This is a genomic window from uncultured Microbacterium sp. (assembly GCF_963524805.1).
Lineage (GTDB): Bacteria > Actinomycetota > Actinomycetes > Actinomycetales > Microbacteriaceae > Microbacterium.
Genome location: NZ_CAURGG010000001.1, coordinates 395,288 through 510,630 on the forward strand (window position 1 = coordinate 395,288; position 115,343 = coordinate 510,630).

General features: G+C 69.5%; 107 protein-coding genes and 5 tRNA genes (2 of these 112 running past the window's edge). 87 read left to right on the plus strand and 25 right to left on the minus strand.

Going from position 1 to position 115,343, the window contains the following annotated elements:
• The 5 genes from dut to dxs all read left to right on the plus strand — a co-directional run.
• Positions 1–219, plus strand: the 3' portion of a protein-coding gene (gene dut / locus RWQ91_RS01930; protein WP_314502279.1) for a dUTP diphosphatase. It extends 234 nt beyond the left edge of the window; only the last 219 of its 453 coding nucleotides appear in the window; its start codon lies beyond the left edge, outside the window; the stop codon is at positions 217–219.
• Complete coding sequence (locus RWQ91_RS01935; protein ID WP_314502281.1) at positions 216–815, plus strand: DUF3710 domain-containing protein; 600 nt, start codon at positions 216–218, stop codon at positions 813–815. Before dut ends, RWQ91_RS01935 begins: the two co-directional genes overlap by 4 nt.
• Entirely contained in the window at positions 812–1,588 is a 777-nt protein-coding gene (locus tag RWQ91_RS01940) for a DUF3159 domain-containing protein (protein ID WP_399545675.1), read from the plus strand. Before RWQ91_RS01935 ends, RWQ91_RS01940 begins: the two co-directional genes overlap by 4 nt.
• Before the next feature lie 136 nt (positions 1,589–1,724).
• Positions 1,725–4,535 carry an aconitate hydratase AcnA gene (gene acnA, locus RWQ91_RS01945; RefSeq protein WP_314502284.1) on the plus strand — a complete coding sequence of 937 codons (2,811 nt, stop codon included), beginning with the start codon at positions 1,725–1,727 and terminating at the stop codon, positions 4,533–4,535.
• Positions 4,536–4,634: 99 nt separating this feature from the next.
• Entirely contained in the window at positions 4,635–6,599 is a 1,965-nt protein-coding gene (gene dxs / locus RWQ91_RS01950; protein WP_314502286.1) for a 1-deoxy-D-xylulose-5-phosphate synthase, read from the plus strand.
• 67 nt (positions 6,600–6,666) lie between these two features.
• Here the strand turns inward: dxs and RWQ91_RS01955 are convergent, their stop codons facing one another.
• From RWQ91_RS01955 to RWQ91_RS01970, 4 genes are all read right to left on the minus strand, one after another.
• Positions 6,667–8,805, minus strand: a complete 2,139-nt coding sequence (locus RWQ91_RS01955) for a 3-hydroxyacyl-CoA dehydrogenase NAD-binding domain-containing protein (RefSeq protein ID WP_314502288.1) — start codon at positions 8,803–8,805, stop codon at positions 6,667–6,669.
• 16 nt (positions 8,806–8,821) lie between these two features.
• Positions 8,822–10,033: a thiolase family protein gene (locus tag RWQ91_RS01960; protein WP_314502290.1), complete on the minus strand. Its 1,212-nt coding sequence runs from the start codon at positions 10,031–10,033 to the stop codon at positions 8,822–8,824.
• 72 nt (positions 10,034–10,105) lie between these two features.
• A complete protein-coding gene (locus tag RWQ91_RS01965) occupies positions 10,106–11,305 on the minus strand; it encodes an HRDC domain-containing protein (RefSeq protein WP_314502292.1) in 1,200 nt (399 codons plus the stop codon).
• Positions 11,298–11,888, minus strand: a complete 591-nt coding sequence (locus tag RWQ91_RS01970) for a DUF3000 domain-containing protein (RefSeq protein ID WP_314502293.1) — start codon at positions 11,886–11,888, stop codon at positions 11,298–11,300. The genes RWQ91_RS01965 and RWQ91_RS01970 overlap by 8 nt, the downstream gene beginning before the upstream one ends.
• Before the next feature lie 25 nt (positions 11,889–11,913).
• Between RWQ91_RS01970 and RWQ91_RS01975 the strand changes: the two genes are divergently transcribed.
• Positions 11,914–13,116, plus strand: a complete 1,203-nt coding sequence (locus RWQ91_RS01975; RefSeq protein WP_314502294.1) for an alpha/beta fold hydrolase — start codon at positions 11,914–11,916, stop codon at positions 13,114–13,116.
• Positions 13,117–13,120: 4 nt separating this feature from the next.
• Here the strand turns inward: RWQ91_RS01975 and RWQ91_RS01980 are convergent, their stop codons facing one another.
• Positions 13,121–13,561 carry a SufE family protein gene (locus RWQ91_RS01980; protein ID WP_314502295.1) on the minus strand — a complete coding sequence of 147 codons (441 nt, stop codon included), beginning with the start codon at positions 13,559–13,561 and terminating at the stop codon, positions 13,121–13,123.
• A gap of 25 nt (positions 13,562–13,586) precedes the next feature.
• Positions 13,587–14,486, minus strand: a complete 900-nt coding sequence (locus RWQ91_RS01985) for a sulfurtransferase (protein WP_314502296.1) — start codon at positions 14,484–14,486, stop codon at positions 13,587–13,589.
• A 123-nt stretch (positions 14,487–14,609) separates the two neighbouring features.
• Here RWQ91_RS01985 and zapE point away from each other — a divergent pair, with 123 nt between their 5' ends.
• The 3 genes from zapE to RWQ91_RS02000 all read left to right on the plus strand — a co-directional run bounded on the left by zapE (position 14,610) and on the right by RWQ91_RS02000 (position 17,681).
• Entirely contained in the window at positions 14,610–15,644 is a 1,035-nt protein-coding gene (gene zapE / locus RWQ91_RS01990; protein WP_314502298.1) for a cell division protein ZapE, read from the plus strand.
• Positions 15,645–15,832: 188 nt separating this feature from the next.
• Positions 15,833–17,107 carry an ammonium transporter gene (locus RWQ91_RS01995; RefSeq protein WP_314502300.1) on the plus strand — a complete coding sequence of 425 codons (1,275 nt, stop codon included), beginning with the start codon at positions 15,833–15,835 and terminating at the stop codon, positions 17,105–17,107.
• Positions 17,108–17,180: 73 nt separating this feature from the next.
• Entirely contained in the window at positions 17,181–17,681 is a 501-nt protein-coding gene (locus RWQ91_RS02000; protein WP_314502302.1) for a type II toxin-antitoxin system PemK/MazF family toxin, read from the plus strand.
• 11 nt (positions 17,682–17,692) lie between these two features.
• On the opposite strand, the gene RWQ91_RS02005 is transcribed toward RWQ91_RS02000, so the two are convergent.
• Positions 17,693–17,768: transfer RNA gene (locus tag RWQ91_RS02005), tRNA-Val, on the minus strand.
• A 149-nt stretch (positions 17,769–17,917) separates the two neighbouring features.
• On the opposite strand from RWQ91_RS02005, the gene RWQ91_RS02010 reads away from it, so the two are divergent.
• The 3 genes from RWQ91_RS02010 to RWQ91_RS02020 all read left to right on the plus strand — a co-directional run bounded on the left by RWQ91_RS02010 (position 17,918) and on the right by RWQ91_RS02020 (position 18,218).
• Positions 17,918–17,990, plus strand: a tRNA-Gly gene (locus tag RWQ91_RS02010).
• Between the two features lie 54 nt (positions 17,991–18,044).
• Positions 18,045–18,115, plus strand: a tRNA-Cys gene (locus RWQ91_RS02015).
• 28 nt (positions 18,116–18,143) lie between these two features.
• Positions 18,144–18,218: transfer RNA gene (locus tag RWQ91_RS02020), tRNA-Val, on the plus strand.
• A 55-nt stretch (positions 18,219–18,273) separates the two neighbouring features.
• Here RWQ91_RS02020 and RWQ91_RS02025 read toward each other — a convergent pair.
• Entirely contained in the window at positions 18,274–18,684 is a 411-nt protein-coding gene (locus tag RWQ91_RS02025; protein ID WP_314502304.1) for a hypothetical protein, read from the minus strand.
• 92 nt (positions 18,685–18,776) lie between these two features.
• Here RWQ91_RS02025 and RWQ91_RS02030 point away from each other — a divergent pair, with 92 nt between their 5' ends.
• A complete protein-coding gene (locus tag RWQ91_RS02030) occupies positions 18,777–19,010 on the plus strand; it encodes a hypothetical protein (RefSeq protein ID WP_314502307.1) in 234 nt (77 codons plus the stop codon).
• 15 nt (positions 19,011–19,025) lie between these two features.
• On the opposite strand, the gene RWQ91_RS02035 is transcribed toward RWQ91_RS02030, so the two are convergent.
• Positions 19,026–20,186: an SLC13 family permease gene (locus RWQ91_RS02035; RefSeq protein ID WP_314502906.1), complete on the minus strand. Its 1,161-nt coding sequence runs from the start codon at positions 20,184–20,186 to the stop codon at positions 19,026–19,028.
• Between the two features lie 231 nt (positions 20,187–20,417).
• Here RWQ91_RS02035 and thrS point away from each other — a divergent pair, with 231 nt between their 5' ends.
• Together thrS and RWQ91_RS02045 are read left to right on the plus strand one after the other, a co-directional pair.
• Entirely contained in the window at positions 20,418–22,436 is a 2,019-nt protein-coding gene (gene thrS, locus RWQ91_RS02040) for a threonine--tRNA ligase (protein ID WP_314502310.1), read from the plus strand.
• Positions 22,437–22,446: 10 nt separating this feature from the next.
• Positions 22,447–23,007, plus strand: coding sequence for an HIT domain-containing protein (locus tag RWQ91_RS02045; protein ID WP_314502312.1), 561 nt, complete (start codon positions 22,447–22,449; stop codon positions 23,005–23,007).
• A 3-nt stretch (positions 23,008–23,010) separates the two neighbouring features.
• On the opposite strand, the gene pdxY is transcribed toward RWQ91_RS02045, so the two are convergent.
• Together pdxY and RWQ91_RS02055 are read right to left on the minus strand one after the other, a co-directional pair.
• The gene (pdxY, locus tag RWQ91_RS02050; protein ID WP_314502315.1) at positions 23,011–23,862 is read right to left on the minus strand and encodes a pyridoxal kinase PdxY; all 852 of its coding nucleotides are present in this window, start codon (positions 23,860–23,862) and stop codon (positions 23,011–23,013) included.
• A gap of 7 nt (positions 23,863–23,869) precedes the next feature.
• Entirely contained in the window at positions 23,870–25,213 is a 1,344-nt protein-coding gene (locus RWQ91_RS02055; protein WP_314502318.1) for an aminotransferase class I/II-fold pyridoxal phosphate-dependent enzyme, read from the minus strand.
• Between the two features lie 111 nt (positions 25,214–25,324).
• Between RWQ91_RS02055 and pdxS the strand changes: the two genes are divergently transcribed.
• The 12 genes from pdxS (at position 25,325) to RWQ91_RS02115 (ending at position 36,646) form a co-directional block, all read left to right on the plus strand.
• Positions 25,325–26,215 carry a pyridoxal 5'-phosphate synthase lyase subunit PdxS gene (pdxS, locus tag RWQ91_RS02060; RefSeq protein ID WP_314502321.1) on the plus strand — a complete coding sequence of 297 codons (891 nt, stop codon included), beginning with the start codon at positions 25,325–25,327 and terminating at the stop codon, positions 26,213–26,215.
• The gene (gene pdxT, locus RWQ91_RS02065; RefSeq protein ID WP_314502324.1) at positions 26,205–26,801 is read left to right on the plus strand and encodes a pyridoxal 5'-phosphate synthase glutaminase subunit PdxT; all 597 of its coding nucleotides are present in this window, start codon (positions 26,205–26,207) and stop codon (positions 26,799–26,801) included. Before pdxS ends, pdxT begins: the two co-directional genes overlap by 11 nt.
• Positions 26,802–26,832: 31 nt before the next feature.
• A complete protein-coding gene (locus RWQ91_RS02070; protein ID WP_314502328.1) occupies positions 26,833–27,354 on the plus strand; it encodes a hypothetical protein in 522 nt (173 codons plus the stop codon).
• Between the two features lie 7 nt (positions 27,355–27,361).
• A complete protein-coding gene (locus tag RWQ91_RS02075) occupies positions 27,362–27,901 on the plus strand; it encodes a DUF1697 domain-containing protein (RefSeq protein ID WP_314502332.1) in 540 nt (179 codons plus the stop codon).
• Between the two features lie 41 nt (positions 27,902–27,942).
• Positions 27,943–28,701 (plus strand): YebC/PmpR family DNA-binding transcriptional regulator, encoded by a 759-nt coding sequence (locus RWQ91_RS02080; RefSeq protein WP_314502335.1) that lies wholly within the window; start codon positions 27,943–27,945, stop codon positions 28,699–28,701.
• 46 nt (positions 28,702–28,747) lie between these two features.
• A complete protein-coding gene (ruvC, locus tag RWQ91_RS02085) occupies positions 28,748–29,308 on the plus strand; it encodes a crossover junction endodeoxyribonuclease RuvC (protein WP_314502337.1) in 561 nt (186 codons plus the stop codon).
• 50 nt (positions 29,309–29,358) lie between these two features.
• Positions 29,359–29,979, plus strand: a complete 621-nt coding sequence (gene ruvA, locus RWQ91_RS02090; protein ID WP_314502339.1) for a Holliday junction branch migration protein RuvA — start codon at positions 29,359–29,361, stop codon at positions 29,977–29,979.
• Positions 29,966–30,994: a Holliday junction branch migration DNA helicase RuvB gene (gene ruvB / locus RWQ91_RS02095; RefSeq protein WP_314502342.1), complete on the plus strand. Its 1,029-nt coding sequence runs from the start codon at positions 29,966–29,968 to the stop codon at positions 30,992–30,994. Before ruvA ends, ruvB begins: the two co-directional genes overlap by 14 nt.
• A gap of 81 nt (positions 30,995–31,075) precedes the next feature.
• Positions 31,076–31,531, plus strand: coding sequence for a preprotein translocase subunit YajC (gene yajC / locus RWQ91_RS02100; RefSeq protein ID WP_314502346.1), 456 nt, complete (start codon positions 31,076–31,078; stop codon positions 31,529–31,531).
• A 39-nt stretch (positions 31,532–31,570) separates the two neighbouring features.
• Positions 31,571–33,304 carry a protein translocase subunit SecD gene (secD, locus tag RWQ91_RS02105; protein ID WP_314502348.1) on the plus strand — a complete coding sequence of 578 codons (1,734 nt, stop codon included), beginning with the start codon at positions 31,571–31,573 and terminating at the stop codon, positions 33,302–33,304.
• The gene (gene secF, locus RWQ91_RS02110; protein ID WP_314502351.1) at positions 33,304–34,293 is read left to right on the plus strand and encodes a protein translocase subunit SecF; all 990 of its coding nucleotides are present in this window, start codon (positions 33,304–33,306) and stop codon (positions 34,291–34,293) included. The genes secD and secF overlap by 1 nt, the downstream gene beginning before the upstream one ends.
• A 73-nt stretch (positions 34,294–34,366) precedes the next feature.
• On the plus strand, positions 34,367–36,646 hold the full coding sequence (locus RWQ91_RS02115) for a bifunctional (p)ppGpp synthetase/guanosine-3',5'-bis(diphosphate) 3'-pyrophosphohydrolase (protein WP_314502352.1): 2,280 nt from the start codon (positions 34,367–34,369) through the stop codon (positions 36,644–36,646).
• On the opposite strand, the gene RWQ91_RS02120 is transcribed toward RWQ91_RS02115, so the two are convergent.
• From RWQ91_RS02120 to RWQ91_RS02130, 3 genes are all read right to left on the minus strand, one after another.
• Positions 36,633–37,196 (minus strand): type IV toxin-antitoxin system AbiEi family antitoxin, encoded by a 564-nt coding sequence (locus RWQ91_RS02120; protein WP_314502354.1) that lies wholly within the window; start codon positions 37,194–37,196, stop codon positions 36,633–36,635. The two genes, RWQ91_RS02115 and RWQ91_RS02120, sit on opposite strands and share 14 nt — an antisense overlap.
• 81 nt (positions 37,197–37,277) lie before the next feature.
• Positions 37,278–38,789 (minus strand): DUF349 domain-containing protein, encoded by a 1,512-nt coding sequence (locus tag RWQ91_RS02125; RefSeq protein ID WP_314502357.1) that lies wholly within the window; start codon positions 38,787–38,789, stop codon positions 37,278–37,280.
• Between the two features lie 92 nt (positions 38,790–38,881).
• On the minus strand, positions 38,882–39,205 hold the full coding sequence (locus tag RWQ91_RS02130; RefSeq protein ID WP_314502358.1) for a dioxygenase: 324 nt from the start codon (positions 39,203–39,205) through the stop codon (positions 38,882–38,884).
• A 162-nt stretch (positions 39,206–39,367) separates the two neighbouring features.
• Here RWQ91_RS02130 and RWQ91_RS02135 point away from each other — a divergent pair, with 162 nt between their 5' ends.
• The 28 genes from RWQ91_RS02135 (at position 39,368) to RWQ91_RS02270 (ending at position 72,121) form a co-directional block, all read left to right on the plus strand.
• Positions 39,368–40,675, plus strand: a complete 1,308-nt coding sequence (locus RWQ91_RS02135) for a replication-associated recombination protein A (RefSeq protein WP_314502908.1) — start codon at positions 39,368–39,370, stop codon at positions 40,673–40,675.
• Between the two features lie 164 nt (positions 40,676–40,839).
• Entirely contained in the window at positions 40,840–41,469 is a 630-nt protein-coding gene (gene rpsD, locus RWQ91_RS02140; RefSeq protein ID WP_091490880.1) for a 30S ribosomal protein S4, read from the plus strand.
• Between the two features lie 98 nt (positions 41,470–41,567).
• Positions 41,568–41,885: an ATPase gene (locus RWQ91_RS02145; protein ID WP_314502363.1), complete on the plus strand. Its 318-nt coding sequence runs from the start codon at positions 41,568–41,570 to the stop codon at positions 41,883–41,885.
• Positions 41,886–41,938: 53 nt separating this feature from the next.
• The gene (alaS, locus tag RWQ91_RS02150) at positions 41,939–44,599 is read left to right on the plus strand and encodes an alanine--tRNA ligase (RefSeq protein WP_314502364.1); all 2,661 of its coding nucleotides are present in this window, start codon (positions 41,939–41,941) and stop codon (positions 44,597–44,599) included.
• Positions 44,596–45,069: a Holliday junction resolvase RuvX gene (ruvX, locus tag RWQ91_RS02155; protein WP_314502365.1), complete on the plus strand. Its 474-nt coding sequence runs from the start codon at positions 44,596–44,598 to the stop codon at positions 45,067–45,069. Before alaS ends, ruvX begins: the two co-directional genes overlap by 4 nt.
• A gap of 1 nt (position 45,070) precedes the next feature.
• Positions 45,071–46,675: an endolytic transglycosylase MltG gene (mltG, locus tag RWQ91_RS02160; protein WP_314502367.1), complete on the plus strand. Its 1,605-nt coding sequence runs from the start codon at positions 45,071–45,073 to the stop codon at positions 46,673–46,675.
• Positions 46,669–47,508, plus strand: coding sequence for a shikimate dehydrogenase (locus RWQ91_RS02165; protein ID WP_314502368.1), 840 nt, complete (start codon positions 46,669–46,671; stop codon positions 47,506–47,508). The genes mltG and RWQ91_RS02165 overlap by 7 nt, the downstream gene beginning before the upstream one ends.
• A gap of 4 nt (positions 47,509–47,512) precedes the next feature.
• On the plus strand, positions 47,513–48,742 hold the full coding sequence (gene aroC / locus RWQ91_RS02170) for a chorismate synthase (protein ID WP_314502370.1): 1,230 nt from the start codon (positions 47,513–47,515) through the stop codon (positions 48,740–48,742).
• Positions 48,726–49,271 (plus strand): shikimate kinase, encoded by a 546-nt coding sequence (locus RWQ91_RS02175; RefSeq protein ID WP_314502371.1) that lies wholly within the window; start codon positions 48,726–48,728, stop codon positions 49,269–49,271. Before aroC ends, RWQ91_RS02175 begins: the two co-directional genes overlap by 17 nt.
• Positions 49,268–50,350 (plus strand): 3-dehydroquinate synthase, encoded by a 1,083-nt coding sequence (gene aroB, locus RWQ91_RS02180; protein ID WP_314502372.1) that lies wholly within the window; start codon positions 49,268–49,270, stop codon positions 50,348–50,350. Before RWQ91_RS02175 ends, aroB begins: the two co-directional genes overlap by 4 nt.
• Before the next feature lie 9 nt (positions 50,351–50,359).
• Entirely contained in the window at positions 50,360–50,818 is a 459-nt protein-coding gene (aroQ, locus tag RWQ91_RS02185; RefSeq protein ID WP_314502373.1) for a type II 3-dehydroquinate dehydratase, read from the plus strand.
• Positions 50,819–50,909: 91 nt separating this feature from the next.
• Entirely contained in the window at positions 50,910–51,470 is a 561-nt protein-coding gene (efp, locus tag RWQ91_RS02190) for an elongation factor P (protein WP_091490897.1), read from the plus strand.
• A 1-nt stretch (position 51,471) separates the two neighbouring features.
• The gene (gene nusB, locus RWQ91_RS02195) at positions 51,472–51,882 is read left to right on the plus strand and encodes a transcription antitermination factor NusB (RefSeq protein ID WP_314502376.1); all 411 of its coding nucleotides are present in this window, start codon (positions 51,472–51,474) and stop codon (positions 51,880–51,882) included.
• A 44-nt stretch (positions 51,883–51,926) separates the two neighbouring features.
• Positions 51,927–54,875, plus strand: a complete 2,949-nt coding sequence (locus tag RWQ91_RS02200; RefSeq protein WP_314502378.1) for a DEAD/DEAH box helicase — start codon at positions 51,927–51,929, stop codon at positions 54,873–54,875.
• A gap of 81 nt (positions 54,876–54,956) precedes the next feature.
• Entirely contained in the window at positions 54,957–56,540 is a 1,584-nt protein-coding gene (locus RWQ91_RS02205) for a Rieske 2Fe-2S domain-containing protein (RefSeq protein WP_314502380.1), read from the plus strand.
• Between the two features lie 65 nt (positions 56,541–56,605).
• Positions 56,606–57,145, plus strand: coding sequence for a bifunctional pyr operon transcriptional regulator/uracil phosphoribosyltransferase PyrR (gene pyrR, locus RWQ91_RS02210; RefSeq protein WP_314502382.1), 540 nt, complete (start codon positions 56,606–56,608; stop codon positions 57,143–57,145).
• On the plus strand, positions 57,142–58,119 hold the full coding sequence (locus RWQ91_RS02215; protein WP_314502384.1) for an aspartate carbamoyltransferase catalytic subunit: 978 nt from the start codon (positions 57,142–57,144) through the stop codon (positions 58,117–58,119). The genes pyrR and RWQ91_RS02215 overlap by 4 nt, the downstream gene beginning before the upstream one ends.
• On the plus strand, positions 58,116–59,429 hold the full coding sequence (locus tag RWQ91_RS02220) for a dihydroorotase (RefSeq protein ID WP_314502386.1): 1,314 nt from the start codon (positions 58,116–58,118) through the stop codon (positions 59,427–59,429). The genes RWQ91_RS02215 and RWQ91_RS02220 overlap by 4 nt, the downstream gene beginning before the upstream one ends.
• Positions 59,426–59,944 carry a hypothetical protein gene (locus RWQ91_RS02225; RefSeq protein ID WP_314502388.1) on the plus strand — a complete coding sequence of 173 codons (519 nt, stop codon included), beginning with the start codon at positions 59,426–59,428 and terminating at the stop codon, positions 59,942–59,944. Before RWQ91_RS02220 ends, RWQ91_RS02225 begins: the two co-directional genes overlap by 4 nt.
• Complete coding sequence (carA, locus tag RWQ91_RS02230; RefSeq protein ID WP_314502390.1) at positions 59,941–61,095, plus strand: glutamine-hydrolyzing carbamoyl-phosphate synthase small subunit; 1,155 nt, start codon at positions 59,941–59,943, stop codon at positions 61,093–61,095. Before RWQ91_RS02225 ends, carA begins: the two co-directional genes overlap by 4 nt.
• On the plus strand, positions 61,088–64,375 hold the full coding sequence (gene carB / locus RWQ91_RS02235) for a carbamoyl-phosphate synthase large subunit (RefSeq protein ID WP_314502392.1): 3,288 nt from the start codon (positions 61,088–61,090) through the stop codon (positions 64,373–64,375). The genes carA and carB overlap by 8 nt, the downstream gene beginning before the upstream one ends.
• Complete coding sequence (pyrF, locus tag RWQ91_RS02240; RefSeq protein WP_314502393.1) at positions 64,372–65,220, plus strand: orotidine-5'-phosphate decarboxylase; 849 nt, start codon at positions 64,372–64,374, stop codon at positions 65,218–65,220. Before carB ends, pyrF begins: the two co-directional genes overlap by 4 nt.
• Positions 65,213–66,118: a guanylate kinase gene (gene gmk, locus RWQ91_RS02245; RefSeq protein WP_314502394.1), complete on the plus strand. Its 906-nt coding sequence runs from the start codon at positions 65,213–65,215 to the stop codon at positions 66,116–66,118. Before pyrF ends, gmk begins: the two co-directional genes overlap by 8 nt.
• A 68-nt stretch (positions 66,119–66,186) precedes the next feature.
• Entirely contained in the window at positions 66,187–66,441 is a 255-nt protein-coding gene (gene rpoZ, locus RWQ91_RS02250; protein ID WP_292826929.1) for a DNA-directed RNA polymerase subunit omega, read from the plus strand.
• A gap of 134 nt (positions 66,442–66,575) precedes the next feature.
• Complete coding sequence (metK, locus tag RWQ91_RS02255; RefSeq protein WP_314502395.1) at positions 66,576–67,769, plus strand: methionine adenosyltransferase; 1,194 nt, start codon at positions 66,576–66,578, stop codon at positions 67,767–67,769.
• Positions 67,770–67,803: 34 nt separating this feature from the next.
• Positions 67,804–69,825, plus strand: a complete 2,022-nt coding sequence (locus RWQ91_RS02260; RefSeq protein ID WP_314502909.1) for a primosomal protein N' — start codon at positions 67,804–67,806, stop codon at positions 69,823–69,825.
• 8 nt (positions 69,826–69,833) lie between these two features.
• Positions 69,834–70,760, plus strand: a complete 927-nt coding sequence (fmt, locus tag RWQ91_RS02265) for a methionyl-tRNA formyltransferase (RefSeq protein WP_314502396.1) — start codon at positions 69,834–69,836, stop codon at positions 70,758–70,760.
• The gene (locus tag RWQ91_RS02270) at positions 70,757–72,121 is read left to right on the plus strand and encodes a transcription antitermination factor NusB (protein ID WP_314502397.1); all 1,365 of its coding nucleotides are present in this window, start codon (positions 70,757–70,759) and stop codon (positions 72,119–72,121) included. The genes fmt and RWQ91_RS02270 overlap by 4 nt, the downstream gene beginning before the upstream one ends.
• Positions 72,122–72,132: 11 nt before the next feature.
• On the opposite strand, the gene glsA is transcribed toward RWQ91_RS02270, so the two are convergent.
• Positions 72,133–73,305, minus strand: coding sequence for a glutaminase A (gene glsA / locus RWQ91_RS02275; RefSeq protein WP_314502399.1), 1,173 nt, complete (start codon positions 73,303–73,305; stop codon positions 72,133–72,135).
• Positions 73,306–73,325: 20 nt separating this feature from the next.
• Between glsA and rpe the strand changes: the two genes are divergently transcribed.
• From rpe to RWQ91_RS02360, 17 genes are all read left to right on the plus strand, one after another.
• The gene (gene rpe / locus RWQ91_RS02280) at positions 73,326–74,042 is read left to right on the plus strand and encodes a ribulose-phosphate 3-epimerase (protein WP_314502400.1); all 717 of its coding nucleotides are present in this window, start codon (positions 73,326–73,328) and stop codon (positions 74,040–74,042) included.
• Positions 74,039–74,527, plus strand: a complete 489-nt coding sequence (locus RWQ91_RS02285) for a hypothetical protein (RefSeq protein ID WP_314502401.1) — start codon at positions 74,039–74,041, stop codon at positions 74,525–74,527. The genes rpe and RWQ91_RS02285 overlap by 4 nt, the downstream gene beginning before the upstream one ends.
• A 68-nt stretch (positions 74,528–74,595) precedes the next feature.
• On the plus strand, positions 74,596–74,859 hold the full coding sequence (locus RWQ91_RS02290; RefSeq protein ID WP_314502402.1) for a phosphoribosyl-ATP diphosphatase: 264 nt from the start codon (positions 74,596–74,598) through the stop codon (positions 74,857–74,859).
• Positions 74,860–74,915: 56 nt separating this feature from the next.
• A complete protein-coding gene (gene hisG, locus RWQ91_RS02295) occupies positions 74,916–75,758 on the plus strand; it encodes an ATP phosphoribosyltransferase (protein ID WP_314502403.1) in 843 nt (280 codons plus the stop codon).
• Positions 75,759–75,760: 2 nt separating this feature from the next.
• Positions 75,761–76,525 carry an imidazole glycerol phosphate synthase subunit HisF gene (gene hisF / locus RWQ91_RS02300; RefSeq protein WP_314502404.1) on the plus strand — a complete coding sequence of 255 codons (765 nt, stop codon included), beginning with the start codon at positions 75,761–75,763 and terminating at the stop codon, positions 76,523–76,525.
• On the plus strand, positions 76,522–76,905 hold the full coding sequence (gene hisI / locus RWQ91_RS02305) for a phosphoribosyl-AMP cyclohydrolase (protein WP_314502405.1): 384 nt from the start codon (positions 76,522–76,524) through the stop codon (positions 76,903–76,905). Before hisF ends, hisI begins: the two co-directional genes overlap by 4 nt.
• On the plus strand, positions 76,902–77,540 hold the full coding sequence (locus RWQ91_RS02310) for a Trp biosynthesis-associated membrane protein (protein WP_314502406.1): 639 nt from the start codon (positions 76,902–76,904) through the stop codon (positions 77,538–77,540). The genes hisI and RWQ91_RS02310 overlap by 4 nt, the downstream gene beginning before the upstream one ends.
• Positions 77,541–77,573: 33 nt before the next feature.
• Positions 77,574–77,804, plus strand: coding sequence for a DUF6704 family protein (locus tag RWQ91_RS02315; protein WP_314502407.1), 231 nt, complete (start codon positions 77,574–77,576; stop codon positions 77,802–77,804).
• A gap of 2 nt (positions 77,805–77,806) precedes the next feature.
• Complete coding sequence (gene trpC, locus RWQ91_RS02320) at positions 77,807–78,583, plus strand: indole-3-glycerol phosphate synthase TrpC (RefSeq protein ID WP_314502408.1); 777 nt, start codon at positions 77,807–77,809, stop codon at positions 78,581–78,583.
• Positions 78,580–79,851, plus strand: coding sequence for a tryptophan synthase subunit beta (gene trpB / locus RWQ91_RS02325; protein ID WP_314502409.1), 1,272 nt, complete (start codon positions 78,580–78,582; stop codon positions 79,849–79,851). The genes trpC and trpB overlap by 4 nt, the downstream gene beginning before the upstream one ends.
• On the plus strand, positions 79,848–80,657 hold the full coding sequence (trpA, locus tag RWQ91_RS02330; RefSeq protein ID WP_314502410.1) for a tryptophan synthase subunit alpha: 810 nt from the start codon (positions 79,848–79,850) through the stop codon (positions 80,655–80,657). The genes trpB and trpA overlap by 4 nt, the downstream gene beginning before the upstream one ends.
• 9 nt (positions 80,658–80,666) lie before the next feature.
• Positions 80,667–81,677, plus strand: coding sequence for a prolipoprotein diacylglyceryl transferase (lgt, locus tag RWQ91_RS02335; protein ID WP_314502411.1), 1,011 nt, complete (start codon positions 80,667–80,669; stop codon positions 81,675–81,677).
• A gap of 97 nt (positions 81,678–81,774) precedes the next feature.
• Positions 81,775–86,361: a glutamate synthase large subunit gene (gene gltB, locus RWQ91_RS02340; RefSeq protein WP_314502412.1), complete on the plus strand. Its 4,587-nt coding sequence runs from the start codon at positions 81,775–81,777 to the stop codon at positions 86,359–86,361.
• Positions 86,354–87,820: a glutamate synthase subunit beta gene (locus tag RWQ91_RS02345; RefSeq protein WP_314502413.1), complete on the plus strand. Its 1,467-nt coding sequence runs from the start codon at positions 86,354–86,356 to the stop codon at positions 87,818–87,820. The genes gltB and RWQ91_RS02345 overlap by 8 nt, the downstream gene beginning before the upstream one ends.
• A gap of 54 nt (positions 87,821–87,874) precedes the next feature.
• Positions 87,875–89,323 carry a pyruvate kinase gene (gene pyk / locus RWQ91_RS02350; RefSeq protein ID WP_314502414.1) on the plus strand — a complete coding sequence of 483 codons (1,449 nt, stop codon included), beginning with the start codon at positions 87,875–87,877 and terminating at the stop codon, positions 89,321–89,323.
• Between the two features lie 82 nt (positions 89,324–89,405).
• Positions 89,406–89,801: a PLDc N-terminal domain-containing protein gene (locus RWQ91_RS02355; protein ID WP_314502415.1), complete on the plus strand. Its 396-nt coding sequence runs from the start codon at positions 89,406–89,408 to the stop codon at positions 89,799–89,801.
• A gap of 4 nt (positions 89,802–89,805) precedes the next feature.
• A complete protein-coding gene (locus RWQ91_RS02360) occupies positions 89,806–91,002 on the plus strand; it encodes a low temperature requirement protein A (protein ID WP_314502416.1) in 1,197 nt (398 codons plus the stop codon).
• On the opposite strand, the gene RWQ91_RS02365 is transcribed toward RWQ91_RS02360, so the two are convergent.
• Both RWQ91_RS02365 and RWQ91_RS02370 read right to left on the minus strand, forming a co-directional pair.
• Positions 91,003–92,628 carry a RecQ family ATP-dependent DNA helicase gene (locus RWQ91_RS02365; RefSeq protein ID WP_314502417.1) on the minus strand — a complete coding sequence of 542 codons (1,626 nt, stop codon included), beginning with the start codon at positions 92,626–92,628 and terminating at the stop codon, positions 91,003–91,005.
• Positions 92,629–92,818: 190 nt separating this feature from the next.
• Positions 92,819–92,901, minus strand: a tRNA-Leu gene (locus RWQ91_RS02370).
• A gap of 41 nt (positions 92,902–92,942) precedes the next feature.
• Between RWQ91_RS02370 and RWQ91_RS02375 the strand changes: the two genes are divergently transcribed.
• The gene (locus tag RWQ91_RS02375; RefSeq protein ID WP_314502418.1) at positions 92,943–93,563 is read left to right on the plus strand and encodes a response regulator; all 621 of its coding nucleotides are present in this window, start codon (positions 92,943–92,945) and stop codon (positions 93,561–93,563) included.
• Positions 93,564–93,569: 6 nt separating this feature from the next.
• Here RWQ91_RS02375 and RWQ91_RS02380 read toward each other — a convergent pair whose 3' ends face one another.
• Positions 93,570–94,001 (minus strand): hotdog fold thioesterase, encoded by a 432-nt coding sequence (locus RWQ91_RS02380; RefSeq protein ID WP_314502419.1) that lies wholly within the window; start codon positions 93,999–94,001, stop codon positions 93,570–93,572.
• Positions 94,002–94,055: 54 nt separating this feature from the next.
• On the opposite strand from RWQ91_RS02380, the gene polA reads away from it, so the two are divergent.
• Positions 94,056–96,695, plus strand: coding sequence for a DNA polymerase I (gene polA, locus RWQ91_RS02385; protein ID WP_314502420.1), 2,640 nt, complete (start codon positions 94,056–94,058; stop codon positions 96,693–96,695).
• Between the two features lie 39 nt (positions 96,696–96,734).
• Positions 96,735–98,405, plus strand: a complete 1,671-nt coding sequence (locus RWQ91_RS02390) for a DUF885 domain-containing protein (protein ID WP_314502421.1) — start codon at positions 96,735–96,737, stop codon at positions 98,403–98,405.
• On the opposite strand, the gene RWQ91_RS02395 is transcribed toward RWQ91_RS02390, so the two are convergent.
• On the minus strand, positions 98,391–99,041 hold the full coding sequence (locus RWQ91_RS02395) for a phosphoribosyltransferase family protein (protein ID WP_314502422.1): 651 nt from the start codon (positions 99,039–99,041) through the stop codon (positions 98,391–98,393). The two genes, RWQ91_RS02390 and RWQ91_RS02395, sit on opposite strands and share 15 nt — an antisense overlap.
• Positions 99,042–99,135: 94 nt before the next feature.
• Here RWQ91_RS02395 and RWQ91_RS02400 point away from each other — a divergent pair, with 94 nt between their 5' ends.
• Genes RWQ91_RS02400 through RWQ91_RS02410 form a run of 3 tightly spaced genes read left to right on the plus strand, consistent with a single transcriptional unit; the run spans position 99,136 to position 102,356 of the window.
• Positions 99,136–100,188, plus strand: coding sequence for an LLM class flavin-dependent oxidoreductase (locus RWQ91_RS02400; RefSeq protein WP_314502423.1), 1,053 nt, complete (start codon positions 99,136–99,138; stop codon positions 100,186–100,188).
• A 30-nt stretch (positions 100,189–100,218) separates the two neighbouring features.
• Positions 100,219–101,571: an MFS transporter gene (locus RWQ91_RS02405; RefSeq protein WP_314502424.1), complete on the plus strand. Its 1,353-nt coding sequence runs from the start codon at positions 100,219–100,221 to the stop codon at positions 101,569–101,571.
• Between the two features lie 20 nt (positions 101,572–101,591).
• Positions 101,592–102,356 (plus strand): SGNH/GDSL hydrolase family protein, encoded by a 765-nt coding sequence (locus RWQ91_RS02410; RefSeq protein ID WP_314502425.1) that lies wholly within the window; start codon positions 101,592–101,594, stop codon positions 102,354–102,356.
• Here RWQ91_RS02410 and RWQ91_RS02415 read toward each other — a convergent pair.
• Positions 102,345–102,911 carry a dihydrofolate reductase family protein gene (locus RWQ91_RS02415; RefSeq protein WP_314502426.1) on the minus strand — a complete coding sequence of 189 codons (567 nt, stop codon included), beginning with the start codon at positions 102,909–102,911 and terminating at the stop codon, positions 102,345–102,347. The genes RWQ91_RS02410 and RWQ91_RS02415 overlap by 12 nt on opposite strands.
• Before the next feature lie 98 nt (positions 102,912–103,009).
• On the opposite strand from RWQ91_RS02415, the gene RWQ91_RS02420 reads away from it, so the two are divergent.
• The 3 genes from RWQ91_RS02420 to RWQ91_RS02430 all read left to right on the plus strand — a co-directional run bounded on the left by RWQ91_RS02420 (position 103,010) and on the right by RWQ91_RS02430 (position 104,184).
• Positions 103,010–103,390 (plus strand): metalloregulator ArsR/SmtB family transcription factor, encoded by a 381-nt coding sequence (locus RWQ91_RS02420; protein WP_314502427.1) that lies wholly within the window; start codon positions 103,010–103,012, stop codon positions 103,388–103,390.
• Complete coding sequence (locus tag RWQ91_RS02425; protein WP_314502428.1) at positions 103,383–103,826, plus strand: SRPBCC domain-containing protein; 444 nt, start codon at positions 103,383–103,385, stop codon at positions 103,824–103,826. The genes RWQ91_RS02420 and RWQ91_RS02425 overlap by 8 nt, the downstream gene beginning before the upstream one ends.
• 100 nt (positions 103,827–103,926) lie before the next feature.
• Complete coding sequence (locus RWQ91_RS02430) at positions 103,927–104,184, plus strand: DUF6458 family protein (RefSeq protein WP_314502429.1); 258 nt, start codon at positions 103,927–103,929, stop codon at positions 104,182–104,184.
• 122 nt (positions 104,185–104,306) lie between these two features.
• On the opposite strand, the gene RWQ91_RS02435 is transcribed toward RWQ91_RS02430, so the two are convergent.
• On the minus strand, positions 104,307–106,004 hold the full coding sequence (locus RWQ91_RS02435; protein WP_314502430.1) for a SulP family inorganic anion transporter: 1,698 nt from the start codon (positions 106,002–106,004) through the stop codon (positions 104,307–104,309).
• A 147-nt stretch (positions 106,005–106,151) separates the two neighbouring features.
• Here RWQ91_RS02435 and RWQ91_RS02440 point away from each other — a divergent pair, with 147 nt between their 5' ends.
• Both RWQ91_RS02440 and RWQ91_RS02445 read left to right on the plus strand, forming a co-directional pair.
• Positions 106,152–107,072 carry an AEC family transporter gene (locus tag RWQ91_RS02440; RefSeq protein ID WP_314502431.1) on the plus strand — a complete coding sequence of 307 codons (921 nt, stop codon included), beginning with the start codon at positions 106,152–106,154 and terminating at the stop codon, positions 107,070–107,072.
• 125 nt (positions 107,073–107,197) lie between these two features.
• Positions 107,198–107,758: a DUF308 domain-containing protein gene (locus RWQ91_RS02445; RefSeq protein WP_314502432.1), complete on the plus strand. Its 561-nt coding sequence runs from the start codon at positions 107,198–107,200 to the stop codon at positions 107,756–107,758.
• A gap of 65 nt (positions 107,759–107,823) precedes the next feature.
• On the opposite strand, the gene RWQ91_RS02450 is transcribed toward RWQ91_RS02445, so the two are convergent.
• Positions 107,824–109,794 carry a S9 family peptidase gene (locus tag RWQ91_RS02450; protein ID WP_314502433.1) on the minus strand — a complete coding sequence of 657 codons (1,971 nt, stop codon included), beginning with the start codon at positions 109,792–109,794 and terminating at the stop codon, positions 107,824–107,826.
• A gap of 2 nt (positions 109,795–109,796) precedes the next feature.
• Positions 109,797–110,573, minus strand: a complete 777-nt coding sequence (locus tag RWQ91_RS02455; protein ID WP_314502434.1) for an SDR family oxidoreductase — start codon at positions 110,571–110,573, stop codon at positions 109,797–109,799.
• A gap of 92 nt (positions 110,574–110,665) precedes the next feature.
• Between RWQ91_RS02455 and RWQ91_RS02460 the strand changes: the two genes are divergently transcribed.
• From RWQ91_RS02460 to RWQ91_RS02475, 4 genes are all read left to right on the plus strand, one after another.
• Positions 110,666–111,139 carry an NfeD family protein gene (locus RWQ91_RS02460; protein ID WP_314502435.1) on the plus strand — a complete coding sequence of 158 codons (474 nt, stop codon included), beginning with the start codon at positions 110,666–110,668 and terminating at the stop codon, positions 111,137–111,139.
• Positions 111,140–111,165: 26 nt separating this feature from the next.
• Positions 111,166–112,113 (plus strand): SPFH domain-containing protein, encoded by a 948-nt coding sequence (locus tag RWQ91_RS02465; protein WP_399545849.1) that lies wholly within the window; start codon positions 111,166–111,168, stop codon positions 112,111–112,113.
• Positions 112,110–112,889: a glycerophosphodiester phosphodiesterase family protein gene (locus RWQ91_RS02470; protein WP_314502437.1), complete on the plus strand. Its 780-nt coding sequence runs from the start codon at positions 112,110–112,112 to the stop codon at positions 112,887–112,889. Before RWQ91_RS02465 ends, RWQ91_RS02470 begins: the two co-directional genes overlap by 4 nt.
• A 76-nt stretch (positions 112,890–112,965) precedes the next feature.
• Complete coding sequence (locus RWQ91_RS02475) at positions 112,966–113,349, plus strand: RNA polymerase-binding protein RbpA (RefSeq protein ID WP_314502438.1); 384 nt, start codon at positions 112,966–112,968, stop codon at positions 113,347–113,349.
• Between the two features lie 3 nt (positions 113,350–113,352).
• Here RWQ91_RS02475 and lnt read toward each other — a convergent pair whose 3' ends face one another.
• Positions 113,353–114,942, minus strand: coding sequence for an apolipoprotein N-acyltransferase (lnt, locus tag RWQ91_RS02480; protein WP_314502439.1), 1,590 nt, complete (start codon positions 114,940–114,942; stop codon positions 113,353–113,355).
• Between the two features lie 39 nt (positions 114,943–114,981).
• Positions 114,982–115,343 carry the 3' portion of a DEAD/DEAH box helicase gene (locus RWQ91_RS02485; protein WP_314502440.1) on the minus strand. The gene runs 2,164 nt beyond the window's last position, so only the last 362 of its 2,526 coding nucleotides appear in the window; the start codon falls outside the window, past its right edge; the stop codon is at positions 114,982–114,984.

Here is a 115,343-nt window from a genome sequence, read left to right on the forward strand (position 1 = left end):
ACCGTGGACGCGGGCTACCGCGGTGAGGTGAAGGTCACACTGCTGAACACGGACGCCACGGAGGCGTACGACATCGGAATCGGCGATCGCATCGCCCAGCTCATCGTCATGCCGGTGTCGCGGGCGAACTTCATCCCCGTCGAGCAGCTGCCGGACAGCGTCCGCGGCGACGGCGGATTCGGATCCACGGGATATCAGACCAACGGAGCACACGCATGACCGACGCGACACCCGCCGACACCCCTCGCCCGGATCCTCTCGAGGACCGCGCGACGGCCGGCCCCTTCGACGAGTCGGAGGCCAACCCCGTCCGCCCGTACATCGATCTCGGCGGGATCAAGATCCTTCCGCGCGAAGGGCTCAATCTGCGCCTGGAGGTGGAGGAGCAGACCAAGCGCATCGTGGCCGTCGGACTGGACTACGCCGGTTCGACTCTGCAGGTGCAGCCGTTCGCCGCGCCCCGCACGACCGGACTGTGGGAGGAGACGCGCGAGCAGATCCGCGCGCAGATCCGCCAGCAGGGTGGACGCGTCGAAGAGCGCGAGGGCCCGCTCGGACCGGAGCTGCTCGCCGAGGTACCCGTGGCGGCCGGTGCGGACGGCGCCGCCGGCAAGCGGCTGGCGCGCTTCGTGGGGGTCGACGGACCCCGCTGGTTCCTGCGCGGCGTCATCGGCGGCGCGGCGACGGCGGAGGTGGATGCGGCCGCCCAGGTCGAGGAGCTGTTCCGCTCGATCGTCGTCGTCCGCGGCGGGACCCCGATGCCTCCGCGCGACCTGATCCCGCTGCGGATGCCCGCCACGCCGGGCACCGCGTGACCAGCGCGCCCGAACCGGCGTCCGATCGCGAGAGCGATCCGGCGCCGTCTTCGACACCGTCTCTGACGCCGCCCCCGTCCGCCTCGGAGCTCGTGGGCGCCGCGCTCGGCGAGGCGGCCAAGCGCGCGGGCATGGACCCGGCGCAGGGAGCTCCCACCGGTCATGTCGTGTGGCGGGCCATGGGCGGGTGGCGCGGCATCCTGGAATCGGTCCTGCCGAGCCTCGTGTTCGTCGTGCTGTTCACCCTCACGTACGACCGGGCAACCCAGACGGGTAATCTCCCGCTGTCGCTCGGCCTGTCCGTGGGGCTCGCCGCCGTCTTCACCATCATCCGCCTGGCCACCAAGTCGCCGCCGAGCGCCGCGATCGGGGGCCTGGTCGCAACCGCCGGTGCCGCCGCCCTGGCTCTGTTCACCGGACGCGGTCAGGACAACTTCGTCTTCGGCTTCATCACGAATGCGGTGTACGGCAGCGCGTTCCTGGTCTCCGCGGTGATCGGATGGTCGCTGATCGGCCTCGCGGTGGGATTCCTGATGAACGAGGGCACGCGCTGGCGGGCCGACAAACGCAAGCGGCGGGTGTTCTTCTGGCTGGCGATCGCCTGGGCCGGACTGTTCGCATTCCGTCTCGCCGTCCAGCTGCCCCTGTACTTCGCGGGCGACGTCACGGCGCTCGGCACCCTGAAGCTGATCATGGGACTGCCGTTGTTCGCCCCGCTCGTCGCGGTCACCTGGCTGGCCGTCCGGGCTCTCTATCCCGCACGCGGCAAGTGATATATTTATCTTGACATCAAGATAAATTTCTCCGTCCGACGGTTAGGCCAGCCTCACTAGCCACTGTGCCCGGGGACAGGGATGATGGACAGAGCCGGGCCCATGGCCCGCTCCGCCGCCGACGAAGGAGACACGCGTGTCCACGGTTGACAGCTTCGGTGCAAAGAGCACCCTGACGGTCGGCAGCACCGACTACGAGATCTTCCGCATCGACGCCGTCCCCGGCTTCGAGAGGCTTCCCTTCAGCCTCAAGGTGCTGCTGGAGAACCTGCTTCGCACCGAAGACGGTGCGAACGTCACGAAGGCGCAGATCGAGGCGCTGGGTTCGTGGGATGCCGCAGCGGAGCCGGACACCGAGATCCAGTTCACACCCGCACGCGTCGTCATGCAGGACTTCACCGGCGTGCCCTGCATCGTCGACCTCGCCACGATGCGCGAAGCGGTCGAGGCGCTCGGCGGGGACCCCAAGCGGATCAATCCGCTCTCACCGGCCGAGATGGTGATCGACCACTCCGTGATCGCCGATCTGTTCGGCTCCGAGAACGCCCTCGAGCGCAACGTCGAGATCGAATACGAGCGCAACGGCGAGCGCTACCAGTTCCTGCGGTGGGGTCAGACCGCGTTCGACGACTTCAAGGTCGTGCCGCCGGGAACCGGCATCGTGCATCAGGTCAACATCGAGCACCTCGCCAAGGTCATCTACGACCGGTCAGTGGGAGGGGTGCTGCGCGCCTATCCCGACACCTGCGTCGGAACCGACTCGCACACCACGATGGTCAACGGCCTGGGCGTGCTCGGCTGGGGTGTGGGCGGAATCGAAGCCGAGGCGGCCATGCTCGGCCAGCCGGTCTCGATGCTCATTCCGAAGGTCGTCGGCTTCAAGCTCTCCGGTGCGATCCCCACGGGCGTGACCGCGACCGACGTGGTGCTCACGATCACCGAGATGCTGCGCAAGCACGGCGTGGTCGGCAAGTTCGTCGAGTTCTACGGATCGGGCGTCGCCTCGGTGCCGCTGGCCAACCGCGCCACGATCGGCAACATGAGCCCGGAGTTCGGATCCACTGCGGCCATGTTCCCCATCGACGAGGTCACGCTGGACTACCTGCGCCTGACCGGCCGCGGAGAGGAGCAGGTCGCGCTGGTCGAGGCGTACGCGAAGCTGCAGAAGCTCTGGCACGACGCCGATCAGGAGCCGGTGTTCAGCGAATACCTCGAGCTGGACCTCTCGACGGTGGTGCCCTCGATCGCCGGTCCGAAGCGACCGCAGGACCGCATCATCCTCACGCAGGCCAAGACGCAGTTCGCGAGCGACCTGACCAACTACGCCGACGTCGAGCACGACCTCGTCGACCTCGAGGGCTCGGAGTCCTTCCCGGCATCGGATCCTCCGGGCAACTCGCCGGACGACGAGTACAGCGGGCACACGCACCACCACCACAGCCACGCGCCGACGAAGGGATCCAAGCCCACTCCCGTCGTCATGCCCGACGGCGAGCAGTTCACGCTCGACCACGGCGCGGTCACGATCGCCGCCATCACGTCGTGCACGAACACGTCCAACCCCTCGGTCATGCTGGCTGCGGGCCTGCTCGCGCGCAACGCCGTGAAGAAGGGACTCAAGGCCAAGCCCTGGGTCAAGACCACTCTCGCGCCGGGATCGAAGGTCGTCACCGACTACTACGAGAAGGCCGGTCTCACCCAGGATCTCGAGGACCTCGGCTTCTACACCGTCGGATACGGCTGCACCACGTGCATCGGAAACTCCGGCCCGCTCATCGAGGAGGTCTCCGCCGCCGTCCAGCAGAACGACCTCGCGGTCACGGCCGTGCTCTCGGGCAACCGCAACTTCGAGGGTCGCATCAACCCCGACGTGAAGATGAACTACCTGGCCAGCCCGCCGCTGGTGATCGCCTACTCGCTCGCGGGGTCGATGAACTTCGACTTCGAGACCGACCCGCTGGGGCAGGACCAGGCCGGGAACGACGTGTTCCTCAAGGACATCTGGCCGGACGCCGCCGAAGTGCAGTCCACGATCGACTCCTCGATCAACAAGGACATGTTCACGCACCAGTACGCGAGCGTGTTCGAGGGCGACGAGCGATGGAAGACGCTGCCGACCCCGACCGGCGACGTGTTCGAGTGGAACGCCGAATCGACGTACGTCCGCAAGCCGCCCTACTTCGACGGCATGACGATGGAACTGACCCCCGTCAGCGACATCACCGGCGCGCGCGTGCTCGCGACGCTCGGCGACTCGGTGACGACCGACCACATCAGCCCCGCCGGCAACATCAAGGCCGACAGCCCGGCCGGCCGGTACCTCGAGGAGCACGGCGTCACCCGCAAGGACTACAACTCCTACGGCTCGCGCCGCGGCAACCACGAGGTCATGATCCGCGGCACGTTCGCCAACATCCGCCTGCGCAATCAGCTGCTGGACGGGGTCGAGGGCGGGTACACCCGCGACTTCACGCAGGACGGCGGTCCGCAGTCGTTCATCTACGACGCGAGCCAGCACTACCAGTCCGCCGGCACTCCGCTGGTCATCTTCGGCGGCAAGGAGTACGGGTCGGGCTCCTCACGCGACTGGGCGGCCAAGGGCACCAGCCTGCTGGGCGTGAAGGCCGTCATCACCGAGAGCTTCGAGCGCATCCACCGGTCGAACCTGATCGGCATGGGCGTCGTGCCGCTGCAGTTCCCCGCCGGGCAGTCCTGGTCGTCGCTGGGCCTGGACGGTACCGAGATCGTCTCGATCTCCGGACTCGAGCAGCTCAATGACGGCGTCACGCCCCGGACGGTGCGCGTGACAGCAGTCCCGAGCGAGTTCTCCGCCCCGGGAAAGGCCGCGGTCGAATTCGACGCAGTGGTCCGCATCGACACGCCCGGTGAGGCGGACTACTACCGCAACGGCGGCATCCTCCAGTACGTCCTGCGTTCGCTGGTCTGAGCACACCGAAGGGGTCGGGCGCTCGGTGCCCGACCCCTTCGGCATACCCGCCGACGGTAGACTTGCGGAGCCTGCTGTAGGCGCGTGGAAGGAGCACGGATGTCGTTGCTGTCGTCGATCTCGGGACCCCGCGACCTCGACGCGCTGACACCGGAGCAGCTCGAGCAGCTCGCCGGCGAGATCCGCGCGTTCCTCATCGAGAACGTCTCCCAGACGGGCGGCCATCTCGGACCCAACCTCGGCGTCGTCGAGCTGACGCTCGCGATGCACCGCGTGTTCGACTCCCCGAACGACCCGATGATCTTCGACACGGGCCATCAGTCGTACGTGCACAAGCTGCTGACGGGCCGTCAGGACTTCGCCGGACTCCGATCGCGGGGCGGCCTCGCCGGCTACCCGCAGCGCTCCGAGAGCCCGCACGACGTCGTGGAGTCCTCACACGCATCCAGCTCGCTCAGCTGGGCCGACGGCGTCTCGCGCGCGCTGACCCGCACCGGCCGCAAGGACCGCCACGTCGTCGCCGTCGTGGGCGACGGCTCCCTGACGGGTGGAATGACGTGGGAGGCCCTCAATAACATCTCCGATGACAACGACCGCAACCTGGTCATCATCGTGAACGACAACGGGCGCTCCTATGCACCCACCATCGGCGGGATGGCGCGCTACCTCAACCGCGTGCGCACAGCCGACACCTACCAGACGCTCCATCGCGGCTCGGACTCGTTCTTCGGCAAGCTCGGTCCCGCCGCTCGTGCGTTCTACCGAGGTGTCCGGGGTGGGACCCACGGATTCCTGAGCCGTTTCGTCAACAACGCCGCGCTGTACTCCAACCTCGACATCAAGTACCTCGGTCCCGTCGACGGCCACGACCTTCCGATGCTGATCGAGACGCTCGAACTGGCGAAGGACTTCGGTGCACCCGTGATCGTGCACGCGATCACCGAGAAGGGGCGCGGCTACCAGCCGGCCCGCGACGACGAGGCGGATCAGTTCCACGCCGTGGGACGCATCGACCCGCTCTCCGGCGAACCCGTCGGCAGCTCGGCCGCCACCGCATGGACCGATGTCTTCGCCGACGAACTCGTCTCGGTGGGCGAGGACCGCCCCGACGTCATCGGCATCACCGCGGCGATGCTGCGCCCCACCGGCCTGCTTCCGTTCGCGCAGCGGTTCCCCGACCGGGTCTACGACGTGGGCATCGCCGAGCAGCACGCTGTCGCGTCCGCCGCCGGTCTGGCTTTCGGAGGCCTGCACCCCGTCGTGGCGATCTACGCGACCTTCATGAACCGCGCGTTCGATCAGGTGATGATGGATGTCGCGCTCCACCGTGCCGGCGTCACGTTCGTGCTCGACCGTGCCGGCGTGACCGGACCTGACGGTCCGAGCCACCACGGCATCTGGGATCTCGCGATGCTCCAGATCGTTCCGCACATCCGCATCGCTGTGCCCCGGGACGCCGAGCGCCTGCAGGAGGAGCTGCGCGAAGCGGTGGCGGTGGAGGACGCCCCGACGGTCATCCGCTTCCCCAAGGGCTCGGTGAGCCCGACGCTGCCCGCTCTGGAACGGCTGCCCGACGGCGTGGACGTGCTGGTCAGATCCGAGGCGCAGGACGTCCTGCTGGTCGGCATCGGACCGATGACCCACATCGCGGTCGACGTGGCGCACCGCCTGCGTGCGCAGGGCATCGGGGCGACCGTGGTGGATCCCCGGTGGGTGGTCCCGGTGCAGCCGTCGATCGTCGAACTGGCCGCAAGCCATCGCCTGGTCATCACGATCGAGGACGGCATCCGCGTGGGCGGGATCGGCACGCGCGTGCGCCAGGTGCTGCGTGAGGCGGGCGTGGACACCGCCGTGGACGAGCTGGGCCTGCCCGACGAGTTCATCGACCACGCCAGCCGGGAGCAGATCCTCGAGGATGCCGGCCTCACGGCGGCCAAGATCGCGCAGGATGTCGTCTCCCAGGTGCTCGGCACCCGGATCCCGGTCGCTCGGCCCACGGAGCAGCATCCGGATTGGCTGACCGGCATCGGCACGCAGCAGCACGACGAGGTCCGCGACGCCTGAACGGCATCGACGGACGATGAAGCGCCCGCCCTCGCATCGAGGACGGGCGCTTCGTCGCCTGCGGAGCTCAGTCGCCGATGCCGGTGATCACGGGGTGGTGGAAAGTGTCGCCGGACACGCGCTGCGAGGCTCCCTCGCGATCGAGGTACGGCGAGGCTCCGCCGTCGATGAACGGCCAGCCGGCGCCCAGGATCAGGCACAGGTCGATGTCCTCGACCGCCGGGACAACGCCCTCATCCAGCATGATCCGGATCTCCTGAGCGAGGCCGTCCTGCACGCGTCGCAGGATCTCATCCTCCGGAACCGGGCTCGAGCCGGTCTTCAGCACCTTCTGAGCGGCCTTGGTCCAGCCGGTCACGCGACCCGACTTGTCCTTTTCGACGACGTCGGGCAGCTCGGCGAGCTGGTGGAAGTTCTCCGAGGCGAAGAACCGGTCGGGGAACGCCTGCGCCATCGTGTCCTGCACGTGCGCGGCGACCTTCCAGCCCACCAGATCGATCAGCTGGAACGGCGTCATCGGCAGACCGATCGGCGCGAACGCCTTCTCGACGCTCAGCAGGGGAGTGCCCTCGTACACCGCGCGCGCGGCCTCGCCCATGACCTTCGCGAGCAGTCGGTTGACCACGAAACCCGGCGCGTCCGCGGTGAGCACCGCGTTCTTGCCGAGACCGCGCGCCACGACGAACGCCGTGGACAGCGCGGCATCCGTCGTCTGCGGCGTCTTCACGATCTCGATGAGCGGCATGACCGCGACCGGGTTGAAGAAGTGGAAGCCGACGAGACGCTCGGGGTGCTCGAGCTTCGCGCCGATCTCCTCCACGGACAGCGATGACGTGTTGGTCGCCAGGACCGCGTCCTCGGCGATGATCTTCTCGATCTCGCCGAACACCTGCTGCTTGACGCCGACCTCTTCGAACACGGCCTCGATGACGAAATCGCAGTCCGCGTACTCGGTCTTGTCGGTCGTGCCGTGCACGAGCGCCCGGAGGCGGTTCGCGCCGTCGCCGTCGAGCCGGCCCTTTGCCTCGAGCTTGCCGATCTCATCGTTGATGTAGGCCAGGCCCTTGTCGACGCGGGCCTGATCCAGATCCGTGATCAGCACCGGCACCTGGAGCTTGCGCAGGAACAGCAGCGCGAACTGGCTCGCCATGAGGCCCGCGCCGATGATGCCCACCTTGCTGACCTTCTTCGCCAGTGCCCGGTCGGGCGCGCCGACGGGGCGCTTGGCGCGCTTCTGGACGAGATCGAAGGCGTACATGGATGCCGCGAACTGGTCGCCCGTGACCAGGTCGGCCAGCGCGTCGTCTTCGCGTGCGAAGCCCTCGGCCTTCGTGCCTCCCTTGGCCTTCTCGAGCAGTTCGAGCGCGACGTAGGGCGAGCGCGGGACGGTGCCGATGCGGCTCTCGAGCATGCCGCGTGCCATCTTGATCGCGATCGGCCACTTGGTGAGCCGCTCGATTCTGCCCGGCTCGTTGCGCCGTGCGACCTTGGTCGTGCCGCGGAGCACCCCGTCGGCCCAGCGCAGCGATTCCTCGAGGTAGTTCGACGCGGGGAAGATGGCGTCCACGATCCCGTAGTCGAACGCCTGCTGCGGCTTCAGCATCCGGTTCTGCTTGAGCGGGTTGGAGATCACGACCTCGAGCGCGTTCTCGATGCCGATCAGGTTCGGCAGCAGGTACGCACCGCCCCACCCCGGGATGATCCCCAGGAACACCTCGGGCAGCGCGATGGCTGCTGCCGAGGCATCGACCGTGCGGTAGGTGGAGTTCAGCGCGATCTCCAGTCCGCCGCCCAGTGCCAGACCGTTGACGAAGGCGAACGACGGCACGCCCAGCTCGGAGAGCTTGCCGAGCACCATGTGCCCGAACTGCGCCACGAGCTTCGCGTTCTCGCGCGAGCCGACGCGCGAGATGTCGGAAAGGTCGGCGCCGGCGGCGAGGATGTACTGCTTCCCCGTCACACCCACTGCCTGGATCTCGCCGGCGGCGGCACGTGCCTTGAGGCTCTCGAGGGTCGTGTCCAGTTCCGCGAGGGTCGCCGGGCCGAGGGTGTTGGGGCGCGTGTGGTCGCGGCCGTTGTCCAGGGTGATCAGCGCGAGCACCTTGCCCGAAGCCAGGCGGATGTCGCGCACGGGGGAGTGCGTGACCACCTCGCCCTCTGTCATGGCGAGGATGGGGGAGAAGTCGATGTCTGCGTAATTCGTCATCCGCTGTTCCGCCCGCTCAGCTCTTGCGCTTCTTGCCGTCGAAATGCGGGTTCTCCCAGATGACGGACCCGCCCTGCCCGAGGCCGACGCACATCGCGGTCAGGCCGTAGCGCACGTCGGGTCGCTCGGCGAACTGAGCCGCGAGCTGGATCATGAGCCGCACTCCGGAGGCGGCGAGAGGGTGCCCGAGGGCGATGGCGCCGCCCCACTGGTTGACGCGCGGGTCGTCGTCTGCGATTGCGAAGTGATCCAGCAACGAGATCACCTGGATGGCGAAGGCCTCGTTCAGCTCGAAGAGTCCGATATCGCCGATCGTCAGCCCGGCCTTGCGCAGCGCCTTCTCGGTCGAGGGGATCGGTCCCACGCCCATGATCTCGGGGGCGACCCCCGCGAAGGCGAACGAGACCAGCTTCATCTTCGGTGCCAGACCGAGCTCCTTCACGGCGCCTCCGCCGGCGAGGATGCTCATGGTGGCGCCGTCGGTCAGGGGCGAGGAGGTGCCCGCGGTGACCCGGCCGTGCGGGCGGAACGGCGTCTTGAGCGCCGCCAGCCCCTCCATCGTGGTCTCGGGACGACGACCCTCGTCCTCGGTCGCGAGACCCCACGCGCCGGTGGCGTCCTTGGTCGCCACCGAGACCAGGTCGGGCTGGAACTTGCCGGCCTCGTACGCGGCCTGCGCCTTGTGCTGGCTCAGCATCCCGAAGCGATCCGCGCGCTCCTTCGTCAGCTGCGGGAAGCGGTCGTGGATGCGCTCGGCCGTGATGCCCATGTTGAGGGCATCCGCGCTGACCAGCTTCTCGGCGACGAATCGCGGGTTGGGGTCGACGTTGCTGCCGTCGAGCGGGTGGCGACCCATGTGCTCGACACCGCCGGCGAGGGCCAGGTCGTACATTCCGATGCCGATCGAGCCGGCCATCGTCGTGACGCTGGTCATGGCGCCCGCGCACATGCGGTCGATCGCGAAGCCGGGCACGCTCTGGGGAAGCCCCGCCAGCAGCGCCACCGATCGGCCGAGGGTCAGGCCCTGGTCGCCGGTCTGCGAGGTCGCGGCGACCGCGACGTCGTCGATGCGGTCCGCGGGAACGCCGGGATTGCGCTCCATGAGACCGATCGTCGCCTTGACCGCCAGGTCGTCAGCACGGGTGTTCCAATACATGCCCTTCTCGCCGGCGCGCCCGAAGGGGGTGCGCATTCCATCGACGAAAAAGACGTCCGAGATCTCGGCCACTCTGCCTCCGTAAGTAGGGATGCGACCAGCCTAGGAGCCGGGTTGCGGCGCCTGGAATCGGTTGGATCGAACCTACGAAGCGCTCTCCGGCGTGGACGACGCCGTTTGCACGGAATGCACAAAGGCATCGGCGATCGACTGTGCAGTCTGCGCAATCTGCCAGGGGCGCGCGCCCAGTTCCGCCAGCGCATCCCCGATGGATGCCGCGCTCAGCGGCTCGGGAGGAGTCCAGGCCACGCGGCGCAGCAGGTCCGGCGTGAGCAGATTCTCCGTGGGCATCTGCAGCTGCTCCGCGAGAGCCTCGACGACCGTCCGCGCGGCCTTGAGCCGGGCATCGGCGGCGGGGTTGCGGTCCGACCACGCGCGTGCGGGGGGGATCGACTCGCCACCGGGCGCGCGCTCGAGCGGGAGGTCGGTCGCAGCGCGGCCGGCTTCGAAGGCGGCCCACCAGCGATCGAGCTGGCTTCGACTGGCGCGGCCGGTGAACTCCTTCACCTGCGCCAGCTCCTGCTTGGACTGCGGGTCGGCGATCAGAGCGGCGATCAGAGCGCGATCCGGCACCAGCCGACCGGGCGCCACATCCTCGCCGCGGGCGTACTCCTCCCGCGCCGTCCACAACTCCCGTGCGACGGCGAGAGCCCGACGACCGCGCACGGTGTGCAGTCCGCTGAGCCGGCGCCAGGGGTCTTCGCGGGGCGGTTTGGGGGTGCGCTGGAGAACAGCGCTGAACTCCTCGGCCGCGAACTCGACCTTGCCCTGCTCCGAGAGCTCAGCCGCCAGCACGTCCCGCACGTCCACGAGGTGTTCGACGTCGAGGGCGGCGTACTCCAGCCACGCCTGGGGGAGGGGACGGGTGGACCAGTCCGACGCGGAGTGGGCCTTGGCCAGAGTGATGCCGAGGGTGTCTTCCACGACCGCCCCCAGCCCGACCCTGGCGTGACCGAGAAGCCGGGCGGCCAGCTCGGTGTCGAAGATCGTGACGGGGTCCAATCCGAGCTCGCGCAGCGACGGCAGGTCCTGGCTCGCAGCGTGCAGCACCCACTCCTCGCCGCCGATCGCCGACTGCAGGGTTTCGAAGGCGCCGACCGCCGGCGGATCGAAGAGGAAGACACCGGAGCCCCGGCGGAACACCTGCACGAGGTACGCCCGCTGCGAATAGCGGAATCCGGATGCCCGCTCGACGTCGACCGCGACAGGCCCCGTCCCGGCGGACAGCGCGGCGACGGCATCCGCGAGACCGGCGGGATCGGTGATGACGGTGTACTCAGTCACGCGGTGCCCTGCGAGAACCCAGCACGGCGATGTCCTCGGACCCCGGCGGAAGGCCGGCGAGCATGCAGACCAGCTCGGACCACGCCTCGACGTGGGGGGTCAGGCTTCCGGCCGGCGACCACGACGCGCGCAACTCGATCTGCGCGCCCTCTCCTTCGGCGGCCAGTGACCCGAATCCTTTGGACAGCGTCTTCGTGGCGGTGCCGGATGCCGCGCGGAAGGGCGCCGAGCGGGAGGCGAGAGCGTCCATCAGCCAGGACCAGGCGACGTCGGCCAGCATCGGGTCGACGCCGATGTCGGGCTCGAGCGGCGCCTGCGCGAAGCACACGATCCGCCACGCGCCCTCCCACGCCGACGGTTCGGAGGGGTCGTGCAGCAGGATGAAACGGCCGGTCCCGTAGGCGGAGTCGACGCCGTCCTGCTCCGGACGCACATCGCCCGCCAGCGCGAGGCTATCCGGTGCCAGTCCGGCGGGCGCCGGGATCTCACGCACCGATAGGTCGGCGCGGAAGACGGTCGCGCGCACGTCCGCCGCCGCACTCTCGAACGACGGCGGCGCAGTCGGGGGACGAAGCTCAGCCACGCCGAAAGACTAGAGTGGGGCCTCGATGGTCGACTCCAGGCGCGCCGCGATGCACACCCCCTCTCCTGCCCTCGTGACCGGGGTGCGGACGGCTCTGGCCGTCCTGAGCGCGGCATTGGGGCTGACCGTGTCGGGGTTGGCTTTCGCCTCGCTGCGCATGGCGCGCCGAGTGGTGACGCCGTCGGTGCGCGTCTCGGACACGCGGATCCTCTCGCTGGACACCGCGGCCCAGACAATCACGCTCGCGCGCACGCAGGACACCCAGCTTCCGGGCCGATACGGACTGTTCACCACCGGCACCGAGGATTACATCAAGCTCGGGTCGGTGCTGGCCGAAGACGACGCCAGCGTCAAGCGCAAACTCCTGACCGAGATCGGCGCCCAGACCCGCATCTCGGCCGACGCGGCGTTCAGCGGCTGGTACTACGACCGTCCCGAGCAGCTGCACCTGCCCTTCACCTCGGAGCTGATCGGCTCGCCCGTCGGCCCCTGCCCGGCGTGGCTGTTCCCCGCAGGCCCGGGGGAGGTCTGGGTGATCCAGGTGCACGGCCGCGGCGCGACCCGGGCAGAGTGCCTCAGGGCGGTTCCGGTCTTCCACGCCGCGGGCATCACCTCGCTCGTCGTGTCGTACCGCAACGACGGCGAGGCGCCGCGCAGCCGGACGGGCACCTACGCGCTCGGTGCCACCGAGTGGCGCGATGTCGACGCGGCGGTCGGGTTCGCCCGCCGCCGCGGAGCGCGGCGCATCATCCTCATGGGATGGTCGATGGGCGGGGCGATCGCGCTGCAGCTGGAGCTGAACTCCGCGCACCGCGATGTGATCGCCGGCCTCGTCCTGGAGTCGCCGGTCGTGGACTGGCGCGTCGTCCTCGGCTTCCACGCCAGGCAGATGCACGTGCCCGCGGCAGTGACCGGCCTCGCGATCGGAGCGCTGCAGACGGAATGGGCGGCGCCCATGACCGGCGCGGGGGCGGCGATCCGGTTCGACCGGCTCGATGTCATCGCCCGCGCTGCCGAGCTGCGGCATCCCATCCTCATCCTGCACAGCGACGACGACGGGTTCGTCCCCTCGGACGCGTCGCACGACCTCGTCGTGGCGCGGCCCGATCTGGTCGAGATGCAGGTGTTCGACGTCGCCCGGCACACCAAGCTCTGGAACTACGACCAGGAGCGGTGGAGCGACAGCATCCGGGAGTGGCTGCGGCGGCAGGACCTGTCCGGTGACTGAGCCGTCAGAGTGAGCGCTTGAGCGCGACCTGACGCTTGGCGCGGGCGAGCATGCCGGTCATGCCCATGATGCGCAGCGGTGACACCGCGCGGGTCAGACCGATGCTCTGCGGGAAGTCGTCGGGGATCGCCAGAACCTCGTCCGGCGTGAGCCCGGAGATCCCCTGCGCGAGGATGCTCGCGAACCCGCGAGTGGTCGGCGCTTCCTTCGGGGCGGTGGCGTGCATCTGCACGAGTCCGTCGTCGTCGATCTCGACGATGATGTAGACCGGCGACTGGCATTCGGCGACCCGCTCCTGCAACTCGGGGTGCCCGTCGTATCTCGCGGGAACGTCCGGAAGCTCGTTGGAGAACTCCAGCAGGAGCTGCAGCCGCTCCGCCTCGGGCAGCTCCAGGAACTCGTCGCGGATCTCGGCGAGCGAGTCGGGAAGAACGTGCGCAGTCATCGGCACCATTCTCCCACGGCGGCGATCAGCGGGGGAGCTCGCCCGGCTCGTCACCGGTCGCGATGGGCACCCTCACCGCACTGCCCCACTCCGTCCACGAGCCGTCGTAGTTGCGCACGTTCCGGAAGCCGAGCAGGTGCTGCAGGACGAACCAGGTGTGACTGGAGCGCTCGCCGATGCGGCAGTAGGCGACGATGTCGTCCCCGTCCACCAGCCCGACCTCGTCGCGGTAGATCGCGTCGAGCTCGGCTCGGGGCTTGAATCCGCCGTCGGCGGCCACCGCTCGCGCCCAGGGGACACTGCGGGCCGTGGGGATGTGGCCGGCTCGGAGAGCGCCCTCTTCGGGATAGGCCGGGGCAGACGTGCGCGAGCCGTTGTACTCCTCCGGCGAGCGCACGTCGATGAGGGGCCTTCCGAGATGCGCGAGCACGTCGTCCTTGTATGCGCGCAGCGTGCTGTCGTCCCGTTCGATCGCCGGATAGTCGGTGCGATCGCGCACCGTGGCCTCCGTCGTCACAGGCCTGCCTTCGGCGATCCAGCGGTCGCGCCCGCCGTCGAGCAGGCGCACATCCTCATGACCGAACAGCGAGAAGACCCAGAGCGCGTAGGCGGCCCACCAGTTGTTCTTGTCGCCGTAGATCACGATCGTGTCGTCGCGGGAGATGCCCTTGGCGCTCAGCAGCGCAGCGAAGCCGGCGCCGTCGACGTAGTCGCGCACGACCGGGTCGTTCAGCTCGGTGTGCCAGTCCACCTTCACCGCACCCGGGATGTGTCCCGTCTCGTACAGCAGGACGTCCTCGTCGGATTCGACCACCACGAGGCCCGGCTGGCCCAGGCGCGGTTCGAGCCAGTCCGCGCTGACGAGCCTGCCGGGCTCGGAGTACTCGGCGAACTTGGGGGAGGACGTGTCGAATTCGACGGGCACCGGCTGCTCCTCGGGTCAGGATGGCGGAAGCGACGGCGTAGGGTTGGACCGTCTCTTCGACCCTAGATTCCCGGGCTCCGGAGTGCACCCACCGGCGTAAGAAGGCGACACAGGATCAGCAGGATGACACCCTCCGCGACCCGCACGGGAATCGTTCACCTCACCGAGCGCAGCCCTCAGCTCTCCGGTGCCGAGATGGTCTCCTCGCTCATCCCGCCGCCGCAGTTCACCGACGCCACCTTCGATTCCTACCGCGCCGACCCCGCCTTCCCGTCGCAGCAGGAAGCCAAGGGCATGCTCATGGCGTTCTCGGGACTGGCGCAGCCGGAAGCGCGCGGCGGCTTCTTCCGTCGCCCCAAGAAGGGTCCGGAACCGCGGCCGGGGGTGTACCTCGACGGCGGGTTCGGTGTCGGCAAGACCCACCTGCTGGCGGCGATCTACCACGCGATGCCGGTGCGGCGGAAGTATTTCGGCTCCTTCATCGAGTACACCGCGTTGGTGGGCGCGCTCGGCTACAAGAACACCGTCGACCTGTTCCGCGGGGCCGAGCTGCTGTGCATCGACGAGTTCGAGCTGGATGATCCCGGCGACACGATGGTGATGACGCGGCTTCTGGGCGAGCTCGTCGCCACGGGAACCCGCCTGGCGGCGACCTCCAACACTCCACCCAACGCACTGGGCGAGGGCCGCTTCGCCGCCCAGGACTTCCTGCGCGAGATCCATGCGATGGCTGCGAGCTTCGAGACCATCCGGATCGACGGGACCGACTACCGGCATCGTCAGCTCGACGGTCATGCCGCCGTGCTGAGCGAGGCGGACTACGAGAGGACGATCGCGGATGCCGCCACCCGCGGCATCGTGTCCGACGACGCGTTCGCGGGGCTGGTGGCGCATCTGGCCACGGTCCACCCGTCCCGCTACATCCGGCTGATCGAGGGGCTGAGCATCGTGGGGCTGCGCGATGTCGCGCCCCTGACCGACCAGTCAGCCGCCCTGCGATTCGTGGCCTTCATCGACCGGGTCTACGACGCGCAGCTGTCGATCCGCGCGACGGGTCAGACGCTGGACCTGGTCTTTCCCGACGAGATGCTTGCCGGTGGCTACCGCAAGAAGTACCTGCGAGCCATCTCGCGCCTGGTGGCCTCTACCCTCGATTAGCGCGCAGCGCTCGCGCCGGCATCCGATTCGGCTCATGCTTCCGGCATCCGGAAACGTGATGTTTACCTCGACAGGGGACGCGTAACACACGTGAAACACACTGTGTGCGCCGGAGGAAACCCGCACCCTCGACACTGGGACCACCCGACGCTTTTACCCTGCGTCCCTGCAGAGAGGTTCATTTCGAGATGGATCAAGGCAATACAGCATTCATCCTGATAGCGGCAGCACTCGTGCTGCTGATGACGCCAGGACTCGCATTCTTCTACGGCGGCCTCGTCAAGGCCAAGAGCGTGATCAGCATGATGATGCTCAGCTTCGGCGCCATGGGCCTGATCGGAGTCCTCTGGGTTCTGTACGGCTACGCGATCGCCTTCCCGACGACCGCGGCAGGCACGATCCAGTTCCCCTGGACGATCGACGGCGCCGAACTGGGACTGGCGAGCCTCCTCGAGACGCCTGAGGGCGCGGCATACCCGCCGCTCGCGTTCGTCGCCTTCCAGGCGACGTTCGCGATCATCACGGTCGCGCTCGTTTCCGGCGCGATCGCCGACCGCGCCAAGTTCGGGGCGTGGATGATCTTCGCCGCGATCTGGGCGACGGTCGTCTACTTCCCGGTCGCGAGCTGGGTGTTCAACTTCGGTCTGGCCGAGGACGGCAGCTTCGCCTACGGCGGCTGGATCACCTACGGCCTGCAGACCTGGTTCGGTGTCGGAGCGATCGACTTCGCCGGTGGCACCGCGGTGCACATCAACGCCGGAGCCGCGGGCCTGGCCCTCGCGCTCGTCCTCGGCAAGCGCGTCGGCTTCCAGAAGGGCGTGCACGTCCCGCACAACCCGCCGTTCGTGCTCCTCGGTGCCGGCCTGCTGTGGTTCGGCTGGTTCGGCTTCAACGCCGGCTCGGAGCTGGCCGCAGACAACACCGCATCGCTCGCGTTCGTCAACACGATCGCGGCCCCCGCCGCGGCGCTGCTCGCGTGGCTCATCGTGGAGAAGATCAAGGACGGCAAGCCCACGTCGGTGGGCGCGGCCTCCGGTGCGGTCGCCGGCCTCGTGGCGATCACCCCCGCGTGCGCCTCGCTGACGCCGATCTGGGCGATCGTGCTCGGCCTGGTGGCCGGTGCGGTCTGCGCGCTGGCGATCGAGCTCAAGTTCAAGCTCGGCTTCGACGACTCGCTCGACGTCGTCGGCATCCACCTGGTCGGCGGCCTGATCGGAACGCTGTACCTCGGCTTCTTCGCCAACGGCACGGGCCTGATCTACAGCGGCTCGGGCACCCAGCTGCTGGTCCAGGCGATCGCGGCCTTCTCGGTCCTGATCTACTCGTTCGTCCTCGCGTGGATCATCGGCTTCGCGATTCAGAAGACGATCGGGTTCCGCGTGAAGAACGAGGACGAGATCGCCGGCATCGACACGATCGTGCACGGCGAAGAGGGCTACGTCCTCGCCGACGCACGCGCCTGACAGCCGCACGACCGGAGGGCCCCGCGACAGCCGTCGCGGGGCCCTCCGCCGTGCGTGCGGCTAGGGTCTGAGCATGACGACCGGTGCGCGACTGCTCGGAGCGCTCTCGCGGCTGTTCCGCAGCTCGACCGCCCCCGCTCGATCGGTCACGGCGGAGGCGAGCACGCTCACGGTGGAGATCCCGCCCCCCCACGCCGACGCCCTGACCATCACCTACGCACCCGACCAGGACGGCGACCCCGACGCCGGCGAGATCGTCTGGACGTGGGTGCCGTATGCGGAGAACGACGGCCGTGGAAAGGATCGCCCCGTGCTGATCGTCGGACGACAGGATGCCGAGCACGTCTTCGCGGTGCGGCTCACGAGCAAGGCGCACGACGGGGACCGGGACTTCCTCGCCATCGGCAGCGGCGCGTGGGACGCGCAGGGGAGGCCATCGTGGGTGGACATCGACCAGGTCTATCGAGTGCATGCGGACGGCATGCGTCGCGAGGCGTCTGCTCTGGACCGGGCGCGCTTCGGCCGCGTCGCCGACGCGCTGCACGGCCGCTACGGCTGGTCGATCGGAAGCTGAGGCGAGCCTCGTGGTGGGCGATACCAGACTCGAACTGATGACCTCTTCCGTGTGAAGGAAGCGCGCTACCAACTGCGCCAATCGCCCATGGCCCCGCGGGGCCGAGTCACGATCTTACCGGATGCCCCGGAGTGCCGCGAACGTCCGCGGGGATGACACGCGAGACCCCGCACTGGTTTGGCGAGTCCGATTTCATCGGCTAAAGTCGTTGAAGCGCCCGGAGCAATCCGGAGCACGCGGATGTAGCGCAGTTGGTAGCGCACAACCTTGCCAAGGTTGGGGTCGCGAGTTCGAGTCTCGTCATCCGCTCGAGTGCAGGGGTTCCTCTCCGGAGGAACCACGGCACGTGGGGTCAATCCACACGGTGGCGTGGCCGAGCGGCTAGGCACCGGCCTGCAAAGCCGTTTACACGGGTTCGAATCCCGTCGCCACCTCGCCGGACAACTGAATACGCCTGTACAGGCGCGATTGGCGCAGCGGTAGCGCGCTTCCCTGACACGGAAGAGGTCACTGGTTCGATCCCAGTATCGCGCACCACAGAACCCCTGACCAGAAGCTGATTCTGGTCGGGGGTTCCTTCGTTTCGACGATGTCAGATGAACGTGGCCAGGAGCAGCCACCCCATCACGGCGCTCAGCGCGATGCCGATCCCTCCGAGCGCGATCGCCGCCGCTCGCCCCGATCGGCCGGGCTGCGTGGCCGCGCGAACGAGCGAGGTGACCCCCAGGACCATGGCGCCGATCGCGAGGGCGAGGGCGAGCAGGCGGATCACCACGCCGACGACGGCGTTCACCGACTGACCTTCCGCATCGAGCGTTCCGCCGAAGATCGCCATCATGGTGATGGCAATGAGGGTCCCGACGATCCAGAAGACTACTGCCGAGCCCAGCGCCAGGCCCACGCTCCACCATCCGTGCGCCACAGACACGCGCGTGGACTCGGTTCCGCCGGCCTCCCCGGGGGCAGGCTCGCCGAGGGGACGTGCTGCCGGTGTCGTCATCATGGGCTCACGGTATTGGACGAGCGCCACCCGCACCAGAGCGGCCCGCCGGATCCCCGTCGCCACGCGGGCCGTTTCGGACATACTCTCGACGAATGGCAGTTCCCGAGGGCCGCAAGAGCCTGTACATCATCCGCTCCGAGCGCGCCTCATGGCTGCTGCTGCTCGTCGGCATCACGTGCACCGTCGTCTCGCTGGGCCTGGCGTATGCGGACGGCGTCCTGGTCGTCTACGAGTTCCTGCGCACACTGGTGCTCGCCGCCGTCGCGGTCTATGCGGCGGCGTGCGTCATCTGGCACCGTCGCCACCGGACCGACGCGTCCGAGTAGCGACGCACGACCGCTTCACCGCTGCGCCAGCGGCAGGACGGCCAGCACCACCGTGAGCGGCGCGGCGACCAGACCGAACAGCACGTACTGCCGCCAGGGGACGTCGACGCCCATCGCGTGCAGCCGCTGATGCCACAACAGCGTCGCCAGCGACGCCCACGGGGTGATCAGCGGACCGGCATTCACTCCGACCAGGAGCGCGGCCAGGCGCTCGGGCGCTCGTGCTGCCGCCTCGAGGGCGAGGTAGGCCGGCAGGTTGTTCAGCGCGTTGGCTCCCAGCATCCCGACCCCGGCCAGCTGGAGCAGCGACGCGAGCGAGCCGCCCGTCCCGGTGACCGCCTCGACGAGCTGCTGAGAGCCGAGCGCCTCGACCGCGCCGACGGCGAGGAACAGCCCGGAGGCGAAGACGACCAGCTGCCACGGCACGAGCCGCACGCGCAGCGTCCGCGGTGACTGCCAGGCGAAGACCGCCACGAGGACGACGGCGGCGGCCGCGGCCGGAATCCAGGGGGGCAGTCCCGACACGAGCAGCGGCATCAGCAGCAGCACCACGACGGCCGCGGTTGCAAGCAAGGGGCGGTTCTCGATGCGCGGCGCGGGTGCAGGCAAGTAGCGCCCCGCGAGCGACCGGTGATGCACGGCGTACAGCAGACCCGTGGAGACGACGATCGCGACGAGCGCCGAGGGGCCGAGGAGCATCAGGAACGACAGCGGGTCGTCGAATCCGAGCCGCTCCACGGCGAGCAGGTTCGTCAGGTTGGAAACCGGCAGCACGAGTGAGGCGGTGTTGGCGAGCACGACGGTCGCGAAGGCGAACGGCAGCGGATCGAGCCGGTGCGCGCGGGCGACGGCGACGACGACGGGCGTGAGCAGCACGGCCGTCGTATCCAGTGACAGGAAGGCCGTCGCCGCGATCGCCAGCAGCACCACCAGCCCCCACAGCGCCCACGTGCGTCCGCGTCCCAGCCGGGCGAGGGCGAAGGCAGCGACGTCGAAGACTCCGGCGGCCGCCGCCAGCTCGGCGACGATCGTCACCGCGACCACGAACAGGAGGATCGGCCACACCCGGTCCGCGATCGCCAGAGCGTCCTGCGCCGGGAGCACGCCGAGCGCGATCGCGATCCCGCCCAGCAGCAGGAGCACGACTCCGACCACGGCGAGCTTCACAGCATCCATCATCGTCGGCCGGGCGGGCAGCGATGACACGGTGCTCGCGTCCCGGCACTGGTTGCGAAGGTCGATGCGCCGCGGCATCCTCGGATCCCTAGAATGGTCGGGTGGACCTCGACCGGCAGACCTGCGCGATCATCGCGACCGCCGCCCGAACGCTCGGCGCCTGAGCGGGCGGGGCGCGTCGCGCGCCCGAAGCTGAGCAGCCATCCATCCGAGCCACCTCTGGAGAGTTCCTTGACCGACGTCGCCCCCGAGCCGGACGTGACCTATCCCGCCGACGGATTCGCCCTGTTCCCCGACCGCTCCGTCGTCGGCCTGCGCGTCAACGGCGAACTCGCGGACCTGGCGACGACCGTCGCCGAGTCCGATGCGGTCGAGCCGATCACGATCGACAGCCCCGAGGGACTGTCGATCCTGCGCCACTCCACCGCGCACGTGCTGGCTCAGGCCGTGCAGCGGATCGACCCGCAGGCCACCCTCGGCATCGGCCCGCCCATCACCGACGGCTTCTATTACGACTTCGGCGTGCGGCAGCCGTTCACGCCCGAGGACATCAAGGCCATCGCCAAGGAGATGCAGCGCATCATCCGCGAGGGTCAGCGGTTCGTCCGCCGGGTCGTCACCGACGAGGAGGCGCGCCGCGAACTGGCCGCCGAGCCGTTCAAGCTCGAGCTGATCGGACTCAAGGGCGCAACGGCGACGGGGAAGGATGCCGCGGACGGCGCGTCCGTGGAGGTGGGGGCCGGCGAGCTCACGATCTACGACAACGTGAACCGCGACGGAGAGGTCGTCTGGAAAGACCTCTGCCGAGGACCGCACCTGCCCAGCACCCGCATGATCGGCAACGGCTGGGATCTCACCCGCATCGCCGCGGCGTACTGGCGGGGGAGTGAGAAGAACCCGCAGCTGCAGCGCATCTACGGAACCGCCTGGCCCTCGAAGGACGAACTGCGCGCCTACCAGCAGCGTCTCGAAGAAGCCGCCAAGCGCGATCACCGCCGGCTCGGCAAGGAGCTCGACCTGTTCTCGTTCCCCGAGGAGATCGGGTCGGGACTGTCGGTGTGGCACCCGCGGGGCGGGATCGTGCGCCAGGAGATGGAGCGGCACGCGCTGCACCGCCACCGCGCTGCCGGATACACCTACGTGTACACCCCGCACATCACCAAGAAGGACCTCTTCATCGAGTCCAACCACCTGGTGACCTACGCGGAGGGCATGTTCCCGCCCATCCGGATGGATGAGGAGCGCGACGAGAACGGCGAGATCACCAAGGTGGGGGTCGACTACTACCTCAAGCCGATGAACTGCCCGATGCACATCCTCATCTACCGCGAGCGGGCGCGCAGCTACCGGGATCTGCCGATGCGCCTGGCCGAGAACGGCACGGTCTATCGCAACGAGCTCTCCGGCGCTCTGCACGGTCTCACACGTGTCCGCGGCTTCACCCAGGACGACGCCCACCTGTTCGTCACCCCCGAACAGCTCGAGGGCGAGGTCGCCGAGGTGCTCGAGTTCGTGCTGTCGCTGCTGCGCGACTTCGGCCTCAGCGACTTCGAGCTGGAGCTGTCCATGCGCGACGACGAGAAGTCGAAGTGGATCGGCGACGAGGAGCACTGGGCCGAGGCGACGGACGCCCTGCGGCGGGTCGCGCTGGCGAGCGGTCTGAAGCTCACCGAGGTGGCGGGCGAGGCGGCGTTCTACGGGCCGAAGATCGACCTGAAGGTGCACGACGCGATCGGTCGCACCTGGCAGCTGTCCACCGTGCAGCTGGATTTCAACCTGCCCGAGCGCTTCGAGCTCGAGTTCACCGACCGCGACGGCATGAAGAAGCGCCCCGTGATGATCCACCGTGCGCTCATGGGCTCGATCGAGCGCTTCTTCGCGATCCTTCTCGAGCACTACGCCGGCGCGTTCCCGGTGTGGCTGTCGCCTGTTCAGGTCGTCGGCGTCCCGGTGGCGGAGGAGTACTACGACTACCTCGACGATGTCATCGTCCGCCTCAAGGCCGAGGGCGTGCGCGCGGAGGTCGACCACAGCGATGACCGCATGCAGAAGAAGATCCGCACCCACACGACCCACAAGGTGCCGTTGCAGCTGATCGCCGGCGAGCAGGACCGCGCCGGCGGCACCGTGTCGTTCCGCTTCCGAGACGGATCGCAGCAGAACGGGGTGCCGATCGAGGACGCGGTGCGCCGCATCCGCGAGGCGATCACGACCCGCGCACTCGTGAACACCGCGGAGGACCTGGCGTGAGGACCCGGGCGTGAGCGACCCGACGACGGACGGCGCGACTCCGGAACTGGTCGACGCCGCCACGCTCCCCGGAGTGCCCGACCAGTTCCAGCGACTGTGGACGCCGCACCGCATGGCCTACATCGCCGCCGGCCCTCAGCCGCTGCGGGATGCCTGCCCCTTCTGCGCGGCCCCCGGGATGTCCGACGAGGACGCACTCATCGTCGCGCGCGGCCGGACCGCGTTCGTGCTGCTGAACCTGTTCCCCTACAACTCCGGCCACCTGCTGGTCTGCCCGTACCGCCACATCTCGCAGTACGACGAGGCCAGCAGCGAAGAGGTCGCCGAGATCGGCGCGCTCACTCAGCGCGGCATGGAGGTGCTGCGGCAGGTCTCACGCTGCGACGGGTTCAACATCGGGATGAACCAGGGGCACGTCGCCGGGGCGGGCATCGACGGCCACCTGCATCAGCACATCGTGCCGCGCTGGACGGCCGACGCCAACTTCTTCCCGATCATCGCGAAGACCAAGGCGCTGCCTCAACTGCTCGGCGAGGTTCGCCGGACCGTCGCAGACGCCTGGACGGTCTGAGATTCACCGCACCTGACGGGCGGTGAACTGCATGCGCGGGTGGGCGTACGCCTCCTGCGACTCGACGAGCTGCAGTTCGCGCTCGCCCGAGGCATGCGTGCGCTCGAGCAGGTCGAACACGCTCGAGGCGGTCCGCACGAGCGCATCGGCGGCATCGCCGGTGCGGGTGTGATGCGCGGTGAACAGCGCGGCCGTGACATCGCCCGACCCGTTCGCCTTCATCGGGATCAGCGGGGTCTGCACGATCCAGGCGCCGTCGTCGGTCACGGCGAGCATCTCGATCGTGCCCTCCGGGCGGTCCGGGCGCTCGACGCTGGTGACCAGCACCGTCCGCGGCCCGGTGGCACGCACCATGTCGGCTGAGAGCAGGGTGTCCTCGAGTGAGAGCGGCTCGGTGCCGGTGAGGAAGCCCAGCTCGAACTGGTTCGGCGTGATGATGTCGGCCGCGGGCACGACCCGGTCGCGCAGGAGCACGGGAATCGCGGGAGCGACGAAGCAGCCGGACTTGGCATTGCCCATCACCGGGTCGCACGAATAGATCGCGGCGGGGTTCGCGGTCTTCACCCGTGCGACGGCATCCAGGATCACATCGGCGATGCCCTCGCCGCCCTGATAGCCGGACAGGACGACATCGACGGACGGGAAGGCGCCGCGCTCCTCGATGCCTGTGAGGACGTCGCGGACATCGTCGGGAGAGATGAGCGGTCCGCGCCACGCGCCGTAGCCGGTGTGGTTGGAGAACGTGACGGTGTAGACCGGCATCACCTCGACGCCGATGCGCTGCAACGGGAACACGGCGGCGGAATTGCCGACGTGGCCATACGCCACCGCGGACTGGATGGAGAGGATCTTCACCGCTCGATCATGCCACTTCGCGGTCGCCGGATCGTCCGCCGACCGCGCGGACAGCGGCGCCGATGTCGGCGGCGAGCAGCTCGGCCTCGTCCTGGCTCAGGTCGTGGACGGTGAGCCGCAGCCGGTACGAGGGGGACAGTGTGCCGAGAGTGAACTCGTCGCCGCTGCGCGCGAGCCATCCCCGCCGCATGAGGCGCTCGACGACCGCGCGGGCGGGGACCTCGAGCGGCACCCAGAGATTGAGGCCGTCGCCGGCCTCGGTCGGCACCCCGTGCGCGCTCAGCCGCTCGGCGAAGTCCGCATTGCGCGCGGCGTAGTGCTCGCTGGCGGCGCCGATGCGCGCGAGGACGTCGGGATCGGTCATGAGGACCAGGACCAGGCGCTGCAGCAGGTGACTCACCCACGTCGTCCCCGGAGTCAGTCGCATCGCGAGACGATCGGCCGTCTCCGGATCGGATGCCGCCAGCGCAAGGCACATGTCGGGGCCGAGGAACTTCGAAACGGAGCGGACCACCGCCCAGCGCTGATGCTGAGGTCCGATCAGGGAGTGGAAGGGCTCGCGAGAGAGCATCGAGAAGTGGTCGTCTTCGATGATCAGCACGTACGGATGGGCCGCGAGGAGCTCACGCAGCTGCGTCGCCCGGCGCGCCGACAGGCTCGCCCCCGAGGGGTTCTGCGCGCGGGGCGTACAGACCACCGCACGGGCGCCCTGTTCGAGGGCCGCCTTCAACCCGGCGACCGTCATCCCCTCATCGTCCACGGGGACCGCGATCGGGCGATAGCCGGCGAGCCGCACCGTGTGGATGCTGGCGAGGAAGCACGGATCTTCGAGCGCGACGGCGTCCTCGCGAGTGAGCGCCTGCGCGAGCAGTCGCTCGACCGCGTCGGCGGCGCCACTGGTCACGGTCAGGCGCATAGGCGCTGCACCGGCATGCGCATCGCTCATCCACTCGAGGCCCCACCGCTGCAGATCGGGGTCGATCACCGGTTCGCCGTACAGGACGGGCCGGCCCGCCATGCTCGCCAGCGCCTGCGAGGGGTCCGGGATCAGGTCGGGGTCAGGATTTCCCGTAGCCACATCGCGCAGCAAGCTGTCCCCGGCGAATCCCTCCTGGGCGACCGGCAGGAGGTCGGCCACCCGTGTGCCGCCGCGACCGCGCGAGACGATCACCCCGGTTCCCGAGAGCAGCCGGTAGCCGGCGACGACGGTGTTGCGGTTCACGCCGAGGCTCTCCGCCAAGGCGCGGACCGACGGCAGTGGGTCGCCGGGACGCAGGGCGCCACGCTCGATCAGGGCACGGAGGCTGTCGGCGATCTCCGATGCCGACCGTCCGTTGATCTGCGATTCCATAGCGCTCCTCGTCGCCCATCGTAGGGCCCGGTACATGCTATCTTTTGGCCTAGGTCAATGCTTCTCGACCTCGCACACCGCGCGTTTCGCGCTCTCACGAAAGGACCCGCCGTGACCTCTGCCGACACGGGAACCGACCGCGTCAAGCGCGGCCTCGCCGAGATGCTCAAGGGCGGCGTCATCATGGACGTCGTCACCGCCGAGCAGGCGCGGATCGCCGAGGATGCCGGCGCGGTCGCCGTGATGGCGCTCGAGCGCGTGCCGGCCGACATCCGGGCGGAGGGCGGGGTGTCGCGGATGAGCGATCCGGACATGATCGAGAGCATCATCGCCTCGGTCTCGATCCCCGTCATGGCCAAGGCCCGGATCGGCCACTTCGTCGAGGCCCAGGTGCTGCAGGAGCTCGGCGTCGATTACATCGACGAGTCCGAGGTGCTCTCGCCCGCCGATTACGTCAACCACATCGACAAGTGGAAGTTCACGGTTCCCTTCGTCTGCGGAGCGACCAACCTGGGTGAGGCGCTGCGGCGCATCAACGAGGGTGCGGCGATGATCCGCTCCAAGGGGGAGGCAGGCACCGGGGACGTCTCCGAGGCCACGAAGCACATCCGCAAGATCTCGGGCGAGATCAACATGCTGCGTTCCATGACGAAGGACGAGCTCTACGTCGCCGCGAAGGAGCTGCAGGCACCGTACGAGCTCGTGGCGGAGATCGCCGAGACCGGTGCGCTTCCGGTGGTCCTGTTCGTCGCCGGAGGCGTCGCGACCCCGGCCGACGCGGCGATGATGATGCAGCTGGGCGCGGACGGCGTCTTCGTCGGGTCCGGCATCTTCAAGTCCGGCAACCCGGCCGAGCGCGCCGCGGCGATCGTGAAGGCGACGACCTTCTTCGACGACGCCAAGGTCATCGCGGATGTCTCGCGCGGCCTCGGCGAGGCGATGGTGGGCATCAACGTGTCCGACCTGCCCGCCCCGCACCGCCTCGCCGAGCGTGGCTGGTAGACGGCCGCGGGTCGGAGTCCTCGCCCTGCAGGGCGACGTGCGCGAGCACGTCCGCGTGCTGAGCGAGCTCGGCGCCGACGTGGAGCTCATCCGTCGTCCTGCGGAGCTGGCCGCCGTCGAGGGGCTGGTGATCCCGGGCGGAGAGTCGAGCGTGATCGACAAGCTCTCGCGCGCGTTCGGGATGCAGCAGCCGCTGCGCGACGCGATCGCGGCGGGGATGCCGGTCTACGGCACGTGTGCCGGGCTCATCCTCCTGGCCGATCGCATCGCCGACGGCATCAGGGATCAGCAGACGTTCGGCGGACTCGACGTCCTGGTCCGACGAAACGCGTTCGGCAGTCAGCTGGACTCCTTCGAGACAGACCTGGACGTCCCCGTGCTCGGCGAGCCGCCGGTGCACGCCGTCTTCATCCGCGCTCCCTTGGTGCAGGAGGTGGGAGAGGGTGTGGAGCCGCTTGCGCGCCTGGCGGACGGGCGGGTCGTCGCGGTGCGCCGCGAGCAGCTGCTGGGCACCTCCTTCCATCCCGAGGTGACCGGAGAGCACCGATTCCACTCGCTGTTCCTCGACACGGTGCGCGCCGCCTGACGCCCGCGCGCCCAGCGGCTAGATTTCAGACATGACGGTCAACGACTGGTGGCGCGACCGCCCCGAAGAGCGGTACTGGATGATCGCCCCGTCGCGCGGTGTCGTCGGTGATGCGCTGAGCGCGCCGAAAGCCTCGGCGGACCGTCGGTTCGAGTGGTCCCACGAGCTCGTCGGATTCACCGAGCCCGGCGACACGCTCTTCGTCTGGGACCGCACGCTCGCGGTGCCGGGCATCGGCGCGTGGGGACGGGTCCTCGGCCCGCTCGGCGAGGACAGCCGCGCGCGGCGCGGCGAGACGATGCCCCACTGGCGCATGCCCGTCAGCGACACCCTGCGGCTGGCGACCCCGATCACCCTGAGCGGGCTCCGCCGCATCGGCGGAGACATCGTGGCCATCCGCGATGCCGTCGAGTCCTCCACGGAGGGCCCGGTCTACTTCCCGTTCATCGGGTCGGCAGACACCCTCGCTCCGGCACCGGCGTATCTGAGCAAGGTGCCCCGCGATCTGGTCGCGCTGCTGTCCTCGCGCTTCGGCTTCGAGTTCGCGCTCTAGGGGCACGATGACGGCCTGGGTGGCGCTGCTGCGGGGCGTGAACGTCGGCGGCGTCACGATCCGCAACGCCGATCTCGCCGCCGCCATGAGCGACGATCTGGGGCTCGGCGCCGTTCGCACCGTGCTGGCCAGCGGCAACGTCACCTTCGAAGCGGATGCCGGGCCGGCCGCGCGCGCGGCGCTGAAGTCTTCGATCGAGGGCGCGCTGCGCACTCGCTTCGGCTACGACGCGTGGATCGTGCTCGTCACTCGCGCGGAGGTGCACAAGGCCATCTCCTCGTTCCCGTTCGACGCCGAAGACGACACCCGGCAGCCGTGGGTCGTCTTCGGATCGGACGAGGCGGCGCTGGATGAGCTGGTCGTCGCGGCCGAAGGTCTCGACCCTGTCGTCGACCCCGTCGCCCGAGGCGAGGGCGTCCTCTACTGGAACCCGCGAAAGGGCACGACGACCGATACGGCGTTCGCGAAGCTGCTCTCGCGCAGGCAGTACCGGGCGACGACCACCAACCGCAACCTCCGCACCCTGCAGAAGATCGTGGCGGCGTGAGCACGACACACACCATCGGGCTCGGCACGTAAACTGGCGGCATGTCCGGCCACTCCAAGTGGGCGACCACGAAGCACAAGAAGGCGATCATCGATTCGCGCCGTGCCAAGTCGTTCGCCAAGCTCATCAAGAACATCGAAGTCGCAGCCAAGATCGGCGGCGCCGACCTCGCGGGTAACCCGACCCTGCAGGACGCGGTCCAGAAGGCGAAGAAGACCTCCGTCCCCATCGACAACATCAACCGCGCCGTCAAGCGCGGCGCCGGGCTCACGGGCGAGTCCGTCGACTACCAGACGATCCTCTACGAAGGGTACGGACCCAACGGCGTCGCGCTGCTGATCGAGTGCCTCACCGACAACCGCAACCGTGCGGCGGCCGAGGTGCGCACGGCGATGACCCGCAACGGCGGAACCATGGCCGACCCGGGCAGCGTCGCCTACAACTTCCACCGCAAGGGTGTGATCGTGGTGTCTTCGGAGAGCACCTCCGAAGACGACCTCATGCTCGCGGTCCTGGACGCCGGTGCCGAGGAGATCGAACCGCACGGCGAAGGCTTCGGTGTCATCACTGATGCCTCGGAGCTCGTGGTCGTGCGTTCCGCGCTGCAGGATGCGGGGATCGACTACGAGTCCGCCGATGTCGAATTCGTGCCGTCACTCAAGGTCGAGGTCGACGCCGACACGGCGCGCAAGGTGTTCCGCCTGATCGACGCCCTCGAAGACAGCGACGACGTGCAGAACGTCTACAGCAACTTCGACCTGTCGCCAGAGGTGCAGGCCGAGCTCGAGAACGACGAGTAGGGCGCGCCACGCGGTGCCGGGTGCACCGGCCGCTTAGCGTGGGGGAGTGGCAGCACTGCGCGTTCTCGGCATCGACCCCGGCCTGACCCGGTGCGGCGTCGGCGTCGTGGACGTCGCTCGCGATCGGTCTGCGACGCTCGTGCACGTCGGCGTCATCCGCTCCGATCCCGGCGAGCCGATCGAACGGCGCCTCGCGACGATCGCGGCCGGCATCCGTGCCGTGATCGACGAGCACGGCCCGTCGGTGGTGGCCGTCGAGCGGGTCTTCTCGCAGCACAACCGGCAGTCCGTCATGGGCACCGCGCAGGCCAGCGGAATCGCGCTGCTGATCGCAGGCGAGCGCGGGTTGAACGCGACAACTCACACCCCGACCGAGGTCAAGGCGGCGGTGACCGGCTACGGAGCCGCCGACAAGCGTCAGGTGCAGACGATGGTCGCGCGGATCCTGCGCCTCGACGAGCTCCCTCAGCCCGCCGACGCGGCGGATGCGCTCGCACTGGCACTGTGCCACGCCTGGCGCGCGGGGTCGTCACCCGCGACGGGCAGCGGCACCCTGACCCCTGCGCAGCGGGCGTGGGCCGACGCCGAGCGACTGGCGCGACGCTGACCACGCGTGTCGGTCGAACAGATGTGCGAACGCCGCTCTAGGCTCGGAGCATGATCTCCTCGTTGCGCGGCCGAGCTGCTCACGTCGATTCCGATGGGCTCATCGTCGAGGTCGGCGGCGTCGGGCTCTCGGTCGCGGTCACGCCGCACGTGGCCGCCGCGACGAACGTGGGCGACGAGGTGCACCTGCACACGAACCTCATCGTGCGCGAGGATGCGCTCTCGCTGTTCGGCTTCGAGAGCCGCGACGAGCTGATCGTGTTCACGCAGCTCCTCGGCGTGACGGGCGTCGGGCCCAAGTCGGCGCTCGGTGTGCTCGCGGCGCTCAGCGTCGCCCAGATCGCCGAAGCCGTGACAGCCGATGATGACGCGCCCTTCCGCCGGGTCTCGGGCATCGGGCCGAAGACCGCGAAGCTGATCGTCGTGCAGCTGGCCGGCAAGGTCGTCGCCCCGCAGGCCGGCAGCGCAGCCCGATCGGATGCCGCTCCCGGCGTGGCCGCTCAGGTCACGCAGGCGCTCGTCGGACTGGGCTGGAGCGAGCGCGCCGCGAGCGATGCGGTGGCGTCCGCGGTCGAAGAGGCCAGCCCGTCCGAGCGAGCCGCTGTGCCGGCGCTGCTGCGCCTGACCCTCGCGACGCTGGGGCCGGCGCGCAAGGAGCATGCGGGTGGTTGACGTCCACGACGCCGACGAGCCCGTCGACGAGGCGGAGCTGGCGATCGAGGGTGCTCTGCGACCGGCATCCCTCGCCGAATTCGTCGGCCAGCAGAAGGTCAGAGGTCAGCTCCAGCTCCTGCTGGACGCCGCCCGCATCCAGCAGCGGCCCGCCGATCACATCCTGCTCTCCGGGCCGCCGGGCCTGGGCAAGACGACCCTCGCGATGATCGTGGCGCACGAGAGCGGCCGGCCGCTGCGTCTGTCCAGCGGGCCGGCCATCCAGCACGCGGGCGATCTGGCCGCGCTCCTTTCCAGCCTCACTCCGGGCGAAGTTCTCTTCATCGATGAGATCCACCGCATGGCGCGCTCGGCCGAGGAGATGCTCTACCTCGCGATGGAGGACTTCCGCATCGACATCATGGTCGGCAAGGGCGCGGGGGCGACCAGCATTCCCCTCGATCTCGCGCCCTTCACTCTCGTGGGTGCCACGACCCGGTCCGGACTCCTGCCCAATCCGCTGCGCGACCGGTTCGGCTTCACCGCCCACCTGGAGTACTACGAGCCCGAAGAGCTCGAACGGGTCATCGAACGCTCGGCGGCCATGCTCGCCGTCGATCTGCCCCACGCCTCCCGTGCCGAGATCGCCCGCCGTTCGCGCGGGACGCCTCGCATCGCCAACCGGCTCCTGCGGCGCGTGCGCGATTTCATGATCGTGCGCGGCGGCGGGGGCAGCACCGCGACCGTTGACGCCGCGCTGGATCTGTACGACGTCGACTCCATCGGACTCGACCGGCTCGATCGCGCCGTCCTGGACGCACTCGTGCGACGGTTCCGCGGGGGACCGGTGGGCCTGAGCACCTTGGCGGTGGCCGTCGGAGAGGAGGCCGAGACGATCGAATCCGTCGTCGAGCCCTACCTCGTGCGCATCGGCTTCATGGGACGCACCCCCCGGGGCCGGATCGCGATGCCGTCGGCTTTCGCGCATCTGGGCGCCTCGCACCCCGAGTCGGCGCTCAGACTCGATGATCTATAATCGCTGAAGGCTCTCGCCTCACCCCCTCCTGCAAGGCAGTGTCGCCCCGGCGCGCGCCTGATTCGAAAGGCTCTCGCCTCCATGGAATTCCTCTCCAACTACGGCCTCATCATCCTGCTGGTCGTCCTGCTCGGCTTCATGTTCTGGAGCTCGCGCCGACGCATGCAGAAGCAGAAGCTCGAGCAGGAGCAGAAGGCGCGCCAGACGGTGCCCGGTGCAGAGGTCCTGATGCAGGGCGGCCTCTACGGCACGATCGTCGCGTTCGACCCCGAGAACCTCGACCAGCCCGCGCTCGTCGAGATCGCTCCGGGCGTGCAGATCAAGGTGCACAGCCAGGCGATCCTGCGCGTCGTGGACCCCGTCGAGGGCGTCGTCACCGAGGACGAGTTCATCGAGGCCGAGGCCAACGAGGCCGGATACGTCGGCGGAGTCGCCAGCGGCGCGATCAGCTCGATCAGCGACGACACCGCGCGATCGCGCGAGGCCGAGGCGGTCGTCGATCCCGACGCCGACTCGGACACCAAGCCCAAGGCCTGACCGCTCGCCCTTCCCGGGCTCCCAGAAAGCTGACCCCTCGTGGCGACATCCACCCCCGTCCGGCATGCCTGGCGTGCGTTGACAGGTCTTCTGATCATCACCGCACTGCTGTTCGGCATCAACGCGCTCGGCGTCTACGTCTTCAAGGCCAGCTCGTGGAGTCCCGAGCTCGCGCTCGACCTTCAGGGCGGCACGCAGATCATCCTGGAAGCGCAGACGGCGGACGGCGCCGCGCCGACCGAGGAGCAGCTCAACCAGGCGGTCACGATCATCCGCCAGCGTGTCGACGCCTCGGGCGTCGGCGAGGCGGACGTGACCACGGAGGGCGGCAAGAACATCGTCGTCCAGATCCCCGGACAGGCCGACGAGGAGACGCGCCAGCGCATCGAGGCATCCGCGCAACTCCAGCTGCGCGCTGTCCTGGTGGCCGGGCAGCCCGCCACGACCTTCGTGGGCGACGACGGCAAGGAGACGCCCTATCCGACTCCGGACCCGGCGCTCCCGTCGACACCGACCGCATCGCCGACCAATGGCAGCGACGTGGCCTGGATCACTCCTGCCCTTCAGGCCGAGTACCTCGCCTACGACTGTGCGAATCCCGACAATGCGCCGGCTGACGCCCCGAAGGACGAGCCGCTCATCACGTGCGACCCGGACGGCACCGTCAAATACATCCTCGGACCGGTCGAACTGGATGGGTCCTCCATCAGCGACGCCACGTTCGGCCTGCAGCAGACCAACAACCAGTGGGCGGTCAACCTCAAGTTCGACGACGCCGGCACGAAGACCTTCGGTGAGATCAGCCAGCGCCTGTTCGGGGCCAACCCGCCGCTGAACCAGTTCGCCTTCGTGCTCGACGGCTATGTGCTCTCGGCCCCGTCGATGAACGCCGTCATCCTCGGCGGCGATCCGAGCATCACCGGCAGCTTCACCCAGGACAGCTCGAAGGTGCTCGCCGACCAGCTCAAGTACGGCGCGCTGCCGCTGAGCTTCGAGGTCGTCAGCTCCGACACCATCTCGGCCACGCTCGGCTCCCAGCAGCTGCAGATCGGCCTGATCGCCGGCCTGATCGGTCTCGCGCTCGTCGCGATCTACGTCCTGATCGTCTACCGCGCTCTGGGCCTCGTGATCATCGCGTCGCTCATCGTGATGGGTGTCCTGACCTACATCACCATCTGCATCCTCGCCTGGCGCATGGGCTTCCGCCTGTCGCTGGCCGGTGTCGCCGGTCTGATCGTGTCGATCGGGTTCACGGCCGACTCGTTCATCGTGTACTTCGAGCGCATCCGAGACGAGCTGCGCGACGGGAAATCGATCACCGGCGCCGTCGAGGACGGCTGGGGCCGTGCGAAGCGGACGATCTACATCTCCAAGTCGATCAACATCCTCGCCGCGGTCGTGCTGTACATCCTGGCCGATGCCACGGTGAAGGGCTTCGCGTTCACGCTGGGGCTCACGACCGTGATCGACGTCATGATCTTCATCCTGTTCACCCACCCGGTGATGCAGCTGCTCGCGCGGACGAAGTTCTTCGGATCGGGGCATCCCCTCTCTGGGATGGATCCCGCGGCCCTCGGGGCTGTCTACCGCGGCCGCGCGCAGTTCCGCGCGCCCGTCGCGCAGACCGCCAAGACGCAGGCCGAGCGGCGGGCATCCCGTTCGCGGGGCGAGGCGGAGCGCCGTCAGACGATCGCCGAGCGCAAGCAGGCGGAGCTGCAGAAGGTTCCCGACACCGGTAAACCGGCCAAGACCGACAAGGGGGGAGAACTCTGATGCGCTCCATGAGCCAGTTCGGCAACGACCTCTACACCGGCAAGACCTCGTTCCCCTTCGTGGGGCGTCGCCGCCTGTGGTTCATCATCGCCGCCGTCCTCGTGATCGGCTCGGCGCTGGTTCCGCTCGTGCGGCCGATCCAGTTCTCCATCGAGTTCACCGGCGGATCGCAGTTCACCGTGTCAGGCGTCTCCTCGCCCGACCAGGCCGTCGCCACCGAGGCGGTGCAGAGCGTGGTTCCGGATGCCGTCACGAAGGTGACCACCGTCGGCGACAGCACCGTGCGCGTGCAGACCGATCAGCTCACGCCGGCCGAGTCGCAGCAGGTGACGACCGCCCTCGCCGACGCGTACGAGGTGCCCGTCACCGAGGTCACGGCATCCTTCATCGGTCCCAGCTGGGGCGCGGACGTCACGCGACAGTCGCTCTGGGGACTGGCGATCTTCCTCGCCCTGACCTTCTTGATCCTCGCGCTGTACTTCCGCACCTGGAAGATGTCGGTCACCTCGATCATCGGGCTCCTGGACGTGCTCATCATCACGATCGGCGTCTACGCGCTGTGCGGCTTCGAGATCTCGCCCGCGGCCGTGATCGGGTTCCTGACGATCCTGTCGTATGCGCTGTACGACACCACTGTCGTGTTCGACAAGATCCGTGAGAACACCACGGACGACGGTGAGATCTCGGGGCGGACCTTCGGCGAGTCGGTGAACCTCGCGGTCAACCAGACGCTGATCCGCTCGATCAACACGACGGTCGTGGCGATCCTGCCGACCGGAGCGATCCTGTTCATCGGCGCTCTGTGGCTGGGCGCGCAGACGCTGACGGACATCTCGCTCGCGATCTTCGTCGGCACGATCGTCGCCGCCTACTCGACGCTCTTCGTCGCGGCACCCCTGTACTCGCTGTTCCGCGAGAACGAGGTGGAGATCAAGGCGCGCGACGCCCGCGCACTGTCAGCTCGCGAGCGGGCCGGAGTCCCCGCCTGAGGGCCGGCCCACCGGCACGGGCGACCGCGCGCCGCGGGCGTAGGATTGAGCTCCAGCGCAGGAGAGGAGTCGGATGACCGAGACGGTTCCATCCGCCACGTCAGCTCCTGCCCCGGCGCCGCCCGCTCAGACATCCTCGCTGCGCCGCCTCGTCCCGCGCATCTTCTCCCGCTCCGCGCGACGCGACGACGTCGAGCAGCTGCTGCGGACGGTGCGCACACACCACCCCAAGGGCGACCTCTCCATCATCGAGCACGCGTACCGCGTCGCCGATGAGGCGCACACGGGGCAGACGCGTCAGAGCGGCGAGCCGTACATCACCCACCCGCTCGCGGTCGCCCAGATCCTCGCCGACATGGGGCTCGGGCCGAAGGCGATCGCGGCCGCGCTCCTGCACGACACGGTGGAGGACACCGGGTACGCACTCGAGACCCTGAACGCGGAGTTCGGCGACGAGGTCGCGATGCTCGTGGACGGCGTCACCAAGCTCGACAAGGTCAAGTACGGCGAGAGCGCGCAGGCCGAGACGGTGCGCAAGATGATCGTCGCGATGTCGCGCGACATCCGGGTGCTGCTCATCAAGCTCGCCGATCGCCTGCACAACGCGCGAACCTGGGGCTTCGTCCCGCCCGAGAAGGCTCAGAAGAAGGCGACGGAGACCCTCGAGATCTACGCCCCGCTGGCGCACCGGCTCGGCATCCAGACGATCAAGTCCGAACTCGAGGACCTTTCCTTCGCCGTCCTGCATCCGAAGCTGTATGCCGAGATCGAGAGCCTGGTCAAGCAGCGCACCCCTCAGCGCGAGCAGTACGTCCACAACGTGATCGAGGCCGTGGACGCCGATCTTCGCGAGCTGCGCATCCGCGGACGCGTGATGGGCCGGCCGAAGCAGCTGTATTCGGTCTACCAGAAGATGGTGGTGCGCGGCCGCGAGTTCGATGACATCTACGACCTCATCGGCATCCGCATCATGGTGGGAAGCGTGCGCGACTGCTACGCCGTCCTCGGCGCGATCCATGCGCGCTGGACGCCGCTTCCCGGCCGCTTCAAGGATTACATCGCCACTCCCAAGTTCAACCTCTACCAGTCGCTGCACACGACGGTGATCGGTCCCGGTGGACGCACGGTGGAGATCCAGATCCGCACGAACGAGATGCACCAGCAGGCCGAGTACGGCGTGGCCGCGCACTGGAAGTACAAGGAGCGGATGACCGGCGGAAAGCCCGACGCGAAATCCGTCGACGCCGACATGGCGTGGCTCGCGCACATCTCGGACTGGCAGGCCGAGACCGCCGACCCGGGGGAGTTCCTGGATTCCCTGCGCTTCGAGATCGGTGCGAAAGAGGTCTACGTCTTCACACCGAAGGGCCGCGTCATCGGGCTGCCGACCGGCGCCAGCCCGGTGGATTTCGCCTACGCCGTGCACACCGAGGTGGGCCACCGCACGATGGGCGCCAAAGTCAACGGGCGCCTCGTGCCGCTGGAATCCGAACTGCAGAGCGGCGACGTCGTCGAGGTGTTCACTTCGAAGAACCCGGATGCCGGCCCCAGCCAGGACTGGCTGAGCTTCGTCAAGAGCACCCGCGCGCGCAGCAAGATCCGCGGCTGGTTCACCAAGGAGCGCCGGGAAGAGGCCATCGAGCAGGGCAAGGAGGCCATCGCCCGCGCGATGCGCCGGCAGAACCTGCCGCTGCAGCGCCTGATGAGCCAGGACTCCTTCGCCGAGGTCGCGCGCTCGCTCAACTACGAGGACGTCACGGCTCTGTATGCCGCGGTCGGCGAAGGCCATGTGTCGACGCAGTCGGTCATCGAGAAGGTCACTGCCGCGGTCAGTGCGAACGACACCTCGACCGGGCCGATCGACCTGCCGCACGTCGGCCGCTCCCGTCAGCCGCGGAACGGAGATTCGGGGGTGCTGGTGCGCGGCGCGCCCGACATCCTGGTCAAGCTCGCCAAGTGCTGCACCCCTGTTCCCGGCGATGACGTCGTCGGCTTCGTGACCCGCGGCAGCGGCGTATCGGTGCATCGCACCGACTGCACGAACGTCAAGTCGCTGATGGAGGACGCCGAGCGGCTGATCGAGGTCGAATGGGCACCGACGACCAAGAGCGTGTTCCTGGTGCAGATCCAGATCGAGGCGCTGGATCGCTCGGGCCTGCTCAGCGATGTCACCCGTGTGCTGAGCGAGCATCACGTCAACATCCTCTCGGCGACCGTCTCGACGACCAACGACCGTCTCGCCCTCAGCCGCTTCGTGTTCGAGATGGGCGACATCGTGCACCTCGAGCGCGTGCTCAACGCCGTCCGGCGCATCGACGCGGTCTACGACGTCTACCGCGTCACGTCGTCCTGACTCGCGCGGCTTCTCGCGCCGCCAGCGACCGCAGACCGACCAGCGCAGCCCGCTTGTTCGGCAGGGGGCCGCGAGACTCGAGCCAGTCGACGGTGCGCGCCGGCAGCCGCGGATCGGCATCCGCCATGGACAGCGCCGCGGCGGCGTAGCGCTCCTCGTCGACCCGGGAGAGGTCGGCGAGCGTGCGTTCCGGAGTGGTCACGAGCACGCCGAACACAAGCTGCAGATCGGCCGGATCGACGCGCAGGTCCCGGTAGTGCAGCCGCCGCACGAACGCCTGGTGCAGGCGCCGGGGCACCGCGCGCTGAACGGTATGGCGGGAGGGCGGCTCGTGGAGTGCCCCATGGATCCACGCCGCGCTCAGATGCGTGGCCGCCAGGGTGTCGCCGAGCAGTTCCCGCAGCGAGCCGGCGCGCAGCTCGCGCGTCTCGACCGCATCGGCCGGGATGTAGGCATCACCGAGTTCGACGAGGTGCCCGTCGAGGCGGGCGGCCGACAGCTCCGCCGGCGAGAGTCGTCCGCCTGCGAAGTAGAGGAACGGTGACGGCATGACAGCAACTGTGCCGGATGCGGCGACGAGGGTGCCGCATCCGACGTCACCTGTGGAGAACGCCGGCGCCCGCTGGCGCGCTCAGCCGCCGAGTGCGCTCAGCCAGGCGCGCCGGGCTTCGAGCGCCTCGGTCGCCTTCGCGATCGCGGCCTTGTCCCCGCTCTTCTGCGCGGTCGCCAGTTCGTCCTCGAGCTTCTGGATCGCCTCGGTCAGCTGGCGCGTCATGTCGTTGGCGCGAGCCCTGGTCTCGGGGTTGTTGCGCTTCCAGTCGATCTCTTCGCGACCGCGCAGCGCCGTCTCGATCCGACGCAGATCGTCGTCCAGGACGCGCTCCTTGTCACGCGGGAAGATCCGGCCGATCTCGTCCCACTGACGCTGAATCGCGGTGAGCGTGCTGCGCGCCTTCACCAGGTCGCGCTCGTCCGCGACACCGCGGGCCTCCTCGAGGAGTGCGCGCTTGGCATCGATCTTCTCGCGCGACGCCTCGGCATCCGCTGCTTCCCGTTCCCCGCGCGCCCCGTACAGCGCGTCCCCGGCGGCCTTGAACCGCGCCCAGAGCGCATCGTCGGCCTTCTTGCCCGCTCGGCCCGCCGTCTTCCACTGATCCAGCAGCTCCCGGTAGGCCGCGATGCCGTCTTCGCCCTTGGGCGCGAGCGCCTCGGCTTTCTCGACCAGGCGGGCCTTCTGATCGCGCACCGATTTGTGCGCCTCGTCGAGCTCGGCGTAGAACTCGCGGCGATGCTTGTCGACGGTCGCGCGCGCGTCCCGGAATCTCTTCCAGAGCTGCTGACCGGTCGACTTCGGCAGGCGCGGACCGTTCTGCTGCTGCGACTGCCACTGGTCGAACAGCGACGTCAGGTCGGCCGACGCCTGCTTCCACTGGACGCTGCGGGGGTCGCGGGCCGCGAGCGCCTCGGCCTTCTCGACCAGCTCGGTGCGAGCCCGGACGGCCTCTTCGACAGCCTGACGGGATGCCGCGGCCTCGGTGGCCGACGCCTCGGTCAGCTCGCCGGTCAGGGCGAGGACGCGCGCGTCCAGAGCAGCCAGGTTGCCGACGGCCGCCGCGTCCTGCAGCTTCGCATGCAGTGCCTTCGCGGTCGCGCGCAGGTCGGCGGGCGAAGCACCGCCACGACGGTGACGCACCTCGAGCAGGGTGACTTCGCCGGCCAGATCCGAGAACTTGCGGCGGTAGTAGGCCAACGCCTCATCCGGCGTGCCGTCGGGATACTGGCCGACGACGCGCCATCCGTCCGCTTCGCGCACCGAGACGGTGCCGTCCTCCTCGACGCGGCCCCAGGGCTCGTCGTCGGCCGGTTCGACGGTGGGCTCCGCGGCCGCGGTCTCGGTCCTGCGGGGTCCGGGCAGCGCACCTGCGCGCGGAATGGCGCGCGGCGTCACAGCCGCCGGCGTCGGGGTCGCGGTCGCCACAGGGGCGGCCGCCTCGTCCGGCTCTCCCGCCTCGGGCTCCCGGGCCTCGGGCTCCGCCGGCGCGCTCTCGTGCTCTGCAACGACAGCGTCGTCGGCGACCGACGGGTCGCTCTCGGGCGTGGGGTCGACGGCGGATTCGGGAGTGGACTCTGCTGCAGCAGTCACGGGATGCACCTCATCGCGGCTCTCGCCGCCTGTGGGGGATGGACGGCTCCCCAGCCTAGTACGGTGCGCCCCGCGCGAGAGGGCGTGGCGCGTCAGGGCGTCGGGGTCGGGGTGGGCGCGACCGATTCCGCCGGAGTCGGGTCGGGACTGGCGGTGCCGGCCGGGGACGGCGTCGGAGTGGAGGTCGGCGTCGGAGTCGACGACGGCGTGGGCTCGGGGGCACCCGGCCCGGCCATGAAGTAGGCGGCCTGCCCCGCGACGATCGCGAGGATCAGAAGCCCTCCGCCGATCCCGGCGATGAGGTTGTCGCGCGTGCGTCGCCGCGACTGCCCGGCGTGGAACGCCTGACGGGCCTGATAGACCCGGACCCGCTCACGCTCGGAGCGCGTGTCCCGCTGCTTTCCACCCGTCGCCACGGGACCTCCCTCGCTCCCCGGTCATCCCGGGCGGGGTTGATCCTACGGGCCGTCCGCATCAGGGACAAAACCGCGTCCGCACCCGGCGTCCGGTGCGACGGATAGCCTTGATCGGTGACCTCCGCCGCGCTGTTCCAGGGGCAGACCCCCCTCGCCGTGCGGATGCGCCCGACGTCGCTGGATGAGGTGGCGGGCCAGTCGCACCTGCTGCGGGCGGGCTCACCGCTCGTGCTGCTCGCGCGTCCCGACGTCTCGACGGGGGCGGCGGCATCCGTCATCCTCTGGGGACCCCCGGGCACCGGGAAGACGACACTGGCGCAGGCGATCGCGCGGTCGTCCGGCCGCCGATTCGTGGAACTCTCGGCCGTCACCGCGGGGGTGAAGGACGTGCGCGAGGTCCTGCAGGAGGCCTTGACCCAGCGCGACCTCTACGGGCAGTCCACGATCCTCTTCCTCGACGAGATCCACCGCTTCACGAAGGCGCAGCAGGACACGCTCCTGCCGGGCATGGAGAACGGGTGGGTGGTGCTCATCGCCGCGACGACCGAGAACCCCTCCTTCTCGGTGATCTCGCCTCTGCTGTCGCGGTCTCTGCTGCTCACGCTGCAGCCGCTCACCGACGAGGACCTCGGGATGCTGATCGATCGCGCGGTGAGCGATTCGCGGGGCCTCGGGGGCAGTGTGAGCCTCCTGCCCGAAGCCCGCGATGCGCTCGTGCGGCTGGCCTCCGGAGATGCACGCCGGGCTCTGACGGCGCTCGAGGCCGCGGCATCCCTCGCCGAACCGGCGGACCATTCGGACGAGTCCGAGGAGGCCGAGGCTCACGCAACGGCTCCCGTGGAGATCACCGCCGACCACGTGGCCAGCGCGGTCGATCGCGCCCTGCTGCGCTACGACCGGCAGGGCGATGAGCACTACGACGTCATCAGCGCCTTTATCAAGTCCATTCGCGGCTCCGACGTCGATGCGTCCCTGCACTACCTCGCCCGGATGGTCGAGGCGGGGGAGGACCCGCGGTTCATCGCACGGCGACTGGTGATCTCCGCCGCGGAGGACGTCGGACTGGCCGACCCGCAGGCGCTGGTGATCGCGGTGGCGGCGGCCGATGCCGTCGCCTTCATCGGGATGCCGGAGGGCCGCATCCCGCTCGCCGAGGCGACCGCCTACCTCGCCACCACCGCGAAGTCCAACGCCGCCTATCTCGCGATCGACAAGGCGATCGCCGATGTCCGCGCGGGCGGCTTCGGCCGCGTCCCGCCGCACCTGCGCGACGCGCACTACCCGGGCGCGAAGCGGCTGGGGCACGGCAAGGGCTACCGGTATCCGCACGACTCCGACGTCGGTGTCGTGGGGCAGCAGTATCTGCCCGACGACCTGGCCGGCCGACGCTATTACGAACCGACCGGTCACGGTCAGGAGCGGGACGTGCAGGCGCGGCTGGAGAAGATCCGGCGCATCCTCGGGGGCTGAAGCCGATCTGTTAGACTTGACCGGCTCGAAACGCAGTTTTCGGGTATCTCCTTTCCCCATCACACCTCCGGTGCGCCCCGACGTGCGCGCTGACAGGGAAGGGCCGGAGATACGTCCATGAGTCCGCGAAAGACGCGGCCATGTCGTTTTGGAAGGACACATCCGTGCCCACGAAGTCCCAGGACCGCCGCAAGGTCCGCCTCTCCCGCGCGCTCGGCATCCCGCTGACGCCGAAGGCCGCCAAGTACCTCGAGAAGCGTCCGTACGCTCCGGGTGAGCACGGCCGCACCAAGCGCAAGCAGGACAGCGACTACGCGGTCCGCCTCCGCGAGAAGCAGCGTCTGCGCGAGCAGTACGGCATCCGCGAGAAGCAGATGCGCAACACGTTCAACGAAGCGCGCCGCACGCAGGGCCTGACCGGTGAGAACCTGGTCGAGCTGCTCGAGATGCGTCTGGACGCCCTCGTGCTTCGTGCCGGCTTCGCCCGCACCACCGCGCAGGCCCGCCAGCTCGTCGTGCACCGCCACATCCTCGTCGACGGTCAGACCGTCGACCGCCCGTCGTTCCGCGTGAAGCCGGGTCAGCTCATCCACGTCAAGGCCAAGAGCGAGGGCACCGAGCCCTTCCAGGTCGCAGCCGCCGGCGGTCACGCCGAGGTGCTGCCCCCGGTTCCGGGCTACCTCGAGGTCGAGCTCGACAAGCTGCACGCACGTCTGGTGCGTCGCCCGAAGCGCGCTGAGGTCCCCGTCACCGGTGACGTCCAGCTCGTGGTCGAGTACTACGCCGCGCGATAGGTTGCAACGCAGAAGGGCGCCGGGATCACTCCCGGCGCCCTTTCGCGTTCGCGACTACGATGAGGGGATGCCGCGCCCGCGGCTGAGGAAGTGATGACATGAGAAACCTCCTGTGGTTCCTGCTCGGCGTGATCGGCGGCTTCGTCGCCGCGCATCTGTTGAACAAGGACCCCCGCGGCCACGAGGTGCTCGCCGAGGTCGACGCGCGCATCACGGAGTTCACCGACCGCATCGGGGATGCGTATCGCGAGCAGGAAGCACGCATGTCGGGGCTCGTCGGCTCCGCGCAGGAGTCCGTCGGCGAAGCGGTCGAGGCCGCAAGGGAATCGGCATCCGACGCGATCGATGCCGCCGCCGACGCCTCGACGGACGCGATCGCCTCGGCAAAGAGCGCCGCCGGCAAGCTCACCGACTGACCCACCCGTCAGGCGGTGTCCGTGAAGGACGCCGCCCTTTTTCGAGGATTCCCATGCAGACCGCCGAGCTGGCCGACCGTTTCCTGCGCTATTTCGAGAAGCGCGACCACACCATCGTCCCCTCCGCCTCCCTGGTCACGGACGACCCGGCCCTGCTGTTCACGGTGGCCGGCATGGTTCCGTTCATCCCGTACCTGAGCGGTGACGTCCCCGCCCCGTACAAGCGCGCCGCCGACGTGCAGAAGTGCATCCGCACGAACGACATCGAAGAGGTCGGCAAGACCCCCCGCCATGGAACGTTCTTCCAGATGCTCGGCAACTGGTCCTTCGGGGACTATTTCAAAGAGGGCGCGATCACCTATGCGTGGGAGCTGCTGACCACGTCGGAGGCCGACGGCGGACTGGGCTTCGACCCCAAGGACCTCTGGGTGACCGTCTACAAGGAAGACGACGAGGCGTTCGACCTCTGGCGGCGCATCGCGGGACTTCCCGAAGAGCGCATCCAGCGCCTGGACAAGGACACGAACTACTGGAGCACGGGGCTTCCCGGCCCCGCCGGGCCCTGCTCGGAGATCTTCTTCGACCAGGGGCCCGCGTACGGCGTCGACGGCGGACCGATCACGGACGATGACCGTTACGTCGAGATCTGGAACCTCGTCTTCATGCAGTACGCGATCGACGACGTGACCTCGAAATACGACTTCCGCATCGTCGGCGAGCTGCCGCAGAAGAACATCGACACGGGCATGGGCCTGGAGCGCATCGCGTTCATCAAGCAGGGCGTGCAGAACATGTACGAGACCGACCAGGTGCGCCCCGTGCTCGACCTGGCCGCGCAGCTGAGCGGGCGACGCTACGGCGCCGACCACGGCGACGACGTGCGCATGCGCATCATCGCCGACCACGTGCGCTCCTCGCTCATGCTGCTCTCCGACGGTGTGACGCCCTCGAACGAGGGCCGCGGCTACATCCTGCGCCGGCTCATGCGTCGCGGCATCCGCTCGATGCGCCTGCTGGGCGTGGACGGCCCGACCTTCCCCGAGCTGTTCGCCGCATCGCGTGACGCGATGAAGGCGGTGTACCCCGAGCTGGAGACCGAGTACCCGCGGCTGTCGGCGTATGCGTTCGCCGAGGAGGAGACGTTCCTGCGCACCCTGGCGGCCGGAACGACGACGCTCGACCTCTCCGTGGCTCAGACCAAGCAGTCCGGAGGAACCACGATCGCCGGTTCCGAGGCCTTCCTGCTGCACGACACATACGGCTTCCCGATCGACCTGACACTGGAGATCGCGGAAGAGGCCGGGCTCAGCGTCGATCGCGATGCCTTCGACTCGCTCATGCTCGAGCAGCGCACGCGCGCGAAGGCTGACGCCCGTTCGCGCAAGCGCCAACTGGCCGATACGAGCGTCTACCGCGAGTTCCGCGCGCACGGCGAGACGGTCTTCACCGGTTATACAGACCTCGAGACCGAGTCCACGGTCCTCGGGCTGCTGGTGGACGGTGTGTCCGCCGACCGCGCCACGACAGGCCAGATCGCCGAGGTCATCCTCGCCGACACGGCCCTGTACGCCGAGTCCGGAGGGCAGGTCGCCGACAAGGGCATCATCGTCGGGCCGGGATACGAGCTCGAGGTCCTCGACGTGCAGAAGCCTGTCGTCGGACTGATCAGCCACACCGTCGAGGTCACCTCGGGAGAAGTCGCGGTCGGTCAGCCGGCGACTTCGGTGGTGGATGCGGTCAACCGGCGCGCCGCACGGCAGGCGCACTCGGCGACCCACCTGGTGCACGCCGCGCTGCGTGACACGCTCGGCAAGAGCGCGACCCAGGCGGGATCGCTCAACCGTGCCGGATACATGCGGCTGGACTTCACCTGGGGCCAGGCGCTGTCTGCCGACACACGCAGCGAGATCGAGGAGATCGCGAACAACGCGGTGCGGGACAACCTCGAGGTCACGACGCGGATCGTGTCGCTCGATGAGGCCAAGTCGCTCGGCGCCATGGCGCTGTTCGGCGAGAAGTACGGCGACACGGTGCGCATGGTCGACATCGGCGGTCCGTGGTCGCGCGAGCTCTGCGCGGGCACGCATGTCTCCTCCAGCGCCGAGATCGGACTGGTGAACCTGGTCGGGGAGTCCTCGGTGGGCGCGTCCAACCGCCGGGTCGAGGCCCTCGTCGGCCGTGACGCCTTCCGTGAACTCGCCGCCGAGCGCGCGATCGTCTCGCAGCTCACCTCGACCCTCAAGACGCCGCGCGACCAGTTGCCGAACCGCATCGCCGAGCTCGCCGCGAGCCTCAAGGCGGCCGAGAAGAAGATCGCCGCCTTCGAGGCGCGCGCGCTGACGGACCGCATCCCGGCCCTGGCAGCGAACGCCGTCGCGGTCGGTCCGCACCGGCTCGTGGCGGAGTCCATCGGCTCGGCCACTTCGGCCGACGACGTGCGATCGCTCGCGCTGGGCATCCGGGATCGACTCGGCTCGCAGGCCGGTGTCGTCGCGATCGGCGCGGAGGTCGGCGGGCGCCCGGTCGTCATCGTCGCCACGAACGACGGCGCCCGCGCTGCCGGCGCCAAGGCCGGCGCGCTCGCGAAGGTCGCGGCGGCCACGCTCGGCGGCGGGGGCGGCGGGCGCGACGATGTCGCGCAGGGCGGCGGAACCGATGCCGGTGCACTTCCGGCCGCGCTCAGCGCCGTGAAGGATGCGCTCGGCGCGCTGTGACGGGCTTTCGGCGGGGCGTCCGGCTCGGAATCGACGTCGGCAAGGCGCGCATCGGGGTGGCTCGGTGCGATCCCGACGGCATGCTCGCCACGCCGGTCGAGACCGTGGCGCGCTCCGATTCCTCGATCGGACGCATCGTCGAGCTCGCCGGCGAGTACGACGCGGTCGAGCTCATCGTCGGCCTGCCGCTGAACATGCGCGGCGAGGACACGGCTTCGACCACCGACGCCCGGGAGTTCGCCGCGGCCCTGGCGGCGGCATCCCCTGTGCCCGTCCGGATGATCGACGAGCGCCTGAGCACCGTCTCGGCGCACGCGGTTCTGCGCGATTCGGGCAGAACACAGCGTTCATCTCGTAGCATTGTTGACCAGGTCGCGGCCGTCGTTCTGCTGCAGCAGGCACTCGATGTCGAGAAGAGCACCGGACGGCCCGCCGGATCACCCGTCCCCACGGCCCAGGAGCCCGCCTGACATGCCCGATGCCCCGTCGCCGTTCGACGATCCGTTCGCGGATCTGTTCGGCAAGCTCCCCGATCCACGCGACCGCCGCTCATCCGGCGACGACGGGGGACGCGGCACGGCGGCACCGGTGACAGGCGCGGCGGGCGATGCGTCAGCAACCACGCCCCTCTCGCGCCGGGAGGCGCGCGAGGCCGCCGCCCGCCGGGCGTCATCCTCAGCCGCTCCCGCTCCCGCGGCCGCTGCGACCCGGGCGAGTGCGGCCCCCGCGCCGGCGCCCACCGCTGCGGCGCCGGTCTCGTCGGCCGTGGTCACCGAGGCCGACGAGTGGCCATTCCTCGGCGGCGCGTCGGCCCAGGACGGACCCGCGTATCGTCGCGGACGCGACGACGAGCAGGGCACCACGGTCACGGCGCGCCCGGTCGCCACCGCGACCCTCGAGGATCTGTTCACCGGAGCGCACACCACCGATAGCCTCGGTGAGGTGCCACCGCCGAGGAACAAGCGCCGTCGCCGCATCGGCGGGTGGATCGCCCTCGGCGTCGTCCTTCTGCTTCTCGGCGGCATCGCCGGGGGTGCCTTCTACGTATGGACGACCTACGAGGACAAGATCCGCGAGGTCATGGGCTGGGAAGAGCCGAAGGACTACGCGGCCGGCATGGCGAACGGCGAGGCGTTCGTGACCGTCGCCGCCGGCGACACGGGATCACCGATCTCGCAGAGCCTCTTCGACGCCGGGGTGACCAAGACCCCCGAAGCGTTCTACGACTATCTGATCGACACCGCACAGAACCCCCCGTTCGTGCCGGGCGTCTTCAAGCTGCAGAAGCAGATGACCTCCGAGGCGGCCCTGGCCGCACTGCTGGATCCCGCCAACAAGATGGAGAACAGCGCGCAGCTGCGCGAGGGGCTCACGGTCGAGCAGTCCTTGCCCCTGCTCGCGGAGGGGACCGGCATCCCGATCGAGGACTTCCAGGCCGCTGTGGCGGATCCCTCGGTCTACGGCGTCCCCGTGGATCCCGCGATCGTCGCTGCCGGCGGGCAGCCGCTCGAGGGCTGGCTCTTCCCCGCGACGTACACGTTCGACCCGGGCGTGACCGCCCAGGACGTGATCGCCACGCTCGTCAACCGCACGATCGCGTCGCTCGACGACGCCGGCGTACCGGTAGAGGATCGCCAGCGCATCCTCACGGTCGCCTCGATCATCCAGCGCGAGGCGCGGTACGAGAAGGACATGCAGCAGGTGTCGCGGGTCATCGAGAACCGGCTCAGCCAGAGCAATCAGGAGACGTTCGGGCTCCTGCAGATGGATTCGACCGCGCAGTTCGGCTACGGCGAGATGCACGACGGCACGGTGAGCTCCTCGGCCGAGGCCCTGGCAGACCCGAACCCGTGGAACACCTATGTGAACACGGGTCTGCCGATCGGTCCGATCGCCAACCCGGGCGATGTCGCCATCGACGCGGCGATGCACCCGGCAGACGGCGATTGGCTCTACTTCGTCACGGTCAACCTCGACACGGGCGAGACGGTGTTCACGAGCAATCTCGCCGATCACAACCGCGCGGTCGCGCAGTGGCAGGCATGGTGCGGTGACCACCCCGATTCGGGATGCTGACGCCTGACGCCAGCCGCCTCGAGGTCTGGGGGGACCCGGTCGCGCACAGCCGCTCGCCGCAGCTGCACGCCGCGGCCTACGCCGTCCTCGGACGGGACTGGACCTACGCGCGACGGCAGGTGGGGGAGCGGGGATTCGCCGCTGAACTCGCCGGCCTCTCACGGCAGTTCCGCGGACTGTCGCTCACGATGCCCCTCAAGGGCGTCGCCTTCGAGGCAGCGGCCCGCCGCGACCGCAACTCCGAGCTCACCGGTGCCGTGAACACCCTGCTGCTGGACACGTCCGGCCACCGCGGGTTCAACACCGACGTCGGCGGCCTGGTCCGGGCCCTCGCCGAGGTCGGGGTCGACCGGGCCGAGAGTGCGCGGATCGTCGGCGCCGGCGCGACGGCGACCTCGGCGCTGGTGGCCCTGGCCGAGATCGGTGCGACGCGCGTCGAGGTCGTGGCTCGCCGGCCTTCCGCGGTCGAGGCGCTGGCACGACTCGGTGAGAATCAGGGGCTCCAGGTCGTCGCCGTGCCCTTCTCGCACCCGTTCGGCTCGGTTGAACTGACGATCGCCACTCTCCCCGGCGACGCCGCGGTGCCGCCCGACGCGGCGGATGCCCTCGCATCGTCCGGCGGCACGCTGTTCGACGTCGTCTACGGACACTGGCCCACCGCCCTCTCCGACGCGTGGGGGCGGGCCGATGCGCCGGCGTTCTCCGGCCTCGCGATGCTGCTGCACCAAGCACTGCTGCAGGTGCGCGTCTTCGTCGGCGGCGACCCGGACGCGGCTCTGCCCGACGAGGCGGCCGTCCTCGCGGCGATGCGCTCGAGCATCATGGGAGACTAGACGAATGCTCCGCGTGCTCACGGCCGGCGAATCGCACGGCCCCGAACTCGTCGCCATCATGGAGGGCCTGCCTGCGGGCGTCCCCGTGTCCCGCGCCGCCATCCAAGCCGACCTCGCCCGCCGAAAGCTCGGCTACGGCCGCGGATCGCGCATGAAGTTCGAAGAGGACGAGCTGACGATCTCCGGCGGAGTGCGCCACGGGCTGAGCCTGGGCAGCCCGATCGCCCTGCGCATCGGCAACACCGAATGGCCCAAGTGGGTCGAGGTCATGAGCCCCGACCCGGTGGATCTCACCGACATGTCGCGCGGGCGGGGTGCTGCTCTCACGCGGCCGCGCCCCGGTCACGCCGATCTGGTCGGCATGCAGAAGTACGGCTTCGACGAGGCGCGGCCCATCCTCGAGCGCGCGAGCGCCCGAGAGACCGCCGCCCGCGTCGCGCTCGGAGCGATCGCTCGCGGCTTCCTCTCCGAGCTCAGCATCCGCCTGGTCAGCCACACCCTCTCGATCGGCCCGGTCCGCGTCCCGGAGGACGCTCCGCTTCCCGGTGCCGACGACGTCGACGCCCTGGATGCCGACCCGCTGCGCTGCTTCGACCCGATCACCTCCGCCCGGATGGTCGGGGAGGTGGATGCCGCGCGCAAGGACGGCGACACGCTCGGCGGCATCGTCGAAGTGCTCGCCTACGGCCTGCCGCCCGGACTGGGCTCGCACGTGCACTGGGACCGGCGGCTGGACTCGAAGCTCGCGCAGGCGATCATGAGCATCCAGGCCATCAAGGCCGTCGAGGTGGGGGACGGGTTCCTCACCACGACCCGCCGGGGGTCGGCGGCGCACGATGAGCTGTACGCGACGGCCGACGGCATCGCCCGCTCGACGGACCGGGCGGGTGGCACGGAAGGCGGGATGTCCACCGGCACGGTGCTGCGGGTACGCGCGGGCATGAAGCCGATCGCGACGGTTCCGCACTCGCTGCGCACGATCGACGTCTCAACCGGTGAGACCGCCTCGGCGCACCACCAGCGCTCCGATGTGTGCGCGGTCCCGGCGGCGGGCGTCGTCGCCGAGGCGATGGTCGCCGTCGTCCTCGCCGAGATGGTGCTGGAGAAGTTCGGCGGCGACAGCGTCGCCGAGACGCGCCGCAACCTCGAGGGATATCTCGCCGCGATCCCCGAGACCCTCCGCACCGCGAGCGCGAGCGATCCCGCCCTCAGCGAGCATGACCTCGCCCTCTAGGGAGGTCCCGGTCAGCGCGATCGTCCTGGTCGGACCCATGGGCGCCGGCAAGACCAGCGTCGGCCGGCGTGTGGCCCGCGCGCTCGGCACCTCGTTCACCGACACCGACAAGGTCGTCGTCCGCGATCACGGACCGATTCCCGCGGTCTTCGAGCAGGTCGGCGAAGCCGGTTTCCGGGAACTCGAACGCGTGGCCGTCGCCGAGGCGCTCACGCGGGGCGGCGTCGTAGCCCTCGGCGGCGGAGCGATCCTCGATGCCCGCACGCGTGCCGACCTCGCCGGGCAGCGGGTGGTCTTCCTGACGGTCTCGCCCCGGATCGTGGCCGGACGCATCCAGGGCACGGACCGGCCTCTGCTCGCCGAAGCCGACCCCGTCGGACGCTGGCAGAAGATCTTCGCGGAACGGCGCCGGCTGTACGACGAGGTCGCCGACCTCACGCTGGACACCTCGTCCGGCCCGCTCGCCGCCGTGGTCGCCGAGATCGTCCAGTGGGCGCAGCAGACGCAGAAAGCCGAGGAGCAGGCATGAGCCAGACCAGCACGATCTCCGTGACGGGCGAGGCGGGCTATGACATCGTCGTGGGCCGCGGCATCCTGGATCGCGTCGGCGAGGCGCTGGCGCCCACGGTGCGCAAAGTCCTCGTCGTGCACCCTCCGACGCTGGGCGCCGCGGCGGCGCAGCTGCGCGAGAGGCTCATGTCCGACGGGACGCGGGAGGTGCTTCTGGCCGAGATCCCGGACGCGGAGGCCGGCAAGCGAGTCGAAGTGGCCGCGTTCTGCTGGCAGGTGATGGGGCAGGCCGACTTCACCCGCACCGACGCCGTCGTCGGCTTCGGAGGCGGAGCGGTGACCGACCTCGCCGGCTTCGTGGCCGCCACCTGGCTGCGCGGGGTGCAGGTGGTGCAGGTGCCCACCACGGTGCTCGGCATGGTCGACGCCGCCGTCGGCGGCAAGACCGGCATCAACACGGCCGAGGGGAAGAACCTCGTCGGGGCATTCTGGGCTCCCGCGGCGGTCGTGTGCGACCTGGATCTGCTGTCCACCCTGTCGCCGAACGAGTCCGTCGCCGGGTTCGCAGAAGTGGTCAAGGCCGGCTTCATCTGGCACCCCGAGATCCTCGACCTGATCGAAGCAGACCATGAGGCCGCCGTCGACCCGACCACCGACGCCTTCCGGCGCTGCATCGAACTCGCGATCTCGATGAAGGCGCAGGTCGTGGGGGAGGACTTCCGCGAGGGGGGCCTGCGCGAGATCCTGAACTACGGCCACACCCTCGGGCATGCGATCGAACACGCCGAGCGCTACCGGTGGCGTCACGGGGCGGCCGTCTCGGTCGGGATGATGTACGCGGCGGAGCTGTCGCGCCTGGCCGGACGACTTCCGGATGCCGCTGCCCAGCGGCACCGCGACGTGCTGGAGCTGCTGGGACTTCCGACCACGTACCGCGCCGGCGCGTGGCCGCAGCTGCTGGCCACGATGCAGCGGGACAAGAAGAGCCGCGCCGGGATGCTGCGCTTCATCGTGCTGGATGACATCGCACGCCCGACCGTGCTGCGGGCACCCGATGAGTCGCTCCTGTTCGCCGCGTACCAGGAGGTCGCCGGTTAGGGTGAGTGCGTGAGCACCCCTCGACGACTTCTGCTGGTGAACGGCCCGAATCTCAATCTGCTGGGCACCCGCGAACCGGAGATCTACGGCGCTCAGACCCTCGCCGACGTGGAGGCGCTCGCGGCTCAGACCGCCGCGACGCACGGCTTCGAGATCGATGCGATCCAGAGCAATCACGAGGGCGTTCTGCTGGATGCGATCCACGCGGCACGCGGGTCGTGCGCGGGCATCGTGATCAACCCGGGCGGGCTGACCCACACCTCGGTCGTCCTTCGCGATGCGCTGGCCGCCGTGAATCTCCCGGTGGCCGAAGTGCACATCAGCAACGTGCACGAGCGCGAGGAGTTCCGCCGCCACTCGTACGTGTCCGATGTCGCGGCGGTGCACGTCGTCGGCGAGGGCGTGCAGGGCTACGCGACCGCGGTCGAGCGGCTCATCGCCGTCATCGCCGGTCAAGCCGAGGGCTGAGATCCGGGCGCTTCGCGGGCCATCCCGTAGAATCGAACGTCGGGTCGCTCTCCGACCCGCCGTCTTTCCTCACGAACGGAACTTCACAGCCATGGCATCCACCGCAGACATCCGCAACGGCGTCGTCCTCAGCATCGACGGACAGCTGTGGAATGTCATCGAGTTCCAGCACGTCAAGCCCGGCAAGGGCGGCGCGTTCGTGCGCACGAAACTGAAGAACGTCGTCTCGGGAAAGACGGTCGACCGCACGTACAACGCGGGCGCGAAGATCGAGATCGAGAACGTCGATCGCCGCGACTTCACCTACCTGTACAACGACGGCGAAGGCTTCGTCTTCATGGACGTCGCCGACTACGACCAGCTCACCGTCCCGGCCACCGTCGTGGGTGAGGCGGCGAACTTCCTGCTCGAGAACCAGCAGGTGCAGATCGCCCTGAACAACGGCAACCCGCTGTACGTCGAGCTGCCGGCATCCGTGGTCCTGGAGATCACCTACACCGAGCCGGGCCTGCAGGGCGACCGCTCCTCGGCCGGCACCAAGCCTGCCACGGTCGAGACCGGGTACGAGATCCAGGTGCCGCTGTTCCTCGAGACCGGCACGAAGGTCAAGGTGGACACCCGCACGGGCGACTACCTGGGCCGCGTCAACTGACTTGAGCGCCCGTACCAAGGCGCGAAAGCGCGCCCTCGACATCCTGTTCCAGTCCGACATCCGCGGCGACGCGCTCGGCGTCACGCTCGCGGCGGAGGCCACGCGCGCAGCCAACGAGCCGTCTCGCGAGACGTCGTGGCTCTACGCGCGCGAGATCGTCGACGGCGTGATCGACAACAAGGACGAGATCGACGAGCAGATCACGACGTTCGCGAAGGACTGGTCGCTCGCGCGCATGCCCGCCGTCGACCGCGCGCTGCTGCGGATGGGGGTGTGGGAGATCCTCTACAACGACGAGGTGCCCACGGCCGTCGCCATCGATGAAGCCGTCGAGCTCGCCAAGGAGTTCTCGACCGACGACTCCGGCGCATTCGTCCACGGAGTGCTCGCGCGCATCGCCCGCTCGACCTGATCGCGGCGTCGGGCAGCGTCCGACGCCCCTGTGAGGATGGACTCGTGCCGGCGCCTTCCTGGAGAGACCTGCTCGCGGCGCCGCCCCCGGATCCCGCGCCCGTCCGACTGGCGCTCGGCGTCGAGCTGCGTCGGCTGCAGAGCAACGCGGCCAATGCCTGGCAGCCCCGTCGCGCCGTGACCGTGACCCCCCGCGCACTCACCGCTCGGACGGATCAGCTCATGGTGGGGCTTCGACCCCTCATGCGCAGCGCCTCCACCGGACGGTGGGTCAAGGGCGACGTCTCGTGGGAGGCACTCCGCCGGCCGGGCGGTCCCTACGATCCCGATCAGGCGCGCTGGTTCGCCGAGCTGCACAGCATCTCGCGCGAGATCCGCAGCATCGGCCCGTTCACCGACGCGTCCGAGTGGATCACCCTCGACACCGTCTCCTCGTCGCTGCTGTGGACCCATCTCGCCCTCGCCGCCGCCCGCGATGTGCCCCTCGTGGGAACCACCGCTCAGCTCGCCGTCTCTCTGGCGACGACGGCGGCGCTGTCGATGGTCGCCGAATCCCAGCCGGACGGCGCCGTGCTCCTGCGGGCGCGGATCAGCGTCGAGCGCGAACCCGTCGAGGTGGCATCGGCGCGCCCGGTCGCCCACACGGGAATCTACGTGTTCGCGGTCGAGCCGGGCCTGATCACGCTGCGCCTGGCACCCCTGCCGCTGGGCCTGCAGGCGCGGGCTCTGCTCGCGGCTCCGGGCGGCATCCCGGTTCCTGCCGCAGAAGCCGGCGAATTCGTCCGCGCGCACCTCCCGCGCATCGCCCGGCAGCTCGAGGTCATCCCGCGTGGCGGGCTGCAGATTCCGGCGGTCGGCGCGCCGACCCTGGTGATCCACGTCCTCTTCCGCCCGGAGCACACGATCGACGTGCGCCTCGAGTGGGAGTACGACCTGCTGGGCGGATTCCCCCTGGACGCGGATGCCGGCCCTGAGCGCGATCGCCGCGCGGAGGCCGAGCTGCTCGGCCGTGTCGAGGCCGCGTGGCGGGCGTCGGGGACGACGGTCCCGCCGGCACCGCACACGCTGCGCGGAATCGAGGCGGCGCAGTTCGCGGCCGACACCCTTCCCGCCCTGGAGGCCGTCGTCGGCGTGCGCATCGCCCGCACCGGCGCCCAGCGACAGTACGCCGAGCTGACCGGCGATCCGGAGATCACCGTCAGCACGGTGGAGAGCACCGACCCCGACTGGTTCGACCTCGGCGTGATCGTGACGATCGATGGACGACGCATCCCGTTCGCGCCCCTGCTCACGGCTCTGACGCGACGGCGCACCAAGCTGCTGCTGGCCGACGGGGCGTATTTCTCCCTCGCCCACCCGGCACTGGACAGGCTGCGGGAGCTGCTGGATGAGGCGGCGAGCCTGAGCGAATGGGAGACCACGCCGCGCATCAGCCGGCATCAGGTCGACCTCTGGGCCGATTTCGAGGACCTGGCCGACCAGGCGGCTCCGGCCGTGTCCTGGAGAGCCACCGCGGAGGGCCTTCGCGACGTCGACCGGATCGAGTCGACGTCCGTTCCGGCGGGACTGGCGGGCGAACTGCGGCCGTACCAGCGCGCCGGCTTCGACTGGCTCGCCTTCCTCTGGCGTCATCGACTCGGCGGCATCCTCGCCGACGACATGGGCTTGGGAAAGACGCTGCAGATGCTGGCGCTGCTCCTCCACGCGCGCGAGCAGGGCGAGCGCAGACCCTTCCTGGTCGTCGCGCCGACGTCGGTGATGTCGGTGTGGCGCGCCGAGGCGGCGCGGTTCGCACCCGGGCTGCGGGTGCGGACGGTCGATGCGACGCGCCGCAAGAGCGGCCTCGCCCTCAGCGAGGTGGCGGCATCCGCCGATCTGGTGATCACGTCGTACACGCTCGCTCGCCTCGACGCGGCGGTGTTCGGCGAAGTCGAATGGGCCGCCGTCGTGCTCGATGAGGCGCAGTTCGTCAAGAACGCCGCCACGAAGCTCCACCGCGCCGTGCGCGACCTGCGAGCGCCCATGACGTTCGCAATCACCGGCACACCGCTCGAGAACAGCCTCACCGAGCTGTGGGCGCTGCTCTCGCTGACCGCCCCGGGTCTGTTCCCGTCCGCGCGGCGCTTCCGGGAGCAGTACGTGCAGCCGATCGAGCTCGGCAAGGTGCCCGAGAACGCCGAGGGTGGAGCGTACCGTGCCGCGCGTCTGGCCCGCCTTCGGCGGCGCATCCGCCCGCTCGTGCTGCGCCGCACCAAAGAACTCGTCGCGCCCGATCTTCCGCCGAAGCAGGAGCAGGAGCTGCTGGTCGAACTGGCGCCCGCCCATCGCGCGCTGTACGACACCGTCCTGCAGCGGGAGCGGCAGAAGGTGCTGGGCCTGCTGGAGGACCTCGACCGCAACCGCTTCATCGTCTTCCGCTCGCTCACGCTGCTGCGCATGCTCAGCCTCACCCCTGCGCTGATCGATGCCGAGGACGCCGGCATCCCCTCGAGCAAACTCGACGAGCTGCTCACGCGTCTGCGCGAGATCGTCGCCGAAGGCCACCGCACGATCGTCTTCAGCCAGTTCACCTCGTTCCTGACACTCGTCTCGGATCGATTGGATGCCGCCGGCATCGCTTACTCCTCCCTCGACGGATCGACCCGACGCCGCGAGGAGGTGATCGAGCAGTTCCGCTCGGGGACGGCGCCGGTCTTCCTCATCAGCCTGAAGGCCGGGGGATTCGGCCTGACCCTCACCGAGGCCGACTACGTCTTCCTGATGGACCCGTGGTGGAATCCGGCCGCCGAGGAGCAGGCGGTCGACAGGACGCACCGGATCGGACAGACCCGCCGGGTCATGGTGTACCGGATGATCGCCGCCGGCACGATCGAAGAGAAGGTCATGGCCCTGCAGCGCCGCAAGGCGCGGCTGTTCCGGTCGGTTCTGGATGAGGACGCTCTTTTCGCGCAGTCCCTGAAAGCCGACGACATCCGCGCCCTGCTCGAGGAATGAGCCGGCCGGCAGCGGCGCCGCGCCCGGCCCTGCGCACACGCTCCGCGTAGACTCGAGAGCTGTTCGACACGGGAGGAATCCATGCGCATCACGGGGCTCGGCCATGCCGGAATGTTCATCGAGACGGCGGGCGGCAGCATCCTGTGCGACCCGTGGGTCAAGCCGGCGTTCTTCGGCTCGTGGTTCCCGTTCCCCGACAACCGTGCGCTGGATTGGGAGCGGTTCGGCAAGGCCGACTTCCTGTACGTCAGCCACCGCCACCGCGATCACTTCGATCCGTGGCTGCTGCAGACCCACGTCCCCAAGGACATCGAGGTCCTGCTCCCCGACTACCCGACCGACGAGCTCGAGCAGGACCTGAGACGTCTCGGCTACGAGAACATCATCTACACCCGCGCCGGTGAGATCATCGAGCGCGGACCGCTGAAGATGATGGTCAACCCCCTGCGCGCCCCCAGCGACGGTCCGATCGGCGACTCCAGCCTGTCGATCGACGACGGCACGGCGTCCGTCCTCAACCAGAACGATTCGCATCCGCTCGACATGGACCTCCTGTTCGAGTTCTCACGACCCGAGGCCTACTTCACCCAGGTCTCGGGTGCGATCTGGTGGCCGATGGTCTACGACCTGCCGCAGGACGCCAAGCGCAACTTCGCCCACCTCAAGCGCGAAGCGCAGCACAAGCGGGCGATGCACTACGTCGAGCGCGTCGACGCCCCCCACGTGTTCCCGATGGCGGGACCGCCGATGTTCCTGCGCGACGAGCTCTTCCGCTACAACGGGGAGGGCCGGGAGGGTGATGCGATCTTCACCAGCCAGGCCCAGTTCCTCGAGCGCATGCAGCAGGAGTCGCCGGAGCGCACCGGGCACCTGTTCGTCTCGGGCACGGTCGTCGAGCTCAACGACGGCGAAGTGACCGTCGAGCAGACGCTCCATTCGGAGCGCGAGCTGGAGCGGATGTTCGGCCCGGACCGCTGGGACTACTTCGCCGAGCAGCAGGCAGCTCGCCGGGAGGAGATCGTCGCCGAGGAGGCGACTCGCGCTCCGGTGCTGCCGCCGGAGGAGATGCTGGCTGCGATCAAGGAATGGTGGGAGCCGCTGCTGCGCCGGGCTCGGACGATCCGGGAAGGCGTGGGCGGCAACGTGAGGTTCCGGATCGGCGAGCTGGACATGGTCGTCGACTTCCCGAAGGCGAAGGTCCGCGAGTACGCGGGGGAGGAGTGCATCTACTGGTACACGATCCCCGCCAACCTGGTCTCGACGAACATCCGGGACCGCGAGATCGACTGGTCGAACTCCATCTTCCTGTCGATGCAGTTCTCGGTCGGGCGCAGCGGGAAGTTCAACGAGCTGCTGACGACGTTCCTCAAGTGCCTCTCGCGTGACCGGATCGAGTACGTCGAGAACTGGTACGCCGAGCAGTCGGATGTCTCCGAGGACATCCAGCTGGAGGAGTGGGTCGTGCAGCGGCGCTGCCCGCACCTGCGCGCCGACCTGTCCAAGACCGGCCGCATCGAGGACGGGGTGCTGACCTGCAGCCTGCACGACTGGAAGTGGGACCTGGCCAGCGGCAAGTGCCTCACATCGCACGGGCACCCGGTCCGCGCTCACCACGCTCAGGATGCGACGGCGACGGCGACCAGCACGTCGGCGGTCATCGCCTGAGGCTAGACTGGAACCACCACAGCAACCTTTAACACCGTCCTGTGAGGCGGAGAAGGGAGCGGCGGATGAGCACGAGAACCGTGCTGCATGAGGCCGACATCGCCCGGGCACTGACTCGGATCTCCCACGAGATCCTGGAGTCCAACAAGGGCCCCGACGGCCTGGTCATCCTCGGCATCCCCACTCGGGGCGTCGCCCTGGCTCGCCGCATCGCCACGCTCATCGCCGATTTCAGCGGCGCGAGCGTCCCGGTCGGAGCCCTCGACGTCACGATGTACCGCGACGATCTGCACCGCAATCCGACCAGGTCGCCGCAGCCGACATCCATCCCCGCCGGGGGCATCGACGGCAGAGTCGTCGTGCTCGTCGATGACGTCCTGTTCTCGGGACGCAGCATCCGCTCCGCCCTCGACGCCCTGCAGGACATCGGCCGGCCCGCGGCGGTGCGCCTGGCCACGCTGATCGATCGGGGGCACCGCGAGCTGCCCATCCGCCCTGACTTCGTCGGCAAGAATCTGCCCAGCGCGGCGGACGAGCGCGTCAATGTGCGCCTCTCCGAGGTCGACGGTCAGGAGTTCGTCACGATCGAAGGGGCCGACTCGTGAGGCACCTGCTCGAGACGAAGACCCTCACGCGCCATGACGCGCTCGAGATCCTCGATGTCGCCGAGGACATGGCAGACACCCAGCAGCGCGAGATCAAGAAGCTCCCGACGCTGCGCGGGAAGACGATCGTGAACCTGTTCTTCGAAGACTCCACGCGGACGCGGATCTCCTTCGAGGCCGCAGCGAAGCGGCTGAGCGCCGACGTCATCAATTTCTCCGCGAAGGGCTCGAGCGTCTCCAAGGGCGAGTCGCTGCAGGACACCGCGCAGACTCTGCAGGCGATGGGGGCGGATGCCGTCGTCATCCGCCACGGCGCGTCGGGCGCACCGCGCACGCTGGCCACCAGCGGATGGATCACCGCCGGCGTCGTCAACGCCGGAGACGGCACGCACGAGCACCCCACGCAGGCCCTGCTGGATGCGTTCACGATCCGCAAGCGCCGATACGGCGCCGAGAGTCGCGGACGCGATCTGGGAGGCATGTCGGTGACGATCGTGGGCGACATCCTGCACTCACGCGTCGCACGTTCCAACGTGTGGCTGCTGAACAGCCTGGGAGCCGAGGTCACGCTCGTGGCGCCGCCGACGCTGGTGCCGCACGACGTCACAGGGTGGCCGGCGCGGGTCGTCTTCGATCTCGACGAGGCGATCGCCGCCGAGCCGGACGCCCTGATGATGCTGCGGATTCAGCTCGAGCGGATGAATGCGGCCTATTTCCCCACTGAACGGGAGTATTCCCGCCGATGGGGTCTGGACGCGCGCAGGCTCGCCTCGCTTCGCCCCGATAGCATGGTCATGCATCCGGGCCCGATGAACCGCGGCCTGGAGATCTCCGCCGAAGCCGCCGATTCGCCCCTCTCGACCGTGCTCGAGCAGGTGACGAACGGCGTCTCGGTGCGGATGGCGGTGCTGTACCTGCTGCTGGCGGGCGAGCGCCGCGGCCAGCGGAGCGATGAGAAGGAGGAGACGCGATGACTGCTGAGACCTTCCTCATCCGCGGAGCGCAGCTGGACGGCGCGGGGACAGCCGATCTGCTCCTCGAGGACGGCCTGATCGTGGACACCGGCGCATCGCTCAGCCGGACAGGAGCGACCGTCATCGATGCCGACGGCCTGATCGCACTGCCCGGCCTGGTCGACCTGCACACGCATCTGCGCGAACCCGGATTCGAGGCGTCCGAGACCGTCCTCACCGGGTCGCGCGCAGCCGCGGCCGGCGGGTACACCGCGGTGTTCGCCATGCCCAACACCTCGCCTGTCGCCGACACCGCGGGCGTGGTGGAGCAGGAGCTCGCTCTGGGGGAAGCCGCCGGCTTCGTCCACGTGCAGCCCATCGGCGCCGTCACCGTCGGGCAGAAGGGGGAGCGTCTGGCCGAACTCGGCGCGATGGCGGACTCCCGCGCGCGCGTCCGCGTCTTCAGCGACGACGGCTTCTGCGTGTGGGACCCGCTCATCATGCGGCGAGCACTGGAGTACGTGAAGGCGTTCGACGGCGTGATCGCCCAGCACGCCCAGGATCCGCGCCTGACCGAGGGCGCCCAGATGAACGAGGGCGCAGTCTCCGCGGAGCTCGGACTGGCCGGATGGCCCGCGGTCGCCGAGGAGTCCATCATCGCGCGCGACGTGCTGCTGGCCGAGCACGTCGGCTCCCGGCTGCACGTGTGCCATCTGTCCACCGCCGGGTCGGTCGAGATCATCCGCTGGGCCAAGCGCCGCGGCGTGAACGTGACGGCCGAGGTGACCCCGCATCACCTGCTGCTGACCGACGAGCTGGCCCGCGGTTACGACGCGCATTTCAAGGTCAACCCGCCGCTGCGCCGCGAAGAAGACGTGCAGGCGGTGCGCGAGGGACTCGCCGACGGCACGATCGACATCGTCGCGACCGACCACGCGCCGCATCCCGCCGAGGCGAAGGCGTGCGAGTGGCCGGCCGCCGCCAACGGCATGGTGGGCCTGGAGAGTGCGCTGCGCGTGGTGCAGCTGGCGATGGTCGAGACGGGGATGCTGACCTGGAGCGACGTGGCCCGCGTCATGTCCCGGACGCCCGCGCGGATCGGCCGGCTCGCAGGTCACGGGACCGCGCTGGAGGCAGGGCAGCCGGCATCCCTGACTCTTTACGACCCGGCTCGGAGCCGTACCTTCTCGACCGCCGATCTGCACGGCCGCAGTGCGAACTCGCCGTACCTCGGCCGCGAGCTTCCGGGCGAAGTGCGCTGGACGCTGCACGCCGGCATCCCCACCGTCGCCGACGGGCGCCTGCTCGATCAGCCGGGGGAGCGCGCATGACCCGCGAAGGGGCGCTCGCCGTCACGATCGCCTTCGCGCTCGTGCTGATCGGGGTCCTCGTCTGGGCCTGGTGGCGTCGTACCCGGCGGGACTCGGGCCTGACCCCGCCGATCGGCGAGGCGCCGGCCGGGGCCACCGTCCTGGCGACGCACGAGGCGCTGTACGTCGCCACGACACGCCACGACGAGCCGCTCGAGCGACTGGCCATCAGCGGCCTCGGGTTCCGCTCGCGAGCGGAGCTGACGGTCACCAGCGACGGCGTCGCACTCGACCTGACCGGTCAGCCGCGCTTGTTCCTGCCGACCGACCGGATCGTCGCGGTCGATCAGGCGACCGTGGCGATCGACCGTGTCGTCGAGCGCGACGGCCTCGTGCGCATCGCGTGGCGGATCGAGTCCGACGGCAGCGGTCCGGGCACCGTCGTGGACTCGTACATCCGCGCCCAGGATGCCTCAGCTCGCGCCGTCTCCGACGAGATCGGCGCCCTTCTCACACCGACAGGAACGGACGAATGACGCTCCTCACCCACGACCCCGCGGTCCTCGTGCTCGAGGACGGCACCCGCCACGTCGGGCGCGCCTACGGCGCCCGCGGCACGACCCTCGGCGAAGTGGTCTTCGCGACCGGCATGACCGGCTATCAGGAGACCCTGACCGATCCGTCGTACGCCGGACAGATCGTGCTGCAGACCGCTCCGCACATCGGCAACACCGGCATGAACGCCGAAGACCCCGAGTCGCGACGCATCTGGGTGTCCGGATACATCGTGCGCGACCCCTCGCGCGTCGTGTCGAACTGGCGCGCCGACGAGTCGCTCGACGACGCCCTGACCGCCGACCACGTGATCGGCATCAGCGGCATCGACACGCGGGCGGTCACCCGCCGCATCCGCTCCGCCGGCAGCATGCGCGGCGGGATCTTCTCCGGGGATGCCGCCGCTCTGAGCGCCGACGAGCAGCTCGCGATCGTGCAGGCCGCCCCGCAGATGGCCGGACAGAACCTCTCGGCCGCGGTCTCGGTCGCCACCGCCGAGGTCACACCGGCGGTGGGGGAGCGGATCGGCAACCTCGCAGTCCTCGACCTGGGCGTGAAGCAGGCGACGATCCTCAATCTCGCCGAGCGGGGCTTCGAGGTGCACGTGCTGCCGCAGGACGTCACGATCGAGCAGCTGCGCGCCATCGACCCGGTTGCGGTGTTCTACTCCAACGGACCCGGCGACCCCGCCGCATCGGGAGATCACGTCGGGCTGCTGCGCGCGGTGCTCGATGACGGCCTGCCGTTCTTCGGGATCTGCTTCGGCAACCAGCTGCTGGGCCGCGCCCTCGGGCTCGGCACCTACAAGCTGCCGTTCGGCCACCGCGGCATCAACCAGCCGGTGCTCGACAAGACCACGGGGCGCGTGGAGATCACCGCCCACAATCACGGCTTCGCCGTCGACGCTCCGCTGGAGGGCTCCTTCGACAGCCCCAACGGCTACGGACGCGTCGAAGTCAGCCATGTGGGCCTGAACGACGACGTCGTGGAAGGGCTGCGAGCCCTGGACATCCCCGCCTTCTCGGTGCAGTACCACCCCGAGGCCGCCGCGGGACCGCACGACGCCAACTACCTCTTCGACCGGTTCGCCGACCTCGTCCGCGACCACCTTCAGAAGGACCCGAATGCCTAAGCGCGACGACATCAAGAGCGTCCTGGTGATCGGCTCCGGCCCGATCGTGATCGGCCAGGCGTGCGAGTTCGACTACTCCGGAACGCAGGCCTGCCGCGTGCTGCGCGAAGAGGGAGTGCGGGTCATCCTGGTCAACTCCAACCCGGCCACGATCATGACCGACCCCGACTTCGCCGACGCGACCTACATCGAGCCGATCACCTGGCAGGTCATCGAGACGATCATCGCCAAGGAGCGCCCGGATGCGATCCTGCCGACGCTCGGCGGGCAGACGGCCCTGAACGCCGCCATCGCGCTGCACAATCACGGCATCCTCGAGAAATACGACGTCGAGCTGATCGGCGCGAACTTCGAGGCGATCAACAAGGGCGAGGATCGGCAGATCTTCAAGCAGCTCGTCCTGGATTCCGGTGCCGATGTCGCGGCATCCCGCATCGCGCACACCATGGAGGAGGTGCTCGCCGCCGCCGACGAACTGGGATACCCGCTCGTCGTGCGACCGTCCTTCACGATGGGCGGCCTCGGTTCGGGATTCGCGTACGACGAGCGGGATCTGCGCCGCATCGCCGGCGCCGGTCTTCGCGACTCGCCGACCACCGAGGTGCTGCTGGAGGAGTCGATCCTCGGGTGGAAGGAATACGAGCTCGAACTCATGCGCGACACTGCCGACAACACGGTGGTCGTGTGCTCCATCGAGAACGTCGACCCGGTGGGCGTGCACACGGGCGATTCGATCACGGTCGCCCCGGCGCTCACCCTCACCGACCGCGAGTACCAGAAGCTGCGCGACATCGGCATCGACATCATCCGCGCGGTCGGCGTGGACACCGGCGGCTGCAACATCCAGTTCGCCGTCGATCCCGCCACCGGGCGCATCATCGTGATCGAGATGAACCCGCGGGTCTCGCGGTCCTCCGCGCTCGCCTCCAAGGCGACCGGCTTCCCGATCGCCAAGATCGCGGCGAAGCTCGCGATCGGGTACCGGCTCGACGAGATCCCGAACGACATCACGAAGGTCACCCCGGCGAGCTTCGAGCCGACCCTGGATTACGTCGTCGTCAAGGTGCCCCGGTTCAACTTCGAGAAGTTCCCCGCCGCCGACACGACCCTGACGACGACCATGAAGTCGGTCGGCGAAGCCATGGCGATCGGTCGCAACTACGCGACCGCGCTGCAGAAGGCGCTCCGCTCACTGGAGAAGCGCGGATCGAGTTTCCACTGGGGCGACGAGCCCCGCTCGCTCGAGGACCTCGTCGGCATCGCCTCGGTGCCCACGGACGGACGCATCGTGGTGGTGCAGCAGGCCCTGCGCAAGGGCGGCACCGTCGCCCAGCTGTTCGACGCGACGGGCATCGACCCGTGGTTCCTCGACCAGATCGTGCTGATCAACGAGGTCGCCGAGCATGTCGCGGCCGCCGGCGAGCTGGATGCCGGCACCCTGCGCCTCGCGAAGGAGCACGGCTTCAGCGACACCCAGATCGCGCAGCTGCGACACGACACCGAGCCGTCCGTGCGGGGCATCCGGCACGCGCTGGGCATCCGACCGGTCTACAAGACCGTCGACACGTGCGCGGGAGAGTTCCCCGCCCTCACGCCGTACCACTACTCCAGCTACGACTTCGAGACCGAGGTCGCGCCGTCCGAGCGCACGAAGGTCGTCATCATCGGCTCGGGTCCCAACCGCATCGGGCAGGGCGTCGAGTTCGACTACTCGTGCGTGCACGCCTCGTTCGCGCTCTCGGCTGCCGGCTACGAGACCGTGATGGTCAACTGCAACCCCGAGACGGTCTCGACCGACTACGACACGAGCGACCGGCTGTACTTCGAGCCGCTGACACTCGAGGACGTCCTGGAGGTCCTGCACGCCGAGGCCCAGTCCGGGGAGATCCTCGGCGTCATCTGCCAGCTCGGCGGCCAGACTCCGCTGGGGCTCGCCAAGGGCATCCAGGACGCCGGCTACCGCATCCTGGGGACCAGCCCCGAGGCGATCGACCTCGCCGAGGAGCGCCAGCTCTTCAGCGACATCCTGGACGCCGCCGGCCTGATCGCCCCGCGTCACGGCACGGCGACCGATCCCGACGGCGCCGTCACGGTCGCGGAGGACATCGGCTATCCGGTGCTCGTGCGCCCGAGCTTCGTGCTCGGCGGCCGCGGCATGGAGATCGTCTACGACACCCCGAGCCTGCACGACTACTTCGTCCGCACCGCGGGCGAGGTCATCGTCGGGCCGGGCATGCCGCTGCTCGTGGACCGCTTCCTCGATGACGCGATCGAGATCGACGTCGACGCGCTCTACGACGGCACCGAGCTGTACATCGGCGGCGTGATGGAGCACATCGAAGAGGCCGGCATCCACTCGGGAGACTCTGCCTGCACCCTTCCGCCCGTCTCGCTCGGCCGCTCCGAGATCGACAGGGTGCGCATCGCGACCCTCGCGATCGCCGAGGGCGTGGGCGTGCGGGGACTGCTCAACGTGCAGTTCGCGATCAGCGCCGGCGTGCTGCACGTGATCGAGGCGAACCCGCGGGCGAGCCGCACGGTGCCCTTCGTGTCGAAGGCGCTGGGGATCCCGCTCGCCAAGGCCGCCGCGCGCGTCATGACCGGCACCTCCATCGCCGAGCTCAAGGCGGAGGGGCTGCTCCCGCTCATCGACGGCTCGCGCGTGCCGCTGGACTCGCCGGTGTCGGTGAAGGAGGCGGTCCTGCCCTTCAAGCGCTTCCGCACCAAGGACGGGCAGACCGTCGACTCCGTCCTCGGCCCCGAGATGCGCTCGACCGGCGAGGTGATGGGCATCGACCGCGACTTCCCGCGTGCGTTCGCCAAGAGCCAGGAGGCGGCGTACGGCGGCATGCCCCTGTCGGGCACGGTGTTCATCTCCGTCGCCGACAGCGACAAGCGCGCCGTGATCCTTCCCGCTCACCGCCTGCAGGAACTCGGCTTCACCCTGGTCGCCACCGAGGGGACGGCCGAGATCCTGGCGCGCAACGGCATCGCGGTCGAGGTCGTGAACAAGTACAGCGAGACGCAGGAATCGGGCGAGCGCAACATCGTCGACCTGATCAACGCCGGCGAGATCGACATCGTCGTGAACACTCCGAGCGGTCGCTCGGCGCGCGCCGACGGATACGAGATCCGCGCCGCCGCCGTCACGGCGGACAAGGCCCTGTTCACCACGATCGCCGTCCTCGGCGCTGCCGTGAGCGCGATGGACGCCGTGCGCGCCGGCTACGACGTCAAGAGCCTGCAGGAGTACGCGGCCGACCGGGCGGCGGCTCTGTGACGGCGTCGCACGGCTTCGGGGACCGGGTCCGCGCCGCGCTCGCCGAGTTCGGGCCGCTGTGCGTCGGAATCGACCCGCACCCGCACCTGCTCGCCGACTGGGGGCTGGACGCGTCGTCCGCGAGCGCACGGGAATTCGGGCTGCGCGTGGTGCATGCCGCGGCCGGGCGGGTGGGGATCGTCAAGCCGCAGGTCTCCTTCTTCGAGCGCTACGGAGCCGCCGGATTCATCGCCCTCGAGCAGGTGATGGCCGTGGCGCGCGAAGCCGGTCTGATCGTCATCGCCGACGCCAAGCGCGGAGACATCGGAACCACGATGGACGCGTACGCCCAGGCATGGCTCACGCCGGGCGCGCCGCTGGAGGCTGACGCGATGACCGTGAACCCGTTCCTGGGCATCGGAACCCTCGAGGGCACTTTCCGGCTCGCCGAGGATTCCGGGAAGGGCGTTCTCGTGCTCGCCGCCACCAGCAACCCGGATGCCTTCGCCGCACAGCGCGCGAGGCTCCCTGATTCGCAGACCGTGTCCGGCGGCATCGTCGCCGAGGTCTCCGCGCACAACGCCCGAACGGCGCCGGAAGGATCGTGGGGCAGCATCGGCTTCGTGGTCGGCTCGACGGTCGATTGGACGGATGCCGGACTCGCGCCGTTCGAGCCGCCGGCACCGATCCTGGGGCCGGGCTTCGGACACCAGGGGGCGGGGCCCGAAGATCTGCGAAAGCGGTTCGGCGCCGCCGCCCCGCTCGTGATCGCCTCGGAGAGTCGCAGCCTGCTGGCCGCGGGTCCCGACGGGCTCGCCGCCGCGATCTCGACCCGGGTCCAGGAATACAGGAGCTCGAATGGCTGATCAAAGACCCCCCGATGTCGACCGCGTCGCGGCATCCCGACGCGCCGTCGCCGCGCGCCGGGCGCGCGCCTCGCTCAAGCGCGACGTCGCGATGCGCGTGATCACGCCCCAGGAACTCGTGCGCCGGGCCCTCGCCGACCCCTCGTCACCGGCCGGCACCATGCGCGTGACGGAGTTCCTCACCAGCCTGCCGGCGATCGGCGAGGGCAAGCGGGAGCGGATCCTCGCCGAGCTGCAGATCTCCCCGGTCAAGCGGATCGGCGGGCTCGGCGCCCGTCAGCGCCGCGCTCTGGGTGCCTTCCTGGACTCCCGGTGGCCCGAGCAGGGTGCCCGTGAGGGCCGCAGCAGACTCGTGGTGCTGGCCGGTCCGACCGCGGTCGGCAAGGGCACGGTCGCCGCGCACATCAAGGAGCACCACCCGGAGATCCTGCTCTCGATCTCCGCGACGACCCGGCCTGCACGCCCGACCGAGGTGGACGGAGAGCACTACTTCTTCGTCGATGACGCCGAGTTCGACAGGCTGATCGCTGACGGCGAGCTGCTCGAGCACGCGACGGTGCACAACACCCACCGCTACGGGACTCCGCGCGGCCCGATCGAGGAGGCACTCCGGGCGGGTCGGACGGTGCTGCTCGAGATCGATCTGCAGGGCGCGCGCCAGGTGCGCGCCGCAGAGCCGTCCGCGACGCTCGTCTTCCTGCTTCCGCCCAGCTGGGACGAGCTCGTGCAGCGCCTGGTGGGCCGGGGCACGGAGGGCGACGAGGAGAGAGCCCGCCGGCTGCGGACCGCGAAGAAGGAGCTCGCGGCCCAGAACGAGTTCGATTTCCGGGTCGTGAACGACGATGTCGCCGCTGCGGCCGAAGAAGTCGTAGAATTGGTGAAGGTGCCCGCGCGCTGATTTCTGCGCGCCGCCGGGCCCGCACCCTTCATCCGAGAACCGTCGCCCACAAACCAGGAGGTTTCGCCATGGCCGGAACGAACAACGGAATCATCGACCCGCCCATCGACAGCCTGCTCGAGAAGGTCGACTCGAAGTACCAGCTCGTCATCTACGCGTCCAAGCGGGCGCGTCAGATCAACGACTACTACTCCGACCTGCACGAGGGCAACCTCTTCGACAACGTAGGCCCCCTCGTGGACTCGACCGTCGAGGACAAGCCGCTCACCATCGCGATGCACGAGATCCACGAGGACAAGCTGCGCCTGCGCGCGGCCGAGTGATCCCGTGCGGCGCATGATGCGCCGCGCGTGACCCTGCGAGGCGCCCGTCTCGGCCCTGTCGGCCGGGGCGGGCATACTTGTGCCTACCCGCCCCGAGGCCCGCTGCGAACGCGGGCCCTCCACCTGGAGCATCGATGACCGAGCTGCGTCTGTTCACCTCCGAGTCCGTGACCGAGGGGCATCCCGACAAGATCTGCGATCAGATCTCCGACAGCATTCTCGACGCGCTGCTGGCCGAGGACCCGAACAGCCGGGTCGCGGTGGAGACGCTCGTGACCACCGGTCTGGTGCACGTCGCCGGCGAGGTGCGCACCTCGGGGTACGTGGACATCCCCGGAATCGTCCGCCGCGTCGTCAACCGCATCGGCTACACCTCGAGCGACACCGGTTTCGACGGCGACTCCTGCGGGGTGAGCATCTCGATCGGCGAGCAGTCCTCCGACATCGCCACCGGCGTCGACACGGCGCAGGAGCAGCGCGAAGGCGGATCGATCGATCCGCTCGACGCGCAGGGTGCGGGCGACCAGGGCATCATGTTCGGCTACGCGACGACCGAGACGCCGCAGCTCATGCCGATCGCGATCTGGACCGCGCACCGCATCGCGGAGCGCCTCGCGGACGCCCGGCGCAACGGCGCCCTCCCGTTCCTGCGACCGGACGGCAAGACGCAGGTCACGATCGGGTACGACGGAACGATCCCGCGCACCGTCGAGACGGTGGTGCTCTCGACGCAGCACCACCCGGACATCTCGCTCACCGCGCTGCGGGCCGCCGTCGAGGCCGAGGTGATCGCACCCGTGCTCGCCGAGACCGGCCTGGACGTGCGAGGGGCGGCATCCATCATCAATCCCGCCGGACCGTTCGTGATCGGCGGTCCCAAGGGGGATGCCGGACTGACCGGCCGCAAGATCATCATCGACACCTACGGGGGCGCCTCGCGTCACGGCGGGGGCGCGTTCAGCGGCAAGGACCCCTCCAAGGTCGACCGCTCGGCCGCCTATGCGATGAGGTGGGTCGCCAAGAACGCGGTGGCTGCCGGACTCGCGGAGCGCCTCGAGGTGCAGATCGCGTATGCGATCGGTCGCGCCAAGCCGGTCGGCCTCTACGTGGAGACGTTCGGCACGGGGGCGGTCTCCGACGAGGACATCACCCGGGCGATCCTCGACGTGTTCGACCTGCGTCCCAAGGCGATCATCGATCAGCTCGATCTGCTGCGCCCCATCTACGCCCAGACCGCCGCGTACGGGCATTTCGGGCGCGAGCTTCCCAACTTCACGTGGGAGCGCACGGACCGCGTCGACGATCTGCGCGCAGCCGCCGGCCTGTGACCCACCGCGCAGCGGCCGGTGTGCTGAGGTGACTGTGCGGCGCGTCGCCCGTGTGCTGATCGACTCGCCGCTGCCGCAGCTCGATCGTCTGTTCGACTACGCGATCCCCGATGGCCTCGCTGCGGAGGTGCACCCGGGGGTCCGCGTACGCGTCCCGCTGCGCAGCGCGGGGCGCATGCTCGACGCGTACGTCGTGGAACTCGGCGAGGCCGACCCGGTCGATCGGCCGCTGTCGGACATCGACGCAGTCATCGCGGCGACGCCCGTGCTGACCCCTGGGCTGTACGCCCTGGCCCGCCGGGCGGCCGACCGGGCCGCCGGATCGGCGACCGACATCCTGCGCCTCGCGATCCCGAAGCGGATGGTGCGCGCCGAGAAGGCGTGGCTCGCCGCCGGGCCGCCCGCGGTGCCGGTCATCGACCGCGCGGGACGCGCGTGGGCCGACGCGATGCTGCACGGTCATCCCGCGCTGATCGAGTGCGTCGACCTCGGCGGCCGGGGCGCGCTGGACGCTCCGGCCGAACCCGTCCGCCTCGAGGACCGTGGCACGACGGGAGCGTGGGCGGTCCTCCTGGCGGCGGCAGCGGTGCGCACTCTGGCGTCCGGACGCAGCGCGATCCTGGTGGTCCCCGACCACCGCGACCAGGCACAGGTGGAACAGGCCCTCGCCGGAAGGGCGCCGGCCGATGCCGTCATCCGCAACGACGCGCGGCAGAGCTCGCCGGCCCGGTACGCGGGCTTTCTGAGGATGCTGGCCGATGCGCCGTGCATCGTCGTCGGCAACCGCTCCTCGGTGTACGCCCCGGTGCACGACCCGGCACTCATCGCCATCTGGGACGACGGCGATCCGCTGCTGGCCGAGCCGCTCAGCCCGGGCGTGCACGCGCGCGACGCTGCGCTCATCCGACAGGAGCTGGACGGCTGCGCCGTCGTGTTCGCCGGTCACACCCGCACGACGGATGTCGAGCGGCTGGTGGGCCTGGGCTGGGTGCGCGACGTGTCGGCACCCCGCAGGTCTTCGCCCCGGGTGGTGCTCAGCGCCACGAAAGAGGGCGAATCCCGGGGAGCCCGCGTGCCCTCCGCCGCGTTCGCCGCCGCGCGCGACGCGCTCGAGCACGGTCCCGTGCTGGTGCAGGTGGCGCGCCCGGGCTACGCGCCGGTGCTCGTCTGCGCGGAGTGCCGCACCCCCGCCCGCTGCCTGCACTGCGGCGGACCGCTGCACGCAGCCCGGCGCGGCGCCGTCCCCGAGTGCGGCTGGTGCGGCCGCGCCGCCACGACATGGTCCTGCCCCGCATGCTCGTCGACCCGCGTGCGGATGGCCTCCTCCGGCAGCGAGCGCACGGCCGACGAACTCGGTCGCGCCTTTCCCGGCATCCGGATCATCGTCGCCGACGGCGAGCACCCGGTCCTCACGGTCGAGAACCGCCCCGCCCTGGTGGTCGCCACCCGCGGCGCCGAGCCGATCGCCGAAGGCGGCTATCGCGCGGTCGTCCTGCTCGACGGAGATCGGATGCTGCAGGCCGACGATCTGCGCATCGGAGAGTCCTGCCTGCGCTGGTGGTCCAATGCCGCCGCGCTCGCCCGGCCCGGCGCACCCGTGCACCTGGTCGGAGTGACCGGGTCGGTGGCTCGTGCCCTGGCCACGTGGACCCAGCCCGCCTATGCGCGCGCCGAGCTGGCCGACCGCTCCGCCCTGCGGATGCCGCCCACCGTGCGCGTCGCGGCGCTCGAGGGCGGCAGGACCGCGGTGGAAGCCGCGATCACAGCGCTGCGCGAAGCGGTGCCCGCGCTCGACGACGATGCGATCCTCGGCCCCGTCGCCCGCCCGTCGACACCGGCCGGCGCCCGAGCCGCCGACGGCCCCGACGGTGCCGTGCGGGCGCTCGTGCGGTTCGACTACGCGCACGGCGCGCGCGTCTCCGAGAGCCTGCGCGCCTCGATCGTCGCGGACGCCCTCCGCGCCCGCAAGAGCGCCCGCACGCGCTCGACCCCGACCACGCGCACCGCGAGTCCTACACTCAGAGTGCGGGTGGACGTGCCCGACCTCGACCTGTGAGGAACGCCATGCGCCTCGTCTTCGCCGGCACGCCGGATGCCGCAGTGCCGTCTCTGCGCGCGCTCGCGCAGTCCGATCACGAGGTCGCAGCCGTCGTCACCCGCCGAGATGCGCCCCTCGGACGCCGGCGGGTGCTGACGCCGTCGCCGGTGGCCCTCGCGGCCGAGGCGCTGGGCATCCCCACGATCAAGACGGATCGCCTGGATGCCGCCGCCACGGAGCAGATCACAGCGCTCGAGCCCGAGCTGGGCGTGATCGTGGCGTACGGCGGACTTGTGCGCGAGCCGCTGCTCTCGGCACCGGTTCTCGGCTGGATCAACCTGCACTTCTCGCTGCTGCCGCGCTGGCGAGGCGCCGCCCCGGTGCAGCGGGCTCTCATCGCGGGCGATGAGGTCACCGGCGCCGCCGTGTTCCAGCTCGTTCCCGCGCTGGACGCCGGCGACGTCTTCGCGCAACGACCTCACGCGGTACCCGCGGGCGCGACCGCCGGGAGCGTTCTGGACGCCCTCGCCGGGGAAGGCGCGGACCTGCTGACCGAGGTCGTCGACGCGATCGCGAGCGGCACGGCCGAGTCCAGACCGCAGACCGGTGAGCCGACGTTCGCTCCCAAACTCGGCGACGACGACGGACGCATCCGGTGGGACGAGAGCCGCGACGCGATCCTCGCGCGCATCCGCGGTGTGACGCCGGAGCCCGGCGCCCACACCACGATCGAGGGGACGCGCGTGAAGATCCTTGCCGCCGGTCCGGGCGCGCAGGACGCGCCGCCTCTGAGTCCCGGGGAACCGGCGCTCCACGAGCGCCGTGTGCTCGTGGGCACGGCCACCGATCCGGTGGTCCTCGATCGCGTCCAGCCCGCCGGCAGGAGTGCGATGGCGGCGACCGACTGGTGGCGCGGCCGCCGGGACGCGGGCACGGCGAGGTTCGGCTCATGAGCTCTGCCAACACGTCGCGTCGCGTCGCGTTCGAGACGATCCGCGCCGTCAACGAGTCCGACGCGTACGCCAACCTGCTGCTGCCCAAGGCCATTGCCCGCGCCGGCCTCGACACCGCCGATGCGGGCCTGGCGACCGAGCTGACGTACGGCACGCTGCGGCGACAGGGCACGTATGACGCGGTGATCCAGATCGCCGCCGACCGCCCGGTGCACGACATCGACCCCGCCGTGCTGGATGCCCTGCGCCTGGGGACCCACCAGCTGCTGTCGACGAGGGTGGCCTCGCATGCGGCGGTCAACGAGTCGGTCGAACTGGCCCGCAGCGCCGGAAGTCGCGGAGCGGCCGGCTTCGCGAACGCCGTGCTGCGCCGGATCTCGCGCGAGACTCCGGGGGAGTGGATGAGCCGGGTCGCGGCGAGCGCGCGCTCGGACGACGAGCGGCTGGGGCTGGTGTTCTCGCACCCGGTGTGGATCGTCCGCGCGTTCCGCCGCGCGCTGGCCGCGGAAGGCCGCGCCGAGGAGCTCGAGGCGCTCCTGACCGCCGACAACGCCTCGCCGCGCGTGACGATGGCGGCACTGCCCGGCCTTGCGGAGGTGCCCGAGGACGCACGGCGCACGCCGTACTCGCCGTTCGGCTTCCGCCTCGGCGGCGGCGATCCTGAACGACTCGTCCGCGAGTCGGGCGGCCGCGTGCGGGTGCAGGACGAAGGCTCGCAGCTCGCCGCGCTGGCACTGACCCGTGCCCTGCCGGTGCGGGCGGGCGAGCGCTGGCTCGACCTGTGCGCCGGCCCGGGCGGGAAGACGGCCGTGCTGGCCGCCGAGGCCCTGCAGCACGGGGCGCGGCTCGAGGCGAACGAGGTCTCCGCCGCGCGGGCGGGTCTGGTGCGCCAGGCGATCGCGGGGGTCCCCCTCGACGTCCCGGTCTCCGAGGAGGATGGCCGGATCCGCCCGGCAGCGGGAGGGTACGACCGGATTCTCGTGGATGCCCCGTGCACGGGGCTGGGTGCGCTGCGCCGGCGTCCCGAGGCTCGGTGGCGCAAGTCGCCGGCGGACGTGCCCGAGCTCACGCAGCTGCAGGGCGAACTGCTGACCGCGGCGATCGGCGGCCTGCGCCCGGGCGGTGTCGTCGCCTACGTGACGTGCTCGCCGCACCTCGCCGAGACCGCCGGGGTCGTCACCGAGGTCCGCAGGGAGTTCGGCGACGCGATCGAAGAGCTGGACGCACGTGCGGTGCTGACCGGGCTGTCCGCTGCCGACCCGGAGCTCGCGAGTCCGAACGACGGCTCCGGCCGCGCGCAGCTGTGGCCCCACCGGCACAACGCGGACGCGATGTCGATCACGCTGCTGCGGCGGCGCTGAGTCGCGTCAGGTCACTCGAGAAGGCGGAAGCGCGGCGCGAGGGCCTCGATCTCGGTGCGCAGCACCAGGACCGCTGCCGGGTGCACACGCGCCAGTTCGGCCGCATCCACCGTGATCTGCGCGGCGCTCGGCGTGGAGGCGGCGATCTCGCGAAGGAGCGAGATCACCCGCTCCGCACCCGCGAACCCCAGCTCTCCGCCCAGTCTCACCACCGGGCCCGCGGCCGACTCCTCCACCGTGACACCGGGCGCCGCGATGCTCTCGTGCGGCTCGAGCACGTGCATCCCGAACCGATCCGACAGGATCTCCACGATCGCGCTCGCCCGCACGCTGTTGCCGTGCGCATCCAGCCGCGGGCTGAAGGCCGCGACGCCGAACTGCGATGTGGCCACGGCCATCACCCCGCCGCTCACGCCGCTCTTGGCCGGAAGCCCGACGCGCAGCATCCATTCACCGGAGAAGTCGTACATGCCGCAGCTGGCCATGATCGAGGTGACATCGCGCGCCACCCGCTCGGAGACGACGCGCTCGCCGGTGACCGGATTGCGTCCCCCGAAGGCGAGCGTGGCCGCCATGACGGCGAGGTCGCGCACGGTGACCAGCACCGAGCACTGGCGGAAGTAGGTCTCCACCGCGTCGTGCACGGATCCCCGGATGATGCCGTAGGACTTCAGCAGATGGGCCAGCGCGCGATTGCGGTCGCCCGTGCCGGATTCCGAGGAGTACACCGATTCGTCGATCCACAGCGAGCGCCCGGCGAACGCCGACATCGCCGCGACGACCCGGCTCGTGCGCTCGTCGATGTCCGCCCCGTCGATCAGCGCGGTGGTGGCGATCGCACCGGCGTTGACCATCGGGTTCGCGGGGCGGCCGGTCTGCGCCTCCAGGCTGATGGCATTGAACGGCTCGCCGCTCGGCTCGGCACCCACGCGGGCGAACACGGCGTCGCGGCCGAGGGTCTGCAGCGCCAGGGCGAGGACGAACGGCTTGGACATCGACTGGATCGTGAACTCCGCGCCGTCGTCCCCGGCCGTGATCACCCGGCCGCGCGGACCGACGACGCCGAACGCCAGCAGGTCGGGATCGGCCGAGGCCAGCTCCGGGATGTACGACGCGGGCTGCCCGTCATCGTGCGGCCGGACGTCGATGAGCACCTTTTCGAGCAGCGCCGTGATGGGGTCCACGGCTCGACCATAATGGACGCGTGCACAGCCGCGAGGAACGACGAGAACACGCCCGAGCGACCGAGACGGCGCAGGTGCGCATCAACCCGAGCGTGCTGGCGGCGGATTTCGTCAACATGGAGGCCGCGCTGGCCGGCATCGCGGGAGCCGACTTCGTCCACGTCGACGTGATGGACAACCACTTCGTGCCCAACCTGACCTTCGGCCCGCAGATGGTCGGTCGCATCCAGGAGACCAGTCCGGTTCCGCTCGATGTGCACCTGATGATCGACGAGCCGGAGCGCTGGGCGCCCGAGTACGCCGAGCTCGGCGCCGCCTCGGTCACCTTCCACCTGGAGGCGGCCACCGAGCCCGTCGCTCTCGCGCGCCGGCTGCGCGCGATCGGCGCGCGCGCCGGCGTGGCCGTCAAGCCCGCGACCCCGATCGAGGGCCTGTGGGAGGTCCTCAGCGAATTCGACCAGATCCTGATCATGACCGTCGAGCCCGGATTCGGCGGACAGTCCTTCATGCCCGAGATGATGCCCAAGCTGCGGCTGCTGGCCGACGAGGTGCGTCTGCGCGGCTCTTCGGTCTGGCTGCAGGTGGACGGCGGCATCAGCGAGTCCACGATCGCCCAGGCGGCCGAGGCCGGCGCCGACACGTTCGTCGCGGGCTCCGCCGTGTTCGGAGCCTCCGATCCGGATGCCGCGATCTCCTCCCTGCGCGCGAGTGCCGCCCGACACCATCACGGCAGATGAAGCAGCACGCACGGCGGGTCCTCGACGCCTACAGCGGCGAGCACGGGGTCTACGGCATCGTCCTGGTCACGGCTCTGATCGCCGTCGGCTGGGACGATGACACGGATCTGGAGGTGCTGGTCTTCGTCGTCGGCACCGTCTTCGTCTTCTGGCTCGCGCACATCTACGCCGCCGTGGTGGCCAGCCGGGCGGCGGAGACGCCGCTCGTGCTGCGCACGGCCGTGGCGCGCGGCATCCGCCACACCTACGGCATGCTCGTCGCGATGCTGATACCCGCCCTGCTGCTCTCGCTCGCGGTGATCGGACTGGTCGAGGAGTACACCGCGTACTACCTCGCGCTCGGCAGCGGCGTGGTCATGCTCGCCTTGATCGGGTACGCGAACGCGGCCCGCAACCGCAGCCCCTGGTACTGGCGGCTCGGGGGAGTGCTGGCCACGACCGGGCTCGGACTGCTCGTGATCGTGTTGAGCATCATCGTGCACTGAGCGCCGCGGCGATCGAGCGCCGGTCGGGGAGCGCGAAGCGCGCGTATGAAGGGCGATACCCTGGGACGGTGAAGACGTTCGACGCGCTGTTCGCCGAGCTCACCGCGAAAGCGGCCGAGCGGCCCGAGGGCTCGGGCACCGTCGCGCAGCTGGATGCGGGCGTGCACGCGATCGGCAAGAAGATCGTGGAGGAGGCCGCCGAGGTGTGGATGGCGGCCGAGTACGAGTCGACCGATGCCGCGGCGGAGGAGATCTCGCAGCTGCTGTACCACCTGCAGGTGCTGATGGTCGCGAAGGGTCTGAGTCTCGAAGACGTCTACCGACATCTGTGAGCAGCCGCCCGCCGACCTCCTCGAACCGCTCCACTGATCTGAAAGAGCACGCTGCCATGCTGCGAATCGCCGTGCCGAACAAGGGGTCGCTCGCCGACACCGCCACCGAGATGCTGCAGGAGGCCGGCTACACCGGCCGCCGCGACCCGAAGGACCTGCACGTCATCGACCCCGCCAACGAGGTCGAGTTCTTCTACCTGCGGCCGAAGGACATCGCCACCTACGTCGGCTCCGGCGCGCTGGATGTCGGAATCACCGGGCGCGACCTTCTGCTGGACGCGCGGATGCCGGGGGCCAAGGAGATCGAGTCCCTCGGCTTCGGCGAGTCGACCTTCCGCTTCGCCGCCCCTCCCGGCAGCTTCCACGCCGTCGAAGACCTGCAGGGCGTGCGGGTCGCGACCGCGTACCCCGGGCTCGTGGACGCGTTCCTGGACGAACGAGGCGTGGCCGTGGACCTCGTGCCGCTGGACGGCGCTGTCGAATCCGCGGTGCGCCTGGGCGTGGCGGACGCCGTCGCCGACGTGGTCTCGACCGGAACGACCCTCAAGCAGGCGGGCCTGCAGATCTTCGGTCCGGTGATCCTGCAGTCCGAGGCGGTGCTGATCGAGGCGCCTCACGAGGCCGAGGGCACGGCGACGCTCCTGCGACGTCTGCGCGGCGTGATGGTCGCCCGACGCTACGTGCTCATCGACTACGACCTGCCGGCCGATCTGATCGACACCGCCGTGGCGATCGCTCCCGGCATCGAATCGCCCACGATCTCGCCCCTGCGCGACCCCGCGTGGGTGGCCGTGCGCGTCATGAGCCCCCGCAAAGACGTGAACCGGGTGATGGACGATCTGTACGGGATCGGTGCGCGGGCGATCCTCGTGACGGCGATCCACAACGCGAGGCTGTAGCCGTGTCCCTGGTGTGCCGTGTGATCCCGTGCCTGGACGTCGCCGCGGGACGAGTGGTCAAGGGCGTCAACTTCGAGAACCTCCGCGACATGGGCGACCCGGTGGAGCTCGCCCGCGAGTACTTCTCGCAGGGCGCCGACGAGCTCACCTTCCTGGATGTCACCGCCACGGTGGACGAGCGCGCGACGACGTACGAGGTCGTGCGCCGGACCGCCGAGGAGGTCTTCATCCCCCTCACCGTCGGCGGAGGGGTCCGCTCGGCCGAGGACGTCGCCCGCCTTCTGGGCGTCGGCGCGGACAAGGTGGGTGTCAACTCGGCCGCGATCGCGCGCCCCGGCCTCATCGACGAGATCGCCGACCGCTTCGGTGCGCAGGTGCTCGTGCTCTCGCTGGATGTCAAGCGGGCGCCGGGGACGCACTCCGGCTTCGTCGTCACGACGCACGGCGGACGCACCCTGACCGATCGCGATGCGGTGGACTGGGCGCGGGAGGCCATCGAGCGCGGCGCGGGAGAACTGCTGGTCAACTCCATCGACGCGGACGGCACGAAGGAGGGTTTCGATCTCGCGCTCGTCACCCTCATGCGCGAGGTCTCGAGCGTGCCCGTGATCGCCTCCGGCGGCGCCGGGCGCGCGGAGGACTTCGCACCGGCGATCGCGGCCGGAGCCGATGCCGTCCTGGCCGCGAGCGTCTTCCACTCCGGTCAGCTGACGATCGGCGAGGTGAAGAAACAGATGCAGGCCGAAGGGATCGAGGTGCGCTCGTGAGCGAGTCGACCGGAGCAGAGTCCGTGCAGGAGCGGATCGCACGCGTGAGCTTCACCGCCGACGGCCTCGTCGCCGCGATCGTGCAGCAGTTCGACACCCGCGAGGTGCTCATGCTGGGCTGGATGGATGCCGAGGCGCTCCGCCGCACGCTCACGAGCGGACGGGTGACCTTCTGGTCGCGCTCGCGGCAGGAGTACTGGCGCAAGGGCGACACCTCGGGCAACATCCAGCTCGTGCGCGGCGCGCGCCTCGACTGCGACGGAGACGCGATCCTGCTCGAAGTCGATCAGGTCGGGCCCGCGTGCCACACGGGCACCCGGACGTGCTTCGACGCCGACGACCTCGACCCGGTTCCCGGACCCGTCCGGCAGAGTCCGTGATCCGCCGCGCACGACTGCTCGCCGTCGTCACGACGCTCGCCGTCGGCGCCCTCGGCGTCATCTCCTCCACGCAGACCTGGCTGGTGGCCGTGCTCGATGACGGTGCGCAGCACGAGCTCGCCGTCACCGGATCCGCCGCCGTGCCCGTGCTGACGCCGCTCAGTCTCGCCGTGCTCGCGCTCGGCGCCGCGCTGTCGATCGTCGGCCTGGTGCTGCGATACGTATTCGGCGTGCTGACGGTGCTGATCGCGGCGCTGCTCGCCTTCCTGAGCGCCCAGGTCGCCTTCACCGTGCCGCTCACGGCCGTCGCCTCCACCGTCACGGCAGCCACGGGGATCATCGGTGCGGAGGCGATCGAGGACCTCGTCGCCTCGGTGCGGGTGACGCCGTGGCCCGCGGTCACGTTCGCCCTGTCGGTGCTGCTGCTCGCGGTCGGGGCGTTCATCATCGCCACCGCCCGATCGTGGAGCAGGACCGGGCGTCGCTTCGAGTCGGATGCCGCCGACCCCGCTCATCCGGTCGCCGGGCCTGCGGCATCCGGTCCCGTGGACGCCATCGATTCGTGGGACGACCTGTCCCGCGGCGCCGATCCGACGGCCGATCCCACCGCGGATCCCACCTCGGGAGCCCGCTAGACTGGGGCCGACCGCGCTACCTCGGAGGAAACAATGAGCAACACCATCGGCGACCCGGGCCACGGACACTCGCCCGCCGCATGGACCGCCGTGATCATCATGCTCGGCGCCATCGCGCTGGGCACCGTGGCGTACTGGTTCGACCTGCCCTGGCTGGTGTGGACCTCGGTTGCTCTGCTCGTCGTGGGCGCGCTCGTCGGATGGGGCATGGCGAAGGCCGGCTACGGCGTGGGCGGCGCGAAGTACACTCCGAAAGAGCATTGACCATGCTCGCCGACCTCACGGCCGGCGCGGTGCAGGATGCCGAGGCACGGGCCTCGGAGCGGCCTTTCGAAGCCGTCGAGCGGGCGGCGCTGGCGCAACCGCCGGCCCGTGACGCCCTGGCCGCCCTGGCTCCCGCCGACCGCGTGAAGATCATCGCCGAGGTGAAGCGCGCGAGCCCCTCGCGCGGCGATCTGGCCGAGATCCCCGATCCGGCGCTGCAGGCACGACTGTACGAGCGGGGCGGCGCCTCCACGATCTCGGTGCTCACCGAGGGCCGGCGTTTCAAGGGAAGCCTCGCCGACCTCGAAGCGGTCAAGGCCGCCGTCGGCCTTCCGGTGCTGCGGAAGGACTTCATCGCGACGGAATACCAGGTGCTCGAGGCGCGGGCCGCCGGCGCCGACCTGGTGCTGCTGATCGTCGCCGCGGTCGAGCAGGACGCTCTCTCACGCCTGCACGCGCTCACCCGCGAACTGGGCATGACGCCGCTCGTCGAGACCCACTCGGCCGACGAGGTGGCCCGGGCGGCCGATGTGGGCGCGAAGCTGATCGGCGTGAACGCTCGGGACCTCTCCACCTTCGCGCTGGACCGCGACCTCTTCGGGCGCCTCCACGACAGCATCCCGCCGGACGCGGTCAAGATCGCCGAATCCGCCGTCCTCGCCCCCGCGGACGTCGCCCACTACCGCGCCGCGGGCGCGGACGTGGTGCTGATCGGCGAAGCCCTCGTGACGGGCGATCCCGTCGCCACCCTGACCGCATTCCTGGAGGCCGGCTCATGAGTCTGCGCGAAGCACCCGGACCCTACTTCGGCGATTTCGGCGGCCGGTACATGCCGGAATCCCTGATCGCCGCGATCGACGAGCTCACCGCCGTCTACGAGGAGGCGATGGCGGACCCCGCGTTCGAACTCGAGCTGCGCGGTCTGCTGCACTCCTACGCGGGCCGGCCCTCGGCGCTCACCGAGGTGCCGCGGTTCGCCGAGCACGCGGGCGGCGGACGCGTCTTCCTCAAGCGCGAGGACCTCAACCACACCGGATCGCACAAGATCAACAACGTGCTCGGACAGGCTCTGCTGACCAAGCGTCTGGGCAAGACCCGCGTGATCGCCGAGACCGGTGCAGGCCAGCACGGTGTCGCCACGGCCACCGCGGCCGCCCTGTTCGGCTTCGAGTGCGTCGTGTACATGGGCGAGGTCGACACGCAGCGCCAGGCGCTGAACGTCGCCCGCATGCGTCTGCTGGGCGCGGAGGTCATCCCCGTCACGACCGGATCGCGCACCCTCAAGGATGCGATCAACGATGCGTACCGCGACTGGGTCGCCAGCGTCGAGACCACCAATTACATCTTCGGCACCGCCGCCGGGCCGCACCCGTTCCCGGCGATGGTGCGCGACTTCCAGAAGATCATCGGCGAAGAAGCGCGCGCGCAGCTGCTCGATGAGATCGGCCGCCTTCCCGACGCCGTCTTCGCGTGCGTCGGCGGCGGCTCCAACGCGATCGGGATGTTCGACGCGTTCCTGGACGACGAAGGCGTCAAGCTGTACGGCGTCGAGGCGGCAGGCGAGGGCGTGGACACCCCGCGCCACGCGGCCTCGATCGAACGGGGACGCCCCGGCGTGCTGCACGGCGCGAAGACGTTCGTGCTGCAGGACGAGGACGGCCAGACCGTGGAGTCGCACTCGATCTCCGCCGGGCTGGACTACCCCGGCGTCGGACCCGAGCACGCCTGGCTCTCGGCCATCGGCCGCGCCGAGTACATCCCCGCCACCGACACCGAGGCGATGGAGGCGCTGCGCCTCCTCTCGCGCACCGAGGGCATCATCCCCGCGATCGAGTCGGCGCACGCGCTGGCCGGCGCGATGCGGGTCGGGCGGGAGCTCGGCCCGGACGCCGTGATCGCGATCAACCTCTCCGGGCGCGGCGACAAGGACATGGACACCGCCGCCCGCTGGTTCGAGCTGTACGACGCCGACGCCCTGCTCGAGGGGCCTCCGGTCGCCGTGCCGCCGCCTGCGGAAGGCGCAAAGGGCGAGGGAACGGAGCTGTGACCGCGACGACGCCGTCGCGCGTGGCCGCCGCGATCGACGCGGCGCACGCCGAGGGCCGCGGCGCCTTCGTCGGATACCTGCCGCTCGGCTTCCCCGACCTGCAGACGAGCATCGATGCGGCGGTGCTCCTCGCCGAGAGCGGCGCGGACGTTCTCGAGCTGGGGCCGCCCTACTCCGACCCGGTGATGGACGGCACGGTCATCCAGGAGGCGACCGTCGCAGCCCTGGCCGGGGGATTCCGCCTGCGCGACACGTTCACCGCGGTGCGCGAGATCACCGCGCGCGTCGATGTGCCCGTGCTCGTCATGACCTACTGGAATCCGGTCATGCAGTACGGCGTGGACCGCTACGCAGACGACCTGCTCGCCGCGGGCGGTGCCGGGCTCATCACCCCCGATGTGACCCCGGATTCGGCATCCGACTGGATCGCCGCCAGCGAGCGCACGGGCCTGGACCGCGTCTTCCTCGCCGCTCCGACGTCGACCGACGAGCGCCTCGACCTGATCCTCGAGGCCTCCACCGGGTTCGTCTACACGGTCTCGACCATGGGCATCACGGGGGAGCGCGCCGAATTGGATGCCGCCGCCCGCGGCCTCGTCGATCGGATGCGCGCGCGCTCCACCGGCACGTTGCGCGCGTGCGTGGGCATCGGCATCTCGACGCCCGATCAGGTCACCGGCGTGCTCGAGTACGCCGACGGCGCGATCGTCGGCACGGCGCTGGTGCGGGCGCTGCGCGACGGCGGCCTCGAGAGCCTCGCCGAGACCGCGCGGGCCCTGTCTGCCGGCACGCGCCTGCCCGCTTAGACTCGTCGCATGACGTTCGCCCTCCCGAGCGCGCTGAACGGCGTGCTCGCCAGCATCCCGAGCCCTCAGGTCAGCTACATCGACCTGGGTCCGCTGCGCATCCACTTCTACGCGCTGTGCATCATCGCCGGCATCATCGCCGCAGTGCTGCTGACGAACTGGCGCCTCACGCGGCGCGGCGCCGAGCCGTGGGTCGTCATCGACATCTCGCTCATCGCCGTCCCGCTCGCGATCATCGGCGCGCGGATCTACCACGTGCTCACGCACCCCGGCTTCTACTTCGGTCCCGGCACGGACATCTGGGCGGTCTTCCGCATCTGGGAGGGCGGCATCGCGATCTACGGCGCCCTCATCGGCGGGGCGATCGGCGCCTATCTCGGCTGCCGGTGGACCGGCATCCGCTTCTGGACCTTCGCCGATGCGCTCGCGCCGGGCCTGCTGCTCGCCCAGGCCATGGGACGCTTCGGCAACTGGTTCAACCAGGAGCTGTTCGGACTCCCGACGGATCTGCCCTGGGGTCTGCAGATCGACGATGACATCGCCCAGAAGCTCGCGCCGGGTCTCGCGCCGGGCACGCTCTTCCACCCGACGTTCCTGTACGAGGTGATCTGGAACACCCTCGGCGTGCTCTTCCTGCTGTGGGTGGGCAAGCGGTTCACGCTGCAGTGGGGACGCCTGTTCGGCATCTACCTCGTCTGGTACAGCGGCGGCCGGATCCTGTGGGAGAACATCCGCATCGATCCCAGCGAGATCATCCTGGGCCTGCGCAGCAACGTCTGGGCCGCGATCTTCGGCGTGATCCTCGGTCTTGCCATCTACTTCGTCCAGGGGCGACGTCACCCCGGCTACGAGCCCTCGCCCTATGTGCCCGGCAGAGAGTGGCAGCGCCCGGGCACGGTACAATCGGAGGACAGCGGCGAGTTCGTCGACGTCAGCGAACCACCGACGGCCGAACCGACCGAGGGCACAGCGACAAGCACCGCCACAAGCACCGCTACCAGCACAGCCGTTTCGAAGTAGCGCTCCACGCAGCGCCCCACCCCGCGGTGGAACTTCAGCTTCCGCACTTCAGGGCCGACGTCGTCCCATCTTGAGCATCAATGTGAGGACGGTAGGTATGGCTTCGAGCCCCCGTTCCGGCGACGCCGAACACGCTTTCGGCGCGTTGCCCCCCAAGCAGGGGATGTACAACCCTGCCTTCGAGAAGGACGCCTGCGGCCTGGCGATGGTGGCGACCCTGCGCGGGGAAGCCGGGCACGACATCATCGACCTCGCGCTGACGGCGCTGCGCAACCTCGAGCACCGCGGCGCCATCGGGTCGGATGCCGGAACCGGCGACGGTGCCGGGATCCTCACGCAGATGCCGGACGCGTTCCTGCGCGCCGTCGTCGATTTCGAGCTGCCCCCGGTCGGCGAGTATGCCGCCGGCATGATCTTCCTGCCCCGCGACGACGAGCGCCGCGCGGCCGAGAAAGCCGGCATCGAGCAGATCGCGGCGAGCGAGAACCTCGTGCTCCTCGGCTGGCGCGACGTGCCGACGGCCGATGAGAACCTGGGCAAGCTGGCCTTCGACGCGCGCCCCGTCTTCGAGCAGCTGTTCGTCTCCCGTCCCGCCGTGGGCGACGCGCCGGCCCTGTCGGGCATCGAGCTGGACCGCCGCGTGTTCCGTCTGCGCAAGCGCGCCCGCACCGAGCTGGGTGCGTACATCGTGTCGCTGTCCTCCCGCACCATCGGCTACAAGGGCATGGTCACCACGCTGCAGCTCGAGCCGTTCTACCCCGACCTGCAGGACGAGCGGTTCGCCTCCGAGCTGGCCGTGGTGCACTCGCGCTACTCCACCAACACCTTCCCGTCGTGGCCGCTCGCACAGCCGCTTCGCATGCTCGCCCACAACGGCGAGATCAACACCGTCAACGGCAACCGCAACTGGATGCGGGCGCGTCAGTCCCAGCTCGAGTCCGAGCTGCTCGGCGACATCCGCCCGCTGCTGCCCATCTGCACCGAAGGCGCGAGCGACTCCGCGTCGTTCGACGAGGTGCTGGAGCTGCTCACCCTGACCGGGCGCAGCCTGCCGCACGCGATCATGATGATGGTGCCCGAGGCCTATGAGAAGCAGTCGGACGTCGACCCGAAGCTGCGGGCGTTCTACGACTACCACTCCATGCAGATGGAGCCCTGGGACGGCCCGGCCGCGCTGATCTTCACCGACGGCACGCTGGTCGGAGCCACGCTCGACCGCAACGGCCTGCGTCCCGGACGCTGGACCGAGACGACCGACGGCCTGATCGTGATCGGCAGCGAGACGGGAGTGCTGGACTTCGCACCCGAGCGCATCAAGCGCCGGGGACGGCTCCGCCCGGGGCGCATGTTCCTCGTGGACACCGCCCAGCGCCGCATCGTCGAAGAGGACGAGATCAAGGCCCAGCTGGCCGACCTGGAGCCGTGGCAGGAGTGGCTGGATGCGGGCACCGTCCGGCTGGCCGATCTTCCGGAGCGCGAGCACATCGTGCACCCCATCGCCTCGATCACGAGGCGGCAGCGCACCTTCGGGTACACCGAGGAGGAAGTGCGCATCCTGCTGACCCCGATGGGTCAGAACGGCGCCGAGCCCCTCGGGGCCATGGGCTCGGACACCCCGGTGGCCGTGCTGAGCGAGCGCCCGCGCCTGCTGTTCGACTACTTCACGCAGCAGTTCGCCCAGGTCACCAACCCTCCGCTGGACTCCATCCGCGAAGAGGTCGTCACCTCCCTCGCCCTCGGGCTCGGGCCCGAGCGCAACCTGCTCAGCTGGGGAGCCGACCACGCCCGATCGGTGACGCTGGATTTCCCGGTGATCGACAACGACGAGCTGGCCAAGATCCAGCACATCGACACCGCCCTGCCGGGTCGATCGTCGGTGACGATCCGCGGCCTGTACCGGGTCGAGGCCGGGCACAAGGGCATGCAGAAGCGCATCGCCCAGATGTGCGCCGAGGTGGACGAGGCGATCGAGGACGGCGCCGAGTTCATCGTTCTCAGCGACCGCGACTCCAACAAGGACCTCGCGCCGATCCCGTCGCTGCTCATGCTCGCCGCCGTGCACCACCACCTCATCCGCAACGAGACGCGCATGAAGTGCGGTCTGGTGGTCGAGGCGGGCGACGTCCGCGAAGTGCATCACGTCGCGACTCTCATCGGCTACGGCGCCTCCGCCGTGAACCCCTACCTGGCGATGGAGACCGCCGAGTACCTCGTGCGTGCGGGCTACATCACCGGCATCACGCCCGAGAAGGCCGTCAAGAACCTGATCTACGCGCTCGGCAAGGGCGTGCTGAAGATCATGTCCAAGATGGGCATCTCGACGGTGTCCTCCTACGCCGGCGCCCAGGTGTTCGAGGCCGTGGGCCTCGCCCAGGACTTCGTCGACGCCTACTTCACCGGAACCGAGACCAAGCTCGGCGGGGTCGCGCTGGATGTCATCGCTGCCGAGAACGCGGCGCGTCACGCGTACGCCTACCCTGAGGACGCGGCGGTGCGCGCCCACGAGCGGCTGTGGACCGGCGGCGAGTACCAGTGGCGTCGCGACGGGTCGCCGCACCTGTTCAACCCCGAGACCGTCTTCCGGCTGCAGCACGCCACGCGCACGCGCCGGTACGACATCTTCCGCGAGTACACCAGGCTCGTGGATGACCAGGCGTCGCAGCTCAAGACGCTGCGCGGTCTGTTCGCGCTCCGCTCCGGACTGCGCAAGCCCGTGCCGCTGGACGAGGTCGAGTCCGTCGCCTCGATCGTGAAGCGCTTCTCCACCGGTGCGATGAGCTACGGCTCGATCTCGAAAGAGGCGCACGAGACGCTGGCGATCGCGATGAACCGCCTCGGCGGAAAGTCCAACACGGGCGAGGGCGGCGAGGACGTCGACCGGCTGCTGGACCCCGAGCGCCGGAGCGCCATCAAGCAGGTCGCCTCGGGGCGCTTCGGCGTCACGAGCCTGTACCTGACCAAGGCCGACGACATCCAGATCAAGCTCGCCCAGGGCGCCAAGCCGGGGGAGGGCGGTCAGCTGCCGCCCACGAAGGTCTACCCGTGGGTCGCGCGCACCCGGCACGCGACCGCCGGCGTCGGTCTCATCTCGCCGCCGCCGCACCACGACATCTACTCGATCGAAGACCTCAAGCAGCTGATCTTCGACCTCAAGCGCGCCAATCCCGACGCGCGCGTGCACGTCAAGCTCGTCAGCCAGTCCGGAATCGGCGCCGTCGCGGCCGGGACGGCGAAAGCTCTCGCCGACGTCATTCTCGTGTCGGGTCACGACGGCGGCACCGGCGCGAGCCCGCTCAACTCGCTCAAGCACGCCGGGACGCCGTGGGAACTCGGCCTGGCCGAGACGCAGCAGACGCTCATGCTCAACGGCATGCGCGACCGGGTGGTCGTCCAGGTCGACGGTCAGCTCAAGACCGGCCGCGACGTCATGATCGGCGCGCTCCTCGGGGCTGAGGAGTTCGGCTTCGCGACGGCCCCTCTCGTGGTGTCCGGCTGCATCATGATGCGCGTCTGCCACCTCGACACCTGCCCGGTCGGCGTCGCGACGCAGAACCCTGTGCTCCGGCAGCGATTCAACGGCAAGCCCGAGTTCGTGATCAACTTCATGGAGTTCATCGCCGAAGAGGTGCGCGAGTACCTCGCCGAGCTGGGCTTCCGCTCGCTGGATGAGGCCATCGGCCGCCACGAGTTCCTCGACATCAACGGCGCCGTGGAGCACTGGAAGACGAGTGGGCTCGACTTGGCGCCGATCCTGACCGGCCCGGCGTTCGGCGAAGAGCAGGCGCGGCGCAACACGCGGCCGCAGAAGCACGAGCTCGACGAGCACTTCGATGTTCCGCTCATCGACGCCGCCCGCGACGTGATCGCCCACAGCGGCACGATCTCGTTCGACCTGCCGATCCGCAACACCGAACGGGCGGTCGGCACGATGCTCGGACACGCCGTCACCGTGGTGCACGGCGAGAACGGGATGCCGGCCGGCTCGATCGTCGTCAACCTCACCGGTTCGGCGGGCCAGTCCTTCGGAGCCTTCATGCCATCGGGCATCACCCTGCGCCTCGAGGGCGACTCCAACGACTATGTCGGCAAGGGGCTCTCGGGCGGGCAGATCGTGGTCCGCCCGCCGCGGGGGGCGACCTTCGACGCGTCGCAGAACGTCATCGCCGGCAACGTGATCGGCTACGGCGCCACGCAGGGGACCATGTTCCTGCGCGGCGCGGTGGGGGAGCGCTTCTTCGTGCGCAACTCGGGTGCGACCGCGGTCGTCGAGAGCGTCGGCGACCACGCCCTGGAGTACATGACCGGCGGTCTCGCGGTGATCCTCGGCGCCACGGGTCGCAACCTGGGCGCCGGCATGTCGGGCGGCACGGCGTACATCTACAAGCTGGACCCCACGCTCGTCAACCGCGAGGCGCTGGCCAGCGGCGAACTGGAACTCGGCGAGCTCGGATCCGGCGACGCGGAGATCCTGCGCGATCTGCTCGAGCAGCATCTCGCCGAGACCGATTCCACCCTCGCGGCATCCCTGCTGGAGGACTTCGACGACGAACTGGCGAACTTCGTCCGCGTCATGCCCCGCGACTACGCCGCCGTTCTGCTGACCCGCCAGGAGGCGGTCGCGGAGGGGCTCGACCCCGACGGCGACGTCGTCTGGACCCGCATCCTGGAGGTGACCGGTGGCTGACCCGAAGGGCTTCCTCAAGGTGACGGACCGCGAGCTTCCGCCTCGGCGTCCGGTGCCCGTGCGCATCATGGACTGGAAAGAGGTGTACGAGCCGGGCGACTCGGCCGTGCTGCGCCGCCAGGCCGGCCGGTGCATGGACTGCGGCATCCCGTTCTGCCATCAGGGCTGCCCGCTGGGCAACCTGATCCCCGAGTGGAACGACCTCACCTGGCGGGGCGAAGGCCGCTCGGCGATCGAGCGCCTGCACTCGACGAACAACTTCCCGGAGTTCACCGGACGCCTGTGCCCGGCGCCCTGCGAAAGCTCGTGCGTCCTGGGCATCAACCAGCCGGCCGTGACGATCAAGCAGATCGAAGTCTCCATCATCGACGAGGCGTTCGCCAACGGCTGGGTCGAACCGGAGCCGCCCGGGCGCCTGACCGGCAAGACGGTCGCCGTCGTCGGCTCCGGCCCCGCCGGTCTCGCCGCCGCGCAGCAGCTCACCCGTGCCGGACACACCGTCGCCGTCTTCGAGAGGGACGATCGCATCGGCGGGCTGCTGCGGTACGGCATCCCCGACTTCAAGATGGAGAAGCGCCACCTCGAGTACCGCCTGCGCCAGATGCAGGACGAGGGCACGCGCTTCCGCGCCGGTGTCGAGATCGGCAAGGACATCTCGTGGAGCGACCTGCGCGCCCGATACGACGCCGTCGTGATCGCCACCGGAGCCACCCTGCCCCGAGAGCTGGCCATTCCCGGCCGCGACCTCGCCGGGGTCCACTTCGCGATGGAGTACCTGGTCGAATCCAACAAGGCGCTCGCGGGCGACGCGGTGCCCAGCCAGATCACCGCCGAGGGCAAGCACGTCGTCGTGATCGGCGGCGGTGACACCGGCGCCGACTGCATCGGCACCGCGCACCGCCACGGCGCGCTCAGCGTGACGAACCTCGCGATCGGCAAGCAGCCGCCCGGGACCCGTCCGGACAACCAGCCGTGGCCGATGGCCCCGCTCGTGTTCGAGGTCTCATCCGCCCACGAGGAGGGCGGCGAGCGCGCCTACCTCGCCTCCACCGTCGAGTTCCTCGGGAACGAGGCGGGCGAAGTGCGCGCACTGCGCGTGGCGGAGACCGAATTCGTCGACGGCCGCCGCGTCCCCAAGAGCGGCACCGAGCGCGAGATCCCCGCCGACCTCGTCCTGATCGCCATGGGCTTCACAGGGCCCGAGCGCACGCACCTCGAGGACCAGCTCGGCGCGCAGTTCACCTCGCGAGGCGCCGTCGAGCGCGACGACGTCTTCCAGACCACAGCGCCGGGCGTTTTCGTGGCCGGCGACGCCGGCCGGGGACAGTCGCTCATCGTGTGGGCGATCGCGGAGGGACGCGCCGCGGCCGCGCACGTCGACCAGTACCTCATGGGCGAGACCTCGCTGCCCGCGCCGGTGCGTCCCACCGATGTCGCGATCGGTCTGCAGCCCGCGTAGGCTGGCCGCGGCTCTTCTGCCAAACCCCCTCGAACAGCACGGAGCATATTCACGATGAGACGCGCCAAGATCGTCGCCACCTTGGGACCCGCCACCTCGACCTACGAACAGGTGCGCGCCATCATCGAGGCCGGCGTCGACGTCGCTCGCATGAACCTCAGCCACGGGGACTACGCCGTTCACGAGACCAACTTCGCGAACGTGCGCAAGGCCGCCGACGACGCGGGTCGTCCCGTGGCCGTGCTGGTCGACCTGCAGGGACCGAAGATCCGGCTCGGCAAGTTCGCCGATGGACCGCACGATCTCGCCGAGGGCGACATCTTCAAGATCACCACCGACGACATCGCCGGCACGAAGGAGATCGTCTCCACGACCTTCAAGGGGCTCCCCGCCGACGTCAATCCGGGGGACTTCCTCCTGATCGACGACGGCAAGGTCCGCGTCGAGGTCGTCGAGGTGGAGGGACCGGTGGTCACGACCAAGGTCATCGTCGCCGGCGCGGTCTCGAACAACAAGGGCATCAACCTGCCCGGGGTCGCGGTCAACGTGCCGGCGCTCTCCGAGAAGGACGAAGCCGATCTGCGCTGGGGCCTGCGCATCGGGGCCGACCTGATCGCCCTGTCGTTCGTGCGCAGCGCGAAGGACGTGCAGCGCGTGCACGTCATCATGGCCGAAGAGGGCCGTCACGTGCCCGTGATCGCCAAGATCGAAAAGCCCCAGGCGGTCGAGAACCTCGAGGAGATCATCGACGCGTTCGACGGCATCATGGTCGCCCGTGGCGACCTGGGCGTCGAGCTTCCCCTCGAGGCTGTCCCGATCGTGCAGAAGCGGGCCGTCGAGCTCTGCCGCCGCATGGCCAAGCCGGTCATCGTCGCCACGCAGATGCTCGAGTCGATGATCGACAACCCGGTGCCCACGCGCGCCGAGACCAGCGACGTCGCCAATGCCGTGCTCGACGGCGCCGACGCCGTCATGCTGTCGGGCGAGACCAGCGTGGGCAAGTACCCGGTCGTCGTCGTGGAGACCATGGCGCGCATCATCGCCTCGACGGAGGACCACGGCCTGGAGCGCATCGCCCCGCTGACGACGAAGCCGCGCACGCAGGGCGGAGCGATCACCCTGGCCGCCATGGAGGTCGCGGATTTCGTCGAGGCCAAGTACCTCTGCATCTTCACCGAGTCCGGCGACACGGCGCGGCGCATGTCGCGCCTGCGTCCGAAGATCCCCATGATCGGCTTCGCCACCGAGCCCGCGATCCGTCGGCGCATGGCGCTCACCTGGGGTGTGCAGTCGGCACTGGTCGAGCACGTGGCTCACACGGACCGAATGTTCATCCAGGTCGATGACTTCTTCCTCGCCAATGACCTCGCGAAGGTCGGCGACAAGGTCGTCGTCATCTCCGGTTCCCCTCCCGGAATCGTCGGATCGACCAACGACATCCGCATCCACAAGATCGGCGATGCGGTGCACGGCAAAGCGCCGATCTACCAGTCCCGGGACTAGCCGCGACGCCGCGACGCCGTAACGCGCGAAATGGTCGCGCTCGCTATGCTGAGCGCGACCATTCCCTTCGACGGAGGTGCCCATGATCGGGTTCGGCGACTTTTTCTGGTATCTGCTGTGGATCTTCTACTTCACGGTCTACATCTTCATGGTCTTCCTGATCATCAGCGACCTCTTCCGCGACCACAAGCTCAACGGCTGGTGGAAGGCGGTGTGGATCATCTTCCTGATCTTCATGCCGTTCCTGACTGCCCTCGTCTACGTCATCGCCCGCGGCCGCGGCATGGCCGAGCGCGCAGCGATCGCCCGAGGCGGCGGGACCGCGCCGGAGGCCGACGACTACCGTCCGTCCGCGTCGTCGACGCCCGCGGCCGACATCGCGCAGGCCAAGGCGCTGCTGGATGCCGGAACCATCAGTCAAGGCGAGTACGAGGCGCTCAAGAGCAAGGCGCTCGGACACCAGTACTTCGGGGCCTAGCGGGATGACGGCCGCGGAGCACGGGGAGTCCGCGCAGACTGCGGCCGAGAGCACGGAGCATCGCCCCGGCCGGCGCGTGCACTGGCTGGAGCTGTTCTTCGATCTGGTGCTCGTGGCCTACATCGGGCAGGTCGCGCACACGATGCACGGCGATCCCACGTGGGTCGACGCGCTGGGCTTCTTCGCCCTCCTGGCGGCAGCCTGGTGGGCGTGGGTCAACGCGACCGTGACGATGAACCTGTTCGGCGCGCGGATCACTCCGTCGATCTGGATCGCCGTGACGATCGCGATGATGTCGGTCGGGGTGATGGCGGCCGCCGTGCCGGGCGCATTCACGGACCGCGCGGCCGCCTTCGCGATCGGCAACGCCGTGATCCGTCTCGTCTGGGCGATCCCGTGGTTCGCCAAGCGGAGGATCACCGGCATCCCGTGGTGGCGGCCGGTTCTGTACTGCCTCATTCCGGCGTCCCTGTGGCTCGTCTCGGCGGCGGTGGCCCCGCCGTGGCAGTTCGCGCTCTGGGCCATCGCGATCGCCATCGAGGTCGTGCTGCTCGGCTTCCTGGGCGGACAGGCGGGCTGGCTGCGCGAGAACATCGACATCGACCACATCGTCGAGCGGGTCGGACTGCTGGTCGTGATCGTCTTCGGCGAGTCGATCCTCGCCATCATCGCCGAGCTCGACGCCCACTGGGCACCGGCGCCCGCCGTCACGGCCGTCCTGGCCTTCGCCGCCGTCTCGATGCTGGCGTGGATCTTCTTCGGCTACGCCACGGCCGCCGTGGAGCGGGGCCTGCGACGCCTGCAGCTGCGGGGGAGCATCGGCGGGCTCCGCGACACCGTCATGTACCTGCCGTTCGTGCTCATCTCCGGAATCGTGCTGTTCGCATCGGCGCTCGGCACGGCTGTGGCGGAGACCGGCCACCACCTTCCCGTCGGTGCTGCCGTCTGCCTCGCCGCGGGCATCAGCCTGTTCTTCGTCGCCAGCACCGCCGAGTCGCTGCGGTACGGCGCGCCCCTGCGCGACGTCGTGCTGTGGGGCCCCGCCGGCATCGTCCTCCCGTGGCTGCTCGTGCCGTTGGCGGAGATCGTCGGCGCAGAGACCGTGGTCGCCGCATGCGTCGGCCTCATCGCGCTGTTCGTCGCCCTCAACGAGATCAACGTGCGGCGCATGCGCGCGGCTGGACTCAGCTCTGCCGCCTGATCAGGGTGTGCCCGTGAGGATGCCACCCGCCCGCACCGCCTCCAGGGAGAGCACCTTGTACCCCCGGTCGGCGAAGAACACCGTGAGGCGATCGTCCTCGACGTCCACGACGCTTCCCGAACCCCACACGACGTGCTCGACGGACGCCCCGGTCGGGAAAACGGCGCCCTCGGCACCGTCGGCGATCTCCTCGGCGGTCCCGGCGCGACAGGTGTCGCAATTTCCGCACGCGCGCGGCAGCTCCTCACCGAAATAGCCCAGAAGCGTCCGCCGACGGCAGTCCCTGGTCTCGGCGTAGCGGCGCATCACCTCGATCCGGGACTCCTCGATGCGCTCGCGGCGCTCCGCGGCGTCCACCGCCGCCTCCACCGCCTCGCGGGCGGATGCGCCGGCGATGGCGACCGCCCCCCGACGGCCCAGACGGACGCAGCCGCCCTCGACGAGCTGATTGACCGCTGCGGTGGCGCTTCGTGAAGACATCCCCGTCCTCTCACCGATGTCGCGGCTGCGGAGCGCGCCGGCTGCCGTCTGCAGCGCGACGTAGACGGCGGTGAGCCGCTCCGGATCCGGAGTCCGGGCGGCGAAGTACCTGCGCAGCCCGAGATCCTCGGGACGATAGAAGAGGACCGCTGACGACGCCTCGCCGTCCCGCCCCGCGCGACCCACCTGCTGGTAGTACGCGTCGAGGGACTCGGGCGCGGCGGTGTGAACGACGAACCGGACGTCCGGCTTGTCGATGCCCATGCCGAAGGCGTTCGTCGCCACGACGACGTCGGCGGTTCCCTCCGAGAACGCCTCGTGCACCCGGGCGCGCTCCCGTGCCGACAGACCTGCGTGGTACACCTCGGAGCTCATTCCCCGGGCCGCGAACTGCGCACCGTACTGCTCGGCCTCGCGACGGGTGGCCGTGTACACCAGCCCCGGGCGAGGAAGCGCCGGCACCAGTTCGAGGATCGCGTCTCGCTTGTCGGTGGGGGAGTTCTCGCGTCGCACCTCCAGGTCGATGTTGGGGCGGTCGACTCCCCGCACCACGACCAGGGGGTCGCGCAGCTGCAGGCGCTGAACGATCTCGGCGCGCACCGGGGCGGCTCCCGTGGCGGTCAGTGCCACAGTGGTGCGAGCGCCGATGCGGTGACGCGCGTCCGCCAGGCGGAGATAGTCCGGCCGGAAGTCGTGTCCCCAGCTCGCGACGCAGTGAGCCTCGTCCACGACGAACAGCGAGACGTCCAGACGTTTCAGGCGCTGTACCACCTCGTCGTTGGCCAGCTGTTCGGGGGCGAGGAACACGAATCGGGCCGAGCCATCGGCCAGAGACGTCCACGCCGCCTCGGATGCCCGCTCGCCCAGGGTCGAGTTGATCGCCACCGCACCCGGGGCGGCATCGTGTTCACGGAGCTGGTCGAGCTGATCGGACTGGAGCGCGATCAGCGGCGAGACGACCACCGTGACCCCCGGCATCATCGTGCCGGCGAGCTGGTACACGGCCGACTTGCCGGCGCCGGTCGGCAGAACCGCGATGACGTCTCTGCCCCGCAGCAGCGCGGCCACCGCCGGCTCCTGTCCGTCGCGCAGGCCGGCCCAGCCGAAGATGTCCCTCGCGGTCTCGGTGATCGCTGAATCGGGCACGGGCACTCCTCTCCACGCCGCGACCACGCGACGGCAGAGGCCATCCTGCCGAGCCGTTCCGCGGGAGGGCGCGGGGCTTGACAGCGACACCCGCCGTCCGGACCCGCCCGCCGGCCATTGGGCTTCGAGTCCCACCACCGCCGGTACGAGTGAGAGGGCCGGCCCCTGACGGGGTCAGCCCTCTCACTCGTACCGGTGGTGGGACTCGAACCCACATGCCCTTTCGGGCAAAGCATTTTGAGTGCTCCGCGTCTGCCATTCCGCCACACCGGCCCCGGCACGTCCGCGAACGACCATACCGTAGGATTGCAGCTGTGACTGAGCAAGAGCAGGCCACTGGGTCTCCGGCATCCACGCCCCGACGAGTCGTCGTTGCGGAGGATGAATCGCTGATCCGCCTCGACATCGTCGAGATCCTGCGCGACAACGGCTTCGACGTGGTCGGCGAGGCGGGCGACGGTGAGACGGCTGTGCAGCTGGCCACCGAGCTGCGCCCCGACCTGGTCATCATGGACGTCAAGATGCCGCAGCTGGACGGCATCTCGGCTGCCGAGAAGCTCAGCAAGAACCACATCGCCCCGGTCGTGCTGCTGACGGCGTTCAGCCAGAAGGAACTGGTCGAGCGCGCGAGCGAAGCAGGTGCGCTGGCGTACGTCGTCAAGCCGTTCACCCCCAACGACCTGCTCCCGGCGATCGAGATCGCCCTGGCGCGCTACGAGCAGATCATCACGCTCGAGGCCGAGGTCGCCGACATGGTCGAGCGCTTCGAGACCCGCAAGCTCGTGGATCGTGCCAAGGGCCTCCTCAACGAGAAGATGGGCCTGACCGAGCCGGAGGCGTTCCGCTGGATCCAGAAGGCATCCATGGACCGCCGCCTCACGATGCAGGACGTCGCCAAGGCGATCATCGAGCAGCTCGCGCCCAAGAAGGCCTGAACCGACTCAGTTCCGCGGCATGTCCTTGATCATGTTGGTGATCCGGATCGTGGACAGCCGGCGACCCTGATCGTCGCTGACGGCGATCTCGTGCACCGTCATGCTGCGACCCAGGTGGATCGGCGTGCACACGCCCGTCACCAGGCCCGAGGTGGCCGAGCGCGTGTGGGTGGCGTTGATGTCCACGCCGACCGCCAGGCGGCCGGGCCCTGCATGCAGGTTCGCGGCCATCGATCCGAGCGATTCGGCCAGGACGACATAGGCGCCCCCGTGCATGAGACCGACGGGCTGGGTGTTGCCCTCGACGGGCATCGTCGCCACCGCCCGCTGCACCGTGAACTCCTCGAACCGCATCCCCATCTTCTCTGCGAGCGCCCCCATGCCGCGTCGCGCAGCCCAGATCAGGCCGTTCTCTTCGATGGGGGCAGTCTCGGTCATGGCTCGCTTCCGGTGGCAGGAAAGGGCGTCCGAAGCCCTCACTAAGCTTGCAGGGTGACGGACTCCGCAAAGCCTACCCTTCTGGTCGTGGACGGCCATTCGCTGGCGTACCGGGCGTTCTTCGCCCTCCCGGTCGACAATTTCTCGACGAAGGACGGCCAGCACACGAACGGCATCTACGGGTTCCTCTCGATGCTGATCAACCTGATCAAGGCCGAGAAGCCGACTCACATGGCCGTCGCGTTCGACACTTCCCGACAGTCCTTCCGCACGCGGGAGTACACCGAGTACAAGGCGAACCGCTCCGAGTCGCCGAGCGAGTTCAAGGGTCAGATCCCGCTCCTGCAGGACTGTCTGGCGGCGATGAGCATCACCGTGCTGCAGAAGGAGGACTTCGAGGCCGACGACATCCTGGCCACCCTCGCCACCCAGGGTGCCGAGCAGGGCTACGACGTTCTGGTGTGCTCGGGCGACCGCGACACCATTCAGCTCGTCGACGAGGACATCACCCTGCTGTACCCGAACGTGCAGGGGGTGTCCCAGCTCAAGCGCTACGACACCGCCGCGGTGATCGAACGGTACGGTGTCCGGCCCGAGCAGTATCCCGACATCGCGGCGCTCGTGGGCGAGACCAGCGACAACCTTCCGGGCGTGCCGAAGGTGGGGGAGAAGACGGCCGTGAAGTGGCTCGGCCAGTTCGGCTCGCTCGACGCGCTCCTCGAGAACGCCGACAAGATCGGGGGAGTGGTCGGCGGCAATCTGCGCGATCACCTCGACGACGTGCGCCGCAACCGCACCCTGAACCGCCTGCTGCGCGACGTCGAGCTCCCGGTGACGATCAGCGACCTCGAGGTGCAGCCGATGGACGCCCAGGCCGTGCGCGACATCTTCGCCCGGCTGGAGTTCAAGACGCTGATTCCCCGGGTGGCCGAGCTGGCCGGCATCGAGCAGCAGATGGCGTCGATCTCGGCCGCTGCGGCCGTCGCCGCGCCGGTCCCCACCGAGCCCGCCCCGGACGAGCTGGCTGCCTGGCTGACCGCGAGCGCCGACGAGGTCGGGGTCACCGTCGTCATCGAAGGCGGCCTGCCCGCGCGAGTCGGCTTCGCCCGGGGCAACACGGCCGTCGAGGCGGGCTGGACGCCCGAGGTGGCGGCATCCCTCACCCCCTGGCTGAGCTCGGACGCCCCCAAGGTCTTCAGCGACGCCAAGCTGCAGGTCAAGGCGCTGCGCCGGGCCGGCGTCGCGCTCGGCGGGCTCGCGTTCGACACGATCGTGACGGGATGGCTGCTGCGGCCGAGCTTCCCGGACAAGACGCTGGCGCACCTGGTGGATCGGTACCTGGACGAGAAGCTCCCCGAGGCCGATCCGACCCAGCTCGTGCCCGAGACCGAGGGCGCGACACCCGGACAACTGTCGTGGTTCACGCTGCGGGTCACGGCGGCGCTGCGCACCGAGCTGGCAGCCTCCGTGTCGGCGGTGCTCACCGACGTCGAGCTGCCGACGCTGCTGACCCTGGCCGACATGGAACTGGCAGGGGTCGCCGTCTCGCACGAGAAGCTCTCCGAGTTCTCGACCGAGCTCGGTCTTCGCGCGGACGCACTCGCCCAGGACGCGTACGCGGCCATCGGACGCGAAGTGAATCTGGGCTCGCCGAAGCAGCTGCAGGAGGTCCTGTTCGAAGAGCTGCAGCTTCCGAAGACGCGCAAGACCAAGACCGGATACTCCACGGACGCCGCCGTGCTGGCCGACCTTCAAGACTCCAACCCGCACCCGTTCCTGGACCTTCTCCTCCAGCACCGGGAGGCCACGAAGCTGCGCCAGATCATCGAGTCCCTCGACACGGCCATCGCCGCCGACGGGCGGATCCGAACGACCTACGTGCAGACGGGAAGCCAGACCGGGCGCCTCTCCAGCACCGACCCCAATCTGCAGAACATCCCCGTGCGCACCGAGGAGAGCAGGCGCATCCGCTCGGCCTTCCAGGTGGGCGAGGGCTACGAGACGCTGCTGACCGCCGACTATTCGCAGATCGAGATGCGCATCATGGCGCACCTGTCCGAGGATCCGGGGCTGATCGAGGCGTTCAACTCGGGCGAGGACCTCCACCGCTTCGTCGGCGCGCGCGTGTTCGGCGTCGACCCGCAGGATGTGACCTCGGCCATGCGCACCAAGGTCAAGGCGATGTCGTACGGACTGGTCTACGGACTGTCCGCCTTCGGCCTGTCCAAGCAGCTGCGCATCGAGCAGACCGAGGCCAAGCAGCTCATGATGGAGTACTTCCACCGCTTCGGCGCCGTGCGCGACTATCTGCGCTCCTCGGTGCAGCAGGCCAAGATCGACGGGTACACCGAGACGATCTTCGGACGGCGGCGGCCGTTCCCCGATCTGGCCAGCCCCAATCGCGTCCTGCGCGAGAACGCGGAACGAGCCGCTCTCAATGCGCCGATCCAGGGCAGCGCCGCCGACATCATGAAGATCGCGCTGTTCCACATCCACGACGACTTCGCCAGCCGGCAGCTGCGCTCGCGCGTGCTCATGCAGATCCACGACGAGCTCGTGATCGAGGTTGCTCCGGGGGAGTGGGACGCCGCTGAGCGCGTCGTGCGGGAGCGGATGGGCGATGCCGCCGAGCTCGCGGTACCGCTGGACGTGCAGATCGGCCGCGGCCAGGACTGGAACGAAGCCGCGCACTGAGGGTGTCGGCGGAACCCGAGTCCTCCTAGGCTCGATGTCATGACAGATGCCACACGCACACCCACGCCGATCGACACGATCGCTGACGCGTGGGTCGACACGCTCGCCGAACAGCTGCCCACCCTCGCGACCTACATCGGTCGCTCGGAGTACAACGACCGATACGGCGACTACACGCCCGAGGGCCAGAACCGCCTGATCGCGGAGGGCCGGAGCACGCTCGCGGCGCTCGAGGCCGCCACCCCAGTCGACCCGATCGACGCCGTCACCAAAGAGGACCTCAGCCGGGAGATCCGCCTGGAGATCGACCTGCACGACGCCAAATGGCATCTGCGCGACCTGAACGTGATCGCCTCGCCGGTGCAGGACATCCGCTCGGTGCTCGACCTCATGCCGACCGAGACCGCCGAGGACTGGTCGGTGGTCTCGACGCGCCTGGGTGCCATTCCGGACGCCCTCGACGGCTACATCACGACGCTGCGCGAGGGGATCGCGCAAGGCATCGTCCCCGCACGTCGGCAGGTCGTCGAAGTCGTCACCCAGATCGCCCGGTACACCGCCGACCAGGGCTTCTTCGCCACCTTCGCCGCCGAGGCCGCGCCGGCCGACGGCCAGCTGCCGGCATCCCTCGCCCGTGAGCTGGCGGACAACGCCAATGCCGCGCGCGTCTCGTACGACGCTCTCTCGCAATTCCTCAGCGGCGAGCTCGCCCCGGTGGCGGGGGAGAAGGATGCCGTGGGCCGGGAGCTGTACGCGCTGCAGTCGCGCCGCTTCCTCGGAGCGACCATCGACCTCGACGAGACCTACGAGTGGGGCACCGAGGAGCTGGCCCGCATGGTGGCCGAGCAGGAGTCGATCGCGCAGCAGATCAAGTCCGGCGCCTCGGTCGAAGAGGCGATCGCCTTCCTCGAGGAAGACGACGCACACAAGCTGCACGGCACCGACGCGCTGCAGCGGTGGATGCAGCAGACCAGCGATCGGGCGATCGAGGAGCTCGGCAAGACCCACTTCGACATCCCCGACCCGATCCGCCGACTGCAGTGCATGATCGCACCCACCAAGGAGGGCGGGATCTACTACACGGGACCGACGGATGACTTCTCCCGCCCCGGGCGCATGTGGTGGTCGGTTCCCGAGGGCGTCGAGGACTTCGACACGTGGCGCGAGCTGACCACCGTGTACCACGAGGGCGTTCCCGGGCACCACCTGCAGATCGCCCAGGCGGTGTACAACCGCGCTGAGCTGAACTCCTGGCGTCGCCTGCTGGCCGGCACCTCGGGCCACGCCGAAGGCTGGGCTCTCTACGCGGAGCGCCTGATGGAGCAGCTGGGCTACCTCGAAGACCCCGCCGACCGGCTCGGCATGCTGGACGGTCAGCGCATGCGCGCGGCCCGCGTGGTGCTGGACATCGGCGTGCACCTGGAGAAGCCGCGCCCCGACGGCGAGGGCACCTGGGACGCCGACTACGCTCTGGCGTTCATGCGCCGCAACGTCAACATGTCGGACGAGTTCGTGCAGTTCGAGGTGAACCGCTACCTCGGCTGGCCGGGCCAGGCCCCCTCGTACAAGGTCGGACAGCGCATCTGGGAGCAGATCCGCGACGACGCCCAGGCCGCCGAGGGTGACGCGTTCGACATCAAGAAGTTCCACAAGCGTGCCCTCGACATGGGTGGCGTGGGCCTGGACACTCTGCGGTCAGCCCTCACCTGACGCGTCATCGACGGGGAGGCCGGCCGAAAGCGCTCGGCTGACCTCATCGTCGGGCGTCTGCCGGAAATCGCGGTAGAAGCGGCCGACCGCCCAGAAGTCGTGGATCGGATGCGGACAGACGTACCGATCGACGATCGCCGGGTCCGGTCGCCAGGTGGCCGGCGCGACCGGGACCGCCAGCACGATCCGGGCCGCGCCCCGGGCCCGCAGGGACCGGCACGCTGCGGTCGCCGTCGCGCCCGTCGCGATGCCGTCGTCGATGACGATCGCGGTGCGGTCGGCCGGCGCTGCCGGCACGGAGGCGAACAGCCGGGTGCGGCGCACCAGTTCCTCGCGTTCCCGATCCTCCACGGCAGCCCACTGTGCCGCCGTGACGCCGGTGTGCCGCATCGCAGCCTCGTCGACGACCTCCGCCTCCTCGGCGATCGCGCCGATCGCATACTCCTCGTGCGCGGGAGCGCCGAGCTTGCGCACGACGACCGCGGCGAGCGGAAGCCCGAGCACGCGCGCCACCTCGGCGGCCACGATCACGCCGCCGCGGGGGATGCCGAAGACGATCGCCGTCTGATCGTCCAGGGTGCTCAGCTCCACGGCGAGCTGACGCCCCGCGTCCGCACGATCCGCGAAGATGGCCACGCGGACACCCTACGCCGCAGCATCCGCCCGCTCGCGGGAATGCCCTCCTGTCGCGCACTGTTCTTATGCGCATGAATAGAAATGAGCGACTGCGATGACCGCGATCGACCCCGCCGACCTCGACCTCGGACTCGACACCTTCGGTGACATCACGCGCGACGCGGCCGGCGAGCGCGTCAGCGACGCCCAGACGATCCGCAACGTCGTCGAGCAGGCGGTGCTGGCCGACGAGGTCGGTCTCGCCTTCTTCGGCGTGGGGGAGCACCATCGCCCCGAATTCGCGGTCTCCAGTCCCGAGATCGTGCTCGCCGCGGCCGCGGCGCGCACGAAGGACATCCACCTCGGCACCGCGGTCACCGTGCTGTCCTCGGACGATCCGGTGCGCGTCTATGAGCGCTTCGCAACGCTCGATGCCGTCTCGAACGGCCGCGCCGAGGTCATCCTCGGGCGCGGATCGTTCATCGAGTCCTTCCCGCTGTTCGGCTACGACCTGCGCGATTACGAGACACTGTTCGAGGAGAAGCTCGATCTGTTCTCCCAGCTGCTGACCGAATCCCCGGTGACGTGGCAGGGGTCGCTGCGCGCGCCGCTCGAGGCGGCCGACGTGTTCCCGAAGACGGCCCACGGCCTGACGGCGTGGGTGGGGGTCGGAGGAACTCCCGAGTCGGTCGTGCGGGCCGCTCGCTACGGCTACGGGCTCATGCTCGCGATCATCGGAGGTCCGGCCGCGCGCTTCCGTCCGTTCGTGGATCTCTACCACCGGTCGCTGGACTCGTTCGGCCGCGATCGCCTTCCCGTCGGCATCCACTCTCCGGGCCACATCGCCGAAACCGATCAGCAGGCGTGGGAAGAGGCCTACGAAGGCTTCGAGTCGATGAACAACACGATCGGCCGGGAGCGCGGGTGGCCTGCGTACAGCCGCGGCCGCTTCCAGCACGACGTGGGTCCGGAGGGTGCCCTGTATGTCGGATCGCCCGAGACCGTGGCGCGCAAGATCGCCGACACGGTCGGTTCGCTGGGCAGCACGCGCTTCGACATGAAGTTCTCCACGGGCACCCTGTCGCACGACAAGCTGATGACCTCGATCGAGCTGTACGGCACGCGAGTCCAGCCCCTCGTGCGGGAGATGCTCGCCGAGCGCGGCTGACGCTGCCGCCGGCTCTCGTAGCATGGCCTCATGACGCACGCCCCCGCCGGCGCCGCGACGCTCTCCGAGCGCCTCGATCGACTGCCGTTCACCAGGCCGCACCTGCGCGTGCTGACCGGTTCGGGCCTGGGATGGGCCCTGGATGCGATGGACGTGGGGCTCATCTCGTTCGTCATCGCCGCGCTCGCGGTGCAGTGGAACCTCGAGCCGGGCCAGACGGCGTGGATCGCGTCGATCGGGTTCGTCGGCATGGCCGTCGGCGCGACGGTGGGCGGACTGCTCGCCGACCGGTTCGGCCGGCGCCAGGTCTTCGCCGTCACGCTGCTGATCTACGGAGTGGCAACGGGTGCAAGTGCACTGGTCGGCGGCCTCGCCGCCCTGCTGGTGCTGCGATTCCTCGTCGGGCTGGGCCTCGGCGCCGAACTGCCCGTGGCCTCCACATATGTCAGCGAGTTCGCTCCCGCCAGGATCCGCGGTCGGCTGATCGTCATCCTCGAGGCGTTCTGGGCGGTCGGATGGACGGCCGCCGCGCTCATCGGATTCCTGGCCATCCCCGGATCCGAGAACGGCTGGCGGTGGGCATTCGCACTGGGCGCGATCCCGGCGGCGTACGCCCTCATCGTGCGATGGGCACTTCCGGAGTCTCCTCGATGGCTCGCTCGGCGGGGGCGCTTCGTCGAGGCGGATGCCGTCGTGCGGAGCTTCGAGGAGGCCGCCGGAGTGCCCGTGCATGCGGGGTCCGAATCGGGCGCCCCTGCCGCCCCCGCGGCCGCGCAGTCGGCGCGTGAGCGCCTCGCGGCGCTGTGGTCGGCGGAATTCCGCGTGCGCACGGCGTGCCTGTGGCTGGTGTGGTTCTGTGTCAACTTCTCGTACTACGGCGCATTCATCTGGATCCCGTCGATCCTGGTCTCGCAGGGCTACGACCTGGTTCGCTCCTTCGGATTCACGCTGATCATCACGCTCGCCCAGCTGCCGGGCTACGCCGTGGCGGCGTGGCTGATCGAGGTGTGGGGTCGCCGTCTCACTCTGTCGGTGTTCCTCGCGGGCTCGGCGGTCGCGGCGATCCTCTTCGGCACGGCGGGCGCCGAAGCGACGGTCATCGGCACCGGAATGGCTCTGTCGTTCTTCAACCTCGGAGCGTGGGGTGCACTGTACGCGGTCACGCCGGAGATGTATCCGACCTCGCTCCGGGCGACCGGATCGGGGTGGGCTGCCGGCGTCGGTCGGATCGCATCGATCGTCGCACCGCTGATGGTTCCGCTGCTGCTGGCTGCCGGGGGAGCGCCGCTGCTGTTCGTGGTGTTCGCGGCATTCTTCGCGATCGCCGCCGGAGCTGCCTGGGGCCTGCTCGATCGGCGCGGGCGGGCACTCGATGACCGGTGAGTGCGCCGTAGGCTGAGGAGGTGACCACCGTACGATACGTCGCGATCGGCGACTCCTTCACCGAGGGTGTCGGCGACGATCTGCCCGACGGGCGCGTGCGCGGCTGGGCCGACCTGGTCGCACAGGGATGGGCGGATGCCACCGCCGAGCCGGTCGGATACGCCAATCTGGCCATCCGCGGCAAGCTCGCCTGGCCCATCGTCGATGAGCAGCTCGAGCCCGCACTCGCGCTCAACCCGACGCACCTGTCGTTCAACGGCGGCGGCAACGACATGATCCGGCCGCGCACCTCCATCGCGCAGGTCATCGCCGCGTTCGACCGGGTGATCGAGCGCTGCGACGAACAGGGCGTCCGCCTGATCCTCCTGTCCGGCGCCAACCCGTCCGCCCAGCTGCCGCTGAGCCGGATGATCCAGCGAAGAGGAGACATCCTCTCGTACGCCGTCGGAGAGCGGATCGCCGACCGCGCGGACATCACGACGGCGTTCAACTGGCCCGACCGCGAACTGTCCTCGACGTCGTACTGGTCGGAGGACCGCCTGCACATGAACTCCCGCGGTCACCACCGCGTGGCGGCACGCGTGCTGACGGCGCTCGGTATGGAGCCGCCGCCGGCGTGGTGGTCGCTGCCGCGGCTGCCGGATGCCGCCCGCATGGGTGGCGCGACGTACTACCGCGAGCACCTGGGTCCGTGGGTGCGGCGTCGCCTCACCGGCACCTCATCGGGTGACGGACGGGTGCCCAAGCATCCGGACTGGGCCCTCGTCGAGCCGTCAGGGCTCTGACGGGCGTCGCACCGAGTAGACGAGCTCGGCGAACTGGCCGGCCGCCGTCACCGATTCCAGCCTCAGACTGTCGGACTCCAGACGTCGGGGGAGAAGTGGCTTCCCCGACGCGAGCGTGACCGGTGCGACGGACAGCCGGATCTCGTCGAGGTGACCTGCGTCGGCGAACTGGCCGACCAGATCGCCGCCGCCCACGATCCACACATCGCGCTCACCGGCGGCCGCCGCGACCTCGGGCCAGAGCGACTCGACATCGCCGCTGCGGTACCGGACGTCCGCGCCGGGAAGCCGGGGAAGGCGTCGCGATGAGAGCACGAAGCTGACGATGTCCGGGTAGAACCACTTCTCCGGGCTCTCCACGAGACCCTCATGGTGGAGCAGCCATTCGTAGGTCGTCGATCCCATGACCAGGGCACCGATGCCGGAGAGGAATGTGGAGAAGGAGGATTCCGCCTCATCAGCGCCGGGCACCGCGAAGAGCCAGGATAGCGAGTTCTCATCGTCGGCCAGGTAGCCGTTGAGCGTGGTGGCGGTGTTGTAGACGACGCGTGGCATGCGCACACGCTAGCGAAAAGGGCCGACATGGCGTGCGAGATGTTGACGATTACTCAACTCATCGGTATTGTACTGATTGGTTGAATAAAGGGGACGACATGACGACCGTGGATGGCCTCAGTCGCACGTTCGCCGCCCTCGCCGACCCCACGCGCCGCGCGATCCTCGCTCGCCTGTCGGAGGGCGAGGCGACGGTGGGGGAGCTGGCCGCTCCCTTCGACATGACCTTCGCCGCCGTCTCCAAGCACCTTCGCGTGCTCCAGAACGCCGGGCTGGTCAGCCGGGGGAGCCACGCCCAGTTCCGGCCGGCGCGACTGGACGCGCAGCCCCTCGCAGCGGCATCCGGATGGATCGCCGACTACGCCCGCTTCTGGACGGACAGCCTCGGCTCGCTGGACCAGTATCTCAACGCCCTGCAGCAGCTGCAGGCGACCGACACGATGTCACCACCACAGGAGCAGGAGAACACCCATGACTGATTACTTCACCGTCACCCGCACGCTCGCCGCGCCGCGGGAACTCGTCTTCGAGGCCATCACGCGGCCCGAGCACTTCGCCGTCTGGTTCGGCACCGCCGCGGTGGAGGTCCCGCAGGAGACGCTGTCCATGGACGTGCGCCCGGGGGGAGCCTTCCGCGCCGTCATGCATCTTCCGGATGGCAACCTGATCAACTGGTCGGGTACCTACATCGAGGTGGATCCTCCGGCTCACGTGGCGATGACCCTCACCGACCAGCCGGGTGACGACACCGGTCTGCCGGTGCTGTTCGACCTGGAAGCGGTGGAGGGCGGCACACAGCTGACGATCCGGCAGGATCGCTCGGACTTCTCGGACGAACAGGTCGCCGCAACCATCGCCGGTTACAACGCCTTCATCGATGACATGGCGAAGGTCGTGGCCTCGATCGTGCGCTGAAACCATGCGCGGGCTCCGTGTCAAGCCCTTGCCGCTGCGCACGCTGCCGACGAGCCTGGAAAGGCTGAGGCCCGCCGCGTCCTCACGGAAAGGAAGTGCCATGAGCATCGGAGCCGGAGTAGTCCTCTTCGTCATCGGAGCGATCCTCGCGTTCGCCGTGAACGTGCAGCTGGATTGGATCAACCTCGACCTGATCGGGTACATCCTGATGGGCGCCGGAGTCGTCGTCTTCATCATCGGCCTGATCCTGTTGATGCGTCGTCGCTCCAGCGACACCGTCACGCGCACGGCGGTCGATCCGGCCGCCGGCGAGCGCGTCACCCGCCAGACCACGCGGTCCACCGACGACGTCGTCTGACTCGCACGATCCCAGACCCGGTCGGGGAGCGCTCCCGCCCCGACCGGGTTCTTTCATATCAGTGAGTTGACATAATGTGCATTATCGGCAAATGCCACGACGAGCGATGGCAGGCCGAGCCGTCACGCGGGCGCGGGTGCCGCCGCCGCGCGGAACGCCGCGACCGCTTCGGGAACCGTCGCGTAGATGTGCGCGTTGTCGAAGTGCTCGAGCGTCTCGAGCTTGACCAGCACCTTCATCAGCTGCGGATCCACCTCGGCCAGCGCGAACACGCGCTTCTGCTCGTGCAGCGCCTCGATGAGTCCGGTGAGGTTGAGGCTGGCCGAGTAGTCGATGTCGCCGATGGATGAGCAGTCCAGGATGAGCCAGCGCACGGGCGTGGGTGCCGCGGCGATCAGCTCCTGGATCCGGTCCACGAACAGGCTGGCGTTGGCGTAGAACAGCCGCGAGTCGAAGCGGAAGACCAGAAGGCCTGGCAGGCTCTCACTGCCCGGTTGCGCCGGCGTGTAGACCGGCTCTCCGCCCTTGTTCACGCCCACCAGGAAGTCGCTGGGCGTGTAGGCACGGCGGACCAGTTCGATCACCGACAGGGCGATCGCCAGGATGATGCCCTCTTCGACTCCCCAGGAGAACACCACGATCGCGGTGACGACCGCGATGACGAACTCGCTCATGCGCGCCGCGCTGATCCTGCGCAGTCCCTTCACATCGACCAGCCCCAGACCGATCATGAAGACGATCGCGGCCAGCACCGCGACCGGCATGTTCGTCAGGTACTTCGTCAGGAACAGCACGACCACGATCACCACGAGCGACATCGTGATGTTCGCCATCTGACTGCGACCGCGCTGCTCGTCGAGGATCTCGGTCTTGGTGGGGCTGCCGTTCACCACGAACGTTCCCGTCAGACCTGCTGCGAAGTTGGCGCCGGCCAGACCCAGGATGTCCTTGTTGATGTCGACTCGCTCGCTGTGCTTCATCGCGAAGCTGCGCGACGTCGCCGCGCTCTGCGCGATGATCAGGAAGAAGCACGAGAGCGCGACGCCCATGACGGCGGGGATGTCGGTGAGGTCGATGCCCGGCGGAAGCCCGAAGGGCGGCATCCCTCCCTGCACCGGTCCGATGACTGCCACACCGTGACCTGACGCGTCCAGGACATTGGACAGGACGATCGAAAGGACGACGGCGATCACCGCTCCCGGGATCTTGCGGCTGATGAGCCTGCAGCCGACGATGATCACCAGGGTCCCGGCGGCGAACGCGACGGTCCACCAGCTCGCATCGGTCAGATGGGTCAGCGTGCTCCACTGCTGCTCGAACCAATTGCCTTTCCCCTTGGGGATGCCGAGCATGTCGGGAAGCTGGCCGGTCAGGACGGAGATCCCCACGCCGGTGAGGAACCCGATCAGCACGGAGGCGCTGAGGAAATCGCCGAGGAAGCCGAGCTTCAGCAGCCTCGCCAGGACGAGCATCGCGCCGCAGACCAGTGCCACCAGGCTGGTCCACGCCACCCACTCGGACGAGTTCGGCGAGAGCCCCGAGATCCCGATGCCGGCGAGGCCCGCAGCGAGGATCGCCGCGGTCGCCGAGTCCGCACCGACGACGAGCAGTCGGGACGACCCGAGGAGGGCGAACAGGAGCGTCGGGAAGATGATCGTGTACAGACCCGTGATGACCGGGGTCTGCGCGATCGAGGTGTACCCCATCACCTCGGGCACCGCGACCGCCGCCAGCGTCACCCCGGCCAGCACGTCCACGGACAGCCAGCCGATCTTGTAGTGGCGAATCCACTCCGGTACCAGTCGCGTCAGGACCGACATCCGCACCTCTCCCCCGCACCCCGACGCCGTTTCCCATCGCGGGACACGGCCACTCCGCCGCGGCGCGCCGGATGCTCGCAGGCTAGTGCCGGGCGGGCGGAGGGGTCGTCATACGGACCGGATGATTGAGGTCTTAGGCTCGAAAGCATGCTGGAGACTCTGACGGGATTCGTCGTCGTGGGTCTCGCGATCGCGATCGGCTATGTCATCGGGCGCATCGATCTGCTGGGCGAACACGCACGTCCGGTGCTTGCGCGGCTCACCTTCTTCGTCCTGTCGCCCTTCCTCCTGTTCGTGGTGCTGGCCGAAGCCGACGTGCGCACGCTCTTCTCGGCGCTGCTCCCGGTGTCGGCGATCGCCGCGCTCGTCGTCATCACCGTCTTCGTCCTGATCTCCCGCTTCGTGTGGCGAAGGCCCGTCGGCGACGTGATGATCGGCGCCCTGTCGGCCGGCCAGGTGAACTCCAACAACATCGGCATCCCCCTGTCGTTGTACCTGCTGGGCAGCGCCGCGTACCCGGCGCCGGTGATCCTCATGCAGCTGCTGCTCTTCACGCCGATATCGATCGCCGTCCTCGAGGCGGCGACCTCCGGGCGCCGGTCGTTCGGCCGCGCGGTCGGCCGCGCTCTGACCAATCCCATCGTCATCGGCTCGGTGCTCGGCACCGCCGTGTCGGTGAGTGGACTCGAGCTGCCGCCGATCCTCTTCCAGCCGGCGCTGCTCATCGCGAACGCGTGCGTTCCGGTGCTGCTCATCAGCTACGGCATCTCGCTCTACGGGCAGCGCGTGCTCGGATCCTCCGGCAGGCGCCGTGACATCTTCCTGGCGACGGGACTCAAGCTGATCGTCATGCCTCTGATCGCCTGGGCTGTCGCCACCTACGTCTTCGGTCTGAGCGATCACGAGGTGCTGATCGTCGTCGTGCTCGCAGCGCTTCCCACCGCTCAGAACGTGTTCAACTACTCGCAGCGCTACGGCGTCGGTGAGACGATCTCCCGCGACACGGTCTTCCTCACGACGATCGGCTGCATCCCGGTGCTTCTGCTGGCCACGCTGCTGCTGGGCTGACGCCGCTCCCCCGGACGACGCTCCGTCATCCCGCGACACACGGCGCGATCGTCCGGCACGGTTTCACGGCTGGGTCTAGGCTATGACCGCACCTCTCAGGTAACTCCCAGAAAGGGAAGACTCACATGTCTACCGAATCCGCAGCGGAACAATCAGCCGTCAACGGCATCCGCACCGCCCTCGGCATCGGCGGCGTCCTGTCCGTCATCGCCGGTATCCTCATCCTCGCGTGGCCGGGCCAGTCGGCCGCGGTCATCACGGCCATCATCGCGATCTACGCGATCGCCGCCGGCCTCGTCTACGCGGGCCTCGGCATCTTCTCCAAGACCAAGGGCGGCTGGTCGCGCATCGGCCACATCGCCCTCGGAATCCTGTTCATCATCGTGGGAATCCTGGCGTTCGTGAACCTGGGTGCGGCCACGCTGTGGCTCGCGGCCTTCATCGGCATCCTCGTCGGCATCCTGTGGATCATCGAGGGCGTGGTCTCGCTCTCGACGCTGGGTGAGGCGGCCTCGCGCGGGTGGACGATCTTCTTCGCGATCATCAGCATCATCGCCGGCCTCTTCCTGCTTTTCAACGCGGTCGTCGGTGCGGCCATCCTCTGGTGGATCCTCGGGATCTCGCTCATCGTCCTGGGAATCATCCAGATCGTCCGCGCCTTCACGTTCGGCAAGAGAGACCTCTAGGCCCGACGAACGAACAAGCGCCCCGGATCGATCCGGGGCGCTTTTCGCTGTGCCGGCGTCGGCGACTACGAAACGGGAAGGTGGCGTCGCCACCATTCGAGGACGGCATCGAACCGCTCGACACGGTGGCGCGGCTGACCCGAGCGCGTGAGCTCGTGGTTCTCCCCCGGAAACACGAGCAGCTCCGCCGGCGTTCCCTGACGCTTCAGCGCCGAGTAGTAGCGCGTCGCCTGCTCGAGCGGGCAGCGGTAGTCCAGTTCCGAGTGGATGACCAGTGTCGGCGTGGTGACCTGACCGACGACGGCCATCGGACTCTGCCGGGCGATCGCGTCGGCCTCGAGGCCGACATACTCGTCGCCGAAGAACGAGCCGATGTCGCTCGTCCCCTGGAAGCTAACGGGATCGAGGAAGCCGCGCTCGACGATCGCCGCGGCGAACCGGTGGTCATGAGCGATCGTCCACGCCGTCAGGTACCCGCCATACGATCCGCCCATGATGCCGACCTGCGCGCCATCCAGGCTCGCATCGGCGGCGATGGCGCCGTCGAGCAGGTCGAGGACGTCCGCGAGATCGACGGTGCCCATCGCGCCCCGGATGCTGCGCCCATGGGCCCGCCCATACCCCGCCGAGCCGCGGGGATTGCCGTAGACGACGGCATAGCCCGCAGCCACGAGGACCTGCGTCTCGTCGAACAGGTGTATGCCGTAGCTGGCATACGGCCCTCCGTGGATCTGCAGGATCACCGGGAACGGGCCCGGCCCCGCAGGCTTCGCGACCCAGCCGTGGACCGGATATCCGTCTCGGCCGTCGATCGTCAGTTCGCGGGGAAGCACAGCATCCACATCGGCGGCGAAAGTCGTCAGGGTGCCCGAGTGACCGTTCTCGATGAGGACGAGGTCTCCGGAGGACGTCGGGGTGGCGATCGAGGCGACGATGCGCTCCCCCGCGGCGGCATGACCGCCCACCTCCACATCGCCGCCCAGCACCTCGTCGATCTCCCCTCGGCGGCTGACGCGGATCAGCCGCACGCGCCCGCGCGTGCGGTCCTGCACGAGGAACGCGTCACCGACCGCGGTGAGGTGGCTTCCGACTTCGCCCAGGTCGATCGTCTCGGCATCCGTCAGACGACGCGGACCGGTGTCTTCGAGGACCCACAGCGCCGCCGCCGGAGCGACGAAGTCGATGCCGGACGGCCCGGCGTCGGCCGCGAGCAGGGCGATGACGCCGTCGTGGGCCACCGCGACCTCGGACACCGACAGGTTCGCCTCTGCGGTCAGCACGTCCCGCTCGCCGGAGCCGTCCGTGCGCACCGCGATCACCCGCGAGCGGAGGTCGCGGCGATCGGGCTCGATCTCATCGACGACGGTCAGAACCTCGTCGCCCAGGAACGCGACGCCGGATCGCGACGACGCACCCGAGGTGAGCTGACGGGCCTCTTCCGGGACGACCTTCTTCTCCGGCGCGACCCCGCCCTCCGGGACGACGGCCGGCGCGGGATCGTAGAGCGGCTCCGCATCCACCGCGGGCGCCGCGACCAGGAACAGCTGGGCGGGACGATCGGCCAGGTAGCCGAGTCCGTTGGCATGCCAGCGGATGCCGGTGATGCGGCGGGGCGCTTCGGCGGCGGCATCCAGTCCCTCCACGCTGCCGTAGCGGCCCGTCTCGGGAATGCGCGCGGTGAAGGCGAGCGAACCGCCGTCCGGCGACCAGTCGAAGTCCTGGATGCCGAGCGGCGCGTCCGTGACCTGCACGGGCTCCCCGCCACCGGAGGCGACCACATGAAGCTGCGCCTTTCCCTCCACGTCGCGCAGGAACGCGATGCGCGTGCCGTCCGGAGACAGCCGGGGGCCCGAGTCGGCGGTCCCCCGGGTGAGGCGCCGGGGCCGTCCGTCGGGCAGATCCACGCGCCACACCTGGCCCACCGCGCGGTTCGCCGCGAGATCGGGACGAGAGGTCGCGAATACGGCGAACGACCCGTCGGGCGCGATGTCGGGACGACCGACGGAGACGAGCTTGTCGATATCGGTGGCGCGCACGCTCACTCCCCCGCGAAGGAGCTCGTGTCGCCGATCAGCCGGGTGTTGTCCACGGGAACCGGATCGACCGCGGCACGGGCGACCTCCGCCGCGAACTCGGCCACGTTGTAGAGCTTGCCGGCCGACTCGCGACGCGACGCGATCGCGCCGGGGTTGGCGCGCTCGAGCAGCGTCGCGGTGATCGTGCCCTCGATCATGTCCCCCGACACGACGACGAAGCCGACGCCGCGCTCCTCCAGCGCCGGAATCCGCTCGCGCAGCGCATCCTCCCCGGCACGCTTGGACAGGGCCACGGGAACGTACTCCGGCATCGTCGGGGTCGTGCGGATGAAGTGGGCCTGGTGGCTGGTGACGAACACGACGCGTGAGCCGTCGTGCAGCAGCGGAAGGGCGTTCTCGAGCACGCTGATCTGCGCGTCGCGGTTGAGGGTGAGCGCGTACTCCTCTCCCATGCCCGATTCCATTCCGCCCGATGCATTGAGCACCAGCACGTCGAGCGAGCCGAACGTGCGCTCGACCTCGGAGAACATCGCGCGCACGGATTCGACGTCGGTCAGGTCGGCCCCGACGACGAGCACCTCGACCCCCAGCCCTCGCAGCTCGGCGGCGAGCTTTTCGGCGCGGGGCGCCTTGTTGCGGAAGTTGATCACCACGTTCGCTCCCGCCTGCGCCAGATAGCGGACGGTGTCGGCGCCGATGCCGCGCGAGGACCCCGTCACGAGTGCGGTCCTGCCGCTGAGCGATCCGGGGGAAAGGGGCGTTTCAGAAGACTCGGTCACCTCTCGACCCTACCAATCGGCACCCTCCGGCGACCGGTCCCGATCCGGGCGAAAAGGCCCGTGTTAGGTTGGAATCAAAGGGGAGGCACACCGTGGAGCTCATCCAGACCATCGAACAATTCGCGTGGATCGGATGGCTGGTCCTGATCCTCGCTTTCCTCGTGATCGAGATGCTGACGCTCGATTTCACGTTCCTCATGCTGAGCATCGGCGGCATCGCCGGGCTGGGCGCCGATCTGCTCGGCGCGCCCATCTGGCTCCAGGTCATCGTCGCCGCGGTCGTCGCCGCGGTGCTCATCCTCGTCCTGCGACCGCCCCTGCTCAAGCGACTGCGGCGCGGCGAGGACCCGACCCCCACCAACGTCGCCGCCCTCGTCGGGCTGAGCGGACAGGTCCTGTCGACGGTGGGACCGCACGGTGGCCAGGTCAAGCTCTCCAACGGCGACACCTGGACCGCCCGCCCCGATCAGCGGGGGCAGCTGGAGCCGGGAACCGTCATCCGCGTGAGCCGCATCGACGGCGCCACCGCATTCGTCCGCCCCGAGGAAGAGGAGTCCACCCCGTGAACCCCGAGAGCTTCATCCCGACCGCGATCGGCTGGCTTCTGGCCGCGGCGGTCTTCGTGTTCGTGCTGGTCGTCATCGTCCGCTCGATCCGGATCATCCCCCAGGCCACCGCCGGCGTCGTCGAGCGGCTGGGGCGGTACCACAAGACCCTCATGCCGGGCCTGAACATCCTCGTGCCGTTCATCGACCGCGTTCGGCCGCTGATCGACATGCGGGAGCAGGTCGTCTCGTTCCCGCCGCAGCCGGTGATCACCGAGGACAACCTCGTCGTCTCGATCGACACGGTGATCTACTTCCAGGTCACCGACCCCCGCGCCGCGACGTACGAGATCCGCAACTACCTGGGGGCCGTCGAGCAGCTGACCACCACGACGCTGCGCAACGTGGTCGGCGGCCTCAACCTGGAGGAGGCGCTCACCAGCCGCGACGAGATCAACGGCCAGCTTCGGATCGTGCTGGACGAGGCGACCGGCAAGTGGGGAATCCGCGTCGGCCGCGTCGAGCTGAAGGCGATCGACCCGCCGGTGAGCATCCAGGACTCGATGGAGAAGCAGATGCGCGCAGAACGAGACCGTCGCGCCCTCATCCTCACCGCCGAGGGAACGAAGCAGTCCGCGATCCTCACGGCCGAAGGAGCCCGGCAGGCGGAGATCCTGCGCGCCGAGGGCGACAAGGCCGCCGCGGTCCTTCGCGCGCAGGGCGAGGCGGAGGCGATCCAGACCGTCTTCAGCGCGATCCACCTGGGCAACCCGGACGACAAGCTCCTCGCGTACCAGTATCTGCAGACGCTGCCCAAGATCGCCGACAGCGCCTCGAGCAAGCTGTGGATCATCCCCAGCGAGTTCACGGAGGCGCTCAAGGGCATGAGCACCGCCTTCGCGAGCACGGTCGTGGACATGTCCGATCGAGCGCAGGAGCCTCAGCCCGCCGCCGTGCGTCCGGCCGCCGACCCCGCCGAGCCGCCGCTGTCGTGAGCCACCCCTGGTTCGAGGGCGCGACGCGCCCTCGGGTCCTCGCTCATCGCGGGCTCGTCGCGGCGGCGGATCTCGAGCACGGCGTCGTCGAGAATTCCTTCGCGGCGGTCTCCGCGGCCCACGCGGCGGGCGCCGCATACGTCGAGTCCGACTGTCACCTCACCGCCGACCGCGCTGTCGTGCTCTTCCATGATGAGGATCTGTCGCGGGTGACCGGAGACCCGCGGCGCGTCGCTGAGGTGTCCCTGCGCGAGCTCGACACGCTCATGGCAGGCCGCGGCGGACTCATCACACTCCCTCAGGCCCTCGACGCCTTCCCATCGATCCGGTTCAACCTCGACGTGAAGGCGAGGGATGCTGCACCCGAGGTGGGCCGCATCGTCGCACCGCACGCGCACCGGGTGCTGCTGACGAGCTTCTCGGATGCCCGCCGACGCGCGGCGCTCGCGGCCGCCGCGGACGCGGGAGCCGGCACCCGGCCGGCGACATCGGCGGGGTCGGCGACGATCGGCCGCGTCCTGGCGGCACTCTCCGCGCGTTCCTCCCGGCTTCTGGCGCGGGCTCTGGCCGGGGTCGACGCGCTGCAGGTGCCCGAGCGCCACGGGCGCGTGCGCATCGTCACCCCGCGGCTGATCGCCGCGGCGCACCGCCACGACGTGGAGGTGCACGTCTGGACCGTCAACGATCCCGCGGACATGCGCCGGTTTCTCGCCATGGACATCGACGGCATCGTCACGGATCGCGCAGATCTCGCCCTGAGCATCCTCTGTGAATGACGTCTGCGCAAGCCCCGTTCGGATGATCCGCTCAGGTGGTGACGTTATACCTGTACAGCGACGAGAGGACCACACAATGGCAGACCGCAGCCTGCGCGGCATTCGACTCGGCGCCCAGAGCCTACAGAGCGAAGAGGGCGTCGTGTTCCATGAACGCGCACAACACATCTACAAGTGCACCGTGTGCGGGCGTGACACCACCGTCACCTTCGCGGCGGACGCGGAGATCCCCGAGGCCTGGGAGTGCCGCACCTGCGGCGCCGAATCCCTGCTGCGCATCGGCGAGGGCACCGCGACCGTCGACCACAGCGATGACAAGGTCGCTCGCACCCACTGGGACATGCTGCTCGAGCGCCGCACGATCCCGGAGCTGGAAGAGCTGCTCGAAGAGCGCCTCGCGTTCGTGCGTGCACGCCGCGGCGCCGGCGAAGACGTGACGGCGAACAAGCTCAGCGCCTGAGACTCAGCCTCTGGAGCCGGTCCCTTCGGGGACCGGCTTCTTCGCGTGCGCCGACGCCCGACGGTCTCGGCGAACGGCGCGCAGCACGAAGACTCCGGCGGCCCCGAGCGCGAGGATGCTTCCCCAGCCGATCAGGATCTTCACGGCCTCCCCCGCCACGACGGCAGGCGTCAGTCCGGTGCGCAGCGGCACGTCGGCGAGCATGTGCCCGGCCTCATCGGCGGGCAGCCCGAGGATCGTCGTACCGTCGGAGGAGATGATCTGGCTCGTGCCGACCGTGGAGAGGTTGACGACGGACCTTCCCGTCTCGATCGCCCGCATCCGAGCGAACGCGAGCTGCTGCAGGTTCTCATCGGTTCCGCGGAAGTCCGCGTTGTTCGTCTGGAACATGTAGATCTGAGCACCCTCTCGGGCGCCGTCCCAGATGACATCGTCGTAGATGACGTCGAAGCAGATCCCGAGGCCGACCCCCACACCCCCGAGATCGAAGAACGGCGGGGTCGCGCCGGGCGTGTACTCCCGCTGGATCAAGCCGATCAGGTCGGGAGCGAACGGCTCGAAGAATGCGCGGTCCGGAACATACTCGCCGAAGGGGACGGGATGCCGCTTGTCGTAGGTCTGGACGGCGCCCTCCCCCGCCTCCCACAGCAGGGACGAGTTGAAGTACTCGTCGCCACGCTGGGTGACGGCCGCGACGATGAGCGGTGCCTCCAGGCGTGCCGAGAGTGCATCGAGGATGTCGGCCGTCGAGCCTTCGACCGTCGGGTCGGAGTCCACACCGCCCTCGGGCCAGAGGAGCACGTCCATGTCCTCGTCCAGGAGCGGGGCCGTGGCCTCGAGCTGGGCCCGGAGGACGGCATCCGGAGTCCTCTCGTCGAAGTAGCCCGCCGGCCCGTTGCCCTGAACAGCGCCGACGCGCAGGCTGCCGGCCGCCGTCGTCGGGAACTGCGGGACGAGCAGGAGCAGAAGGGCGACGACGACCATCGGCAGAGCCGTCAGCAGCCGACGGAAGCGGGCCAGTCGCACGTATTCGATCGCCGCAGCGCAGAGCAGGACCACCAGGAACGTCACTCCTGAGACGCCGACCCAGGAGGCGAGATCGGCGACCGGGCCGTTGACCTGGCTGATGCCGATGCGACCCCAGGGGAATCCGCCGTACGGCCAGGAGCCCACCACCTGCTCCCGCAGCGTCCACAGGCCGGCGACGAGCAGCGGCAGGAGGAGCAGACGCGCGGTGACTCCGGGCAGAACGCGGGGAAGCCAGCGGTAGGCCAGCGTGATCGGAACCGCTCCGGCTGCGGTGAGGACAGCTTCCAGCATGGAGAGCGCGATCCACGGCACCGGGCCGAGGTAGCGCGCGGTGAAGAGGAGGTTCACGAAGAAGAACGCCGCCCCGAAGGCGAAGCCGACCAGCACGGACGACCAGAGCCGGCGGCCGATCAGCCCGATCAGCGCCAGGACCACGGCCGGGAAGGCCATCGGCCACCAGCTCAGTGCGGGAAAGGCGAGCGTGAGGAGCAGGCCGCTCACCACCGAGGCGCCCACAGCGATCCACAGCGGCACCAGCGGTCGCGGCGCGGCGGCGAGGGTCACCTGACAACCCTAACCGCGGGGTGCAGAGGCGGATGCCGCTCAGACGGAGCTGTAGGCGACGATCCCGCGACGCACGGCGTCCATCGCCCTGCGAGCGGTCGCCGCGAGATCAGCGTCGGCCACGAGCGAGAGCTGATCGAGCAGATCGATGGACTGCTTCGCCCACCGCACGAAATCGCCGGCCGCCATGTCGGCTTCGATCAGGACGCGCTCCAGCGGCATGCCGCGAGCCCAGGAGTGCATCGCCTGCGCGAGACCGGTGGCCACCGGCTCCGTTCCCGGAAGGCGGTGCTCCTGCTCGAGGTCGTCCAGGCGCTGCCAGAGGCTCTCGGTCGCCGACAGCGCCGCACGGAAGGGTCCGCGCGGCAGCCCACGCTCACCGGGACCGGCTTCGTCGCGCC

Bases quoted from the DNA above. Each gene is read 5' to 3' on its own strand.
- RWQ91_RS01935 (WP_314502281.1), top strand. From the start codon at position 216: ATGACCGACGCGACACCCGCCGACACCCCTCGCCCGGATCCTCTCGAG.
- dxs (WP_314502286.1), top strand. From the start codon at position 4,635: ATGTCGTTGCTGTCGTCGATCTCGGGACCCCGCGACCTCGACGCGCTG.
- RWQ91_RS01955 (WP_314502288.1), bottom strand. From the start codon at position 8,805: ATGACGAATTACGCAGACATCGACTTCTCCCCCATCCTCGCCATGACA.
- RWQ91_RS01975 (WP_314502294.1), top strand. From the start codon at position 11,914: ATGGTCGACTCCAGGCGCGCCGCGATGCACACCCCCTCTCCTGCCCTC.
- RWQ91_RS01980 (WP_314502295.1), bottom strand. From the start codon at position 13,561: ATGACTGCGCACGTTCTTCCCGACTCGCTCGCCGAGATCCGCGACGAG.
- zapE (WP_314502298.1), top strand. From the start codon at position 14,610: ATGACACCCTCCGCGACCCGCACGGGAATCGTTCACCTCACCGAGCGC.
- RWQ91_RS01995 (WP_314502300.1), top strand. From the start codon at position 15,833: ATGGATCAAGGCAATACAGCATTCATCCTGATAGCGGCAGCACTCGTG.
- RWQ91_RS02000 (WP_314502302.1), top strand. From the start codon at position 17,181: ATGACGACCGGTGCGCGACTGCTCGGAGCGCTCTCGCGGCTGTTCCGC.
- RWQ91_RS02025 (WP_314502304.1), bottom strand. From the start codon at position 18,684: ATGATGACGACACCGGCAGCACGTCCCCTCGGCGAGCCTGCCCCCGGG.
- RWQ91_RS02030 (WP_314502307.1), top strand. From the start codon at position 18,777: ATGGCAGTTCCCGAGGGCCGCAAGAGCCTGTACATCATCCGCTCCGAG.
- RWQ91_RS02035 (WP_314502906.1), bottom strand. From the start codon at position 20,186: ATGGATGCTGTGAAGCTCGCCGTGGTCGGAGTCGTGCTCCTGCTGCTG.
- RWQ91_RS02055 (WP_314502318.1), bottom strand. From the start codon at position 25,213: ATGGAATCGCAGATCAACGGACGGTCGGCATCGGAGATCGCCGACAGC.
- RWQ91_RS02070 (WP_314502328.1), top strand. From the start codon at position 26,833: ATGACGGTCAACGACTGGTGGCGCGACCGCCCCGAAGAGCGGTACTGG.
- RWQ91_RS02075 (WP_314502332.1), top strand. From the start codon at position 27,362: ATGACGGCCTGGGTGGCGCTGCTGCGGGGCGTGAACGTCGGCGGCGTC.
- RWQ91_RS02080 (WP_314502335.1), top strand. From the start codon at position 27,943: ATGTCCGGCCACTCCAAGTGGGCGACCACGAAGCACAAGAAGGCGATC.
- ruvA (WP_314502339.1), top strand. From the start codon at position 29,359: ATGATCTCCTCGTTGCGCGGCCGAGCTGCTCACGTCGATTCCGATGGG.
- ruvB (WP_314502342.1), top strand. From the start codon at position 29,966: ATGCGGGTGGTTGACGTCCACGACGCCGACGAGCCCGTCGACGAGGCG.
- yajC (WP_314502346.1), top strand. From the start codon at position 31,076: ATGGAATTCCTCTCCAACTACGGCCTCATCATCCTGCTGGTCGTCCTG.
- secF (WP_314502351.1), top strand. From the start codon at position 33,304: ATGCGCTCCATGAGCCAGTTCGGCAACGACCTCTACACCGGCAAGACC.
- RWQ91_RS02115 (WP_314502352.1), top strand. From the start codon at position 34,367: ATGACCGAGACGGTTCCATCCGCCACGTCAGCTCCTGCCCCGGCGCCG.
- RWQ91_RS02120 (WP_314502354.1), bottom strand. From the start codon at position 37,196: ATGCCGTCACCGTTCCTCTACTTCGCAGGCGGACGACTCTCGCCGGCG.
- RWQ91_RS02135 (WP_314502908.1), top strand. From the start codon at position 39,368: ATGCGCCCGACGTCGCTGGATGAGGTGGCGGGCCAGTCGCACCTGCTG.
- RWQ91_RS02145 (WP_314502363.1), top strand. From the start codon at position 41,568: ATGAGAAACCTCCTGTGGTTCCTGCTCGGCGTGATCGGCGGCTTCGTC.
- alaS (WP_314502364.1), top strand. From the start codon at position 41,939: ATGCAGACCGCCGAGCTGGCCGACCGTTTCCTGCGCTATTTCGAGAAG.
- mltG (WP_314502367.1), top strand. From the start codon at position 45,071: ATGCCCGATGCCCCGTCGCCGTTCGACGATCCGTTCGCGGATCTGTTC.
- RWQ91_RS02165 (WP_314502368.1), top strand. From the start codon at position 46,669: ATGCTGACGCCTGACGCCAGCCGCCTCGAGGTCTGGGGGGACCCGGTC.
- aroC (WP_314502370.1), top strand. From the start codon at position 47,513: ATGCTCCGCGTGCTCACGGCCGGCGAATCGCACGGCCCCGAACTCGTC.
- RWQ91_RS02175 (WP_314502371.1), top strand. From the start codon at position 48,726: ATGACCTCGCCCTCTAGGGAGGTCCCGGTCAGCGCGATCGTCCTGGTC.
- aroB (WP_314502372.1), top strand. From the start codon at position 49,268: ATGAGCCAGACCAGCACGATCTCCGTGACGGGCGAGGCGGGCTATGAC.
- efp (WP_091490897.1), top strand. From the start codon at position 50,910: ATGGCATCCACCGCAGACATCCGCAACGGCGTCGTCCTCAGCATCGAC.
- RWQ91_RS02205 (WP_314502380.1), top strand. From the start codon at position 54,957: ATGCGCATCACGGGGCTCGGCCATGCCGGAATGTTCATCGAGACGGCG.
- pyrR (WP_314502382.1), top strand. From the start codon at position 56,606: ATGAGCACGAGAACCGTGCTGCATGAGGCCGACATCGCCCGGGCACTG.
- RWQ91_RS02220 (WP_314502386.1), top strand. From the start codon at position 58,116: ATGACTGCTGAGACCTTCCTCATCCGCGGAGCGCAGCTGGACGGCGCG.
- RWQ91_RS02225 (WP_314502388.1), top strand. From the start codon at position 59,426: ATGACCCGCGAAGGGGCGCTCGCCGTCACGATCGCCTTCGCGCTCGTG.
- carA (WP_314502390.1), top strand. From the start codon at position 59,941: ATGACGCTCCTCACCCACGACCCCGCGGTCCTCGTGCTCGAGGACGGC.
- carB (WP_314502392.1), top strand. From the start codon at position 61,088: ATGCCTAAGCGCGACGACATCAAGAGCGTCCTGGTGATCGGCTCCGGC.
- gmk (WP_314502394.1), top strand. From the start codon at position 65,213: ATGGCTGATCAAAGACCCCCCGATGTCGACCGCGTCGCGGCATCCCGA.
- rpoZ (WP_292826929.1), top strand. From the start codon at position 66,187: ATGGCCGGAACGAACAACGGAATCATCGACCCGCCCATCGACAGCCTG.
- metK (WP_314502395.1), top strand. From the start codon at position 66,576: ATGACCGAGCTGCGTCTGTTCACCTCCGAGTCCGTGACCGAGGGGCAT.
- fmt (WP_314502396.1), top strand. From the start codon at position 69,834: ATGCGCCTCGTCTTCGCCGGCACGCCGGATGCCGCAGTGCCGTCTCTG.
- RWQ91_RS02270 (WP_314502397.1), top strand. From the start codon at position 70,757: ATGAGCTCTGCCAACACGTCGCGTCGCGTCGCGTTCGAGACGATCCGC.
- RWQ91_RS02285 (WP_314502401.1), top strand. From the start codon at position 74,039: ATGAAGCAGCACGCACGGCGGGTCCTCGACGCCTACAGCGGCGAGCAC.
- hisG (WP_314502403.1), top strand. From the start codon at position 74,916: ATGCTGCGAATCGCCGTGCCGAACAAGGGGTCGCTCGCCGACACCGCC.
- RWQ91_RS02315 (WP_314502407.1), top strand. From the start codon at position 77,574: ATGAGCAACACCATCGGCGACCCGGGCCACGGACACTCGCCCGCCGCA.
- trpC (WP_314502408.1), top strand. From the start codon at position 77,807: ATGCTCGCCGACCTCACGGCCGGCGCGGTGCAGGATGCCGAGGCACGG.
- trpB (WP_314502409.1), top strand. From the start codon at position 78,580: ATGAGTCTGCGCGAAGCACCCGGACCCTACTTCGGCGATTTCGGCGGC.
- lgt (WP_314502411.1), top strand. From the start codon at position 80,667: ATGACGTTCGCCCTCCCGAGCGCGCTGAACGGCGTGCTCGCCAGCATC.
- gltB (WP_314502412.1), top strand. From the start codon at position 81,775: ATGGCTTCGAGCCCCCGTTCCGGCGACGCCGAACACGCTTTCGGCGCG.
- pyk (WP_314502414.1), top strand. From the start codon at position 87,875: ATGAGACGCGCCAAGATCGTCGCCACCTTGGGACCCGCCACCTCGACC.
- RWQ91_RS02355 (WP_314502415.1), top strand. From the start codon at position 89,406: ATGATCGGGTTCGGCGACTTTTTCTGGTATCTGCTGTGGATCTTCTAC.
- RWQ91_RS02360 (WP_314502416.1), top strand. From the start codon at position 89,806: ATGACGGCCGCGGAGCACGGGGAGTCCGCGCAGACTGCGGCCGAGAGC.
- RWQ91_RS02380 (WP_314502419.1), bottom strand. From the start codon at position 94,001: ATGACCGAGACTGCCCCCATCGAAGAGAACGGCCTGATCTGGGCTGCG.
- RWQ91_RS02390 (WP_314502421.1), top strand. From the start codon at position 96,735: ATGACAGATGCCACACGCACACCCACGCCGATCGACACGATCGCTGAC.
- RWQ91_RS02400 (WP_314502423.1), top strand. From the start codon at position 99,136: ATGACCGCGATCGACCCCGCCGACCTCGACCTCGGACTCGACACCTTC.
- RWQ91_RS02405 (WP_314502424.1), top strand. From the start codon at position 100,219: ATGACGCACGCCCCCGCCGGCGCCGCGACGCTCTCCGAGCGCCTCGAT.
- RWQ91_RS02415 (WP_314502426.1), bottom strand. From the start codon at position 102,911: ATGCCACGCGTCGTCTACAACACCGCCACCACGCTCAACGGCTACCTG.
- RWQ91_RS02420 (WP_314502427.1), top strand. From the start codon at position 103,010: ATGACGACCGTGGATGGCCTCAGTCGCACGTTCGCCGCCCTCGCCGAC.
- RWQ91_RS02425 (WP_314502428.1), top strand. From the start codon at position 103,383: ATGACTGATTACTTCACCGTCACCCGCACGCTCGCCGCGCCGCGGGAA.
- RWQ91_RS02430 (WP_314502429.1), top strand. From the start codon at position 103,927: ATGAGCATCGGAGCCGGAGTAGTCCTCTTCGTCATCGGAGCGATCCTC.
- RWQ91_RS02435 (WP_314502430.1), bottom strand. From the start codon at position 106,004: ATGTCGGTCCTGACGCGACTGGTACCGGAGTGGATTCGCCACTACAAG.
- RWQ91_RS02440 (WP_314502431.1), top strand. From the start codon at position 106,152: ATGCTGGAGACTCTGACGGGATTCGTCGTCGTGGGTCTCGCGATCGCG.
- RWQ91_RS02445 (WP_314502432.1), top strand. From the start codon at position 107,198: ATGTCTACCGAATCCGCAGCGGAACAATCAGCCGTCAACGGCATCCGC.
- RWQ91_RS02475 (WP_314502438.1), top strand. From the start codon at position 112,966: ATGGCAGACCGCAGCCTGCGCGGCATTCGACTCGGCGCCCAGAGCCTA.